103 protein-coding genes (1 of these 103 running past the window's edge) are annotated in these 115343 nt (G+C 65.4%); 56 read left to right on the forward strand and 47 right to left on the reverse strand.

Translation table 11 applies throughout. The features are described 5' to 3' along the window. The 8 genes from ABV518_RS06090 to ABV518_RS06125 all read left to right on the forward strand — a co-directional run. Window positions 1-754 (forward strand): Ig-like domain-containing protein (locus tag ABV518_RS06090; protein ID WP_367765947.1); only part of this gene is annotated, 754 nt, incomplete at its 5' end. Window positions 755-820: 66 nt separating this feature from the next. Then, the gene (locus ABV518_RS06095; protein WP_367765948.1) at window positions 821-1915 is read left to right on the forward strand and encodes a hypothetical protein; all 1095 of its coding nucleotides are present in this window, start codon (window positions 821-823) and stop codon (window positions 1913-1915) included. 13 nt (window positions 1916-1928) lie between these two features. Continuing rightward, on the forward strand, window positions 1929-2747 hold the full coding sequence (locus tag ABV518_RS06100) for a glycosyltransferase (RefSeq protein WP_367765949.1): 819 nt from the start codon (window positions 1929-1931) through the stop codon (window positions 2745-2747). A gap of 178 nt (window positions 2748-2925) precedes the next feature. Beyond that, a complete protein-coding gene (locus ABV518_RS06105; protein ID WP_367765950.1) occupies window positions 2926-4020 on the forward strand; it encodes a polysaccharide biosynthesis protein in 1095 nt (364 codons plus the stop codon). Continuing rightward, entirely contained in the window at window positions 4017-5798 is a 1782-nt protein-coding gene (locus ABV518_RS06110) for a glycosyltransferase (RefSeq protein WP_367765951.1), read from the forward strand. The genes ABV518_RS06105 and ABV518_RS06110 overlap by 4 nt, the downstream gene beginning before the upstream one ends. Continuing rightward, entirely contained in the window at window positions 5795-6130 is a 336-nt protein-coding gene (locus ABV518_RS06115; RefSeq protein ID WP_367765952.1) for a hypothetical protein, read from the forward strand. Before ABV518_RS06110 ends, ABV518_RS06115 begins: the two co-directional genes overlap by 4 nt. Continuing rightward, window positions 6127-6342 carry a hypothetical protein gene (locus ABV518_RS06120; RefSeq protein ID WP_367765953.1) on the forward strand — a complete coding sequence of 72 codons (216 nt, stop codon included), beginning with the start codon at window positions 6127-6129 and terminating at the stop codon, window positions 6340-6342. The genes ABV518_RS06115 and ABV518_RS06120 overlap by 4 nt, the downstream gene beginning before the upstream one ends. Beyond that, window positions 6288-7391 (forward strand): hypothetical protein, encoded by a 1104-nt coding sequence (locus ABV518_RS06125; protein WP_367765954.1) that lies wholly within the window; start codon window positions 6288-6290, stop codon window positions 7389-7391. Before ABV518_RS06120 ends, ABV518_RS06125 begins: the two co-directional genes overlap by 55 nt. Window positions 7392-7402: 11 nt before the next feature. Here the strand turns inward: ABV518_RS06125 and ABV518_RS06130 are convergent, their stop codons facing one another. Further along, window positions 7403-9076, reverse strand: a complete 1674-nt coding sequence (locus tag ABV518_RS06130) for a family 16 glycosylhydrolase (protein WP_367765956.1) — start codon at window positions 9074-9076, stop codon at window positions 7403-7405. A gap of 321 nt (window positions 9077-9397) precedes the next feature. Between ABV518_RS06130 and ABV518_RS06135 the strand changes: the two genes are divergently transcribed. The 7 genes from ABV518_RS06135 to ABV518_RS06165 all read left to right on the forward strand — a co-directional run bounded on the left by ABV518_RS06135 (window position 9398) and on the right by ABV518_RS06165 (window position 22959). After that, window positions 9398-14914 carry a DUF4082 domain-containing protein gene (locus ABV518_RS06135; protein WP_367765957.1) on the forward strand — a complete coding sequence of 1839 codons (5517 nt, stop codon included), beginning with the start codon at window positions 9398-9400 and terminating at the stop codon, window positions 14912-14914. A gap of 6 nt (window positions 14915-14920) precedes the next feature. Beyond that, entirely contained in the window at window positions 14921-16411 is a 1491-nt protein-coding gene (locus tag ABV518_RS06140; RefSeq protein ID WP_367765958.1) for a hypothetical protein, read from the forward strand. A 5-nt stretch (window positions 16412-16416) separates the two neighbouring features. Further along, the gene (locus ABV518_RS06145; protein ID WP_367765959.1) at window positions 16417-19188 is read left to right on the forward strand and encodes a WecB/TagA/CpsF family glycosyltransferase; all 2772 of its coding nucleotides are present in this window, start codon (window positions 16417-16419) and stop codon (window positions 19186-19188) included. Continuing rightward, window positions 19181-20092, forward strand: a complete 912-nt coding sequence (locus tag ABV518_RS06150; protein WP_367765960.1) for a glycosyltransferase — start codon at window positions 19181-19183, stop codon at window positions 20090-20092. The genes ABV518_RS06145 and ABV518_RS06150 overlap by 8 nt, the downstream gene beginning before the upstream one ends. Next, on the forward strand, window positions 20007-20903 hold the full coding sequence (locus ABV518_RS06155) for a hypothetical protein (RefSeq protein ID WP_367766163.1): 897 nt from the start codon (window positions 20007-20009) through the stop codon (window positions 20901-20903). The genes ABV518_RS06150 and ABV518_RS06155 overlap by 86 nt, the downstream gene beginning before the upstream one ends. Before the next feature lie 59 nt (window positions 20904-20962). Then, on the forward strand, window positions 20963-21622 hold the full coding sequence (locus tag ABV518_RS06160; protein WP_367765961.1) for a hypothetical protein: 660 nt from the start codon (window positions 20963-20965) through the stop codon (window positions 21620-21622). 251 nt (window positions 21623-21873) lie between these two features. Then, a complete protein-coding gene (locus ABV518_RS06165; RefSeq protein ID WP_367765963.1) occupies window positions 21874-22959 on the forward strand; it encodes an O-antigen ligase family protein in 1086 nt (361 codons plus the stop codon). Here ABV518_RS06165 and ABV518_RS06170 read toward each other — a convergent pair. The 13 genes from ABV518_RS06170 to ABV518_RS06230 all read right to left on the reverse strand — a co-directional run bounded on the left by ABV518_RS06170 (window position 22943) and on the right by ABV518_RS06230 (window position 39305). After that, window positions 22943-24001, reverse strand: coding sequence for a glycosyltransferase family 4 protein (locus ABV518_RS06170; protein ID WP_367765964.1), 1059 nt, complete (start codon window positions 23999-24001; stop codon window positions 22943-22945). The two genes, ABV518_RS06165 and ABV518_RS06170, sit on opposite strands and share 17 nt — an antisense overlap. After that, a complete protein-coding gene (locus tag ABV518_RS06175) occupies window positions 23998-24882 on the reverse strand; it encodes a glycosyltransferase (RefSeq protein WP_367765965.1) in 885 nt (294 codons plus the stop codon). Before ABV518_RS06175 ends, ABV518_RS06170 begins: the two co-directional genes overlap by 4 nt. After that, complete coding sequence (locus tag ABV518_RS06180) at window positions 24851-25834, reverse strand: glycosyltransferase family 1 protein (RefSeq protein WP_367765966.1); 984 nt, start codon at window positions 25832-25834, stop codon at window positions 24851-24853. Before ABV518_RS06180 ends, ABV518_RS06175 begins: the two co-directional genes overlap by 32 nt. A gap of 283 nt (window positions 25835-26117) precedes the next feature. Beyond that, window positions 26118-27143, reverse strand: coding sequence for a glycosyltransferase family 2 protein (locus ABV518_RS06185; RefSeq protein ID WP_367765967.1), 1026 nt, complete (start codon window positions 27141-27143; stop codon window positions 26118-26120). Window positions 27144-27222: 79 nt separating this feature from the next. Continuing rightward, window positions 27223-28332, reverse strand: coding sequence for a DegT/DnrJ/EryC1/StrS family aminotransferase (locus tag ABV518_RS06190; RefSeq protein WP_367765968.1), 1110 nt, complete (start codon window positions 28330-28332; stop codon window positions 27223-27225). Continuing rightward, window positions 28329-29834, reverse strand: a complete 1506-nt coding sequence (locus ABV518_RS06195) for a lipopolysaccharide biosynthesis protein (RefSeq protein ID WP_367765969.1) — start codon at window positions 29832-29834, stop codon at window positions 28329-28331. The genes ABV518_RS06190 and ABV518_RS06195 overlap by 4 nt, the downstream gene beginning before the upstream one ends. Then, the gene (locus tag ABV518_RS06200; protein ID WP_367765970.1) at window positions 29831-30907 is read right to left on the reverse strand and encodes a glycosyltransferase family 2 protein; all 1077 of its coding nucleotides are present in this window, start codon (window positions 30905-30907) and stop codon (window positions 29831-29833) included. The genes ABV518_RS06195 and ABV518_RS06200 overlap by 4 nt, the downstream gene beginning before the upstream one ends. Before the next feature lie 8 nt (window positions 30908-30915). Next, the gene (locus ABV518_RS06205) at window positions 30916-31575 is read right to left on the reverse strand and encodes an acetyltransferase (protein WP_310166540.1); all 660 of its coding nucleotides are present in this window, start codon (window positions 31573-31575) and stop codon (window positions 30916-30918) included. Further along, window positions 31572-32738 (reverse strand): DegT/DnrJ/EryC1/StrS family aminotransferase, encoded by a 1167-nt coding sequence (locus ABV518_RS06210; RefSeq protein ID WP_367765971.1) that lies wholly within the window; start codon window positions 32736-32738, stop codon window positions 31572-31574. The genes ABV518_RS06205 and ABV518_RS06210 overlap by 4 nt, the downstream gene beginning before the upstream one ends. Next, window positions 32735-33730 (reverse strand): NAD-dependent epimerase/dehydratase family protein, encoded by a 996-nt coding sequence (locus ABV518_RS06215; RefSeq protein WP_367765972.1) that lies wholly within the window; start codon window positions 33728-33730, stop codon window positions 32735-32737. Before ABV518_RS06215 ends, ABV518_RS06210 begins: the two co-directional genes overlap by 4 nt. Then, window positions 33727-34851, reverse strand: a complete 1125-nt coding sequence (locus tag ABV518_RS06220; RefSeq protein ID WP_367765973.1) for a Gfo/Idh/MocA family protein — start codon at window positions 34849-34851, stop codon at window positions 33727-33729. Before ABV518_RS06220 ends, ABV518_RS06215 begins: the two co-directional genes overlap by 4 nt. A gap of 26 nt (window positions 34852-34877) precedes the next feature. Further along, window positions 34878-36461, reverse strand: a complete 1584-nt coding sequence (locus ABV518_RS06225) for a sugar transferase (protein WP_367765974.1) — start codon at window positions 36459-36461, stop codon at window positions 34878-34880. Window positions 36462-36617: 156 nt separating this feature from the next. Continuing rightward, a complete protein-coding gene (locus tag ABV518_RS06230; RefSeq protein WP_367765975.1) occupies window positions 36618-39305 on the reverse strand; it encodes an AAA family ATPase in 2688 nt (895 codons plus the stop codon). Between the two features lie 477 nt (window positions 39306-39782). Here ABV518_RS06230 and ABV518_RS06235 point away from each other — a divergent pair, with 477 nt between their 5' ends. Next, window positions 39783-41198, forward strand: coding sequence for an amino acid permease (locus ABV518_RS06235; protein ID WP_367765976.1), 1416 nt, complete (start codon window positions 39783-39785; stop codon window positions 41196-41198). Window positions 41199-41210: 12 nt separating this feature from the next. Here ABV518_RS06235 and ABV518_RS06240 read toward each other — a convergent pair whose 3' ends face one another. Further along, window positions 41211-41870 (reverse strand): DUF1345 domain-containing protein, encoded by a 660-nt coding sequence (locus ABV518_RS06240; protein WP_367765977.1) that lies wholly within the window; start codon window positions 41868-41870, stop codon window positions 41211-41213. 271 nt (window positions 41871-42141) lie between these two features. Here ABV518_RS06240 and rpsF point away from each other — a divergent pair, with 271 nt between their 5' ends. From rpsF to rplI, 4 genes are all read left to right on the forward strand, one after another. Next, a complete protein-coding gene (rpsF, locus tag ABV518_RS06245) occupies window positions 42142-42447 on the forward strand; it encodes a 30S ribosomal protein S6 (RefSeq protein ID WP_050683795.1) in 306 nt (101 codons plus the stop codon). Window positions 42448-42520: 73 nt separating this feature from the next. Beyond that, a complete protein-coding gene (locus ABV518_RS06250; RefSeq protein WP_131132000.1) occupies window positions 42521-43099 on the forward strand; it encodes a single-stranded DNA-binding protein in 579 nt (192 codons plus the stop codon). Between the two features lie 130 nt (window positions 43100-43229). Beyond that, window positions 43230-43469, forward strand: coding sequence for a 30S ribosomal protein S18 (gene rpsR / locus ABV518_RS06255; protein WP_003800144.1), 240 nt, complete (start codon window positions 43230-43232; stop codon window positions 43467-43469). Window positions 43470-43486: 17 nt separating this feature from the next. Continuing rightward, window positions 43487-43939, forward strand: coding sequence for a 50S ribosomal protein L9 (rplI, locus tag ABV518_RS06260; protein ID WP_131131999.1), 453 nt, complete (start codon window positions 43487-43489; stop codon window positions 43937-43939). Between the two features lie 107 nt (window positions 43940-44046). On the opposite strand, the gene ABV518_RS06265 is transcribed toward rplI, so the two are convergent. Next, entirely contained in the window at window positions 44047-44469 is a 423-nt protein-coding gene (locus tag ABV518_RS06265; protein ID WP_367765978.1) for a DUF1801 domain-containing protein, read from the reverse strand. A 66-nt stretch (window positions 44470-44535) separates the two neighbouring features. Between ABV518_RS06265 and ABV518_RS06270 the strand changes: the two genes are divergently transcribed. From ABV518_RS06270 to ABV518_RS06280, 3 genes are all read left to right on the forward strand, one after another. After that, window positions 44536-45393 carry a PhzF family phenazine biosynthesis protein gene (locus ABV518_RS06270; RefSeq protein ID WP_367765979.1) on the forward strand — a complete coding sequence of 286 codons (858 nt, stop codon included), beginning with the start codon at window positions 44536-44538 and terminating at the stop codon, window positions 45391-45393. A gap of 89 nt (window positions 45394-45482) precedes the next feature. Further along, a complete protein-coding gene (locus ABV518_RS06275; RefSeq protein ID WP_367765980.1) occupies window positions 45483-46109 on the forward strand; it encodes an FMN reductase in 627 nt (208 codons plus the stop codon). Window positions 46110-46199: 90 nt separating this feature from the next. After that, complete coding sequence (locus ABV518_RS06280) at window positions 46200-46547, forward strand: zf-TFIIB domain-containing protein (RefSeq protein ID WP_367765981.1); 348 nt, start codon at window positions 46200-46202, stop codon at window positions 46545-46547. Window positions 46548-46580: 33 nt separating this feature from the next. Here ABV518_RS06280 and ABV518_RS06285 read toward each other — a convergent pair whose 3' ends face one another. Further along, on the reverse strand, window positions 46581-47156 hold the full coding sequence (locus tag ABV518_RS06285; protein ID WP_367765983.1) for a hypothetical protein: 576 nt from the start codon (window positions 47154-47156) through the stop codon (window positions 46581-46583). 2 nt (window positions 47157-47158) lie between these two features. Next, window positions 47159-47614 carry a hypothetical protein gene (locus tag ABV518_RS06290; protein WP_367765984.1) on the reverse strand — a complete coding sequence of 152 codons (456 nt, stop codon included), beginning with the start codon at window positions 47612-47614 and terminating at the stop codon, window positions 47159-47161. A 689-nt stretch (window positions 47615-48303) separates the two neighbouring features. On the opposite strand from ABV518_RS06290, the gene dnaB reads away from it, so the two are divergent. Then, window positions 48304-49686, forward strand: coding sequence for a replicative DNA helicase (gene dnaB / locus ABV518_RS06295; RefSeq protein WP_131131993.1), 1383 nt, complete (start codon window positions 48304-48306; stop codon window positions 49684-49686). A gap of 29 nt (window positions 49687-49715) precedes the next feature. On the opposite strand, the gene ABV518_RS06300 is transcribed toward dnaB, so the two are convergent. Next, the gene (locus ABV518_RS06300) at window positions 49716-50684 is read right to left on the reverse strand and encodes an acyl-CoA thioesterase (RefSeq protein ID WP_367765985.1); all 969 of its coding nucleotides are present in this window, start codon (window positions 50682-50684) and stop codon (window positions 49716-49718) included. A 131-nt stretch (window positions 50685-50815) separates the two neighbouring features. Beyond that, window positions 50816-55219 (reverse strand): SGNH/GDSL hydrolase family protein, encoded by a 4404-nt coding sequence (locus ABV518_RS06305; protein WP_367765986.1) that lies wholly within the window; start codon window positions 55217-55219, stop codon window positions 50816-50818. Between the two features lie 356 nt (window positions 55220-55575). Here ABV518_RS06305 and aztD point away from each other — a divergent pair, with 356 nt between their 5' ends. After that, window positions 55576-56907 (forward strand): zinc metallochaperone AztD, encoded by a 1332-nt coding sequence (gene aztD, locus ABV518_RS06310; RefSeq protein WP_367765987.1) that lies wholly within the window; start codon window positions 55576-55578, stop codon window positions 56905-56907. A 90-nt stretch (window positions 56908-56997) separates the two neighbouring features. On the opposite strand, the gene ABV518_RS06315 is transcribed toward aztD, so the two are convergent. Beyond that, entirely contained in the window at window positions 56998-57432 is a 435-nt protein-coding gene (locus ABV518_RS06315; protein ID WP_367765990.1) for a DoxX family protein, read from the reverse strand. Window positions 57433-57651: 219 nt separating this feature from the next. Here ABV518_RS06315 and ABV518_RS06320 point away from each other — a divergent pair, with 219 nt between their 5' ends. The 3 genes from ABV518_RS06320 to ABV518_RS06330 all read left to right on the forward strand — a co-directional run bounded on the left by ABV518_RS06320 (window position 57652) and on the right by ABV518_RS06330 (window position 60123). Continuing rightward, a complete protein-coding gene (locus tag ABV518_RS06320; protein WP_367765991.1) occupies window positions 57652-59004 on the forward strand; it encodes an MATE family efflux transporter in 1353 nt (450 codons plus the stop codon). A 25-nt stretch (window positions 59005-59029) separates the two neighbouring features. Next, window positions 59030-59620 (forward strand): hypothetical protein, encoded by a 591-nt coding sequence (locus ABV518_RS06325; RefSeq protein WP_367765993.1) that lies wholly within the window; start codon window positions 59030-59032, stop codon window positions 59618-59620. 107 nt (window positions 59621-59727) lie between these two features. Beyond that, window positions 59728-60123, forward strand: a complete 396-nt coding sequence (locus tag ABV518_RS06330; RefSeq protein ID WP_367765994.1) for a hypothetical protein — start codon at window positions 59728-59730, stop codon at window positions 60121-60123. A gap of 127 nt (window positions 60124-60250) precedes the next feature. Here ABV518_RS06330 and ABV518_RS06335 read toward each other — a convergent pair whose 3' ends face one another. Then, the gene (locus ABV518_RS06335; protein WP_367765996.1) at window positions 60251-60796 is read right to left on the reverse strand and encodes a CGNR zinc finger domain-containing protein; all 546 of its coding nucleotides are present in this window, start codon (window positions 60794-60796) and stop codon (window positions 60251-60253) included. 70 nt (window positions 60797-60866) lie between these two features. Between ABV518_RS06335 and ABV518_RS06340 the strand changes: the two genes are divergently transcribed. Further along, entirely contained in the window at window positions 60867-61919 is a 1053-nt protein-coding gene (locus ABV518_RS06340; protein WP_367765997.1) for a DMT family transporter, read from the forward strand. A 95-nt stretch (window positions 61920-62014) separates the two neighbouring features. Here ABV518_RS06340 and ABV518_RS06345 read toward each other — a convergent pair whose 3' ends face one another. After that, window positions 62015-62278, reverse strand: a complete 264-nt coding sequence (locus ABV518_RS06345) for a WXG100 family type VII secretion target (protein ID WP_367765998.1) — start codon at window positions 62276-62278, stop codon at window positions 62015-62017. 210 nt (window positions 62279-62488) lie between these two features. Here ABV518_RS06345 and ABV518_RS06350 point away from each other — a divergent pair, with 210 nt between their 5' ends. Further along, window positions 62489-62761 carry a DUF2277 domain-containing protein gene (locus ABV518_RS06350; RefSeq protein WP_310166583.1) on the forward strand — a complete coding sequence of 91 codons (273 nt, stop codon included), beginning with the start codon at window positions 62489-62491 and terminating at the stop codon, window positions 62759-62761. 33 nt (window positions 62762-62794) lie between these two features. On the opposite strand, the gene ABV518_RS06355 is transcribed toward ABV518_RS06350, so the two are convergent. The 6 genes from ABV518_RS06355 to ABV518_RS06380 form a co-directional block, all read right to left on the reverse strand. Next, complete coding sequence (locus tag ABV518_RS06355) at window positions 62795-65263, reverse strand: heavy metal translocating P-type ATPase (protein ID WP_367765999.1); 2469 nt, start codon at window positions 65261-65263, stop codon at window positions 62795-62797. A 26-nt stretch (window positions 65264-65289) separates the two neighbouring features. After that, window positions 65290-65520, reverse strand: coding sequence for a heavy-metal-associated domain-containing protein (locus ABV518_RS06360; RefSeq protein WP_367766000.1), 231 nt, complete (start codon window positions 65518-65520; stop codon window positions 65290-65292). 47 nt (window positions 65521-65567) lie between these two features. Next, window positions 65568-65918, reverse strand: coding sequence for a metal-sensitive transcriptional regulator (locus ABV518_RS06365; protein ID WP_310166590.1), 351 nt, complete (start codon window positions 65916-65918; stop codon window positions 65568-65570). A gap of 330 nt (window positions 65919-66248) precedes the next feature. Next, complete coding sequence (locus tag ABV518_RS06370; protein ID WP_367766001.1) at window positions 66249-66761, reverse strand: universal stress protein; 513 nt, start codon at window positions 66759-66761, stop codon at window positions 66249-66251. Window positions 66762-66816: 55 nt separating this feature from the next. Beyond that, window positions 66817-67545: a class F sortase gene (locus tag ABV518_RS06375; protein ID WP_367766002.1), complete on the reverse strand. Its 729-nt coding sequence runs from the start codon at window positions 67543-67545 to the stop codon at window positions 66817-66819. Window positions 67546-67649: 104 nt separating this feature from the next. Further along, entirely contained in the window at window positions 67650-68339 is a 690-nt protein-coding gene (locus tag ABV518_RS06380) for a hypothetical protein (protein WP_367766003.1), read from the reverse strand. A 299-nt stretch (window positions 68340-68638) separates the two neighbouring features. On the opposite strand from ABV518_RS06380, the gene ABV518_RS06385 reads away from it, so the two are divergent. The 3 genes from ABV518_RS06385 (at window position 68639) to ABV518_RS06395 (ending at window position 70347) form a co-directional block, all read left to right on the forward strand. Continuing rightward, entirely contained in the window at window positions 68639-68839 is a 201-nt protein-coding gene (locus tag ABV518_RS06385; protein WP_131131978.1) for a hypothetical protein, read from the forward strand. Between the two features lie 73 nt (window positions 68840-68912). After that, window positions 68913-70067 (forward strand): WD40/YVTN/BNR-like repeat-containing protein, encoded by a 1155-nt coding sequence (locus ABV518_RS06390; RefSeq protein ID WP_367766004.1) that lies wholly within the window; start codon window positions 68913-68915, stop codon window positions 70065-70067. Further along, on the forward strand, window positions 70060-70347 hold the full coding sequence (locus ABV518_RS06395) for a MoaD/ThiS family protein (RefSeq protein WP_367766005.1): 288 nt from the start codon (window positions 70060-70062) through the stop codon (window positions 70345-70347). The genes ABV518_RS06390 and ABV518_RS06395 overlap by 8 nt, the downstream gene beginning before the upstream one ends. Before the next feature lie 87 nt (window positions 70348-70434). Here the strand turns inward: ABV518_RS06395 and ABV518_RS06400 are convergent, their stop codons facing one another. Both ABV518_RS06400 and ABV518_RS06405 read right to left on the reverse strand, forming a co-directional pair. Beyond that, on the reverse strand, window positions 70435-70671 hold the full coding sequence (locus ABV518_RS06400; RefSeq protein WP_131131975.1) for a hypothetical protein: 237 nt from the start codon (window positions 70669-70671) through the stop codon (window positions 70435-70437). Window positions 70672-70798: 127 nt separating this feature from the next. Beyond that, window positions 70799-72025 carry a pyridoxal phosphate-dependent aminotransferase gene (locus ABV518_RS06405; protein ID WP_131131974.1) on the reverse strand — a complete coding sequence of 409 codons (1227 nt, stop codon included), beginning with the start codon at window positions 72023-72025 and terminating at the stop codon, window positions 70799-70801. 100 nt (window positions 72026-72125) lie between these two features. Between ABV518_RS06405 and ABV518_RS06410 the strand changes: the two genes are divergently transcribed. Then, window positions 72126-73859 (forward strand): alpha-glucosidase, encoded by a 1734-nt coding sequence (locus tag ABV518_RS06410; RefSeq protein ID WP_367766006.1) that lies wholly within the window; start codon window positions 72126-72128, stop codon window positions 73857-73859. 10 nt (window positions 73860-73869) lie between these two features. Here ABV518_RS06410 and ABV518_RS06415 read toward each other — a convergent pair whose 3' ends face one another. Both ABV518_RS06415 and ABV518_RS06420 read right to left on the reverse strand, forming a co-directional pair. Next, a complete protein-coding gene (locus ABV518_RS06415) occupies window positions 73870-75564 on the reverse strand; it encodes an alpha-amylase family protein (RefSeq protein ID WP_367766008.1) in 1695 nt (564 codons plus the stop codon). Continuing rightward, window positions 75561-76559, reverse strand: a complete 999-nt coding sequence (locus tag ABV518_RS06420; RefSeq protein WP_367766009.1) for a TIGR03885 family FMN-dependent LLM class oxidoreductase — start codon at window positions 76557-76559, stop codon at window positions 75561-75563. Before ABV518_RS06420 ends, ABV518_RS06415 begins: the two co-directional genes overlap by 4 nt. 105 nt (window positions 76560-76664) lie before the next feature. On the opposite strand from ABV518_RS06420, the gene ABV518_RS06425 reads away from it, so the two are divergent. Then, entirely contained in the window at window positions 76665-77741 is a 1077-nt protein-coding gene (locus ABV518_RS06425) for an ATP-dependent DNA ligase (protein ID WP_367766010.1), read from the forward strand. A gap of 115 nt (window positions 77742-77856) precedes the next feature. On the opposite strand, the gene ABV518_RS06430 is transcribed toward ABV518_RS06425, so the two are convergent. After that, entirely contained in the window at window positions 77857-79176 is a 1320-nt protein-coding gene (locus ABV518_RS06430; RefSeq protein WP_367766011.1) for an MFS transporter, read from the reverse strand. A 232-nt stretch (window positions 79177-79408) separates the two neighbouring features. Here ABV518_RS06430 and ABV518_RS06435 point away from each other — a divergent pair, with 232 nt between their 5' ends. From ABV518_RS06435 to ABV518_RS06515, 17 genes are all read left to right on the forward strand, one after another. Next, complete coding sequence (locus tag ABV518_RS06435; protein WP_367766012.1) at window positions 79409-80224, forward strand: IclR family transcriptional regulator; 816 nt, start codon at window positions 79409-79411, stop codon at window positions 80222-80224. A 139-nt stretch (window positions 80225-80363) separates the two neighbouring features. After that, window positions 80364-81245, forward strand: coding sequence for a shikimate dehydrogenase (locus ABV518_RS06440; RefSeq protein ID WP_367766013.1), 882 nt, complete (start codon window positions 80364-80366; stop codon window positions 81243-81245). Continuing rightward, a complete protein-coding gene (locus ABV518_RS06445) occupies window positions 81245-83194 on the forward strand; it encodes a TIM barrel protein (RefSeq protein ID WP_367766014.1) in 1950 nt (649 codons plus the stop codon). The genes ABV518_RS06440 and ABV518_RS06445 overlap by 1 nt, the downstream gene beginning before the upstream one ends. Before the next feature lie 52 nt (window positions 83195-83246). Continuing rightward, a complete protein-coding gene (gene pcaH, locus ABV518_RS06450; protein WP_131131966.1) occupies window positions 83247-84122 on the forward strand; it encodes a protocatechuate 3,4-dioxygenase subunit beta in 876 nt (291 codons plus the stop codon). A gap of 4 nt (window positions 84123-84126) precedes the next feature. Beyond that, entirely contained in the window at window positions 84127-84693 is a 567-nt protein-coding gene (gene pcaG / locus ABV518_RS06455; protein ID WP_367766015.1) for a protocatechuate 3,4-dioxygenase subunit alpha, read from the forward strand. Next, window positions 84690-86183: a lyase family protein gene (locus ABV518_RS06460; protein ID WP_367766017.1), complete on the forward strand. Its 1494-nt coding sequence runs from the start codon at window positions 84690-84692 to the stop codon at window positions 86181-86183. The genes pcaG and ABV518_RS06460 overlap by 4 nt, the downstream gene beginning before the upstream one ends. Continuing rightward, window positions 86176-86994 (forward strand): alpha/beta fold hydrolase, encoded by an 819-nt coding sequence (locus tag ABV518_RS06465; RefSeq protein WP_367766019.1) that lies wholly within the window; start codon window positions 86176-86178, stop codon window positions 86992-86994. The genes ABV518_RS06460 and ABV518_RS06465 overlap by 8 nt, the downstream gene beginning before the upstream one ends. Then, window positions 86991-87428 carry a 4-carboxymuconolactone decarboxylase gene (gene pcaC / locus ABV518_RS06470; RefSeq protein ID WP_367766021.1) on the forward strand — a complete coding sequence of 146 codons (438 nt, stop codon included), beginning with the start codon at window positions 86991-86993 and terminating at the stop codon, window positions 87426-87428. The genes ABV518_RS06465 and pcaC overlap by 4 nt, the downstream gene beginning before the upstream one ends. Then, window positions 87425-88639 (forward strand): acetyl-CoA C-acyltransferase, encoded by a 1215-nt coding sequence (locus tag ABV518_RS06475; RefSeq protein ID WP_367766022.1) that lies wholly within the window; start codon window positions 87425-87427, stop codon window positions 88637-88639. Before pcaC ends, ABV518_RS06475 begins: the two co-directional genes overlap by 4 nt. 5 nt (window positions 88640-88644) lie before the next feature. Next, window positions 88645-89304, forward strand: coding sequence for a 3-oxoacid CoA-transferase subunit A (locus ABV518_RS06480; protein WP_367766023.1), 660 nt, complete (start codon window positions 88645-88647; stop codon window positions 89302-89304). Between the two features lies 1 nt (window position 89305). Next, the gene (locus tag ABV518_RS06485; RefSeq protein ID WP_367766024.1) at window positions 89306-89986 is read left to right on the forward strand and encodes a 3-oxoacid CoA-transferase subunit B; all 681 of its coding nucleotides are present in this window, start codon (window positions 89306-89308) and stop codon (window positions 89984-89986) included. Between the two features lie 94 nt (window positions 89987-90080). After that, complete coding sequence (locus ABV518_RS06490) at window positions 90081-90890, forward strand: IclR family transcriptional regulator C-terminal domain-containing protein (RefSeq protein ID WP_367766025.1); 810 nt, start codon at window positions 90081-90083, stop codon at window positions 90888-90890. A gap of 184 nt (window positions 90891-91074) precedes the next feature. After that, on the forward strand, window positions 91075-92313 hold the full coding sequence (locus ABV518_RS06495; RefSeq protein ID WP_367766159.1) for a Re/Si-specific NAD(P)(+) transhydrogenase subunit alpha: 1239 nt from the start codon (window positions 91075-91077) through the stop codon (window positions 92311-92313). Further along, window positions 92313-92633 carry an NAD(P) transhydrogenase subunit alpha gene (locus tag ABV518_RS06500; RefSeq protein ID WP_367766026.1) on the forward strand — a complete coding sequence of 107 codons (321 nt, stop codon included), beginning with the start codon at window positions 92313-92315 and terminating at the stop codon, window positions 92631-92633. Before ABV518_RS06495 ends, ABV518_RS06500 begins: the two co-directional genes overlap by 1 nt. Then, window positions 92630-94003 (forward strand): NAD(P)(+) transhydrogenase (Re/Si-specific) subunit beta, encoded by a 1374-nt coding sequence (locus ABV518_RS06505; protein ID WP_367766027.1) that lies wholly within the window; start codon window positions 92630-92632, stop codon window positions 94001-94003. Before ABV518_RS06500 ends, ABV518_RS06505 begins: the two co-directional genes overlap by 4 nt. 63 nt (window positions 94004-94066) lie before the next feature. Next, the gene (locus tag ABV518_RS06510) at window positions 94067-94321 is read left to right on the forward strand and encodes a hypothetical protein (protein ID WP_367766028.1); all 255 of its coding nucleotides are present in this window, start codon (window positions 94067-94069) and stop codon (window positions 94319-94321) included. Between the two features lie 40 nt (window positions 94322-94361). Beyond that, window positions 94362-95279 (forward strand): diacylglycerol kinase family protein, encoded by a 918-nt coding sequence (locus ABV518_RS06515; protein WP_367766031.1) that lies wholly within the window; start codon window positions 94362-94364, stop codon window positions 95277-95279. A gap of 127 nt (window positions 95280-95406) precedes the next feature. On the opposite strand, the gene ABV518_RS06520 is transcribed toward ABV518_RS06515, so the two are convergent. The 8 genes from ABV518_RS06520 to ABV518_RS06555 form a co-directional block, all read right to left on the reverse strand. Then, window positions 95407-96135, reverse strand: a complete 729-nt coding sequence (locus tag ABV518_RS06520; RefSeq protein WP_367766033.1) for an aspartate/glutamate racemase family protein — start codon at window positions 96133-96135, stop codon at window positions 95407-95409. Window positions 96136-96142: 7 nt separating this feature from the next. Further along, window positions 96143-97579: an amidohydrolase family protein gene (locus ABV518_RS06525; RefSeq protein ID WP_367766034.1), complete on the reverse strand. Its 1437-nt coding sequence runs from the start codon at window positions 97577-97579 to the stop codon at window positions 96143-96145. Between the two features lie 10 nt (window positions 97580-97589). Then, window positions 97590-98378, reverse strand: coding sequence for an aspartate/glutamate racemase family protein (locus ABV518_RS06530; protein ID WP_367766035.1), 789 nt, complete (start codon window positions 98376-98378; stop codon window positions 97590-97592). After that, window positions 98375-99058 (reverse strand): GntR family transcriptional regulator, encoded by a 684-nt coding sequence (locus tag ABV518_RS06535; RefSeq protein WP_131131949.1) that lies wholly within the window; start codon window positions 99056-99058, stop codon window positions 98375-98377. The genes ABV518_RS06530 and ABV518_RS06535 overlap by 4 nt, the downstream gene beginning before the upstream one ends. A gap of 58 nt (window positions 99059-99116) precedes the next feature. Beyond that, the gene (locus ABV518_RS06540) at window positions 99117-100616 is read right to left on the reverse strand and encodes an amidase (RefSeq protein ID WP_367766036.1); all 1500 of its coding nucleotides are present in this window, start codon (window positions 100614-100616) and stop codon (window positions 99117-99119) included. A gap of 10 nt (window positions 100617-100626) precedes the next feature. Beyond that, window positions 100627-101994 carry an MFS transporter gene (locus ABV518_RS06545; protein ID WP_367766037.1) on the reverse strand — a complete coding sequence of 456 codons (1368 nt, stop codon included), beginning with the start codon at window positions 101992-101994 and terminating at the stop codon, window positions 100627-100629. A 192-nt stretch (window positions 101995-102186) separates the two neighbouring features. After that, a complete protein-coding gene (locus ABV518_RS06550; RefSeq protein WP_367766039.1) occupies window positions 102187-103545 on the reverse strand; it encodes an MFS transporter in 1359 nt (452 codons plus the stop codon). A gap of 262 nt (window positions 103546-103807) precedes the next feature. Beyond that, window positions 103808-104647, reverse strand: coding sequence for an ACT domain-containing protein (locus ABV518_RS06555; RefSeq protein ID WP_367766040.1), 840 nt, complete (start codon window positions 104645-104647; stop codon window positions 103808-103810). A 139-nt stretch (window positions 104648-104786) separates the two neighbouring features. On the opposite strand from ABV518_RS06555, the gene ABV518_RS06560 reads away from it, so the two are divergent. Beyond that, complete coding sequence (locus ABV518_RS06560; RefSeq protein WP_367766041.1) at window positions 104787-105839, forward strand: FUSC family protein; 1053 nt, start codon at window positions 104787-104789, stop codon at window positions 105837-105839. Window positions 105840-105846: 7 nt separating this feature from the next. On the opposite strand, the gene ABV518_RS06565 is transcribed toward ABV518_RS06560, so the two are convergent. Further along, entirely contained in the window at window positions 105847-107148 is a 1302-nt protein-coding gene (locus ABV518_RS06565) for an MFS transporter (RefSeq protein WP_367766043.1), read from the reverse strand. A 140-nt stretch (window positions 107149-107288) separates the two neighbouring features. Between ABV518_RS06565 and ABV518_RS06570 the strand changes: the two genes are divergently transcribed. Together ABV518_RS06570 and ABV518_RS06575 are read left to right on the forward strand one after the other, a co-directional pair. After that, on the forward strand, window positions 107289-108029 hold the full coding sequence (locus ABV518_RS06570) for an IclR family transcriptional regulator (protein ID WP_367766044.1): 741 nt from the start codon (window positions 107289-107291) through the stop codon (window positions 108027-108029). Between the two features lie 133 nt (window positions 108030-108162). Beyond that, window positions 108163-109353, forward strand: coding sequence for a 4-hydroxybenzoate 3-monooxygenase (locus ABV518_RS06575; protein ID WP_367766045.1), 1191 nt, complete (start codon window positions 108163-108165; stop codon window positions 109351-109353). A gap of 29 nt (window positions 109354-109382) precedes the next feature. Here the strand turns inward: ABV518_RS06575 and ABV518_RS06580 are convergent, their stop codons facing one another. Beyond that, complete coding sequence (locus ABV518_RS06580) at window positions 109383-109922, reverse strand: TetR/AcrR family transcriptional regulator (RefSeq protein WP_367766046.1); 540 nt, start codon at window positions 109920-109922, stop codon at window positions 109383-109385. Between the two features lie 56 nt (window positions 109923-109978). Here ABV518_RS06580 and ABV518_RS06585 point away from each other — a divergent pair, with 56 nt between their 5' ends. Next, complete coding sequence (locus ABV518_RS06585) at window positions 109979-111040, forward strand: FAD-dependent monooxygenase (protein ID WP_367766047.1); 1062 nt, start codon at window positions 109979-109981, stop codon at window positions 111038-111040. On the opposite strand, the gene ABV518_RS06590 is transcribed toward ABV518_RS06585, so the two are convergent. The 3 genes from ABV518_RS06590 to ABV518_RS06600 all read right to left on the reverse strand — a co-directional run. After that, on the reverse strand, window positions 111015-111449 hold the full coding sequence (locus ABV518_RS06590; protein ID WP_131131939.1) for an acyl-CoA thioesterase: 435 nt from the start codon (window positions 111447-111449) through the stop codon (window positions 111015-111017). The two genes, ABV518_RS06585 and ABV518_RS06590, sit on opposite strands and share 26 nt — an antisense overlap. An 87-nt stretch (window positions 111450-111536) precedes the next feature. Then, window positions 111537-112040, reverse strand: a complete 504-nt coding sequence (locus ABV518_RS06595) for a GNAT family N-acetyltransferase (RefSeq protein ID WP_131131938.1) — start codon at window positions 112038-112040, stop codon at window positions 111537-111539. A gap of 138 nt (window positions 112041-112178) precedes the next feature. Further along, window positions 112179-115343, reverse strand: the 3' portion of a protein-coding gene (locus tag ABV518_RS06600; protein WP_367766051.1) for an NAD-glutamate dehydrogenase. 1689 nt of this gene lie beyond the right edge of the window; 3165 of the gene's 4854 nt are visible here — the last part of the coding sequence; the start codon falls outside the window, past its right edge; the stop codon is at window positions 112179-112181.

The following is a 115343-nucleotide window of genomic DNA, read 5'->3' on the forward strand; positions in this document are numbered from 1 at the left end:
TGACCTGGCCGCAAGCACGACGTACACGGCCACGATCAAGAGCGGCTCCGCTGGGGTGAAGGATGTTGCCGGCAACGCGCTGGCGACGGACAAGACCTGGACATTCACCACGGCTCCCGCGGGCGGTGGGACAGGGATTCAGCGCCAAGGCACGAGCACAGTGGTTAACACCACGAGTACCACGAGCCACACGATTACCAAGCCCGCTTCCGCCACGGCAGGCCAGGTCTGTGTCGCCTCCTTGGCGCTCAACGGCTCGACGGTTTCAGCGGCCCCGACCGGCTGGACGCAGTTCGCCGCAAGTACGTCGATCTCCAACCCACACCTGTATGGCTACTACCACGTCATGGGTGCCTCCGAACCTGCCAGCTACACCTGGACCACCGCAGGGTCTGTCGCCAGTGGTGGCGGCATCAGCTGCTACTCCGGCGTGAACACCACAACTCCCTTGGACACAGCAGCCTCGGTAGCCGCGTCTGCCACCGCTGCAACTACGGGCTCGGTTTCCGGAGTCACCACAACGACCGCCGGAGCCATGCTCGTTGGCGCAATCGCCATCAACTCAAGCAACACCACTATCGTCATCGCTGGCCCGTCAGACATGGCGGAAGTGTATGACCTCGGTGGTAAGCGCACTGAGCTTGACGATGGCCTTCAGGCAGCCGCCGGTTCCTCGGGCAGCAAGTCCTGGGTATGGAGCAGCGGTTCGGCGCGCGAATGGGCCGGCTGGCTCGTCGCCCTCCGCGCTCAATAACCCCAGCGCCACAGCCCGCCACCCCAAAACCCCATCCGACCCAGACAACCCAGACAGGGGACGATCATGAAGACAAGGACCAAGACGAAGGCATTGCACTTCGACATTCACGGCCGCGTGACGATCCGCGTTGACGCGGAGGCGCCGGCGGCGGCCCAGCTGCAGAGCATGCTGGCGTGTTTCGCCACGGATACGGAGCGGCCCGCGGACATCGTCGTGGATGATCGGTTGGAGTCGATGCCGGATGCGGGTCTGCTTGAGCATGAGCTCGCGTATACGGGGAGCAGCGTGCGTTTCCAGGCCGATCGGGTCCAGGTTGTGAGGGATGCGGAGCAGTGGCGTATTCATGGGCCGGGTGAGTTGTTGACTTCCGTGGTCCCTGTTCTGGATGCTGCGATGGTCGGTCAAGGGGCCGGCATGATCCACGCGGCCACGATGGCGTACCGGGGTCACGCGATTGCGCTTCCGGCGGCTGGAGGGACGGGTAAGACGAGCACTGCCGCCAAGCTGATGCGGCGCGAGGGGTGGTCGTTCATGGGTGACGACTGGGCCTTCCTCGCCGAGGACGCCATGCTGCTCGGCTACGCAAAGCCGATGTTCATCAAGCCGCACCACCGGACTATCTACCCGCACCTGTTCGAAGGTGTCCGGAAGCCACTCGTCCCCTCAGCGCTCTCGGGGAGCGTCGGCCGTCTCACGACAGTGGTGCACCCCTACGTCATCCGCTATCCGCGCCTCGCAGACTTCTCCCGGCGATGGTCGCCGGAGCACCGCATGGTTGTGCCGGAGACCGCGTTTCCGGGGCGGGCAGTGACGACCTCGGCCCCGCTCGCGGCCGCCGTCTATGTCGAGCGTTACGAGGGCGCCCGGTCCCGGATCGTTGAGCGGACGAGTGATTGGATGGTGGACCGCATGATCGGCAACTTCCACATCGAGATGGCGGGCTTCTCGCAGCGGGTCGTGACCGGGCTGGCGGCCACGTCCGTTCTCCCGTGGCGCGAGCACTTCGACGCGAAGGGGCTCGTGCTCAGCAAGGCACTCGACGGTCGTCCCTGCCATTTGCTGCAGGTGCCCTCCGCCTTCTCGGCGGACGAGGCGTCGGATGACATTGTCCGGTTTCTTGAACAGCTTCTGCCGTCGGTCCTCGGCGAGCAGATCTGAGGGGGTGGACCCAGTGGTTCACAGCCCTGCCGAAGTCACCGCGGTCGTTCCGGCCCGCAACGCGGAGCCTCTGCTCCCGCGCTGTCTGGAGGCCCTGAGTCAATCCGGTGTCGCCGAGATCATCGTGGTGGACGGATGCTCCACCGACCGCACCGTCGAGCTCGCCCTGGCGGCCGGTGCCCGGGTCCTGAGTGATGAGGGCCGCGGCCTGCCATGGGCTCGAACACTCGGTGTGCGGAGCAGCAGCACCCGTTGGGTCCTGCTCGTCGACGCCGACGTCGTGTTCGGGCCAATGGGGGTCGCCAATCTGCTCACGGAGCTGGTGGAGGGCCGCTACGATGCCCTCCAGGCCGGTCTGGAGAGTGTCGCTGGACCGGGCTACTGGGGGCAGGCGCTGGCACATCACCATCGCACGGGCCGCAGCCGGAACTGGTTCGGGCTCGTGGCGACGATCGCCGACCGGGAGCTGATGCTGGGCGTGGGTTTCGACGACTCGTTCAAGTCGGGGGAGGACATCGAGCTGCGTTGGCGGATGCGGGAGTCAGGGCTGCGAACGGCGGTGTCACGCCGGGTCTTCGTGGAACACCGGTTCGCCGCAGACGACTTCGAGTTTGCGCTTGACCAGTTCCTGATGGACGGAACGGGACTGGGACGGATGATCCGAAAACACGGCTGGCGCGGTGCGAGGTTGGCGCTGCTGCCAGCCGCCGCGGCGGTCCGGGGCAGCGCCTTGAGCCTGGCCGCAGGCCAGCCCCGGTGGCTGCGCTACTACGTCGCTTTCTGTTGGTATAACTACGCCGCTATGGCAAGGGGGTTGCGTCATGAGCGCTAAGTCGGGGGCTGTCGTTACGGGCGCCTTGACCGTCCGGCATTCCGCCTTGCGCAGCTCGCTCGGCCTCGTCGTGGGCAAGGCTGCCCAGACCGGCGCGGGTTTCGCCTTCTGGGTCGTGGCCGCGCGCGCGACGTCCGACCGTGAGGTCGGGCTCACCATGGCCGCGGTCGCGGCCGTCATGATCTGCACGCAGCTCGCAGGGCTGGGCGCCGGGTCGGCGGTGATCCTTTCGGTGGGGCGGGGGGAGCCGCCCGCGAGGGTGCTGGACGCGGCGTTCGCCATCGTGGCGGTCGCCGGCACCGTGCTGGCCCTCGGCTACCTCGTGCTGCAGTCGGCAGTGACGCCGGACACGGCCGTGGTATCGGTTCTCTTTTGGCTCACGTTCCTCGTGGCTGCCGTCACCGGCACCCTGGTCATCGTGCTCGACCAGGCGCTCGTGGCGTTGGGACGCGGTGCCAGCGCGACCTCAAGGTACGCGTTGGGCGGCGTCGTCTCACTCGGGGCTGCGGTGCTCGTGGCCTGGCAGGCGCATGGCGCCGCCGCCGACGTGATGATGGCCTGCTGGACCCTCGGGACGATCGTGGCGTGCGTCGTCGGCGCGGTCCAGCTGCGAAGACTTGTCGGCTATCGGCCGCGACCATCCTTGACCTCGGCGCGCGGCCGTCCACTGCTGGCGGTGGGAATTCCATACCAGCTCCTCACCCTCACCGAGCGCGCCCCCGGGCTGGTGCTGCCGCTCCTGCTCGCGCACATGGTGGCACCGGAGGCCGCTGCCTACTGGTATCCCGCATGGATGATGGCCTGGGCCGCCTACTCCGCTCCGATGCTGATGGGTATCGTCCAGTTCTCCGAGGGTGTCCGCGACCCGGACCGCCTGGTATCGACCACCTGGGCGAGTCTCCGTTTGTCTCTCGCCGTAGGAGGTCTGGCTGCCGCCGTCCTCATCGTCCTCGCTCACCCGCTGCTCAGTCTGCTGGGGGAGCGGTACGCCGACTCCTCAGCCGGCGCCCTGCGGTGGTTGGCGGCCGGACTGGTGCCGTACGCGGTGCTGCAGGCCTACAACGCCGTGTGCCGGGCCCGCGGTCGCTATACGGAGGCGATCGTGGTCGGCGTGACGCTCGGAGTCGCCCTCTGCGCCTCAGCGCTGTGGGCCGCCGACAGCGGCCCCAGCGCCATGGCCCTTTCGTGGCTGGTGGTGCTCTCCATCGGGGCCGCGGCGGTCGGCCTCCGGCTGGTCGCCGTCCTTCGGCGCGTCACTAAGGACGCGCGATGACCAGGGCGATGGATGTAGCCATCCGCACCCAGGGACGCTGGAATGCCCGTGACGTGGGGTGCGCACTGGCGGGAGCCGTGTCGCTGGCACTTGTCGTGTGGGCCGCCTCCACGGTGGCCTTGCCCGTGAACAGCGACGTGGGGCTAGTCGCTGTACTGCCCTACCCGTTCTGGATCGGGGTCCTGCTTCTGAACGTCGCCTTCGTCGTTGCGCTGCGAGGGGATGCCGCGGGCCCGGCGCGCCTTCCGGTCATGATGTGGCTCGTCGTTGTGCTTGTGCTCGTGCTCTTCGGAACCGCAGCCTTCGTGACGGACGTACCGCGGGGTGAGGTGGCGTTCCGTCACCTCGGCATCGCCGACGCCCTCTCGGGCAGCCAGGGGATCGACCCGGGTATCGACGCGTACTTCAACTGGCCGGGGTTCTTTGCGCTCCTGGCAACGGTGCTCCGGGCGACCGGTCTCGACCCGGTGGCCCTTGCCCTCTGGGCGCCGGTGCTCAATATGGGTCTGTGGCTTGCGGCCTTGGGCGTGCTGACGCGCTATCTGACAAGCGATCCGCGACGGCGTTGGCTCGTGCTCTGGATCTTCTGCCTCGGCAACTGGCAGGACCAGGACTACTTGTCTCCGCAGGCCTTCGGCTTCTTCCTGTACCTCGTCGTGATCGCGCTGCTCCTCGGTCCGTTGGCCGCGCGGCCCCCCAAGTTCCGCGGCTTCCGGGACACCGACCTGGCGGCATGGTGGCAAGGACGGTCGCCCGCGGAGTCCCGGCCGGGGCATCGGGTGAGTGCCCTCGTGGTGACCCTCCTGCTCGTCACGGTCATCTGCGCGAGCCATCAACTGACGCCGTTCCTGATGCTCATCGCCATCACCGCACTCACTCTGAGCGGACGTGTCTGGCCCAGTTGGCTGCCCCTGATCACTGCCGTGGTGCTGGCGCTCTGGCTCGCGTACCCCGCCAGTGCATACCTCGCCGCGAACCCACCCCTGGCGGAAGGAGGACTGCTGGCCGCGATCGAGGCGAACGTCGTCGACCGCGTGAGCGGAACCCCTGGTCACGTGCTCGTGGTGCAGGCCCGGGTCGCTCTCACCCTCGTGTTGTGGGCCCTGGCCGTGGCGGGGGCGGTGCGCGACCGGCGCAGAGGGCGTCTCGACATCCGGGTGGTCCTCCTCGCTGTTAGCCCACTGGTGCTCTTCCCCGTGCAGTTGTACGGCGGGGAGATGCTCATCCGTGTCTCGCTGTTCGCGCTGCCCTTCATCGCCCTGCAGGCGTGCTCGATACTGCTTCCGACGGACGGCAGCACACGTCTCCCCTCCTCCCGCACCGCGGGCGGCCTGGTGCTCACCTGCATGCTGTTGGCCGTGCTGACCGTGACAGGCCGGTTCGGAAACGCCCAGTATGACGTCTTCACCGACGGTGAGATCGCCGCTGTCGCCGCTGCAAGGGATCTCGCGCCTCCCGGGTCGACGATCATTTCGGCAGCCCCCCCGACGCCGTGGCGCAGCGAGGGCTACCTTGACCACCGGTACCGGACGATCGACTACATATGCCGATCCGACCTGTCGACGGCGACGTGCGGCCCGCTCGTCTACGAAGACGCCCGGCGAAACCCGGCTGGTGCCGTCGTGCTGCTCACGCGCTCGTCGGAGGCGAGTCTCGTGCTCCAGGGCGAAAGCAGCGCGGGCGGCTTCGCCGAACTGGAGAAGTGGCTGAGCACTCAGGCCGGCGTGGAGCTCGCGTTCCGCAACGACGACGCACGCGCGTACCGGGTGACGCCATGAACGGCGTCAGCAGGCCCACCATGGTGCTCGGCCTCGCGGCCGTCGCGCTGTCGCTGGTGACGCTCGTCGGGCTGCCGACACCCCTGCAGGCGGTCGCCGCGATAGCCGTCCTCGTCCTGCTCCCGGGGCAGGCACTCGTCCGGCTCACGCCGGTGACCGACCTCGCGCTCGGCACGCTGCTTGTCCTGGCGCTGGGCCTCGCCACGCTCACGGCGGTGTCCACGACGATGTTCTACCTCGCTGTGTGGTCGTGGCAGGCGTGCGTCGTCACGATGGGCGTCATCACCATCCTCGCGTGCCTGGCACGCGCACGACAGGAGGCCGCGTCATGATCGACGTCATGATCAACCTGGCGGGACTGCTGGCGACTGCCGCCCTGCTCATCACCCTTATCGCCCTCGAGGTCCGACGCGCCGGACCCGATGCCGGGCAGCCCACCAGCCTGCGGCTCCTCGGCCTAACGGTGAGCCGCAGGGTCGTCGTCGTCATGTGGGTGGCGTACGTGCTCCTCTTCCTTCCACGCGTATTGGGACTGCTGACGTGAGCGGTGCGGCGCGGTGGTGGCTCCTCAGCGACCTCCACTTGGGCGTGTCGGACGACGACCCCCGGCGCCCCGGCAGTGTGCTGCCCGAGTTCCTGCGCCGCGAGGTGCTCGCAGCACCCGGTCCGCAGCAGCACGTCGCCTTCGTCGGTGACACGTTCGAGCTGGTTGGGTTCGTCGAGGATGAGAGCCTGGCCCGGCTCGAGTCCATTCTTGCCCGTCACAGCGACACGTTCTCGGCGCTGAAGGCGTGTGCGGCGCGCGGCGTCCAGCTGCACTTCGTCTGCGGCAACCACGACGTGGAGCTGGCCCGGCCCGCCGTTGCAGCCCGTCTGTCAGCGTTGCTGTCACCCAGCGAGCCCTCGGGGGTCCGGGTGCACCCGTGGTTCCTGCACGTGCCCGACGTGCTCGTGGCTGAGCACGGGCACCAGCACCACGCGCTGCACCGGATGCCAGAGGTGCTCCGCACGGCGGTCAACGGCACCGACGAGCTGGACTTACCACCGCTGGCCGCCTGGAACGCCCATCCGTCGAGGTCGCGACTGAGCCGTGCCGGGGCCGTTGCGCGGGCCTGTCTTGCGTCCGAGCGGGCGGAACGCCGCGTCCGGGAGCCCGCGTACGACAAGCTGTTGCAGTCCGAGTCACGGCGGCTCGCGCTCGACGGGGTGGCCGTTCGGGACCTGGCGCGCCTGTCCCGGTTCCGGACGGTGTCGGCGCTCCCGGTCGCCGCGACTCGCATGGTGCTCGCGGCCGCCGGGCGCAGAGTCACCGGCGAGGGGGCGCCTGCTGCAGCGGGCAGGTTCGCACGTACCCTCGAGGCGCACGGTTCCGGGGTGGCCTGGTACGTCTCGGGCCACACCCATCGGGCCCTCGAGTCGGCGCTCGAGGCGTGCCCCACCCGGTACGTCAACACCGGCACCTGGTGTTCGGACGTCCGCGGCCGCGGACCTGACCAATCGGACCGTCGGGCGTTCCCATACGCCGTGGTCGACGTCGCCCGCGACGGCACCACCAGCGGCGGGCTGCGGTACTGGCGTCCGGACGGTGTCTGACCCGTCTGGTGTCAGCTTCGAGACCCGCTGTCAGTCTGCATTCCGCCGGAAACGGGACGGAATTCCCAGGTGTAGGAGCCGTCAGGCTTGAGGCTCATCCGTAGGTGCCCCCATGTGTCGCTAAATTTCCGCTGCACATAAGAGGGGTTGCTGGTGAACTCCCGGAGGCCGATTCCCCCAGTGGACACCTGGAATTGTTGCATCCCGTCCGCAACGCACTGGTCCGCGTTGTTGATCGGGCAGGTCCGCTCGTAATTGTGCTGAGAGCCGGACAGGAGCACACGAACGCGGTTCTCCCAGAACACGTCGATCCACGGCTTCGCCTGGGAGAAGCGCGTATGGCTCGACGTGTTGCTGGTGAAATACGGATCATGGTAAATAACCGCCAGATGCTTTCCAGCGGTCTTCGCCGCTTTCAGGTTGGCATCCATCTCAGAGGTCATCGCCTTCGCCCGCTTAGCGTCATAACGCCATGTGGCCGTAGGCGCTACGAGAATGTGCCAGTTGCCCTTGTCGAACGAATACCAGTCAAGAGCGTCTTGGAACCGTCCTAGGTCGGAGCTTGTCGCACTCTTCATCGTGGACACGCATTGCCCATCCATGTACCGGTCAACGTCGTCATTTTCGCCGGGTGCAACATCATGGTTCGGGCCAGCGGCCCAGTACGTCTTGGCCTTGGCCGGACCCCACAACTGGTTGTATGCCCCGAGCGCGGAACAGGTGCCCTCGTCATACTGGAAATCGCCGAGCGCAAGGAAGTTGTCCAGCGAACCGTCGTTGAGACTGGCGATGATGCTAGCCGCGTTCTTACCACTGTGCGACGTGGCCGACGTGTTACCCGCAGGGTTCATATCCCCGGTGGCGGCGAAATCAAACGACTCACCTGCGGCCGCCGGCGTGGGAGCATCACTGGCGGCCGCATAGACACGAACCCAATCGACTCGCATCTCGGCAGCGCCGTTAGCAGTGTCGTCTGGGAGCCAGTCCAGTTGTAGCGTCTGGTGCATCGGACCGGGAGGCTGGTGCCCGGGGTCGTTGTCCTCAAACCACTTAACCCCATCGACGTAGCCGACCATCCCGTTCGGGGACCAGTCAACCGCGTAGTTGTGGAACTGGCTAACGTCCAGATCCTTGGCCGCCGACGTCTGCGAGTTCGAACAGCTGTAGTGGTAGAAGAATTTGATGAGGTTCCAGACGCCCGTCGTCTCCGCGTAGTTAACTTCGCCGTCGCACGGCCAATTCCCACTGTCCGGCCACAGGAGCGACACCATGTGGTACTCGTTGTCGCCCGAACCCGCCGCCCGGACCTCCCACCGGCCGTACTTCTGGCGCCCAAACTTCGCGCTCATCCCAGCGGTCGTGCCGTCCGGTGTCCCAGTAATGACCAGTTGGGAACCGTCCACAGTGACCTGCTGGGGACTCCGGATGCCTTGCCCCGCGTGCCCCACACTGTTGTACACGGACCACTTCGAGGCGTCCGGTGCGCCGGTGTAGTTGAACTCATCGCCAGCGGCCGGCGTGCCCCAGTTCTGATTTGTGGCGATCGAGTCTGTCGCTGGCGTCGGCGTGGCTGATGCTGATGTGGGGCCCGGCGCCGCCGTCGTTACGTCCGGTTGAGGTGGAGGTGCCGTGCAGCCGGCCAGGAAGATTGCCGCCACCCCAAGGGCCACCACTTGTTTACGCATACTCAGATGATAGGGGCATCGCGCAACGAGGAAGCCTCACCACAAAGCTGGTGCGGATACCCACATAGTCGCCCGGCTCGCCTAGTGGATAGGAGCGGCCCCGCCTACGGTTGAAAAATACGGATGCCCGGTGGGCATGCGGTCCCAGGTTCCGGGCCGCATGGCGGAGAGACTCGACTGTCTCGCCACCCGCAGGACACCGGTAACAACTAACTGAACGCGACAGTAAGGCCCGGGAAGCCGGTGCCGCTGGCAGGACAGGGGAGTGCAGACCCCCGGAGCCTGCCGCTGCGTGGTTGTGCCGCGACTATGGAGCCGAAAATGAAGTCTGCACCTGGATTGTTCTCCCGGCGGATCCTCAAGCAGGGTGTCCCTGCGCTGATCCTTGCGTTGATCGTCTCCACCCTCTCCATCGCGGCCGATCCGTCGCTGCTGGCTCCTGCCCGCGCCGCAGGTCCATGCGATGCACCGGTGGTCAGTAAGGTCGCGTGTGAGAACACCCAGCCCGGCAGCCCTCCCTCTGAGTGGCAGGTAGCTGGTGCCGGCAACAGCACGATCCAGGGCTACGCCACGTCGATGAGCGTGAACGTCGGCCAAACGGTGACTTTCAAGGTCAAGACGACGGCGTCGGCGTACCGCGTCGATATCTACCGGCTAGGTTTCTACCAAGGGCTCGGCGCCCGCAAAGTCGCTGCAAACATCCTCCCGTCGGTACCGCTGCCTCAGTCACAGCCGAACTGTGCCACGTTCTCCGCCACCGGGTTGATTGACTGTGGAAACTGGGCTGTCTCCGCGTCCTGGCCTGTGCCGGCGTCGGCCGTTTCTGGGGTCTACCTGGCGCGCCTTGTCCGGACGGACAACAGCGCTGCCAGCGTCATTCCGTTCGTTGTCCGCGATGATGCGGCACACTCCGACATGCTGTTTCAGACATCAGACACCACCTGGCAGGCCTACAACACCTACGGCGGAAACAGCCTCTACCAGTGCACGGTTGCTTGCCCGGCTGGCAACCCACTCGCATACAAGGCAGCATTCAAGGTTTCTTATAACAGGCCCTTTAATTCAGCGCTGGATGACCAGGGCCGAAGTTGGCTGATGTATGCCGAGTATCCAATGATCCGCTTCATGGAGGCCAACGGCTACGACGTCAGCTACATGAGCGGTCTGGATGTGGCCACCAAAGCGCCACTTTTGCTTAACCACAAAGCTTTCATGTCGGTTGGCCACGACGAATACTGGTCCGCTGACCAACGCGCCAATGTTGAGGCAGCGCGCGACGCCGGAGTGGATCTTGCCTTTTTCAGCGGTAACGAGATGTTTTGGAAGACTCGGTGGGAGCCGAGTTCGGACGGCACGAACACGGCCGGCCGGACTCTAGTTTCGTACAAGGACACCCACTTCGACGCTCCAACTGATCCCGTGACTTGGACCGGAACCTGGAGGGATCCCCGATATGGCACATCCACCGGGGGAGGAAATCCCGAAAATTCCGTCACCGGTCAACTGTTCCTCGTGAATTCGGGGACTACGGACATTGTTGTGCCCGCCGCATATAAGCAACTTCGCCTGTGGCGAGGTACTTCCATTCCCAACCTGGCAAACGGTGCGTCGGCAACGCTGGGCGCAGGTCTCGGGACGCTGGGTTACGAATGGGACATCGATGCCGATAACGGCTTCCGCCCGCCCGGCACGTTCCGTCTTTCTCAAACAACCAGCACGTCAGCTGAGATCTTCACAGATTACGGGTCGCGGACCCTGGGAGGACAAGCAGCGACTCATAACCTGACCATGTACAAGGCCGCCAGCGGTGCTCTCGTGTTCGGTTCAGGAACGGTGCAGTGGTCATGGGGCCTCGACACCTACACCACGGGTAAGACCGTGGACCGCAACATGCAACAGGCAACTGTAAATCTATTTGCAGATATGGGCTCGCAACCGACCACGCTGATAACAGGCCTTGCCGCTGCCCAAGCATCAGCAGATGGGACAGCCCCGACATCGGCTGTGACCTCCCCTACAACCGGAGCAACGATCGCAGACGGAACACTAGTGACGGTGTCAGGGACTGCCTCAGATGTGGGAGGCGTTGTAGCCGGCGTGGAAGTATCCACCGATGGTGGAACAACTTGGCGCCGTGCCGACGGAACCACCAACTGGACCTTCACATGGAACGCCCATGGCAGCCCGACATCGGTACTGCGGTCCCGGGCAGTGGACGACAGCGGGAATCTGGAATCGGGCTCCGCTGGCATCGTTGCGAATGTTACCTGCCCATGTTCCATTGCGGGCGCGAATATTGCGCCAGCCGTTCCAGACGCTGGCGACTCGGGTTCCATAGAAGTGGGTGCGAAGTTCTACTCGGACGTACCTGGAACGATCAGTGGCGTTCGTTTTTTCAAATCCACCAGAAACACAGGAACCCACATCGGAAGCGTGTGGAGTGAATCCGGGCAAAGGCTGGCAACTGCGACCTTCACCGGGGAATCGGCCACTGGGTGGCAAACCGCTACGTTGTCCCCGCCGCTTGCCATCACGGCGAATACCAAATATGTGGTGTCCTACTTCGCTCCCCAAAGCCACTACGCCCAGGACGCAGGCTATTTTTACAACAACCCCTCGCCTTCAGGGGGGATGAACGTTACGGACAGCGCGCCCCTGCACTTCACGCGCAGCGTCCCGGGCGCGCCCAATGGCTTCTACAGGTACGGGTCAGTCTCAAGCTTCCCGGACCAGATCTATGACGCCGAGTACTACTGGGTGGACGCCCTCTTCACTCCCACAGGGACTGTAGCGCCTACGGTCTCGTCCGTATCACCAGCAAGCGGAGCCACCGGGGTTGCCCTGACCGCCAAGCCTTCGGTGACCTTCAACCAAGCTGTGACTGCGTCCTCAATCGCTTTCACACTCAAGAACTCGGCGGGCGCCGCGGTGGCCGGTTCGTTGGCGTATGACTCTCCCACAAACACGGCCGTCTTCACCCCGGCAAGTTCACTGGCGTACGACACCGCCTATACGGCCACTGTCAGCGGCGCCAGGAATGCGGCAGGGCAGACCATGGCAGCGCCCTACTCGTGGACGTTCGCTACGGCCGCTGCTCCGGCAGCGCCGACAGTGTTGTCGGTGTCTCCGGTGAACAATGGAACGGGCGTGGCCCGTGATGTGAAACCCGCCGCAACGTTCAACCAGGCAGTCGCCGGCTCGTCCGTGGTGTTCGGACTGAGGGATGCTGCAAATAACGCTGTCGCTGGCTCCAATGCCTACGACGCCGCTTCCAGTACGGCCACTTTCACGCCGTCGGCAGCCCTGGCTTACGGCGTGGCCTACACGGCGACGGTCAGCGGCGCCACGAATAGTTCGGGCCAGACGATGACGACACCGTACTCCTGGACCTTCACTACAGCGGCGGCTCCAGCCCCGTGCCCGTGCACGGTATTTAGCGCGACGTCCGTTCCGTCCGTTGCGGCCGAGAACGACATCAACGCTGTGGAAGTGGGAATGAAGTTCCGCTCCGACATCGCAGGCACCGTCACAGGAGTCCGCTTCTACAAGGGAACCAGCAATACTGGCACCCATACCGGGCATCTCTGGTCCGCCACCGGGACGCTGCTTGCCTCCGTCACCTTTGCAGGCGAGACGGCTTCCGGCTGGCAGCAGGCGAACTTCTCCGCCCCAGTGAATATCACGGCTAATACCACGTATGTAGTTTCATACCACGCACCGAGCGGCCACTACGCGGCGGACAGCGGGTACTTCGGCAGTTCGACCGACAGGCCGCCGCTGCATGGTCTGGCGAGCGGCGTTGATGGGCCCAACGGCGTCTACCGCTACGGCACTTCCGCGTTCCCGACCGATAGCTACAACAACACGAATTACTGGGTGGATGTAGTCTTCAATACGTCGACGGCCCCTGCTGCCCCTGCCGTCACAGCAGTGACGCCGGCGAACAATGCCACGGGGGTTGCCGTGGCGGTGAAGCCGACGGCTGCCTTCAACCAGGCGGTGACCGCATCCTCCGTGGTGTTCACCCTCAAGGACGGCGCCAACGCGAATGTTGCCGGTGCCACGGCGTACGACGCAGCCACGAACACGGCAACGTTCACGCCCTCCGCCTCTTTGTCGTATAACAGCACGTTCACGGCGACGGTCAGCGGTGCCACGAATTCCACCGGGCAGACCATGGGCGCGCCCTATTCCTGGGCCTTTACCACCACTGCAGCTGCGGTGCTTCCGGCTGTCTCTCAGGCGACGCCACCAAATAACGCCACCAACGTGGCTGTTGCAACAAAACCTACCGCGACGTTCAACCAGGCAGTGACTGCGTCCTCGGTGGTCTTCACTATGAAGGACGCCGCCAACGTGGCCGTACCAGGGACGGTCGCCTATGACCAGGCAACAACAACCGCCACGTTTACCCCGGGCGCCGCACTCAAATACAGCACCAGCTACACGGCAACGGTCAGCGGCGTCACGAACTCGACCGGACAGAGCATGAGCGCGCCATTCTCGTGGATGTTTACGACGGCGGCAACACCCGCCACCTGTCCGTGCACGGTGTTCACTCCGGACTCCCTACCCGCTACGGTCTCGACGGCGGACGACAACGCTGTGGAGCTCGGAATGAAGTTCCGCTCCGATGCCTCCGGCACCGTTACGGGCGTGCGTTTCTACAAGGGCGAGTCAAACACGGGGACGCACACAGGCCAACTCTGGTCAGCAACGGGGGCGCTCCTCGCTTCTGTTACCTTTGCCGGAGAGACGGCTAACGGCTGGCAGCAGGCCCTCTTCTCGTCGCCGGTTCCCATTGCCGCGAATACCACCTATGTTGTGTCCTACTTTGCACCTGACGGGTTCTATTCCTCAAGCAGCGGATACTTCTCCTCCGCCATTGACCGTGCGCCCTTGCACGGCCTGGCCAATGGAACCGACGGACCAAATGGCGTTTTTCGGTATGGTGCGACAGCCTTCCCGACTGACAGTTTCAACAGCACTAATTACTGGGTGGACGTCGTATTTAGCGCCAGCGCGGCTGGAGGGGCACCGGCCGTCACCGCTGTTTCGCCAGCAAACAACGCTCCGGCCGTATCAGAGGGAGTGAAGCCCACCGCAACGTTTAACCAAGCAGTTAATGGATCGTCCGTGGCCTTCGGCCTGAAAGATGCCGCAGGAACCGTCGTAGCCGGGTCGACCGTCTATGAATCAGCGACCAATACAGCCACGTTCTCGCCGGCAGCGGCTCTGGCGTTCAGCACGACGTATACGGCCACAGTGAGCGGTGCGACGAACGCTGCCGGCACGGCTATGACTACGCCTTATTCATGGAGTTTCACGACCAAGGCTGCCCCAGCGGCCTGTCCCTGCAGCATCTTTAGTCCCACGGCAGCACCTGCGACGGCAAACACCAATGACCGAAAAGCAGTCGAAGTAGGGATGAAGTTCCGTTCCGATGTAGCCGGCATGGTGACAGGCGTCAGATTCTTCAAGGGCAGCTCCAACACGGGCACGCACGTGGGGCATGTCTGGTCGTCAACGGGAACGCTTCTTGCGTCCGTCACCTTTGTGGGCGAGACCGCCTCGGGCTGGCAGCAGGCTATCTTCTCATCGCCTGTCCCCATCTCAGCCAACACAACCTACGTCGTGTCCTATTTCGCTCCCGTGGGCTTCTATTCGTCGACAAAGGACTACTTCAGTGGCTCCTCCACCGACAATCCGCCTCTCCACGGTCTTGCCAGCGGAATCGACGGACCCAACGGTGTCTACCGATACGGAACCACGGCGTTCCCAACAGACAGTTTCAAGAACACTAACTACTGGGTCGACGTCGTTTTCAACCGTTCGTAGCCAGATATGGGGAAGCAGGAGCAGCGAATGAGTCTGGCTGAGAGGTTGGTGGCCCTGGCGCTCGCGTATGTCTTGGCTGTCACCGCGGCGGGTTGCTCGTCCGGCCCAAACGACGCCGGCGCACAGACAACGCTAAGCCCGTCTCCGTTCGCATCATCCTCGTACACCAGCGGGACCCGCCTGGCCCCGCGCACGGAACCGGCAGACCCGGGTGATGAATTCCAAGTGATGTCCGGCCTGGGAGTGAACGCCAATGTCCACAGCTGGAACAACGGGGAACTAAAACCAGCCATCGACAAAATTGCGGACCTGGGCGAGGTGACCTGGCGGGTAATTATCGACAAAGCGGACTGGGAAATGGAGGAGATCCCTGGTGGTACGGAAACCATCGACTGGGCCCTCTATTCGCCCATCTATGAGAACGGAAAGATGGCGGACCTTTGGGACACCGTCGAGTACATCAATTCCAAGGCAGACCAGCAGGTCATGGTCAACGTCATGGGCGGCGTGCCCGGCTGGATGGGCGGCAACCGGATCGATGAATCCCGCGAAGACCACTGGGTGCGGATGATCGCTTCGATGGTGGAATACGGCCGTGAAGTCCGGGGCCTGGACTTCACGCTCCTCGGCCCGATGAATGAGACCGACTGGAACGGCATCGAGGGACCCCAAGTGGGACCTGAACAATACGTAAGGCTGCTCCACAAACTCATTGTTCGACTGGACGGTCTGGGTCTTTCTGACATCCGCCTTGTGGGACCAGATACTGCCTCTGCACCCAAGGGGGTTGAGGAGTATCTTCCGGCGTTAGCCAAGGACTCCCTCGTCGTGTCGCGTCTGGCCCACTTCGGCATCCATACGTACGACGGTGAAGCGGCTGGGACAAACGATGCCTTGTCGGGGGCAATAAAAACGGGGCTTGATTTCTGGGTTACTGAATTCTCCGGGCCTTGCCCCGGCTGCGATTCAGGATCGCCTAACCCCACCGACTGGACTTCTGCTGCTGCAACTGCCGAACATGCGATCGATCTCCTGGAACAAGGCGCATCGGGCCTGCAGCAGTACGACGCCTGGGATGGCTATTACGAGCATCACGAAAGCATGGGCTATTGGGGCCTGCTGGCGTACGACTCCCGGACAGGAACCTACAGCCCCCGCAAGACGTACTTCATCCTCCAGCAACTGATTCGCCACACGCCCCGGAATTCGGTTCGTATGGCGGCGTCATCCGATCAGGAAGCAGTCCGCGTAGTGGCCTTCCATGACAAGGCTTCAGGCCGGGTCACCCTGTTCGGCCGGAACTCGTCCAACAAGCCCGTGGAGGCCGTTCTTCAGGCCCCCGGAGTTGCCCAAACGGTGCAGTTTTCGAGCAAGGTCACCGATGCCGTCCAGGACATGCAATCCGGCGAAAGCGCGGTCATGGAGCACGGGACTGTCCGCTATGCAGCTCCACCCGGTTCCGTCTTCACTTTGACCGGCATTCCATCGAAAGGTTAGGCCACATGACACTCACAGGTTCTCTGCGAAGCTTCGTGCAGCCGGCTGCTCTGCTCCGGCCCGCCCGTCAACGACCTGTTCTAACTCGGGAAACCGACCTCGCGACACAACGCAGTGCGGGCGATTGGGTAACTCTCGGCGGAATACCGGTTAGGCTTTTGGACTTTGACGAAGCCCTGAACTCTATTGTTGATCGGGCCACAAACGGAGGAACGCTGCCGTTGGCTATCGCATCGGCCAATCTTGACCACGTTAAACATTTCGGTGAGGGAAACCGTTGGGCAGGCACACTGGAGCGCCAGTCCACCGTCGAATGGCTCACCCTTCTCGACGGAGCGCCACTGGTATCAGAGGCAAGGAGGATCACCCGGCGTCCGTGGCCTCGGCTCGCCGGGAGCGATCTGATCTGGCCGGTCCTTGATGCTGCCGGGGCTGCGGGGCTGCGGGTCGGTTTTCTTGGTGGGACCGCGGACACACATGCTCTCATCAGAGAAAAATTTGCCACCCTGCACCCCGATCTGGCGGTGGCGGGGTGGTGGGCGCCGGAGCGAAGTTCGCTCACAGATCCTCAGGCCTCTTTGGCCCTGGCGGCCGAGATATCTGCGTCGGGAACCGACATACTGGTGGTTTGCCTCGGGAAGCCACGGCAGGAACTCTGGATTTCAGAGTTTGGACACCTGACGGGTGCAAGCGTGATGCTGGCGTTTGGTGCCGTCGTCGATTTCCTGGCAGGTCGGGTAAGGAGGGCTCCCACTCCGGTACGCGATCTCGGTTTGGAATGGGCGTGGCGCCTCGCTCTGGAACCACGGCGTCTTGCGAACAGATATCTGGTGGACGGGCCAGAGGCATACCTTAAACTCCGGCGGTTCAGCGGAGCCGGTCGAATACTTGGCGACACGCTCGGCGTCTACGGTCCTAAGAACCTCCAAAAGCAAAATTTGCGTTCGCGTCCCGAGCGAGAGGAAGGCTTTTCCCCCCGTGAAGAACGGACTGACGTCGCCGTGCTCGTCGTGACGTATAACAGCGAAAACGACTTGCCACTTCTCTTGGATAGTCTCAAGCCGGAGACGAGGGAACAGTCCATCAAAGTCATTGTGGCTGATAACTCACCGACTCCGGCCACTCTTCTGGCGTTGAGGCACCGAACGGACGTGCACGCCTTTCCCACGGGGGGAAATTTGGGATACGCCGCCGGGATCAATGCGGCCATGAAACGGGCGGGCGCGGCCGATTCATACTTAGTTCTCAACCCGGACATTCGGGTCGAGCCTGGCTCAGTCCGGGCATTGAGGGAAAGAATGACTTCGTCTGGAGCAGGCGCGGTGGTGCCGCTACTGGTTGATCACGATGGGTCTGTGTACCCCTCGTTGCGCCGCGAGCCCAGTGTTTCCCGGGCATTAGGGGACGCGGTCATGGGCAGTATGCTCCCGGGACGTCCCGCGTGGCTGTCGGAGATGGATTTTGATACCGAAAGCTATCAGCACCCGCACCAGGTCGATTGGGCCACCGGTGCGGCCATTCTCATTCGTCCAGAAATCGTGGAACAAGTTGGTGACTGGGACGAGTCCTTCTTCCTCTACTCGGAAGAAACGGATTACCTGCACCGAATCCGCGAATTGGGGGCAACCGTATGGTTCGAGCCAAGGGCCCGACTGCACCACAGCCGGGGGGGCTCAGGCGCCTCTCCAATACTTGATGCCCTCATGGCCACCAACCGGATCAGGTACGTTCGCAAGTACCACCCCGTGAACTATGCGCGGGCTTTCCGTGCCGCCGTGGTTCTTTCCGCACTTCTGCGGGCACCACTGGCGCACCATAAGAACATCCTGGCCGTAGTGCGTAGTGAAAAATGCTGGGACGAGTTGCCCCATGGCTTCTTGCACGCAGAGGAGGCCACTCCTGCCATGGGCTTGCCAAGGGGAAGCATCATTATTCCCGCACACAATGAGGCGAGCGTCATAGCGCGGACCTTGTCCCACCTTGTGGAGTTAGCGGCACTCGAGCAAGTCCACGTGATCGTTGCCTGTAACGGATGCACTGACGGCACGGAAGACGTACTTGCGGCGTTTCCTGATATCAGCGTCATCTCAATCGCAGAGTCGTCTAAGACGGAGGCGCTTAATGCTGCTGATGCCCTTGCTAGATATTGGCCGCGACTTTATTTGGATGCTGACATTGAAATCGACGAGTCTGCAGTGCGTATGTTGCTTCGTGCGCTTAATGGCGGCGGGCTACTCGCCGCCAGACCAGCTTCACGGTATGTGACTGACGATGCATCATTCTTTGTTCGCGCCTATTACAGAGCCCGTTCCCGCATCCCTGCACTCAACAACTGCTTGTGGGGTGGTGGCGTCTATGGACTGAGTGAAATCGGGCATGCGCGAATGGGACAGTTCCCCTTGGTGACAGCCGATGACTACTTCGTAGATCGGTTGTTCGGCCAAAAGGAAAAGCAAGTTCTCCCAACCGAACCTGTCCTGGTCCGCACACCGCTGACAGTGAAAGCTCTTGTAGGAACGCTTCGTCGCGTCTATGGAGGTGTGAAGGAACAGACCGGCCTGGCCAAAAGTGCCCACATCACGGTCTCTCAGTTGCTGGCTTCAGTGCGCGGGCCGCTCAGTACCTTCGATGCGTGTGTCTATGCAGCGTTTGCCATTGCTGGACGGATACGTCGTGCAAAGCCACTGCGCTGGGAGCGGGATGAGAGCAGCAGACGTCCCGGGGACCCTTCACAAGGATCGGCCGCACCGGTGAAGAGAGGGCTGCGACATGGATGAAATAGTGGACCACGTTTTCCTGACTCGGTTTAATGTCCCGTCGGCCGGCTACGAAAGCCTTATCCGTGCTACGGATGGCTGGCTGGAGATGAGGCTCGCATTGTTCGAGAAGTTTTGTCTCCCCTCTGTGCGGAATCAACACGACCGCCGATTTATGTGGATCATTTACTTTGATCCGGAAAGCCCCGGCTGGCTAATGGATCGCATCGGCAGCGCCAACTTCGACGGAATTTTTGCTGTGCGTTTCCGTGCTGAAATTTCTCGGCAAGATCTTATAGACGACATCCGGGGCGTCGTGCAGCACCCGGGTACGCATCTACTGACGACAAATCTCGACAATGACGACGGCTTGGCGGCTGACTTCACGGAACGGCTGCGTGGAGTTGGTCCGACCCGCACAAGTACTGCGGTATACCTCGCGAATGGCCTCATTCGAAGTGGTGCGGCCCTTTTCAGCTACAGGGATCCGCATAATGCGTTTTGTTCAGTGCTTTCCCCTTGGGAAGTCCCAGAGACGTGTTGGGCTGACTGGCATAACCGACTGGCGGAGTCCATGCCGGTCGTGAAACTAGCGGGATCACCTGCTTGGCTTCAGGTCGTTCATGGTTCGAACGTAAGCAATAGAGTCCATGGTCGTCAGATTCCACCTGGAGCTTTTCGACGCACATTCCCTGCTCTCCTTGACGACTTGCCAGAACCGTCGACATCGTATCTGGTTGGCGACGCACTAGTTCGAGCTCCTGGCCGGATGGTTCGGGAGGTTGCAAGGTCCGCCGCCAAAAGACTGATAAATAGTGTTTCCGGGCAGGACGGAACGGATGACTTCAAGGCATGGGCGCTCCGGCACCGTCTCAGAGGCGCGAAGCTCCGAAAAGGCAGAGGAGTCCGAAACGGATTCCTATAGCCTCGGTGACCCTATACTGAACACCACACACGCCGTCGAGGGAGAGCGGTACCAGCATATGTGGTTGCGCGACATGATTCGAAGCCTCATGCGGCGATGGTACGTTTTGCTCGTCTGTCTTCTGGCAGCCGGAGTTGCATCTTATGTTGTGTATCAGTCCGTCCCAGTCGCTTACAGCGCAAAGGGAAGCCTTGTCCTGATGCCGCCGCGTTCAACGGTTGGTCCCGACGGCAATCCTTATCTTTTCCTTGGCGGCATGGGCCAGGCCTTGGATGTGCTCGCCAGTAAGCTGTCTGCTGAGGATAACCAGGCGCCCATTCTCGAAGCGTACCCCGGGGTTGCCTACACCGCGGAGCCTGACAGGACGAGTAGCGGTTCGGTGGTTCTTGCAACGGTCCGTGGTGCAGACGGTAACCAAGTGATGGATGCCCTCGGTTCCGTTGTGGCTGCTGTCCCAACAACGTTGGCGGCCATGCAGGAAAGCCAGTCAGTACCGGAGGACTCGCGGATCAGCCTGATGACACTCGTTGTGGATAGTCAGCCGACAGTTGATTCCAAGACTCGGACTGTTTCGGTCTTGGTTACGGCCGGCGGTGGGGTGGCTCTGGGGATTCTCCTGACGGGTCTCATCGATGGACGGCTGTTGGCCAGGGCGGGGCGCCTCGTGGCTACACGGCAGGCGGCCAGGGTTAGCACCAGACCGAGTGGCAAGCGGAGCGCAAAAGATATCCCGCGGTCGGGCGCTGTCGTCGCGGAGTCTGATGTTCTGGAGGCGTCGCAAGAGCGAACGCCGGCCAAATCCAAAGGATAGCCGGTGCACTGGAACTGCTTTGAACCGGACGTGAGTCAGTTGTGACCGCGGGCACTCTTTTGCAGATCATCCTTCGACGCTGGTACGTGGCCGTCGCGTGCCTTGCTGCGGTGATATGGGCTTGCATTGTCTTGGGCCAGACGGGCCGGACGTATTGGGTACAGGCGCAAATAGTATTTGTCGAGCCCGGTGGCGGGTCAGTTTCAAATGTGAATGATGGTGTGGCTCCTTCCCTAATCAACTTTGCCGGGATCGTGCAGCGAAAGGTGAGTGGTGAAGGAGAACCCGTTGAGCTTCCCTCCAGCAATGCCACTTTGTACGGTAGTGGCATTCGCCGAGGCTATTCCATCACTCTCCCCAACACTGGAAATCAATGGGCCACCAGTTTTTCCAAACCGATGCTGGCCATTCAAGTAACGGGCGACAGCCCCGAAGACGTAAATCAGACCCTCGCCGACGTCGTTGGGCAAGTCAAACAGGCAGCCTTCGACTTACAGGCGGATGCCGGCGCTCGTCCGAATTCGTTTATTGGTGTCGATGCCTCGCCTGCAGCGCCGGACGTCGTTGACGTTGGCAGTACACCCCTGGGGAGAGGAAAGGGCTTGGCCGTCATGGCGGGCATCGGCATAATCCTCTCCGGCTGCGCGGCTTATGGTGTGGAAAAAATTGCCGTTGGTTGGTTGAGACGGCGATCGGGCGATCGGAGGTCGCAAGCGTGAGTAAACATCTAAAGTCGGCGGAGACCGCGCCGCGAATTGCAGTGGCGCGACCCAGAGGCTGGGATGCGACTTCGGTTCTTACGGCCGGGTTGATCTTGACGTGCGCTGTGCCTTCGTATCTCACGATCCCGGCCCTCGGGCCGGCGGGAAAGCCCGCAACCTTGTGGTTTCTTGGCGCGCTGTTGTGGTGGGTTTGGTCTCGGCTCCAGCGGCCGTTCCCGGTGAGTACGCAGCAGCACCCGGTTAGGCTCATGTTCTTCCTTGTGCTGGGCGTAATACTTGTAAGCTACTCCCTCAGCAATTTCGTCGGCATACCTACGCGAGAGGCAGGGCTGGCAGATGGTGGCGTGCTTAAGGCATTCAGTTGGGCGGGAGTTCTGCTCATAGCCAATGACGGAACGGCTGACCGAGAACGGCTGCTTACGATGTTGCGGAGGGTGGCTCTCATCGGCGCATTGATGGCCACGCTGGGGCTAGTGCAGTTTTGGTCTGGTCTCTCACTGGTCTCCTCAATCTACATTCCTGGACTGACCGCGGATACGGATTTTGACAATGTCCAGACTCGTTCCGGCTTCACGAGGGCGGCGGCCACAGCATCTCATCCGTTGGAGTACGGAACCGTGCTGTGCATGTCCCTCCCCATTGCAATCGCGCTTGCCCTCAACGACGCACACCGCAGCCGTCTAGCGCGCTGGTACCCTGTAGCCGCCATCTCCGCCGCGGCACTTCTGTCAATTTCCAGATCCGCTTTGATCGGCGTCATCGCTGGCGTCGCCATCCTTGCCTTGAGTTGGTCCAGGGCAGCGCGAATCAGGGCTGTCCTTTTGGCCGCGGCGGCCCTTACAGTCACGTACCTCTTCGTGCCCGGCATGGTCGGCACGATTAAAGGCCTCTTTGTGGGATTGAGCGAGGACACCAGCGCCGCGTCCCGGACCAGCAGTTACGCCGTGGCCCTGGAGATGGCCGGGAGGACCCCTCTCGTTGGCCGTGGGTTCGGAACCTTCCTGCCCGAGTACCGGATATTGGATAATCAGTACCTGGGTCTGCTGATTGAGATTGGCACGATTGGTCTAGTCGCATTTCTGGCCATGATTCTTACCGGCCTCGCGTGTTGCCTGCTTGCCAGACGCAACCTCAGAGATCCACTACTCCGCCATCTAAGCTACGCGGTGTTTGCGTCGCTGACAGCCGGGGCTGTCACCTTTGCGTTCTTTGATGCGTTGACGTTTCCTATGGCGGCAGTTTTTATGTTTTTCCTGTTGGGTATTTCGGGAGCCATCTGGAAACTGTCTAAGCAGGAGGCGCCAATCTCAGTGAGCCTCACAATTTTGCAATAGACGCTAGCCTCCGGGCCATTGATGATTCTGAGTGGCACTCGCGTACGTGGGCAGCGGCTGCGGATCCCATCGTGCTCAGCATCTCTCGCGCGGAGAGTAATTCCACCATCGCGTCGGCCATGGCTTGAGCATCTCCAGGAAGCACCAAGCGACCGGTTCTGCCGTCCCTCACGTAGTCCTCTGCTCCTGGCGTCCCGCTGAGCACCACGGGCCGCCCCATCGACATGGCTTCCAGAGCCGTTGTCATCCCAGACACGTGTAGGTTGTGCCGGGTGGCGACGGCGACGATGCTTGCTTGCGCATAAAGACCCTTTACCTCTGTGCCGCTAAGCCCACGAATCAATTCGATGCCGCGCGGGGCAGTCGAAACCGACCGGGATTGGACAACCACACGAATATCGGGCAACTGCGACTGCAATATCCGCATCGCCTCGAAAAGCGTGGCAGGGTCTCTGTCCCGATCGTTGCCCATGCTTAGTACCATTGGACGCTCGGGCAGTTGGCTCTCTGGAAAGAAATCAGTGTCAATACCCAAGGGAACGAAGTGAAGTCGGTCGGCAGGTATGCCGAGCCACTCCCGCAAGATGGGAAGTTGTCCGCGGGAAAGTACCCACACTGCATCCAGGTGGCGGTAAACCTGCCGCAGTAGTCCTAAGTGCGGTGAAAAGCGGGCGCTAGCCGCTGCCGCATCGGTGGCCCAGATTACGCCTGCCATAAGTTTTCGGTCGCCTCTAGCATGACGAATAAGCATGGGCACAGCCGTTGATTCGTCCCAAGCAATAACCGCGCCCGTTTGGGGCTTCACATGCCGCGGAAGCCATAGACGTGGATCAACAAGCCCTATCCACTCCCGCGGATTGCGCCCGGCGCGGCGAACGACTTCGGCCTCGACGCGAAATCCGGACTCGGCGAGTCGGTCGAGTCCGTACGGGAAGCGGCCGGGAACTTCGCCGCGCAGGTGGCGATCGAGCCAACGCCCCGGGTCAAGGTCCAACGTGTAGACCAGGGATGCCAGTGGGTCAGCCGTGGTCGCCTTCGTCATGAGACATTCCGGCCAGGCTTATTGGCCACAAGCACGCGCAGTAACTCGCCAATTCGGGCAGGTTTCTGTATGAGTCTGGTGAATATCCGGGCGAACCCCAAAGACATCTCAAGCACCAGTCTCCCGTAATTATCATCAAACCGCAGCTCACAGCCGAAATGACTGGCCAGCCGTTGCCCGGGTACACGAAGTCCCACCACTTCATTGAGAATGTTTCCACCGTGGATTATCTGCAGCCACATTGGATGGGCCGTGCGAACATTCCTGACTGGTCCCATCTCGTTCACGCGATAGTGGTGTTCGATGAAGACGGTCGATGGAGGATCAGCCGTTATTTTCTCAACGAGAGTTAGGAACGGGTTCTTTGTATATGGCCGGAGATAAGCCTTGCCGGTCGCATATTGAGCGCCATTGACGAGATTCAGAAACTCGAATTCCTGACCCGTGAAACACGCTTGAATTGTTTCGATAAAATCCTTCGACACGGCGTCATCATTATCCACGCGCGTGGTGAGAATGTAGGCAGTACTCGTTCTTAGAGTGATTTCGGCAGAAACGGCTGCGGATGTAAAGGGGCCATGGATGGGAACCGTCTCGAATATGCCATTACCAAGTTGCTGGATTTCTTTTAGGAACCATTTGGGGCTCAAGCTATCGACGAAAACAAGCCAAGTGAAGCGACTACTTGTCTGATGCGTTAGACATGGAAGGCAATATTCTCGGAATAGATCCAGTCTCGTGTGCAGCCACTCATCCGTTGGTTCGGCTGTATGGTAAAAACTTCGAACATTGAAACGCGTCAATACAAAATGACTCGCATTTCCAGTCCTTCGACCTGGAGATCGTGTCTTACTGTCCATTGCGGCCATCCATCTCAGCATTTTGCCCTCCGGTGCTAATAGCCCTTGAACATATTTCTTCGATTTCCTTGGCGACCAGGCGTTGAGCTGGTTCCCAGCCAGCCCTAACGCTGGTTGCGATGCGAGCCATCTCGTTGGCCTCCAGTGGGGATTCAATCGCGCGAGAGAGTGCATCTGCTAGTCCGCCCGGCGTTGCTGGAGCCCAGATTATGTGCTCATTTGAAAGCCCCATGCGGGCAAGGGGTGACTCATTGACGACCGGCCGCATGCCTGCTGCTAGCATTTCCTCAGGCACTAAGGACACGTTAGTGAAGGACATAGCCAGTCCTGTCGCTGAGTGGTTGTATAAATGATTGAGTTGTGCAGGCGAGAGCCGACCGGCATAGCGGTGGGGTACGTCCCAGTTGAGTATCTGATCTCCATAGACGGTTATGGGTTGTTCAGGGTGGCGCCGGTGAAATTCGGCCAAGGCGAGCTTGCCAAGTATGGAACCGCGACGGTCCACACCTGGACGGGCAAAGAACGCTACTCCTGATCTTGGACCACGGTTCTCGAGTTTGTAGACGTCCGTGTCGCAACCGAATGGAACGACCGTTGCGGAGGTTCCAGTTTCGCGTCCGAGAATCTCTTGGACCATCTGTCCCACGGCAAGATGCCGGAACCCGAATCTGTACGTGTCCTCGGCCAAGGCGTAAAGACTTCCGTGCGGATAAAAGAACGGCTCGTAGTCCTGGATGAAGTAGAACTTGGGATATTCGGAGTCGCCTCTCGCGGCCAACACATGCGCGGTTTCCCATGAGCTCGCCACGCAAGCGTCGAAACCCGTGATCCGTGAAGGGGCGTAGCAAATTTCCGCCGCTAGCTCTGGCCAATGGCTGCGGATAACTCCTGAGTCGAACTGAAGCTCTGAACCGTGGCGGTTGTAAAGAAGTATGGTGCATCGATGGCCACGTTTTTCCAGACCTTCGATCATTCTGAAAAGGGTCGTGTGGCCGCCGCTTCCTGGGCTCGGAGGGACGCAGAGCCACGCGATGTGCAGGGGCCCTTCACTCCTCTGAGCCGGTGCGCTTGCAACCCCTAACCTAGTCGAATCGGCGATGTCATTCGGTAGCAACGGGAAGTCCAGATCTGCAGTCTTGAATTCGCCCGCGATCCAGCGGACGGTCCGCCTAGCTATTCGCTGGGCGACATCCCGGGCACCATTGGAACGCAACCGTGAGATTACCCGAGCAGGCAGGTTCGACGAGAATGCCATGTCAGAACACCCCATTCCGCCGCCAGCGGTACCAGGTCAACTCAGACCTGACCCTGCTGTGAACGCGTCGGACGACCGATGACGGACGCCATTGGCTTCCTGAAGTGGCCCTATCTGCGCGCGTGCTGAGGTGCGTCCACTCCGTCGAATTTTCGACACCAGGATTTACTTGTCTGGCGAAGCTAAGATAAGCGTCCATCAACTCCGGATGACGCAGCCCACGGTCCAGTTCAAGTCCCGCGGTAAAGAGTGCCTCGCGGACTAACGCCCGCTTGGCTACGCCGAGGAGTCCAGAAGTTCCTGAAACCCTCCCAGCTACGCCACCGAAAAGGGCTTCGAATGCTTCAAGCCGCTCACCGAGATCATTCACCCCGTCAACTTCACGTGCCGACATACTGTCGGGGTGGTCGCGGTGCCAAGCCTGGTCGGCCCCGTGGATGTAGGCCACGTCTGCGAATGCCGACATACGGAGCCAAAATTCCATATCCGGCGTGTGTCGCAAATTTGCTTGGTACCCAATGGATTCCACAACTGACCTGCGCATTAATGCTTCCGGTGAGGTGATCACATTTTGCCCGGAACGGCACCTGTCGCTTAGCCAGTTCAAGCCGGGCCAAATAGTCCATAATGACGGGATCACGTGAGATACCGGTGGAGATTCCGTGGAGAAATGGATTGGGTGGCCGTACACGAGTCCAACGGACGGGCAATTCTGGGCCACGAGCGTGGCGCGGGACAGCGATCCCGGTGTAAGCAAGTCGTCCGCATCCAAGCGGACCAGGAACTCTCCGGTGGCAACCTTTGCGCCGTCATTGAACGTCTCCACCATGCCTTTGTTCTGGCTGTGCGTCACGACCGCGACGTTGGCGTGGGCACGAGACAAGCCTTCGGCGACCGCGAGGCTGTCATCCGTGGATGCGTCGTCCACAATGATGACGTCGACGTCCACATCCCGCTGACTGATGCAGCTCTGGACCGCCTGGGGCAGGTAATGGGCGTAGTTGTAGCAGGAAATGACCACTGTCACAGTGGGTCGGTACGGCCGTTCAAGCAGAGGCCTGACTCTGATTCGCCGATGCAAACGTGCGGAGGTGTTGTCCATGACCTCAGCCCCTCAACGCGGACCGGAGCGCGTCAGCGACGATCTCCTGCTGTGATGGCGTGATTCCGGGGTATAGAGGCAAAGACAATATGTCGCGGGATAGGGATTCGGCGACTGGAAATGATCCCTTCCGGTGTCCGAGGAAGGCGTACGCGGGCAGCAGGTGCACGGGACTCGGATAATGAATCCCGGCTCCGATTCCGCCCCTGTTTAGCTCATGGACAACGCGGTCCCGCTCCTGAACCCGGACAACGTACAGATGGAAGACGTGGTCATTGCCTGGAATACATCGGGGCAAAACAACGCCGTCCAGGTCCCGAAGCAGTTCCCGGTACCGGGCGGCAGCATCCACACGTTGCTGGTTCCATTGATCCAGTAGCCCGAGTTTGGCATTGAGGACCACGGCCTGAAGTGTATCCAGCCGTGAATTGAAGCCTATGTCCAAATGCTCGTAGCGTGCCTTCCCGCCATGGTTGCGCAGCTCGCGGAGCCGAGTGGCGACGGCCTCCGAGTCAGTCATGATGGCCCCGGCATCGCCGTAGGCTCCAAGGTTCTTGCCCGGATAGAAACTCGTCGCGGCAACATGGCCGAGCCCGCCGGCACGAACGCCAAATCTCCTGGCCCCCTGGGCCTGTGCCATGTCCTCGATCAACGCAACGCCCGGCGGCACGCTGCTGCTGATGTCTTCCATGGCAGCGGCCTGTCCGAAGAGATGGACGCCAATAACAGCCTTCGTCCTCGGCGTGAGCTTCGCGGCCACTTCCCGGGAGTCCAGGAGGAAATCCTCGTTGCAGTCGGCGAGCACGAGGTTTGCCCCTGCCCGAAGAGCTGCCCCGGCAGTCGCAACAAAGGTGTTGGCGGGGACGATGACTTCATCCCCGGGACCAACGCCGATGGACCGAAGTGCAAGCTCGATCGCATCGGTCCCGTTTCCCACGCCTATCGCATACTTCACGCCGCAGTAATTCGCCCAGGCGTCTTCAAACTCGCCGACCTGCGGCCCCATGATGAAGCTGGATTCCGCGATGACGCGGTTGAATCCTTCACGAATGGCATCGTTGATCTGCAGTTGCTGGTGGGACAGATCAACCAGTGGCACATGTTGTTGTGTCATGGCATACCCCCTGACGGTGCGGCCAACCTTTGGTTAGCATTGGATTCGGTGTTGATTTGGACGTCACTGCCTGGCATCCACCTGATGGCCTCACGGATCTGGCGGCGGAACCAAGCAAAAAGCAGCAGTGCGTAGACACAAGTACCTGCGGCGCCGCCCGCGAAAAGAGAAGCCAAAGGTGTCGGCTGCAGTGCCATAACGCCGATTGCTGCCCCTGCGGCGGGTACGGCAGCAGCAAGCGGAGGCCAAAGCCGGGCGCCGATGGCCAGGAGGTTTGCGCCGCTGGCTCGAAGGGCAAAAGCGTAAGCCGGGCAGACGATCAGGAGTGCTGTTCCCAAGTGTGCGATCGCTGCCCCGGCAGATCCCACCGCTCCCACACCGGAGAACACCGCCGGGACCAAGGCTGCAATCCAGGCAACCTGGACTAAAAAGGTTGCCTTGGAGGCGCCCCTGGCCAGCAGGTAGGAGGCGGAAAGGTCAAAAAGCGTGCGCAGGGCACCGAAAAGCCCCAGCCAGGCAAGGATCACGGCCGCGGGCAGCCACTTTTCGCCGTACACGAGTTCAACGACGGGATCCGAAAGTACGGCGAGCATCAATCCGGCAAGGAGCGAAACCGCCCAGACCGGACCCACGACAGCGGAGAGGCTTTGGTCAGAGCGTCCTGAGGACAGCCGGGCGAACGCCGGTATCGAAACTGACCTGACTACCTGGCCGAGTGCGCTCATTGGCCAGTTGGAAATGTTGAACGCCAGGAAGTAGAAGCCCAGTGCCACGGGTCCTGCCAGTCGCGCGATCGCCACGTTATCCACATTTAAGAGCGCCCACGAGAGCATATTCGCGCCAGCGACGGGGATTCCGTATCTGAGGATTCCGGGTGCAAGGGCCGGATCAAAGCCGAAGCGGACGTGTTCCCCGGACAGGATGAACTGAAGGACAAGGGTCAGGAGCTGGGACGCTATCCTGGCGACCGCGAGGCCCATGACTCCCCAACCACCAAGGACCAGGCTGATTGTCACGGCGGTGCCAACGACAAACTCCACGAACGCGATGATGAAGAGCTTCTTCTGGGCAAATTGGCGCTGAAGGGAGGCATAGGGAACAACGCCGGCGCCAGCGAGCATCATGGATAGCGCCATCACGGCTATGACAGGTCCGGCCGCGCTGCTGCCTAAGAGATCGGCAAGGCTTTGGGCGGACGCAGCCATGACGCCTGTCAGCGCCGTTCCTGACACCAGCGCCAGCGTTGCAACTGTGGGGGCTTTTTCCTTGGAGTTTTCTGAGCGGATCAGGTCCGTGCTCATTCCCAGGTCTGCCAGCGTCATGAGAACGGCCTGGACAGTCAGGGCAACGGCAAACACCCCGAATTGCTCGGGTGCCAGCAGCCGTGCCAGGACGATGCCCACAGCGAAGCTGCCCAGTCGGAGAACGAGGCTGTTTACGGTGCTCCACGCCAGACCCGTCCCGATCCGGCTCCGCAGGCTGGTTGATGCTGTTGCCTTCATATGCCGGCCCGCCGCCAGCGCCGCCACTGAAGGGACCAGCGCCAGCGATACAGAAGCTCCGAAAGCGATCTTTCGGCAATGGAAGAGCCGCCGTTTGACCGACGAAGATAGGAGGCCCAGAGACGGGAGGTCGTGATGGCCGGATCGGTTTGCGCAGCGAAATCGGCCAGGACGGTGGCGCCGCCCAGCTGTCCATTCTCAGTGTCGGCAAGATGGATCGCGGCTCGGACGGCCTCGATCGCGAGTGCCTTTCGGGCGGCATTCAGGAGCTGGTGTGGCCGGGTGAGGGCAGGGACGGAAATTGTGCAGATTTCATCGAAAACCTCACGTCGGGCCCGGATATCATCGAGAGTCGCGCTGAAGTCCGTGAGGTGCATGTTCTGTCCGTGCACGCGGTAGTAAGCTTGAACGGGCCCGTTGATCCGGCCCACGCCACTGATTGCGGCGGCGCGAAGCCACAGATCCATGTCTGCGGCGTGGGGCATGTTGGCGCGATAACCGGAAAGCTGTTCCATCACCGACCGTCTGAGGACTGCCTCCGGATTCATGATGATGTTGGATCCGCGCCGGCACATGACCCCGATCCAATCTTCTCCCTGCCATACAGACCAAGAGGCCCGCTTGCCGGGTGAGAACGGTACGATCTCGGAGAACTCCTGGGCAAACCCGTAAACGAGTCCTACGTTGGGGTGGCTTTCCATCAAGGCGGTGGAGCGGGCCAGGGAGCCCGGTGCCAGCACGTCGTCCGCTGACAGGAGAACCACGTAGTCGCCGGTGGTACGGGACAGACCGTCGTTGTAGGTGGCGATGTGCCCCATATTCTTGCCGTGCAGGATGGGCCGGATACGGGGATCGGCTGACGCAAGATCCAGGGCGAGTTGCCCACCTCCGTCGGTCGACGCGTCATCGACGATAACAACGTCCACCTCCACATCTGCTTGCTCCAGGGCAGAGTTCACAGCTTCAGGAAGGAAGCGCGCGTAGTTGTAGCAGGGGATGACTACCGAGACCGAGGGACGACGCTGCAGCCGCGCGGCCGCCATCTGCTGTCCCGCCGAATTCCGGATCTCCATCCCCGCGCTCATCGCCCGCCCCCGAAGCAGAAAGTCTCCCGGTCGATTTCGTGGGCCGGAACGCCCACCCAGGTCTCGCCGTCGGGCACGTTGCTGAGGACCGCGGCACCCATCCCCACGGTGGCGTAGGCGCCCACCGACGTCCGTTCCCGGACGCTGGAATTCATGCCCAGGTACGCGGCACGGCCAACCCGGACCCCGCCGCCCAGCGACACACCCGCGGCGAACGTCGCGAAGTCCGCCACGTCGTCGTCGTGCGTGAACGTCACCGACGGCATGGCAACCACATGCGAACCCAGGGTGACCGACGCCGTCAGCGTCACGTTGCGCAGCAGGATGCTGCCCCGCCCGATCCGGCACCCCTCCGGGCACTGGACCGACGGGTCGATCGCGGTGGCGTACCGCGCCTCATGCAACCCCATGGCCGTGAGCCGCTCCACCACCGCTTCCCGCGACTTTCCGGAGCCCAGGCACACCAGCACAAACGCGTGCGTGTACTTCGGTGCATCATCGATCGTCCCCAGGACAGGCGCCCCGTCCACGGTGACACCCGCCATCTCCTTATCGTCATCGAGCAGCCCCACAACGTCGTACTGGCCGCTGCTGCGCACCATCGCCAGGACTTCGCGGGCCAGCCCGCTCGCGGCAATCAGTATCAGCTCGCTCACCTGCCCACCCCGTTGGCGGCGGCACGGATCGTGTTCATGACACGGTTCATGCTGACGGTGTCCAGCTCGTGGAAGACGGGCAGGATGAGTGTCCGGTCGGTGAGGCGCTCCGTGTGCTGCAGCCCGGCGTTTCCGGTGTCGCGCCAACGGTAGGCCGGCTGCCGGTGTGCCGCCATAATGCCTCGCCGCGCCGAGATTCCGGCGTCAGCCAGCCGGGCCAGCAGTTCCTCGCGGCTGACCGGAAACCCTGGCAGGACCTCAACCCAGAACGACTGGAAGTTGCTGGTGCCGTACGGCGGGTCCGCCACGAACCGCAGGCCCTGGAGGCCCGCCAGTCCGGCAACGTAGGCCGCAGCGATTTCCCGGCGCCGTTCCACGATTTCCGCCAGCCGCCGCAACTGCACAATCCCGACGGCGGCTTGCAGGTCAGTCATCCGGTAGTTGAACCCGATCTCGAGGTAGACCTCGGGCGGGGCCAGCAATGATCCGTGCCGGTCGGTCGCGGAGACACTCATGGAATGCTCCCGGAGCGTCCGCGCCCGCGCCGCCCAGTCCGCCCGGTGCGTGGTGAGCATGCCGCCCTCGCCGGTGGTGAGGATCTTGCGCGGGTGGAACGACCAGACGGACACGTCCGCCCCGGTGCCGACCGGCCGGCCCTTGTACTGGGAGCCTACGCCGCAGGCGGCGTCCTCAATCACCGTGATCTCGTGCCGGTCGCAGAGTTCGCGGATGGGGTCCAGGTCCACGGGCACCCCGCCCTGGTCCACCACAATCACCGCGCGCGTGTCCAGGGTCAGAGCGGCGTGGATCGTCTCCGCGGTCACGTTGCCTGTGACCGGATCCACGTCGCAGAACACGGGCCGCGCCCCCACGTAAGTCACGGCGTTGGCGGTGGCAATGAAGGACAGGGAGGGCACCACAACGTCATCGCCGGGGCCGATGCCCGCCACGATCAGTGCCAGGTGCAGTGCCGTCGTACAGCTGGACGTCGCGACGGCGTGACGCACCTCCTGCGCGGCGCTGAAGTCGGACTCGAACGCCTTGACCTTGGGCCCCTGCGCCACCCAGCCGGAGGCAACAACTTCCGCGAGAGCCTGTGCTTCTTCATCACCGAGCCAAGGCTTCATGACGTTGATCCGGGCAAGGACTGTTTCCGCAGTCACGGGGCACCAACTTTCCTTGTCGCGGCGATCTCCTCGCGCAGCGGCTTCCACCAGCTGACGAGCTCGCGGAGTCCCTCTTCGAGTTCAACTTCCGCTTTGAAGCCCAGGTCCTGCCGCGCGGCTGAGGTGTCAGCCAGCCGGCGGACCACGCTGTTCACCAGCCGGGCCGGTCCGTGCTCCACCTCCAGGTCCGAGTCCATGACGCGGAGCAGCGCCTGCGCCATTTCCAGCAGGCTCGTCTCCGTTCCGCTGGCGATGTTGTAGACGCCGTGGCTGACGTCGCTCGCGGCCGCCAGCACGTTGGCCCTCGCAACATCCGAGGTGTAAACGAAGTCCATGGTCTGCAGGCCATCGCCGAAGATCAGCGGCGGCTGTCCGTCCATGATCCGTTCCATCCACCGCACCAGGACTTCGGTGTACAGCCCGTGGACGTCCATCCGGGGCCCGTAGACGTTGAAGTAGCGCAGCATCACGTAGTCCAGGCCGGTCATGGCGTGGAAGCTCCGGGCCATGCCTTCGTTGAACGATTTGGCCGCGCCGTAGAACGTGTCATTGTTGGCGTGGTGGTGGCGTTCCGTGGTGGGGAACTCTTCCGCCATGCCGTAGACCGAAGCGCTGGAGGCGGCAATCAGTTTGTCCACCCGGTGTTCGGCCGCGGCCTCCAGGATGTTGAACGTCCCGTCCACCAGGACCTCGAGCGCGAGGCGCGGTTCCTCGGCGCACTGCGTAATCCGGATCGCTGCCTGATGGAACACCAGGTCCTTGCCTTTGGTCAGGTCGTGCACCAGGTCCCGGTTTCCGATGTTCCCCGTGATCATCTCCACCTGGCCGCTTTCCAGCGCCCCGTCCAGGTTGCCCAGCCGGCCGCGGACCATGTTGTCCAGCACATCAACGCGGTTCACTCCGGCGCTGAGCAGGGCATCGATAAGGGTGGAGCCGATGGTCCCGGCCCCGCCGGTCACCAGGACGTTGGCCCCTCCCAACTCACTCACAGCGCACGCTCCAGCCGGACTCCGGCACCGGCCAGCTCGGACCCCTCCACCGGTGACGACTGGCCGTCATTGCTCAGGCTGCGGGTGACCGCTTCCAAAACTGACAGGACACGCAGCCCGGATGCGCCGCCTGTGCGCGCCTCGCGTTTGTTATGGATGCAATAGGCCAGCTCCTCCACCACCTGCGCCAGCGCCTCACGCTCCGGCAGGGCCGGCGACCACGTATCCCCCAGCCGGTAGGAGACCGCGGAGGTCTTCTTCTCACCGGCCGATTTTGGCTGCCGTTCCAGGCTCACGCCGCGGTCGTACACGCTCAGCCGCTGCTGGGGATTCAGGTCGTCCCACACCAGCGTCCGCAGCGAGCCGCCTATCACCATCTGCCGGATCTTGGTGGGACTCAGCCAGTTCACGTGCACGTGCGCGGTGGCGTCGTTGGGCAGCCGGAAATTCAGGTGCCCCACACAGTCCCTGCCGGTCCCCAGCGGGTCCGCACCGAAGGCCGAGACTTCGGTGGGGTTCAGGCCGCCGGGAAGGACAAAGTCGAGGATCGCGAGGTCGTGCGGTGCCAGGTCCCAGAACACATCCACGTCGGGCTGTACCAGTCCCAGGTTGATCCTGGTGGAGTCCACAAAGAGGATTTCACCCAGCGACCCCGCCTGCACCAGCTCCTGCATCTTGAGCACCGCCGGTGTGTAGCAGTACGTGTGGTCCGCCATCAGCACCAGGCCGTTCGCCTCGGCCTCGGCCACCATTTCCACCCCGTGCGCGCGGCTGTCTGCCAGCGGCTTCTCCACCAGGACGTGCTTACCGGCGCGCAGCGCCGTCATGACCGTCCCGTGGTGGGTGCGGGCCGGCGTCGCAATCGCTACGGCGTCCACGTCAAACGTGTCCAGCAACTCATCCAGGGACTCGACGACGGGAATGTCACCCAGCGTCGCCGCGAGCTTGGCCGCGCGCCCAACATCAAGGTCACAGATGGCCAGGAGGTCCCAGGCCGGACTGGCCTGCAGGTTGCGGGCCAGGTTTGGCCCCCAGTACCCGGCCCCGACGACGGCGATCTTCAGTTTCGGCGTCGGCTGGCGGTGTGTGGGGACGTGGAACGGATTGGCGAAGGTTCTCATGTCACTTTCTTTCCCGGGTGAGGTGGTTAGTAGGCGCCGGAGGGCTTGATGACTGCCCGGAAGGTCCGCCACAGGATCAGGAGGTCCCCGGCGATGGACCAGTTCTCGACGTAGTACAGGTCCAGCCGCACTGCCTCATCCCAGGAAAGGTCCGAGCGGCCATTGATTTGCCAGAGGCCGGTGATTCCCGGCTTGATGAGCAGTCGGCGGTGGGTGTGGCGTTCGTAGCCGCTGACTTCCCGGTCCAGCGGAGGGCGCGGCCCCACCATGCTCATGTTGCCCAGCAGAACGTTCCAGAGCTGCGGCAGTTCATCGAGGGAGTACTTCCGCATCCAGCGCCCGCACCGCGTGACGCGTGGATCGTCGCGGAGCTTGAACAGCACTCCCGCGCCTTCGTTCTGCTGGTTCAGTGCCGCCAGCCGGGCTTCGGCGTCCACCACCATGGACCGGAACTTCAACATCCCGAACGCGGTGCCGTCCTTGCCCACCCGGTCCTGCCGGAAAAGCACCGGCCCTGGACTGTCCAGCCGCACGATCACGGCAAGGACCAGGAGCAGCGGCGACAGCGCAAGGAGGGCAGCCAGCGCCATCGCCGCATCCATGACCCTCTTCAGCGCATGTTTCGCTCCCGAGTACTGGGGAATGTCGACGTGCATCAGGGGGAGGCCTTCCACGGGGCGCCAGTGGATCCGGGGGCCCGCAACGTTGGTGAGCGTGGCGGCGAGGACCATTTCGGCGGCGCATTCCTCCAGCTTCCAGCCAAGCTCACGGATGAACCGGTTGCCGCCGGGCAGGGGCCCAGCCACAATGACGGCGTCGGCGTCGGACAGCCGTGCCGTCCGGGCGATGTCGTCAGTGGAGGAAAGTACCGGTACCAGCTGGCCGTCCACCTGCAGGCTCGCCCCGCGCCGGGCGCCGGGAAGGCAGACTCCCAGGATCTTGTACACAGGACCGGACTTCCTGGCCACCTGTTGGACCACGTACCGGACCTCCTCGGGTTCTCCCACCACGATCGCCCTCGAAAGGTGGCGTCCGTAGGCCTTTTCCCGCGTCAGCCGGCGCCGGAAGGCCCAGCGGTTACCGGACAGGGCCACCAGCCCCAACGGAAGCGACACGGTGACGAAGGCCGTCCCGCCATGGACCGAAAACACCACGGCAGTGATGGCCATCAGGCCGAAGATCCGAAGCGTCGCGGAGGCGACCCGCTTGTACTCGTCCGCGCCAACCCCCAGGACCTTGGAGTCACGAGTCCGGTAGATCTCCAGCGCCATGAGCCAGAGCAGCATTACCGTGGCGGCAGTGAGGACGCCGCCCTTGTCGCTTTCAACCCCGGGAGTGAACCCAACGCTGGAGAACAGGTAGCCAACCAAAACGGCTCCTGCCACCATGAGCGAATCAGTGACGCGGAGAAGATTGATGTGCGTGGAAATCCACGCTGCCGCCGCCTTCCGGCCCGGCGTTGCACTAACGGCAGCCGGCGGCAGCAGAAGCCGGGTTCCTGCGGCTTCTGCTGCCGCCAACGGCGCTGTTGCGGTCCGCTGTGCAGCAACGGGCGCAACGGGCCAGCCAAACGTTGCACGCCGGGTTCGGGCTACTGGAACTTCCGCCATGATGACCCCTTCCCGGTGTGTCCGCTTTTTGCTCTGACCGTGAAGCAAAATTAGCCCTGAAGCGGCGGGTTATAGGGGGAATATCGGGGGCTTTGTGGTACCGGGAAGGCAACAGTGTGGATACTGCGGGTACCTGCAAAGAGGAGGGTTTCGTCCCTAAACGACAGGCAGGACGTAGGGTTCCCGGGCCGCGGCGTCCTTGCCGGCGGCGAGGGCGGTCAGCTGCGCGCGGGACTCGACGCCCAGCTTGCGGTAGATCGCTGTGAGGCGCACTTCCACAGTCCGGACGGAGACGTAGAGCGTGGCGGCGATTTCCTTGTTGCGCATGCCTCGGGCCACCATCTGCGCGAGGGCGCGTTCGTGGTCGGCGAGCATGAGCATGGCGGGGTTGCCTGGTGCCCGGGCGGGTTCAACGCGTTCATCCAGCAAGAGGGAATCCACGTGCTGGGTCCAGGCGTCGGCGCCGGCCTCGTCAAACATCACCTTGGCCCGCAGGAGTCCATCCCTGGCATCCCGCAGCCGGCCGAAGGCGCCCAGCCGCTCCGCGTAGCACAGCAGCGTCCTGGCGCGTTCCAGCAGTGAGTCGTGGGCATTCCGGCTCTCAAGCGCGTGGCTGAACAGCTGCAGGGACTGCTCGCCGTCGGCGAGCATGGCCCGGCTCCGTGCCACGGCACTGAGCAGCCAGGGGGACCTGAGCCCCACAGAACGGCTTTCCAGGCGGTAGAGGGCCTGGGTGGCTTCGCGGTGCCGTCCCAGCCGGACAAGGACTTCCACCAGGTCAGCCTCGCAGCGCAGCAGCGTGGGATTTCCAAAGGCCATGCCGATTTCCGCGGCGCGGGACAGCTGCGCGAAGGACTCGGCCAGGTTGCCGCGCATCAGCGCGAAGTGGCCCTGGCAGGCGGCCAACTGGGCCGTGATGGCCGGGTGGCTTTCCGCGCCGGAGAAGTGGTGGGCCTCCGACACGTACAGCCGTGCCAAGGCCTCATCGCCCAGGGAGTGGGCCCGCCACACCCGGAAGATGTGCCGCATTCCGCGGTGGTATTTGGTTTCGGGTTCGTTGAGTTCTAGGTCCTCGATCAGCCGGATGGCCGTCCGGACATTCCCGGCCCTGATCTCGTTGTCCGCGGCGAGGTAGGCTGCGGTTTCCCGCCAGTTGATGTTGGACGCCTCAACGGAATTCCGCACCATCGCGAACGCTTCCTGGGCCAGTTCGTGGTGCTCTGCGTAGCTCAGCGCGCGCCCCTGCACCAAGAGTGTGGCCACGGTTCCGGCGGCGTCATGCTTGCGGCCCAGATGCTCAGCGTTCCCGCTGATCGCCTCGATCAGGAGCTTGGCGCGGTCCGCGACGGCGAGGCAGTCCTTGGAGGCCGCGTCCTGGAACTGCTCAGCGTGGCGCACCAGGCTGATCGCATCTTCCAGTTCCCACCGCTCCGCGTAGTAGAGCGAACCGACGGCCAACAGGATGGCGGCGTAGGCAGGATCGTGCTGGCCGAACTCCTTCACCAGCCGAAGCACCATGCTTGACCGCACCGCTGCACCCTGGATGAACTGGATTTCGAACGCAAGGCCCGTCAGGCGCAGGATGAGGGCCGGGTTGCGCGTTACCCGCTGCGCCCAGTCCAGGTACCGCTTGGCGTAGACGAATTCGCCCCTGTTGAACAGCAGCTCAGCGACGGTAGTGAGCCGTGCGGCGGTCTCGGCTTCCCACGGATTGATCGTGAGTGCGCGTTCTATGTACTCCACCGCGAAAGCGACTTCCCCGCTCCGGATCAGGTCCACGGCAAACCGCAGGAGGCCAAACGGGGTCTGGCGCTCCAGCGCGGTAAAACTCTGGTGCCAGCGGCGTGCGTACGGATCGGTGTCACCGGCCGCTTCTGCCAGGGCGCGGTGGTTGGCGGTCCGGACGGCCGGAGTCATGCTGGCAAAAACGTAGCCGCGCAGCAGCTGGTCCTGGATGCGCAGGTGTGGGCCGGACCGGCTGACCATGCCGCTGGCCAGGAGCTCGTCCACCCCTGCCCACAGCTCGTCGTAGACCTTTTCCAGCGTGGCGATGTCGCTCCGGCAGGACAGCGACATCAGGTCAAGGACCTGCCGCGCGGCCGGGGTCAGGCCGCCCACTGTTGCGGCGAATTCGGATTCGAAGCTTCCCTTGCAGGGCAGCGGGATGGGGAGCGCGTATTTCCCTTCGGCCTGTCGTTCCAGCAGGCAGGTGTAGAGCTCGACGGCGGCAAGCGGGTTGCCTTGGGTTGCCGCCGCTACCGCGTGGATCGCCGCCGTCGCGGTCTGGCGGGCCGGAATCGACTCCAGCATCCGGACGGCGTCGTTGTAGTTCAGTGCCTTCAGGTGAAGGGCCGGGAGGCTGCCGAACGGGCTCTCCGGCGATTCGTCACGGACGCTGGTGAAGAGCGCCATGTCTGTCCCGGACAGGCGTCTGGCGAGGAATCCGATGACCGCCTGGCTGCTGGGATCCAGCTGGTCTGCATCATCGATGACGATCACGGTGCGCGACGATGACCGCTGGTGAAGCCCGTTCAGGAGCATAGTGGATACGGTGGGGACATCCATGGCACCGGTTGAGTCGCGGAGCAGCTCGTCTGCGAACCGGTTGAGGACGGGATCGTCGATTCCGTTCAGCAGAGCCGTGAGGCCGGAGAGCGGCCAGTCTGATTCGGAGGCACTGGCCCGCAGGAAAACAGTCCGGTAGTCGGAAAGCCGCGGAATCTCGGACAGCAGAGCGGACTTACCCACACCACGCCGCCCTACAACGGTCAGGGCGGATTCCTTCGGCCCCCGGATCACGGAAAGGATCCGGTCCAGCTCCTTGCTTCGGCCTATTAACGACATGAGGTCCCCATCCATCGAAGAAGGAGACCGATATTGCTTTGTACCTCAGTTAATGACGAAGCCCGTCCAGTCATTGACATGACTGTGCGGGCCAACTTCCTGGCCGCATCATTACGTCCAGCACGGTACCCAGCCGTTGGATGCCAATATAGCCGCGATCCGGTTCCGGCACCAGAGAAATTTAGGCCCCCGTGTACTCAGGTTTTGGCATCCGCTACTCAGGTTTCGAGGGCATTTCAAAGTTGCCTGTCGGGCGGCGGATGATTCGCAATAGTGTCCGCTCCTGTGAAAACATCTGATTTCGGCTCCCGCCTTCTGTGCCAATGCACAGCAGGTGATGGGCCAGCCGCGTCTTAGGGTGGAGAAAACGTGTGATCCACCGCACGGGCCAACACCCGAAAAGTGCTCAAGGCCCATCCCTGTGGCGCCGCAAGGCAGCCAAACAATTTCCGCACCAACACCGAGGACGGCGCACCCATGCACGCTGACCAGCAACTCTCCAAGTCGCTCAAACCGCGGCACCTCTCCATGATCGCCATTGCCGGCGTGATCGGGGCAGGCCTCTTTGTGGGGTCAGGCGCCGCGATCCAGCAAGCCGGCCCGGGCATCCTCCTGGCCTACATGGCCGCCGGAATCGTGGTGATCCTGGTGATGCGGATGCTCGGTGAGATGGCAGCAGCCAACCCCGAAACGGGATCCTTTTCCACCTATGCGGACAAGGCGCTCGGCCGGTGGGCCGGCTTCAGCATCGGTTGGCTGTACGCCTGGTTCTGGATCATCGTGCTGGGGATCGAGGCCACGGCCGGGGCAGCGATCATGCACCGCTGGGTTCCCGGCATTGACCAGTGGGTCTGGGCGCTGATCCTGATGGTCCTGCTGACGCTGACCAACCTTGGCTCCGTGAAGTCCTACGGCGAGTTCGAATTCTGGTTCGCCTCCATCAAGGTGGCCGCCATTGTGCTGTTCCTGCTCTTTGGCGCAGCGGCCATCCTGGGCCTCGTCCCGGGTGTCCCGGCGCCTGGCCTGAGCAACCTCGTCGAGAACGGCGGATTCCTTCCCAACGGGCCGGGTGCCGTCCTCGCGGGCATCCTGGTGGTTGTTTTCTCCTTCTTCGGCGCGGAGATCGCCACCATCGCCGCCGGTGAGTCCGAGAACCCTGTTGATGCGGTCAAGAAGGCCGTGAAGTCCACGGTGTGGCGCATCCTGGTCTTCTACATCGGTTCCATCGCCATTGTTGTCACCCTGCTGCCGTGGAATGACGCCAACGTGGCCAAGAGCCCGTACGTCGCCGTGATTGAACTGTTCGGCATCCCCGGGGCCGGAACCATCATGGACATCGTGGTGCTCACCTCCGTCCTGTCCTGCCTGAACTCCGGTCTCTACACCGCCAGCCGCATGCTCTTCTCACTGTCCAAGCGCGGCGACGCACCGAAGGCCTGGACCCGGATTTCCAAGCGCGGCGTTCCCGCGGCGGCAGTCCTGGCCTCAACGGTGGTCGGCTTCGTGACGGTCGGGCTGAACTATGTCGCCCCGGACACCGTCTTCCTGTTCCTCGTGAACACGTCAGGCGCGATCGCCCTGTTTGTCTGGCTGGTCATCGCGTCTTCCCAGCTGATCCTGCGCAAGCGCATGGGGGCGGCCGCCAAGGACCTCGCCCTGAAGATGTGGCTTTTCCCCTACCTGACCTGGGTATCAATCGCCAGCATCGTGGCACTGCTGATCGGCATGGTGATCCTGGAGTCCACCCGGGAGTCCCTGATCCTGTCGCTGGCACTGGCCGCCGTTGTGGTGGGCATCGGAGTCTGGCGCTACCGCAAGGGCGGCCCGGCGGGACCCGCTGTTGAGGCTCCGCAGGACGAGGACGCCGCCGTCGGTGCCGGCCCGGCGTCGTAAGGTCCGCGGCGCTTAGGCCGCCAGGCCGAGCACCAGGTTGATCGTGGCGGCCAGGATGACTGTGCCGAACAGGTAGGACAGCAGGCTGTGCTTGAGTGCCTCGCGCCGGATGCGCGGGTTCTCCAGGTTGGTGTCCGACACCTGGTAGGTCATCCCGATGCTGGTGGCCAGGTAGGCGAAGTCCGTGTATTGCGGCGGCTCGTCCTGGTTGAAGCTGACGCCGCCGTCGCTCTCCCCGCCGTAGAAATGCTCTGCGTATCGGAGGGTGAAAAGCGTCTGCACCAGCATCCAGGACAGGGCCACGCTGGCAAGGACCAGTGCGGCCCCGCCAAGCTGCGTGCCGCCGCCGCCCTGGTGCGAATCGACCACCACGACGGCGACTGCCGCCAGCGAGGCGATATTCGCCGCCAGGATCAGTAGGTCGGTGGTTGGCCGGGACGGGTCCTCCGCGACGGCGTGGGCCTTGGTCTGGGCGGGATCCATGCGGCCGATCACCAGCCACACCCAGCCGACGTAGACCAGGGCCGCCGTCGCCCACCCGGCGGCCGGCGCCTGCACCCAGAACCCCGCGGCGCCGGTAGCCAGTGCAGCGGCAATTCCAGCCACCACCATGGCCCCGAACCGGAGCCGGCTGCGCCGGATCGGTGGGGCGTTGAGGGGCGCGGCATCCATGATCTGTACTCTAGCCGCGCCTGCCGAAGCCAACCCCGCCCGCAACGGCGCGGTTTTCCACATACCCGCAGCACCGCTTCCGCAGAGGAATCCAGGCGCTTAGCCTTGAGTCAAGCGCGAATCGCCTATCCGGTCCAAATGCACTAAGATATTGAAGTCTGTGCTGCGCCCTGCCTCCGTTCCGGTGGCCGGGCATGTGCATGGCATCGCAAATGAACCTCCTGTTACGGAAATGCCGTAACCGCTTAGCCCAAAGGAGGTGGGTTCACATATGCGTCCTTACGAATTGATGGTAATCATCGACCCCGAGGTCGAAGAGCGTACCGTTGAGCCGTCGCTTCAGAAGTTCCTGAATGTCATCACCAACGATGGTGGAACCATCGAAAAGGTTGACATCTGGGGCCGTCGCCGACTGGCCTACGACATCAAGAAGAAGTCCGAAGGTATCTACGCCGTGGTGAACTTCACCGCCAAGCCGGACACCGCCAAGGAACTTGACCGCCAGCTGTCTCTTAACGAGACCATCATGCGCACCAAGATCACCCGCCCCGAAGAGCAGAAGGTTGTTGCTGAGTAATTTCAGCACCGATTTTCATTCTTCACCCCGCAGGATCGAATTCTTCATCCAGGATCGAACAAGGAGGCAGTAGATGGCAGGCGAGACCACCATTACGGTCATCGGTAATCTCACCAATGACCCGGAATTGCGGTTCACACCGTCAGGTTCGGCAGTAGCGAACTTCACCATCGCTTCCACCCCACGCACCTTTGATCGTCAGTCCAACGAGTGGAAGGACGGGGAAACCCTGTTCCTCCGCGCTGCAGTCTGGCGTGAAGCAGCCGAGAACGTCGCCGAGTCCCTCACCAAGGGCATGCGCGTGATCGTTTCCGGCCGGCTGAAGAGCCGTTCCTACGAAACCAAAGAAGGCGAAAAGCGCACCGTCATTGAGCTCGAGGTCGACGAAATCGGCCCGAGCCTGCGCTACGCCAATGCCAAGGTCAACCGCACCCAGCGCTCCGGCGGTCAGGGTGGCCAGGGTGGCTTCGGCGGCGGCAACAGCGGCGGTGGATTCGGAGGCGGCAACTCTGGTGGAAACCAGGGCGGCAACTCCGGTGGCGGTTTCGGTGGCGGCAACCAGCAGGCTGCACAGGAAGACCCCTGGGCAACGCCCGGTGTCTCCAATGCAGGCGGCTGGGGCAACGGCCCGGATTCCGAACCTCCCTTCTAAACACCAAAAATTAAGGCCCGACGCCGGGGCCGCCCTGGGTGCCTTACGGCACCCGAAGCGACTGCCGCCGTCGGACCACCACCATCCCGTGGATCAATATCCACGGGCTCCATAGAATAGGAGCTCCACGATGGCTAAGGCTGAACTCCGTAAGCCCAAACCAAAGTCCAACCCCTTGAAGGCCGCTGACATCACCGTCATCGACTACAAGGACGTAGCATTGCTGCGCAAGTTCATCTCCGACCGCGGAAAGATCCGCGCCCGTCGCGTCACTGGCGTCACGGTGCAGGAACAGCGCAAGATCGCACAGGCAATCAAGAACGCCCGCGAAGTTGCCCTGCTGCCTTACTCCGGCGCTGGCCGCGGCTAAGGAAGGGATTAACTAACATGGCAAAGCTCATTCTGACCCACGAAGTAACCGGTCTCGGTGCTGCTGGCGACGTTGTCGAGGTCAAGGACGGTTACGCACGTAACTTCCTGCTGCCCCGCAACTTCGCCCTGACCTGGTCGAAGGGTGGCGAGAAGCAGGTTGAGTCCATCAAGGCTGCCCGCGCCGCCCGCGCGCACGCTTCCCTGGAAGATGCGCAGAAGCAGGCCGCTGCACTGTCCGCCAAGCCGGTCAAGCTCGTTGTCAAGGCTGGCGAGACCGGACGCCTGTTCGGCACCGTCAAGCAGGCCGACGTTGCCGACGCTGTTGAGGCCGCTGGCCTTGGCAAAATCGACAAGCGCAAGGTTGAACTGCCGGCACACATCAAGTCGGTTGGTTCCTACCAGGCCAACGTCCGTCTGCACGACGACGTTGCCGCTGTGATCGAACTCGACGTAGTAGCAGGCAAGTAGTCTTTCCGGCTGCGCAGTCCTGAACTGCACGAAAACCCCCGTTGCCCCGGCAGCGGGGGTTTTCTGTTCCCGCCGAGGTGGCACTTCACGGCAGTGCTGCGCGCTGGTCAGGGGCTGTGGGGCTCCGTCGTGACGTGCCGGTATCCCGCCCGGATCAGTTCGGCTAGGACGCCCCGGTCCACGTCGTCCAGTTTGTTGACGTAGAGGCATGCTGTGCTGGTCCGGTGCTTGCCGAGTTCGGGAAGCAGCCGGTCGGCGTCGGGTCCGTCTGTGAGGCCGTACAGCACCAGGTTGGCCTTGCGCGGTGAGAATCCGACGGCGGCTGCGTCGCCCTCCCGCCCGCTGTTGTACTTGTAGTGGTAGCTGCCGAATCCCACGATGGTGGGACCCCACATGACGGCTTCCTGGCCAGTGATGCCACGCATCATCTCCAACAACTCGAAGCCATCCGCACGGCGCCCCGGATGCTCCACTGCCGCCAGGAAATCGTTCACGGACGCATCGGTTGCCTGTGTCTTGTTTTCAGCCATGCTGGAAGTCTGGCAGAGCGCGGGGGACTTGTCAGCGGGGCCGCTCCGCAGTGGTAACCTGCAGCGGTGAGCCAGAAGCCAGCCCCCATTCGCCGCCGCCCCTTCGCCCAGGTGGACGTGTTCACCGCCGAGCACTACCGGGGCAACCCGCTCGCGGTGGTGGTCGACGCCGACGGTCTCACCACAGATCAGATGCAGCAGTTCGCCAACTGGACCAACCTGTCCGAAACCGCGTTCCTGCTGCCGCCCACCCACCCCGAGGCGGATTACCGGGTCCGGATCTTCACCGCCCACGAGGAGTTCCCCTTCGCCGGGCATCCCACGCTTGGATCCGCGCACGCATGGCTGGAGGCCGGCGGCCTTCCCAAGGCGGAGGGGGTACTCATCCAGGAGTGCGGTGCGGGACTGGTCCCGGTGCGTATCGACGCCGGACGGCTGGCTTTCGCAGCGCCGCCGCTGACGCGCTCCGGGCCCGTGGACGAGCCGGACATGGCAAGGATCGCTTCAGGCCTCCGGCTGCCCCGCCAGGCTCTCCTGGATGCCACGTGGCTGGTCAACGGACCCGACTGGATCGGCGTGCTGCTGGACTCCGCCGAACAGGTCCTGGACATCAAGCCGGACTATGCCGCCATGCAGGGCCTGAAGGTGGGCGTGATCGGGCCGCATGCCGCAGCGGGAGGCGCCGACTTCGAGGTGCGGACATTCATCCCCGGAGACGCAGCCGCCGAGGACCCGGTCACCGGCAGCTTCAACGCAGGCGTGGCGCAGTGGCTGATCGGCAGTGGACGGGCGCCGGTGTCGTACACTGCCGCCCAGGGCACCATGCTGGGCCGGGCAGGGAAGGTCCATGTGGACGCCATGGACAACGACATTTGGGTGGGCGGCAGCTCCGTCACGTGCATCAGCGGGACGGTGGTCCTGTAAGGCTGTGGAATAAACGCGGATAGCCACCGGTTACGTAGGTACATGCAAATACATGTAAAGTAGTCGGAACCGAACATCAGGAGTCCACAGTGGAAACCCGCCGCATCACCGTATTGTCCGCCGGCCTCGGAGTGCCGTCGTCGAGCAGGCTGCTCGCAGACCAGCTTGCCGCGGCGGCAGAACGCAGGCTCGCGGACGCCGGTTATGAAGTGAAGCTGGACGTCGTCGAGCTCCGTGACCTCGCCGTGGACATCGCGAACAACTTCGTCACCGGCTACGCGGCCCCGCGCCTGGCGGAGGTCATTGCGGGCGTCGAGGCATCCGACGGCATCATCGCCGTCAGTCCCGTGTTCAGCGCGTCGTACAGCGGCCTCTTCAAATCCTTCATTGACGTCCTGGACCCTAAGTCCCTGGACGGCAAGGCCGTCCTGCTCGGGGCCACCGGCGGTACCGACCGCCACCAGATGGTCCTGGACTACGCCATGCGTCCGCTGTTCAGCTACCTGCGCACCCGGACGGCGGCGACCGGAGTGTTTGCCGGCCCCCAGGACTGGGGAAACACGGACGACGGCGGCTCGCCCCTTTCGTCCCGGATCGACCGTGCGGCGGCTGAGTTCGTCGGACTCCTGACAGGGGAGCAGCCCGGCCGCAAGCCGGCGGCCCTGGAGTCCCTGCCGTTTGCGCAGCTCCTGGCCAGCATCTCCGGCGGCCGATGACGCAGGCCCCGCACCGGGAGATCCGGCGGCCGGACAAAGCTGCCGAACTATCCGGGCCTTCCGATCGTTGACCGGGACATGAAGTGTCCTGTGGATTCCATTGACCTGATCATGAGCGAACGCAGCGGTGTGGAGATTGACTACTGCCCCCAGTGCCGCGGCGTATGGCTCGACCGCGGTGAGCTCGACAAGATCATCGACCGCGCCAACGGGGCAATGGGCGGAGGAGCCGCTGCGCCTGTCCGGCCGGCAGCCCCTGCTCCCGGCCCGACGCCGCCTCCGCTGTACCCGAACTTTGAACCACGGCGCGACCAGCCCCGCTACGAGCAACCGCGCTATGACGACCGCAAGTATGGCAAGCAGGGCCATGACCGTGACTATGACCGCCGCGGGCATAAGAAAAAGGAAGGCTGGCTGGGGGATCTCTTCGACTTCTAGCCGGGCCGATGTTCCCTGCTGGCCCGCTTTTCCCTAGTCGTCCAGGAGGGCGATGAACTCTCGGGCCTGCTTGAGGGTGATGTCCGAGTGCCGGGTGAGGGCCGTGGCGGCGCCTTCGGTGTCGCCGCTGCGTGCCAGCGTGCGGATCCGCCCGTAAATTTCGTCGTTGAGCATGTTGCTGCTGACTTCCCGGGTCACGTCACCCTTGCTGGCGATGGCCCGGTACCGGTAGGGAAAGCGCTGGGGAGTGTCGTCGTCGTCGGACTCCTGTGCCGCCTCCGCGGAGGCGGGAGTCCGGTAAGGCTGCGGGTGGGCTGCCAGCGCGCCCACGGCATCCCGAGCGGCCCTCAGGCCGGCGTCTGTAGCCTCGTAGTAGAGCTTGATGGCCGCCATGGCCTGGCCCTGGGCGATGAGGGCGTAGAGCCGGCGGTGCTGGTCCTCGGTGAGCTTCGCGGCGGCCGCCCGGGCCAACTCCACGGGGTCGCTGGCGGGGGCGGTGGCGCCGGCCGCTGCGGAAGCCTTCAGGCGCCTGCTGATGGCGCGGGCGCCCAGGGCAACACCGGCAGCCACAACAACAAGGATGAAGGCGGGGATCACAAGCGATTCCATTTCTAAAGCCGATCTATGTACTTCTTGGCCGTGGCCAGGTCAAAGTGCGTCGCCTGGCGGAGGAGTTTAATGGCCTGGAGCTTCTGCCCGCCGCGGGCCATGGACTGCAACTGCAGGGTGAACTGGGGGTTGAGCTGCCCGCCCGGAAGAGCCGTGTAGCCATGCTGGCCGGCCATGCCGCCTGCCTGTGCGTGAAGTGCGGCCCGTGCGTTGTCCGCCTGCTGGGTCTGCTGCGCCTCGTTCTGGCTGGGGCGTGTATTGGCGTCAAGCCTGGCGCGGGCGGCGGTGGCGACCCGGACCTGGTTGGCATAGTGTTCGGCCGAGCGCATCGCGAGGTCCTGCTGGTATTTTTCGGCGTCGGAAATTCCGGAATCGCGGGGGCTGAGGGCTGTTGAAAGACCCCAGATTACCGCCACCAAAACCAGCGCAGGCAACAGCACCATCAGTATTTCGCCCATGTATAGAGCTTATGCCAGATCGCTGTTATCCACAGCATATTCCGCGACCCGCATACAGTCCGCCGAGTGTGGCGTCAATTCGGCGCCGATGCTGTGGAATTGATCACGGTCCAGGGATATCCGGCCACGATTGGGGCCGAAATTCGGTCCGCAATCAACAGCCCCGGCCTGCAAGCTGTGGATGAAGGTTTGGCAAAAGAATATTTCCTCCACACGCTCCAATCGGAGTTTCCGCAGGTCAGACGCGTATTTAGGGTGAAACTTTTTTTGTTTCCACAGGGTCACCCACAGGCTGTGCACAAGCTATGCCGCTTAGTGCACAGGTTTTCCACAGGCCGTGGGAATAGTGGGCTTTGCCCTTTGGGAAAGGAGGGCTAGCGTAGCGGAATACCTGTTTTTTGGGGGGCGAAAACGCTGCGGCGGAGTACGCGGACCACCACGGCGGATCCTGGATCCCGCCGCGGCGGACACTTCTGTGGATAACCTGTGGATATTGGGGATAACTCTTTGTGCACAAAGCCCATGGGCCCGACAGGGCGGCCGGCCAGTAATTGTCGGTGCCCTCCGGTAGACCTGACCTGTTGGGTGTGGTGCGGATGTCCCAAGACGCCCGCACCCCACAGGAAGAACAGCTTAACCACGGCGGAACCTTCTCGTTCCGCTGCGGCACACAATGGAGGACGGCAGCTTTGTCAGTAACGCACCTGGACCCGATCGAGGGCACCCGCGGATCCGAAAGCAGCCGGAAGCCTCCCCAGGACATCCCGGCTGAACAGTCCGTCCTGGGCGGCATGATGCTCTCCAAGGACGCCATCGCCGACGTCGTGGAGATCCTCCGTGGCCAGGACTTCTACCGCCCCGCCCATGAAACCATCTACGAGGCCATCATTGACCTCTATGGCCGCGGCGAGCCTGCGGACGCGGTCACCGTCTCAGATGAACTGACCAAACGTGCCGAGATCAACAGGATCGGCGGACCCGCCTACCTGCACGAACTCATCCAGACCGTGCCCACGGCAGCCAACGCCGGCTACTACGCCGAAATCGTGGCCGAACGCGCCGTGCTGCGGCGCCTGGTCAATGCCGGAACCAAGATCGTCCAGCTGGGTTACGGCTCCGACGGCGAAGTGGAAGACCTCGTCAACCAGGCCCAGGCCGAGGTTTACGCTGTGGCCGAGCGCCGCACCGCCGAGGACTACGTCGTCCTGAAGGACGTCATGGAATCCACGGTGGACGAGATCGAGGCCTCCGGCCACCGCGGCGAAGGCATGACCGGTGTGCCCACCGGGTTCTACGAACTGGACGAACTCACCCACGGCCTGCACCCCGGCCAGATGATCGTCATCGCTGCCCGCCCGGCTGTTGGTAAGTCCACGTTCGCGCTGGACTTCGCCCGTTCGGCGGCCATCAAGAACAACCTGGCCACCGTGATGTTCTCGCTCGAAATGGGCCGGAACGAGATCGCCATGCGCCTGCTCTCCGCCGAGGCCACCATCGGGCTGCAGGACCTCCGCAAGGGCACCATCAAGGACGAGCAATGGTCCAAGATCGCCACCACCATGGGCCGGATGAACGATGCCCCCCTGTTCATCGACGACAGCCCCAACATGTCGCTGATGGAAATCCGGGCCAAGTGCCGGCGCCTGAAGCAGCAGCACGACCTCAAGCTCGTGATCCTGGACTACCTCCAGCTCATGAGCTCCGGAAAGAAAGTGGAATCCCGCCAGCAGGAAGTCTCGGAATTCTCGCGTGCGCTCAAGCTGCTCGCCAAGGAACTCCAGGTCCCGGTGATTGCGCTGTCACAGCTGAACCGTGGTTCCGAGCAGCGCCAGGACAAGCGGCCCATGGTCTCGGACCTTCGTGAATCCGGCTCCATCGAGCAGGATGCTGACATGGTGATCCTGCTGCACCGCGAGGACGTCTACGACAAAGAGTCACCGCGCGCCGGCGAGGCGGACATCCTGATCGCCAAGCACCGTAACGGCCCCACCAAGGACATCGTGGTGGCTTTCCAGGGCCACTACTCGCGGTTCGCCAACATGGCAGCCGACGCCGGCGGCGGCGGCTTCTAGGGTCCGGTCACCGCAGGGCGCAACTTGGTTTAGCCGTGCGCCAGCAGGTGGTTGGGCAGCCGGTTCCCGGGGGCCGTGCCCCGGATTTCCAGCAGCTCGCGTGCGTGCGCGTGCAGCCGCTTGTCCTCCTCCGAGACCGGCACCCAGCGGGGGATGGGCACTGACGTGCCTTCGGCGTCGCGCGCCACCATCACGGTGAGGCAGTAGGTGGTGAGGTTCAGTTCCTTGCCCTTGGGATCCCCGGAGCGGACGTGTACGGCAATGTGCATGCCTTTGGTCCCCGTGTAGACCAGCCGCGCCTCCACTTCCACCACGTGTCCGATCAGCAGCGGACGGTAGAAGCGGACGCCGCCCGAGAACACTGCGACGGTGTCTTTCCCGGAATACCGGGATGCGCAGAGATAGGCGGCTTCGTCGATCCACTTCATGACAATCCCGCCGTGGACCTTGCCGCCCCAGTTCACATCCGTGGGGGCCGCCATGAACCGCAGCGTGACGCGTTCGGCCGTTCCGGCGTCGGTATATTCCTGGGCGTTCATGGCCTCGACGATCTGTTCACGGACCTTGACCCTGGCCAGGGCATGGTCGCGCTGTTCGATCTCCGCGGCCGTGACCGGCTCAAACTGTTTGACGGGGATGGGCTTGCCGTCCTCGCCCACAGCCACAAAGATCACCATGCACTGGCTGCGCATGGTGGCCGGGCCGCCCTTGGGATCCCCTGACGAGACAACCGTGCGGATGTGCATGGAGGACCGTCCCGTGTACACGATCGTGGCCTCAACCTCCACCATGTCGCCGCTGTTGACCGGGTCAGCGAAGTGGATGTTGCCCACATAGGCGGTGACGCAGTACGACTTGGCCCAGCCGACGGCGGCCGCATACGCGGCCTTGTCCACCCACTCCAGGACGGTCCCGGCGTCCACGGATCCGCTGTGGCCCACATCCATGGGGGCTGCCAGGAAACGGAGGGTTACGGAGTTGGCTGCGGTCTCAGTCATGCTGCGATCTTACTGACGCGGCCGGTTACCCGGGGGTTGGGGCTGACACATAGCCGCAACAGGAACTGCCCCGCCCGCCATGTTCGGCGGACGGGGCAGTCCTGTTATTGGTCAGGCCTTACGGCCCGTGCTTACTTCGCGCCGGTATAGATGATGTCCGGCTGCGCGGGCAGTTCCATGCCGACTCCGATGTAGAAGCTGGGGTGCGGCGGCTGGTTGTAGGCGATGTTCTCGCGTGCAACGGACTGCCGGTACACCGGATCGTGCATCAGCGTCCGGAGACGGACGTCGGTACCGGCTGTTGTGGTGTAGATCCGCAGTTCGGTGCTGTCCGACGACGGCCAGGCGAGTTCCTCACGCCAGTCACCGAGGAGATCGGCCTGGATGGCCGGGGTTCCCTTGGTGCTGTTGTTGGACTTCGCGCCGGCGGCTGTCAGGAGCCGGTCGCTGGATTCGGTTTCCCAGCTCCACTTGGAGATGGTGGGCGTTCCCTTGCTGGTGGTGGCGTCCCAGTCGTGGTCAACGATCTCCCGGAGCAGGTCACCGTCCCACCAGGCCAGGAAGTTGGCCGCCGGGATGTTGTTGGCGATCAGTTCACCCTTGGATGAGCGCAGCTCACCGACGGGGGAGTTCCACGCGGCGTCGCCGCCCACAGCCCAGCCTTCAGCCCCGGCGTACCGGGGATCGATGTCGCCGGCGGCCGCGCGGCCGGTGTCCTTGGTGGCCGGGATGCTCCAGAGGACTTCGCCGGTCCGGGAGTCACGGAACGTGGCGCCCCTGTTGCCGCTGGAACCCATGTCTTCGTGGGCCGCGAAGGTTTCGAGTCCAGGCCGGGAGGGGTCCAGGTCGGACGTGTGGATGGCGTCACCGTGGCCAAGGCCGGTGCTGTAGAGCGGCTTGCCGTTGTCGTCGATGGTCATGGAACCGAAGACGAACTCGTCCTTGCCGTCGGCGTCAACGTCCGCCACAGACAGGTTGTGGTTGCCTTGGCTGCGGTACTGGGTTCCTGCGATGTCTGAATCGAAGATCCAGCGTTTGACGATCTTGCCGCCTACGAGGTCGTAGGTGGCCAGGACGGTCCGGGTGTAGTAGCCGCGGCTGAACATCATGGAGGGGTGTTCGCCGTCGAGGTAGGCGACGGCGCCCAGGAACCGGTCCACGCGGTTGCCGTAGGCGTCGCCCCAGGCTGCCACGTCGCCGCGGGGAGGTTCGTAGGCCACGGTGTCCATGATGGTGCCGGTGGCTCCGTGGAACACTGAGAGGAACTCCGGCCCGGTCAGCACGTAGCCGCTGCTGTTGCGGTAGTCCGCAGTGGGGTTTCCGATCACGGTGCCAGCGGCGTCGCGGGTGCCGTCCGCCGTCTTCATCGCGACTTCGGCCTTGCCGTCGCCGTCGAAGTCGTAGGCAAGCAGCTGCGTGTAGTGCGCGCCGGCGCGGATGTTCGGTCCCATGTTGATCCGCCAGAGCTTGGTGCCGTCCATCCTGTAGGCGTCCACGTAGACGGTGCCGGTGTAGCCCGCCTGCGAGTTGTCCTTGGAGTTGGAAGGGGACCACATCTGGATGATCTCGTACGTGCCGTCGCCGTCGACGTCGGCAACACTGGAGTCACCCGCGGAGTACGTGTACGGCTGGCCGTCCTTTGTGTAATCGTCGGCAGGCTTGTCCAGCTTGACCGCCAGGTAGTCCTGCGCGAGCGGCGTGAACTCGGCGGTGAGCTGGTCCCCGCCGTTGCCTACGGCCTTGACCACATACCGGGACGCGGCGGTGCCTGTTGGGTCGAGGAACGTGGTGCTGTTCCGGATTGGCTCCTCGGTGAGCTGGGCGCCGTCGCGGATGATGTGGAAGCCGATCTGCTCAGTATCCAGGCCCAGCATTCGCCAGCCCACGCGGACACCCTGGCCGGTCAGGAGCGCAACGGGCGCGCGGTCCAGGTTCTCCAGCTGCCGGTTCACCACGGTGACCTTTTCGGTTCCGATGACTGCCGAGGGCGCGGATTCGCCACCTTTGTTCACGGTGGTCACGCGGTAGTAGAACTTGATGGTGGTCAGGACTGAGAAGTCCGTGAAGTTCACCTCGGTGGCCCGCCCGGCGTACTCGAACGGCCCATCAGGGGACGTTGACCGGTAAACCTGGTAGGCGGCCGCCCCGGAGACCTTCTGCCACTTGAGTGAGACGCTGTTCTTCTCGACTGCCTTGACGTCCAGCTTTGCGGTTGCCGCGGGGACCGCCGTACCCGGATCCACCAAGGCAACCTCGTAGGTGTTGGACGGAACGGACTCCAGGCCCGTGTTATCCACGGCCGTGACGAAATACTTGTACTTCAGGCCGGCGAAGGCCGTGCTGTCTCGGTAGGAAGCGGACGTGACGTTCTCGGCGATCAGTTGGGGCCCGGTCTCGAAAGAGGCCTGGCGGAACACCTTGTAGCTGGCTGCGTCTCCCACGGCATCCCAGGCGAGGTCAACAGCCGGCGGTTCAGCGCCGGCATCCACGGCTGTGGTGTGCAGGTTGGTGGGACCCACCAGCAGTGGGGTGACCTCGAGGCCGTTAAGCCGCTGGCCCGAGCCGCTGATGGTGAGGTTCAGCTGGCCGTCGGACACTAGGACCTGGTTGATGATCTTGGTAGCGGATGAGGCCTTGCTGGAGGCGACCTGGCCGTAGGGCGTGCCTTCGGCGGCGACGTCGGTTCGGGTGGAGCCGATCCAGTCACTGTGGTACGTCTTCAGGGCGTAGGTGCCGTTCGGGACGTCGAGCTGGAATTCGAAGCTGGAACCGCTCAGGACAAAGTCGCGCAGCAGGTTGGTGGTTACGGCGCCGCGGTCGCGGTCGCTGAGGACGGTGATGTCCTTGAACCCGAAGCCGCGCTGCGGAGTGTAGGCCATGGTCCGGTTGACCTCGGTGTATCCGGCCTCGAGCGGGGCTCCCACCGGGCCGAAATCGAAGCGGTATTTGGCTTCCTTGGTGGTCACGTTCAGGGTGTCGCTGGGTTCGGACAGGCCCTTGCCGTTCATGGCGGCGATGCGCACGTTGTAGGCAGTTCCTTCGGCCAGCCCGGTGAGGTTGGCGGTGGGTACGGTAGCCGTCGTGGCCAGCGTCCAGGAGCTCTCCGGTTCGGACGCGAGTTTCCGGTAGACCTTGTAGATGTCCGCACCGTCAACGGGCTGCCACTTGAGAAGCGCACCGGCGTTGGACACACTGCCGGCCACCAGGCCCTGCGGCTTCGCGGGAACGGCCGACGGCGGCGCGATCTCCTCAACGTGTGCGGCCAGCGGAAGGCTGAGCTGCTTCACGCTGCCCGCGATCAGGCGGGCGATCTGGATGGCGCCGTATTCCTGGAAGTGCGTGTTGTCCACGGTGCCGGTGGGCCGGTTCGGGTACACGCCGGCGTTGACGTGCAGGAACACGGACTTGGTGTCCTCCGGGCCGATGGCGTCATAATAGGCGCGGCTCAGGGCGGACAGGTCCACCAGGGCCACATTCTCCTCGGTGGCCAGTTCCTGCATCTTGGCTACGTACTCGGGGAAGCTGACGTTGAATTTTCCGGTGGCCTCGTCGTAGTCGCGCCGTCCCACCGGGGTGACCAGCACAGGGGTGGCGCCGCGCTGACGGGCACCGTTGACGTAGGTCCGAAGGTATTCCTTGTAGTCCGCCGGGGACGCGTAGCGGTCATCGACGCCGATGGTGGCATCGTTGTGGCCGAACTGCACCATGAGGTAGTCGCCGGGGTTGATGACCCGCAGGATCTCGTCGAGCCGTCCCTGGCTGATGAAGTTCTTGGAGCTGCGGCCGCCGATGGCGTGGTTCCTGAAGGCCACCTTGTCATCGAAGAAGCGGTCGATCATCTGGCCCCAGCCTGCCTGGGGAACAAAGCCGGCGTCGTAGGTCTGGACGGTGGAGTCCCCGGCAAGGTAGACGCCGGGGTCCGTGGTGGCAGTCCGCGGTGCGCGGGCGGCAATCACGAGTGAGTTGATCTTGGCCGCCGTCCCCGAGAAGTCCAGGTTCAGCTGCCCGTCCACCAGGGAGATGGGAAATTCCATCTCCAGGTACTGGCCGGCCGCCTTGTCCGTGAGCTGGACCTTGGCCATCTTCTCCGCCGTGATGGCGATATTGGTTGCTTCGGCGGCATCTCCGGCGATGAGTTTGACGGTGTAGTCGCCGTTGGGCAGGTCCACCAGGAAGCTGCTGCCCTGTGCCTGGACAAAGTCGGCGCGGAGGGCGTCGCCGGTGCCCCGGTCCACCCCGGATGTCACGGCCGTGTCCGTAAAGCCGAACTTGCCGGCGGCGGAGTACGCAGTGCCGGCGTCAACATGGGTGTAGCCGGCTTCGGTGCTGCCGGGGCCGAAGTCGAAGCGGAATCCGCTGCCCACGGGCGGCAGGGACGCGTCGGCCTCGACGGCCGGCAGGCCGGTGAAGGCAATGGCCGCGGAGGCGACGGCCGCCGTAACGGCTTTGGTGCCCGTGGACAGGCGCCTTTTGCTGCTGCGGCGCGGAGGACTGTCCTTGCCGAATGGGCTGCTGTCTTGAGGGGGATGGTTCACAAACATCTCCTTTGATGGGCTGTGGCGGGGTCCAACCACTGTGTCGGACCTTGGATCGTTTCAATGCGAACGGAAACTCTGCGGATGCTGCTTTGCCTGGGTTGGGCCGGCCAGCGGACTGGCGGCAGGAGCCGGAACGGAAGGTTGACGCCTCGGTGCTACGATCCGGGCGGCGATGCGGACCGCCCATGTGATCGCTCACAGGTTTACCAGTGCAACGTTGTAGAGGTCAAGCATTTCCTGATTGTTTTCTGGGAGTTTTTGATATCGAGTGTGTTGTTCTGGTGGACACTGACCTCTGGTGGAGGTTTCGCCGTGACGCAGTCGACGTCATTCAACTTGCATCACTATTGATAATGACTATCGTTAGCGACATGATAATTACTCATCTAAACTCCAGGCCGCTGCGCCTTTATCGGCCCGCGCTCCCGGCAGTTCTCGCGGTTTCGGCACTTCTCCTCACGGCGTGCGGGGCCGCTCCCGGCGAAGGCGCCGGGCCGTCGTCGAGCAACGGCGCTGACTCAGCTGGCACAGCCACGTCAGGGCAGGCGAAGGAAAGCCAGGCGCCCGCCCCCCGGCTGGTCATGACGCACGACTCCGGCATTACGGTCCTTGACGCGAAGACGCTCAAAGCGGTGGGGGAAACGCCCCTGGAGGGATTCAACCGCCTCAGCCCGGCCGGGGACGGCCGCCACGTCCTCGTGGCCACCGGCGACTCGTTCCGCGTCTTCGACGCCGGCGTGTGGACCGAGGCGCACGGCGATCACGGCCACTCGTATGCCGCAGCGCCGCAGCTGACGGACCGGGCTTTCAGCGCCAGTAAGTCCGGGCATGTGGTCCGCCACGCAGGCAAGACGGTGCTGTTCAGCGACGGGTCCGGCAAAGTGGAGGTCTTCGACCCTGCCACGTTGACTGACGCACTCAAGACCGGCCTCCCCGCGACTGCTGCGTACACCACGCCGGAAGCCCATCACGGCGTCGCTGTCGAACTGGCGGACGGCAGGCTTCTCGTCACCCTGGGCAACGAGGCCCGCCGCACGGGCCTGGCCCTCCTGAGTGCGCCGGACGGGCCTGGTGGGGAACGGCGGGAGCTGCTCCGCAACGAGGAATGCCCGGGTGTCCACGGCGAAGCGGTTGCCGGTGAGGAGACCGTGGTGGTGGGTTGCGAAGACGGCATGCTGGTCTACAAGGATGGCGCCATCACCAAGGTTGCCAGCCCCGATCCCTACGGCCGGATGGGCAATCAGGCCGGAAGCGACGCCTCGCCCGTGATCCTTGGCGACTACAAAGTGGACAAGGATGCTGACCTGGAACGGCCCACCCGCATCTCGCTCGTCAACACGGAGACCGGCCAGCTGCAGCTGGTGGAGCTAGGGGCCAGCTACTCCTTCCGCTCCCTGGGTCGCGGACCGGCAGGGGAGGCGCTGGTTCTGGGCACCGACGGGGCGCTGCATGTGATCGATCCGCTGACGGGGAACAAGACCGGCTCCATTCCCGTGGTTCCCGCGTGGGAAGAGCCCATGGAGTGGCAGGAGCCGCGGCCCACCCTGTTCGTCCAGGGCTCCACGGCTTACGTGACAGAGCCGGCGGGCTCCAGGATCCACGCAGTGGACCTGAAATCCTGCAAGGTGGCCAGGAGCGCCGACCTTGACCTTGTCCCCAACGAACTGACAGGCGTCACTGGCTGACCGTCCTGTTGACGCGGGAAGACAACAAAAAACGACGGCGGCGGGGCACCTGGGTGCCCCGCCGCCGTCGTTCGCTGCTGTGTGAACTGATTAGGCCAGCATGGCCAGCTTGGAGTTCGCTCGGCCAAAGAGGGCGCGGTCCACGGAGATGCGGCCGGCGCCCGTGAGGGCTACGGCCAAGGCGGCTGCTGCCAGGAGCAGCACCAGTTCGTAGCCGCCGGTTGCCGCGAACACGCCGGCGGAGGCGTGCACCAGGAACAGGGCGCCCAGCATGTCAAGGGCCAGGAGGAGTGCGACGATCCGGGTCAGAATGCCCAGAATGAGGGCAACTCCGCCGGCCAGTTCGAGGATGGCCACCGTCGGAGCGGCGATTTCGGCGGCGGGAACACCCATCTTCGCGAAGGCGGCCTGGGTGCCGGCGATGGTCCATTCGTTGAACTTCTGCCAGCCATGGGCGGCGAAGAGGAAGCCGAGGATGACGCGCAGGATAGTGACTGCGGTGGTGGTAAGCGGGGTCTGGTTCATAAGAGTTTCACCGTTTCGGATGTCGGTCGGGGCTGTTTGCGTACAAGCGGGCCGGATCGCAGCGTTGAAGCTTGAAGTCCCGAGTCTTCCAAACCTATAGTTGAAGTGTCAACAAATTGTGTCCGTGTGTGTTGTTTATCATGGCCGGACGGAGCCCTTTCGCGATCCGCGCCCCTGACAGCGGGCACTATGTCCGGGCACCCCGATAGGCTGGCAACCGTGCCACACCAATCCGCCCCTGCTGCCGCAAAAACAACCGCGGGCCACTCCCGGGAAATCCTGCGGCTCGCCGTCCCCGCGTTTGGCGCCCTGATTGCTGAACCGCTGTTCCTGCTGGCGGATTCCGCCATCGTGGGCCATCTGGGGGTGGCCCAGCTGGCGGGAGTGGGCCTTGCGTCCGCCGTGCTGCACACCGCTGTTGGCCTGATGGTGTTCCTCGCGTACTCCACCACACCCGCCGTGGCGCGGGCACTCGGCGACGGCCAGCTGGGCAAGGCGCTGGCCGCCGGGCGTGATGGCGTGTGGCTGGCGCTGCTGCTGGGCGTCCTCCTGGCTGCTGCAGGCTTCATTGCGGCCGATCCGCTGGTGGGGCTCATGGGCGCGGATGGCGCTGTCCGGGTCTTTGCTGCCGATTACCTCCGCTGGTCGATGCCGGGACTTGTAGCCATGTTGCTCATTTTCGCCGGCACGGGTGTCCTCCGCGGGCTCCAGGACACCCGCACGCCGCTGGTGGTCGCGACGGCCGGGTTCGCCCTGAATATCGTCCTGAACCTCTGGCTCGTTTACGGCCTTGGCTGGTCGGTCACCGGATCTGCTGTTGGCACCAGCATCGCGCAATGGGCCATGGCCGCCGTCTACCTCGTGATGGTCCAGCGCAACGCGTCCCGGCACGGCGTCAGCCTGCTCCCCGACTGGCGGGGCATCCGGGCCATGACGCGGATCGGATCGTGGCTGATGCTGCGCACGCTCAGCCTGCGCATCGCCATTCTGGCCACGGTTCTGGTGGTGACGGCCCAGGGTCCCGTCAACCTTGCAGCGCACCAGCTCGCCATGACCATTTTCTCGTTCCTCGCATTCGCCCTGGATGCCCTGGCCATCGCCGCGCAGGCCCTCATCGGCAAGGAACTGGGGGCCTCCAACCCCGCCAAGGCGCGGCTTCTCACCACCATCATGATCAGGTGGGGCATTGGCTTTGGCGTCGTTACCGGGGTCCTCCTCGCAGTGGCCGCGCCCTGGGCGGGGGTGCTGTTCACGTCCGACGCCGGCGTCCACTCCGCGCTGACCGTCGCGCTGTGGGTGCTCGCCGCAGGGCAGCCGATCGCGGGCTACGTGTTCGTCCTCGACGGGGTGCTGATCGGCGCCGGCGATGCGAAGTACCTGGCAATTGCCGGCGTCGCCAACCTTGCGGTGTACGTTCCGCTGCTCCTGGCCGTCGCCGGCTCGGGCGCCTCCGGCGTGCCGGGGCTGGGGTGGCTGTGGGCGGCCTTCGCCTTGGGGTACATGGCAGCACGCGCCGTGACCCTCGGGGTGCGGGCCAGGTCTGACCGATGGATGGTGCTCGGTTCGACGTAGCACCCGGGCCCACTAAACTGGACCGGTGACCCGCCCATTGACACCAGCTGAAGCCGCCCACGGTACCGCCCCCCAGAAGGACCTGTGGAAACCCGTGCTGCTGCGTGCCATTGCTGCCCTGGTGTTCGGGGCCGTGACGATCTTCTGGGCTGCACCGTCGGTGGAGGTCATGGCGTGGGCCGGCGGAATCTACCTGCTGGCCACCGGCATCCTCGTGCTCTGGGGTGTCCCCAAGGCAGGCTTCCGGCGCGAAGACGGGCCCGGAAAGCTGTTTTCAGCCGCAGGCTTGATCCTTGCGGGAACCGGCGTGGCACTGCTGCTGCTCCACGGCGACCTGCTCTTCGGCATCATCGCATCGCTGGGCCTGGGCCTTGCAGGCCTGATCGAACTGCTCTGCGGACTCCGGAATCGCCGCGGCCACGTGCTGGCCAGGGACTGGCTGGCCTCCGGCGTCATCGGCATCGGAACGGCCGCGGCGATCCCCTTTTTCATCAGCCTCGGGGCCCACGCCCTGCTGGGCGTCGCCGGCGGCGGCGCCATCATTGCCGGCGTGCTCTGGGTGCTGTCCGCGCTGACCCTGCGGCACGATGCCCGGGCCGCCGTCGTGAAGCCGTAAACTAGAAGCATACGGTTCTACCCAGCGTAGAAGTTTCGCCGTACAGACCCAACGCACCATTCGAACCGGGCACGCCTCCGCGCCGTGCCTGCAGGGGAGGAACCACCTTGGCAGACCAGCAACCAGGAAAACCGCGCAAGATGCGGACCTCGGTGAAGGGGCCGCTGATGTTCTCCGCGTTCTGGGCCGTCATCGCCTTTTTTGCAGTCCTCATTTTCGCTTCCGGCGGCAGCGCACGCGCCCCGCGCTTCGATTTGGCCTTCACCGGCGCCGGAATCGCGTTCATTGTCACGCTGGTCATCGCCGCCATGCTCTCGATGAGCTACAAGGACAACGCCGAGCACCTTGGCAAGGGTTCAGGTGTGAACCTGAGTTCGGCCCGCAAGCCCTCCCATGGATTCGGCGGCACGTCTCCGCAGTCCGGCCGCGAGGGCCAGGATGGTTCCCGGCCCGGCACTTCTGAGCCTGGCACCCCCGACGCCGACGGGCCATCCGGGCGCTAAGCCCCTCCATCGATTGCTCCGGGACGGCCCTCATGAGGGTTCAAAAGGGCGCTTACGGAGCAACCGATCCTGCACCCCGACGGTCCCGGCCCGGCCCGTCTTCTAGCGGCCAGCAGGCCTAGCCGCCCTAGCTGGCCTTTGCCTGGCGGGCCCGGTAGGCCGCGACATGTGCCCTGTTGGCGCAGTTGCCGGTGTCGCAGTACCGCTTCGAACGGTTGCGGGTGAGGTCCAGGACCACCGCATCACAGTCATCGCCTTCGCACACCAGCATGCGGTCCATCTCCTTGCTCCGGATCACGTCCACCAGGGCCATGGCCGCCTCGGTTCCCATCCTGTCCGCCAGCGGCGCCTCGCGGGTGGTCGCATGCAGGTGCCAGTCCCACTGGTCGTGCTTCATCAGCTGCGGCAGTGCGCTGGCATCGCGCAGCAGGCGGTTCACGGATTCCACGGCTGAATCCTCATCCGAGGTCCACACGCCGGCGAGTTCACTGCGCAGTTTATGGACGCTGGCCAGTTCCGCTGCGTCGCGCGCCCGTGACCCGCTGAAGCCTTCGGCTTCAAGGAAACGGTCCAGGTCTGCCACGGTACCCAGAGTTTCCGTGCCGTTGGCGGCGCTGTTGATCAGATGCACCACGGTGCGCAGCGCCACCTCAGTGTCAGGGGCAAAGACCATCTTGACTCCTTACAGGGCCGGGCGTAATGTCATGACCATTACCCCACTTTACTCCTGACAGGAGGCGACAATGCCTGCCGCCACCAACCCGGCCGGGACCGCCGGCCACATCACAGCCAGCCGCGGCTTTTTGGCCTCGGGCCTTGGAATCGCGCTGTTCTCCTCCGCCGTCTTCGGCATCTCAGGATCTTTCGCCAAGGCGCTCCTGGAAACGGGCTGGTCTCCCGGGGCCGCGGTGACCGCGCGCCTCACCGGCGCCGCCCTGATCCTTGCCATTCCGGCCATTCCTGCCCTGCGCGGCAGGTGGCACCAATTGCGGGACAACTGGGTCACGATCGTGCTGTTCGGCCTCATCGGTGTGGCCGCCTGCCAGCTGTTCTATTTCAACGCGGTGGCCCGCCTTTCGGTCGGAGTGGCGCTGCTCCTGGAGTACCTGGCCCCGGTGATCATTGTTCTCTGGCTCTGGGCCGCCGGCCGGAAACGGCCGCGCGCACTGACCTTCGGCGGGACGCTGCTGTCCCTCGCCGGGCTGGTGCTGGTCCTTGACCTCACCGGCACCGTCAAGATCGATGTGGTCGGCGTGCTCTGGGGGATCGCGGCAGCGGTGTGCCTGGCCATGTACTTTTTCATCACCGCCAAGGAGAACGATTCCCTGCCACCGATCGTCCTTGCCTCCAGCGGCCTCATGGTGGGAGCGGCCGTGATGTGGCTGGCCGCCGCAACCGGACTGCTTCCCATGGCTTTCAGCACCGCGGACACCAAACTTGGTCCGTGGGTCACGCCGTGGTGGGTCTCGTTGGGCGGCCTGGTGGTGCTGGCAACAGTCCTGGCCTACGTATCCGGAATCATGGCCGCCCGGGCCCTCGGCTCCAAGGTGGCATCCTTCGTTTCGCTGACCGAGGTGCTCTTTGCCGTGATCTGGGCATGGCTGCTCCTCGGCGAACTGCCGGGTGCCATCCAGCTCCTGGGCGGGGCGCTGATTGTTGGCGGCGTCATCCTGGTCAGGCTCGATGAACTGCGGGGCCAGGCCAAGGCCGCCGCTCCGGTGGTGGACGAGGAAGCACCCCGGCGGAAGGCGCCATCACCGCTGGAGCACGCGAACGACGTCGAACCCGTCCCCTGACTGCCGGTCCGCCTCCAACTGCGCTGGGCGCTGCGTAAACGCCAACGGGCCCGGACACTGTGTTGTGTCCGGGCCCGTTGGTAATCCTGCTGTGGCTAGTGTGAAGCGTCCGACTGCTCCTGGGCGTTCCGCGTGGCCTTCTGGCTGGCTTCCTTCAGTGATTCAGCGACCCGCGTCAGCTGGGTCATGTGCTCACCCTTCCACTGCTGCTTGAAGGCGTCCGCGTCCGGGCCCATCCACTGCGTGGAGTCCAGCAGGGTGTTCAGGTTGTTCTTCTGCTGCTCGATCTCGTTTGCACCATGCTGCAGCTTGGTGCCGAGAGTCCTGAGCTGTTCTACATCTGCGCCCCACAAAGCCATGAGTATTCTCCTTAGTCTTGGATCCGATCCAGGTCGGCATCCCCAGCGGCCCCCGGCTGATCCGGAAGATCCATTACCTAGAACCTATCCCGGCCCCAAAACACTGTCGATGGGGACCGCTGCCCATGCACCACTCCCCATGGGCGGAAGGCCTCCAACAGCACGAAGCAGGGGGTCGATCCCAGGCGTTCCAGAGCCTAGCATGGCCTTATGTGCCGGAATATCCGAACCCTCCACAACTTTGAACCGCACGCCACCTCTGAGGAGGTGCACGCCGCCGCCTTGCAGTATGTGCGCAAAATCAGCGGCAGCACCAAGCCGTCGAAAGCCAACGAGGAAGCTTTTGCCGAGGCCGTGCATGAGATCGCCCATATCACCCAGCACCTCCTGGACTCCCTGGTCAGCCACGCGCCGGCCAAGGACCGCGAGGAGGAGGCCGCCAAAGCACGGGCGAGGGCTGCGGTGCGCTTCGGCACGGCCTGAGTACCGGCCGGCGGGGTCGCCCGCCTGAGGTTGTTACCTGCCGAAGCTGCGCAGCCGCAGTGAGTTCGCCACCACCAGGACCGAGCTCGCCGCCATGGCGCCGCCGGCAATCATCGGATTGAGCAGGCCCAGCGCGGCCACGGGGATGCCCACCGCGTTGTAGAAAAAGGCCCAGAACAGGTTGGTCCTGATCGTCGCCAGGGTCCTGCGGGACAGTTCGATGGCCTGCGCCACCTGGCCCAGGTCGTTGCCCATCACGGTGAGGTCCGCGGCCTCGATGGCCACATCGGTGCCCGAACCCATGGCGATGCCGAGGTCCGCCTGGGCAAGGGCGGCGGCATCGTTCACGCCGTCCCCCGCCATTGCCACAATGGCTCCGCCGGCCTGCAGCCTCCGGACAGCATCCACTTTCCCGGCCGGCAGCACTCCGGCAAACACATCCTCCGGTGAAATGCCGACGGCGTCCGCCACCTGCGCGGCGACGGCGGCGTTGTCGCCGGTCAGCAGGATGGGCCGGAGCCCCAGGGCCTTAAGCCGTCTGATGGCTTCCGCGGATCCCGGCTTGATGGTGTCCCGGAGGCTGATGATGCCCGCCGCGGTCCCGTCCAGCGCCACCCAGATGGCCGTTGCCCCGGATGCCTCGGCGGCCTGCAGAGCCTCCTGCTGTTCGCGGGAGATGTGGACGCCGTTATCGTGCAGCCAGCCGGTTCGGCCGGCCAGCACCGGTCGGCCTTCCACGGTGCCGGCCACGCCCCCTCCCGGTGCCGAGCGGAACTGCCCGACGGCGGGAAGCCGCCCGCCGTCGTCGTTCTGACCGTCCCGGCTCCGGGGCGGACGTGCCGTCAGCGCCGCCGGTTCACTGGTCTGGGTGAGGGCGGCTGCTGCAATGGCGTGGGCGATGGGGTGCTCCGAGGCTGCCTCCACGGCGCCGGCGAGGCGCAGGACCTCGGACGCGGTGAACCCCTCAAAAGCCATGGCATCGTCAACGGCGAGCTGGCCGCTGGTGACCGTTCCGGTCTTGTCCAGCAGGATGGTGTCCACGGTACGGGTGTCCTCGAGCACCTGCGGGCCTTTGATCAGGATGCCCAGTTGGGCGCCGCGGCCGGTTCCGGTGAGCAGCCCCACCGGGGTGGCCAGTCCCAGCGCGCAGGGGCAGGCGATGACCAGAACGGCGACGGCGGCGGTGAAGGCGGCGCGCAGTTCGGCTTCGCTGACGGCCGGGCCCGCCAGGAACAGCCACGCCGCGAAGGTCAGGGCGGCGATGACCAGGACCACCGGCACGAACACGGCGCTGATCCGATCGGCCAGGCGGGCGATTGGTGCCTTGCCTGTCTGGGCCTGGGAAACCAGCCGGGCCATCTGCGCCAGGGTGGTTTCGGAACCCACACGGGCGGCACGGACCAGCAGCCGGCCCGAGGTGTTGATGGTGGCTCCGGTGACCTTGCTGCCCGGGCCTACCTCCACAGGTACCGACTCGCCGGTGACCAGGGACGCGTCCACGGCGGAGTTGCCCTCGACCACCACGCCGTCCGTCGCGATCTTTTCGCCGGGCCGGACCACGATGACGTCATCCACCTGGAGATCTTCGGCCGGGATCTTGGTTTCGCTGCCGCTGCGCAGGACCGTGGCGTCCTTCGCGCCCAGGTTCAGCAGTGCCTTGAGTGCGTCGCCGGCTTTCTGTTTGGCATTTGCCTCCAGGAAACGGCCAAGAAGCAGGAACGTGGTGACGACCGCAGCCACCTCAAAGTAGAGCCCGCCAGGTTCCATCCCCTCCATCCCCGGGTGTTCCGTCATCCGGGGGTTGCTGGACAGCTGCCAGGCCGAGAAGACGTAAGCGGCAATCACTCCGATGGACACCAGCGTGTCCATGGTGGATGCCAGGTGGCGGGCATTGATGGCCGCGGCCCGGTGGAACGGCCACGCCGCCCAGCTGACGACGGGCAACGCGAGAGCCGCCGCCACCCAGCCCCAGTTTGCAAACTGGAAGGCAGGGACCATGGAGATCAGGAAGACCGGCACCGTGAGGACGGCTGCCACGATGAGCCGCGGCCGCAGCTCTTGTGCCGCGCCGCCGTGCGCCATGTGGTCACCTTGCGCACCGCCGCCGTGTGCCATGTGGTCGCCTTGCGCACCGCCGCCGGCCACTTGCTCGGCATGCTCGCTCGTGCCTCGCTTAGACGCATGCTGCCGCAAGTCCCCGGCGTCGCCGCTCGCGGGTGGGGCGCCGATCCCGTCGTGCCGGACGCTCTTGTTCGGGTAGCGCGGTTGGCGGACCCTTGCCTTGTATCCCGCCGCTGCCACGGTGGCGGTGATCTGTTCGTCCGTGATGCCTGCTGGGACTTTTACGTGGGCGGATTCGAGGGGGAGGTTGACCGAGGCTTCCACGCCCCCGAGCTTGCCGAGCTTCTTCTCCACCCGGTTCACGCAGGAGGCGCAGGTCATGCCCTCGATATCAAGGTCAACCACCCGGCTCTCACCAGGATGGAGATGCTCAGTGCTCACGGCGTTTCCTCTGTTCGGTGGAAGATTCAGGCCTCGTTGGCCACTACCAGGTACCCGGCCTCGGCTACGGCCTCGCCGATCTCGGAAGGTGAGAGTTCCTGGCTGGAAGTAATGGTGACAGTGGAGACGCCGCCTGCATTAAGGTCGACGTCGACCGCTTCGACGCCGGCGAGCGATTCAAGTTCTTCGCTCACCGATGAGACGCAGTGGCCGCACGTCATACCCGAAACGCTGACAGTGGTGGAGGTGGTGCTCATGGCTGGCTCCTTTGTGGGGGCCGGCGCGGTGCCGGCGAATGGGTGGTTTAGCGAAGCAGGCGGCCGATGGCATCGGCCGCTTCCTTGACCTTGACGTCGATAGCTTCGGCCCGGAGTGCGGGATCGGGCTCAGAGGCAGCTCCGACGACACAATGGCCGATGTGCTCCTCCACAAGCCCAAGGCTGACGGCGTGCAGGGCCTTGGTGACGGCCGAAACCTGGGTCAGGATGTCGATGCAGTACTTGTCCTCGTCAACCATGCGGGCAATGCCGCGGACCTGGCCCTCAATGCGTTTGAGCCGGCGCAGGTAAGCGTCTTTGTTCCCGGTGTAGCCATGCTCAGGCGGGGAGCCTGGGCCGTGGGCCGGCTCCAAAACAGCGTCTTCCGGTGCATTCATAGTGCCAACATATACCCCATGGGGGTATCCCGCAAGTACCCCCTGGGGGTATTGGCTTACCCGGGCCAGGAAGGGACGTGCCTGCATCGCCTGTTCCCCGGCAGCCGCGGCGCCTGGAATTGGGCATTAAAAAGCTCCGGAGTGCGTTATTGGGGGATACGCACTCCGGAGCAGTATTTGGAGCAGATTAGCGATCCACTCCATCGGGCTGGATCGTTCTGCTTGAATCAGCTTACTTGCCGGTAGAGCCGTCCGCCACCACCTCGAATAACTACTTTCGCTTTATTATTTCGAGGCACCTCAGCCATGGGTTTTGCGGCATCTTCGGCCTCAGCCGGCGTCCTCGTGCGCAGGCATCCGGTACGGAACCACCAGGACCGGCCGGGTCTGGTGATGGCTAAGCCATGCTCCAACTGAGCCATTGAGTGCTTCTGAAATCCGGTGCGCGAGCCCCCGCTCCGAGGTCCCCACGATAATCATGGGGGCGTTGGTCTCCGCGGCCAGCCGGGCGAGGGCGCGGGCAGGATCCCCTGCCAAGGTGCGGAGGGTCCAGTTGATGGCAGGGTCTCCGGCAGTGCCGACGGCGTCTTCAATGACTGCCCGGATCCCCATCGTCACGGCACGGACATCCTCATCATCCTTCTCGGGATGAAGGGACAACCTGTGCGCGGACCGGGCCGGATCCCACTCCACCAGGTAACTCGCCTCATCAACGTAGGCGCAGAGCATCGGGGCGGAGAGCCGCGCCGCCAGCTGCGTTGCCGTTCGGAGGACCTCGGGGTGTTGGTCGGGCATCACACCAACCAGCAGTGGGGGTGGACCGCTGAATCGTTCTGGAGTCATAGCTCATTCTCTGCCCGGCCGGCGTACTTGAACAGGCCCCTGAGCAGGGGCTTCGTTATGCCGGGGAGGCGGAGACCACCACGTTCTTGCCCCACGGGTCTTCCGTGTAGCAACTGATCAGCACAAGCCGGCTGGGCACCATGTCCCAGATGGGGCTGTCCTTGAGGGCGGCCTTGAGGTAGGTGTTCACGCTGTCCACGCGGTAGCGGATGGTTCCGGTGGCGGTAACGACGTCGAATTCGTCGCCAACGACCGCCGCGGAGCTGAGGTGGTTGAACGGGGCGTCCTGGCCCTCCCAGCTGTGGCCGATGACGTAGGTGGTGTTCTTCGAGCCGTTCCCCGGAACACCGAACGGCGTCAGCCAGTAACCGTCCTTGGTGGTGGGCGGCACGATGGTCTCGTTTTCGACGGCGGTGCTGTCCGGTTCCAGCGGATGGACGGCCGTGTCCATGGCAGCTTTCGGGTAGATGATGCGCTGCGGGGCCGAAGCCTCCGGCAGGACCGGTCCGGCGGATACCGGTACCGCAGCCGGCGCGGATGCCGCCGGGGTGGCAGGGACGCCCGAAACTGCCAGGGGCAACGGCAGTTCGAAGACCGACGACGTCCCGGCGGAATAGGCGGCCGTGTCTGTTCCCGGCGTGGGGGCCCCGTGCTGGTCCAGCAGCGGGCCACCAAACGTGAAAGACAGGAAACCCATGACGCCGCAGGCAAGGATGGCGATGTCTGCGCGGTTCAAGCCGCGGCGCCGCTTCGGCACTTCGTGCCGTCCGGATTGCTTTGCCACGATGCTCCTCTCGGCGTTTTGGAAAGTGTGCTTACAGAAAGGGCGCCCCGCCGTGATCTGGCGGGGCGCCCTCGTGTCAGTCCGGCCCAGTCCGAACTGCGGCCTTAGTCTGCGTGTGCTTCCAAGGACCTGCGGCGGATCGCAACCACTGCACCCGCACCGAGCATCACGCCCAGGCCCGCGAGCCAGGTGGGGGCACTCTCACTTCCGCCCACGGCAGTCTGCGCGTTGAAACCCTGGTTGGTGCCCTGGCTGACAGCGACTGCCCCGGTGGCCGCCGGCGTCTTACCTGTGACGGCTGTCGTCGCCGGTGCCTGGACCACGACCGGTGACTGCACCACCGGTGCTTCCACCACGGCCGGCGGGACCACCGTTTGTTCGACCGGCGGTACTACAACGGCCGGTTCGACCGGTGGTACCACAACGGCCGGTTCGACCGGCGGTACTACAACGACCGGTTCGACGGGCGGGACGACGACGGGTGGCACCACCGGCGGGTACACCGGAGGTTCCTCGCCCGGCGGCAACGGGGCGCAGTTGGCGATGTAGGTGATCTTCCCGTCGTTCGTCCAGTTCAGGCCGCCCGGTATGGAAGAGTTCGGCGGGATGATGTCATCGGGATGCCCGGCGTGGCCGCTCAGGCCGTTCACGTTGAATGCAATTGCATCCCACACGGTTGCGCCTGTTCCGCCGGCGTGGCAGACGACCACCTGATTAGGAGCGGCCATGGCCGGTGCTGTCAGGCCGATCAGCCCCAGCCCCAAGACGCCCAGTGTGGCGAATGTACGTTTCATTGTTTTCTCCCCAGTTTGTGTGAAACGGACCATGACGAGGGGGAGTAGCGGTGACTCTGAGTGCCCCAGCAGCACGGTCAGCTTGCTTGTCACTTCAGGCTAGGGTGGCCGCAAGAGGCAGTCGCGAGTAGAGGGTACTCGACTTTGGAAGCCGCTGAACTGCGGCGATACCTGCTACTACGCGGAAACGAGGGAACACTACTTGGTCCCTCAGCTGTCAGCCGGCCCCCAATATCGGGACCCTTGAACGTGGACATGGGCGCGCCTAACGTTGAGTCATACGAAAGGGCGTGACGGGCATGGAAATCTACATGTGGTGGCTGGACCTGGAGCTGGCATCCAAGGAATGGCTCCGGGAAAACCTGCGTGCCGAGGAGCTGCCCCTGGCGGTGCTGCAGGGGATCGCCGAGGCGGGAGGACCCCACCCTGAGAATCCCGTTGCAGTCCTCACGGAGGCGGACTGGGATTTCATCGAGACCCAGTCGGAATTCGTGGACTAGGCGTGCGGGAGTAAGCGGGGCGTAAGTCTTTGCTGCCCACAAACCGTTGCAGCCTTAGGGCCTGAGTGGTTGCATGGGGTGCATGGCAACCACAGAGAGTTTTGTCCTGGCGATCGGAACTAAAAAAGGCCTTTGGCTGGCTACCAGCCGGGACCGGAGGCAGTGGTCCTTCTCCGGTCCGCACTTCCTGATGAGCGAGATTCCCAGCATTGGCATAGATACCCGGGACGGACGGACCCGGATCATGGTGGGCGTCAGGTCCGAGCATTGGGGCCCTACCGTGGCCCACTCAGATGACCTTGGCGCCACGTGGACCGAGCCCGAACAGGGAGCCATCACGTTTCCCGAAGACACCGGAGCCGCCGTCGAGCGCATCTGGCAGATCTATCCGGACGCAGAGTCGCGGCCCGGCGTCGTGTGGGCAGGCGCCGAACCCATTTCCGTGTGGAAATCCACCGACGGCGGCGAGCACTTCGAACTGAACCGCGGACTGTGGGACCACCCCCACCGCAGCGAGTGGGGTGCCGGCTACGGCGGCGCCGCCGCCCACTCGATCGTGGTCAACCCGGCAGGCGACAACGTCCACATCGCCATGAGCACTGGCGGCGTGTACCGCTCGCTCGACGGCGGCACCTCCTGGGAGGCCAGGAACAAGGGTATTTCGGCCCGCTTCAATCCCGATCCCTACCCCGAATTCGGCCAGTGCGTGCACAAGATTGCCGCGGATGCCGCCGTCGAGGGCCGCCTCTACGCGCAGAACCACCACGGTGTCTACCGCACGGACGACAACGGCGAGCATTGGGAGTCGATCGCTGACGGGCTCCCGGCGGACTTCGGCTTTGTGATGCTCACCCACCCCCGCCGGGAAGGGACTGCCTGGGTGGTTCCGCTGAAGGCCGACGGCGAACGCATCCCCCCCGAAGGAAAGCTCGCCGTGCACCGCACGGACGACGCCGGGGCCACCTGGAAGCGGCTGGCTGCGGGCCTGCCTGAGGGGGAGTACAACAGTGTGCTCCGGGACGCCGCGGGCGTGGATTCGGCCGAGCCGGCCGGAGTCTACTTCGGCACCCGCGGCGGCACGGTGTACGCCAGCGCGGATGAGGGCGAGACGTTTGCTGAAGTGGTCAGCCATCTCCCGGACGTTTTGTGTGTCCGCGCCGCCGTCGTCGCAGGGGCGGGGCTGTCCGAGTCTCGTGTTCCGGAAACGGCGGCGGCCCAGGGTGCCTGATATCAGCGTGGTGCTGCCGAGTATCCTGCAGCCGCTGGCCGGCGGGCAGTCCATCCTGACTTCGCCCGCAGACGGGCCAGTGACGGTGCGAAAGCTCCTGGACTCGGTAACGGGGGACTACCCGGTGCTGGCCAGGCGCCTGCGGGACGAGACCGGCGCGCTGCGACGCTACGTGAATATCTACGTGGACGGCGACGAAGTGCGCAGGCTCCAGGGCCTGGAAACTGAAGTGGCGGACGGCCAGGAAGTGCTGATCATCCAGTCGGTGGCCGGCGGGTAGGCCGGGCGGCTCCAAAACGGCGGGCAGTCCTGACTGACTACGCCCGCCGTTGTGGTGTTGTTGGTGTGTGGAACGCCGTTTGCCTTCTCAGGCGATGCGCCACACGCTGCATTCGTCCGTATTGATCGCCTTGCGCATTCCTGTGTGGCGGTCCATGATCCAGACGACGCCGATGCCCGGGGCGGTCTCCTGGACGCTTCCGCGCCGGATCACGACGTCGTCGTAGCTTGGCCCCACTGAGAGGCGCGCTTCGATTTCGTCGCCGCGGTGGAGCTGGTCCAGGGCGCGGACCCGGGTTACATGGGCTTTGACTTCCTTCAACATGGCTGGGGCCTCCTGGACTGGAGCTGGGCGCCTGCGCTTGCCGGCAGTTCCAGTGTGGCGGGGCATTGTTGCGCCCGCGTTTCCTGACGGTTAGGGGCCGGTTAGATCTCGGCGCCCCGAACGCCGGTCAGTCCGCGACGCTGCTGCGGTACGTTGCCAGGAACGTGGAGATGCGGCGCACGGCTTCCTCGATGTCCAGGACCGACGGGAGGATCACAAAGCGGAAGTGGTCCGGCGCCGGCCAGTTGAAGGCCGAGCCGTGGGAGACCAGGATCTTCTGGTCCTGGAGGAGGTCAAGGACGAACTGCTCGTCACTTCTGATGGGGTAAAGCTCCGGGTCAAGGCGCGGAAACAGGTACATGGCTCCGGCGGCGGGGACGCACGTGACGCCGGGAATGGCCGTCAGGAGCTTGTAGGCGAGGTCTCGCTGGTCGCGCAGCCTGCCGCCCGGCCGCACCAGCGCCTCGATGCTTTGGTAGCCGCCCAGGCAGGTCTGGATTGCATGCTGGGCCGGGACGTTGGGGCACAGGCGCAGCGATGCGAGGAGTTCGAGTCCTTCGCGGTAGGCGGCGGTGGCGGCGAGGGGGCCGGTGACTGCCACCCAGCCTGCCCGGTATCCGGGCATCCGGTAGGCCTTGGACAGGCCGCTGAACGTCAGGCAGCACACGTCTTCAGCCACGGAGGCTGTGTGGATGTGCGTGGCTTCCTCGTACAGCACCTTCTCGTAGATCTCGTCAGAGAACAGGACCAGGTTGTGCTTTCGTGCCAGCGTGGCGAACTGTTCCAGGATGTGCCGCGGGTACACCGCACCCGTGGGGTTGTTGGGGTTGATGATCACGATCCCCTTGGTGCGGCTGGTGATCTTTGACTCGACGTCGGCCATGTCCGGCCACCAGTGCTCCGCCTCGTCGCAGAGGTAGTGCACGGGCTTGCCGCCGGTCAGGGTCACCGCGGCCGTCCAGAGGGGGTAGTCGGGTGCCGGGACCAGGATCTCGTCGCCGTTTTCCATAAACGCCTGCAGGCACATCGAGATCAGCTCGCTGACGCCGTTGCCGATGAAGATGTCCTCCACGCCGATCTGCATGAGCCCGCGGGTCTGGTAATACTGTGAGATGGCGGTCCGGGCGGAGAAGATGCCCTTGGAATCGCTGTAGCCCTGCGCGCCCCTCAGGTGGTGGATCATATCCACCACGACGGACTCCGGCGCTTCCATGCCAAACGGCGCGGTGTCCCCAAGGTTCATCTTGAGGATCCTGTGTCCCTCGGCCTCCATGTTCTTGGCCGCCTGGAGGATGGGCCCGCGGAGTTCGTACCGGACGTTCTGGAGTTTGCTGGAGTGTTGCATAGCGCGCATGGTTGATCTTTTCACAGCTGGGGCCATTGACCGCAGTACCCGCGGGAACCAGACTTTCACTGAGCCTGCATCCCGCCGCGCCGCGTCCCAGGAGGAAGCCATGACCAGCCAGGAAACCCAGCCGGAAACAGCCCGCCGAGCGGGCAGGGAATGGTTCAAAAGCGCAGTGGTCTACCAGATCTATCCCCGCAGCTTCGCCGATTCCGACGGCGACGGCGTGGGCGACCTCCGCGGGATTATCGGCCGGCTGGACTACCTCCGGAACCTGGGTGTCGACGTCGTCTGGCTGTCCCCGGTCTACCGCTCGCCGCAGGACGATAACGGCTACGACATCAGCGACTACCGGGACATCGACCCGGTCTTCGGCGACCTTGGCACGCTGGACGAACTGCTGGCCGGCCTGCACGACCGCGGCATGAAGCTGGTGATGGACCTGGTGGTCAACCACACCTCGGACGAGCATCCGTGGTTTGTCGAATCCCGCTCGTCCAAGGACAACCCCAAACGGGACTGGTACTGGTGGCGGGCTCCGCGGGACGGCGCAGAGCCCGGTGCGCCCGGGGCGGAACCGAACAACTGGGGATCCGCGTTCTCCGGTCCGGCCTGGGAGTACGACGCCGCCAGCGGCGAGTACTACCTGCACCTGTTCTCGAGGAAGCAGCCCGACCTGAATTGGGAAAACCCGGAGGTCCGGGCAGCCGTCTACGACATGATGAACTGGTGGTTGGACCGGGGCGTGGACGGCTTCCGGATGGACGTCATCAACTTCATCTCCAAGGACCCGTCCCTGCCGGACGGCCCGCGCGCGGACGGCATGCTTTATGGCGACGGCGGTCCGTACTTCATCTGCGGCCCGCGGATCCACGAGTTCCTCCAGGAGATGCACCAGGAAGTCTTCGCCGGCCGGGACAAGGACCTGCTGACCGTGGGCGAAATGCCCGGCGTCACCGTGGAGGACGCCGTGCTGTTCACCGATCCTGCCAGGGAGGAGGTGGACATGGTGTTCCAGTTCGAGCACGTGGCCCTGGACCAGGAGGGCGGCAACAAATGGCGGCCCAGGAAGCTCCTGCTGACCGACCTGAAGAAGTCCCTGGGCCGCTGGCAGGAGGCGCTGGGGGAGCGCGGCTGGAACAGCCTCTACTGGGGCAACCACGACCAGGCCCGGGCCGTGTCCCGGTTCGGCGACGACGGCCAGTACCGCGAGCTGTCCGCCAAGATGCTGGCCGCCGTCCTGCACCTGCACCGCGGCACGCCCTACGTCTACCAGGGCGAGGAACTGGGCATGACCAACATGACCTTCGGCGCCATCAGCGACTACCGGGACATCGAGGTCCTCAACCACCACCGGGAAGCCACCACCCACCTCGGCCACACCGACGCCGAGGTCCTGGCCGCGCTGGCCCCGCTCAACCGGGACAACGCCCGGACCCCGGTGCAGTGGGACGCCAGCCGCCATGGCGGCTTCACCACGGGTGCGCCCTGGATCGCCGTCAATCCGAACGCCAACACCATTAACGCGGCCGCGCAAGTGGACGACCCGGAGTCCGTCTACAGCTTCTACCGACGGGTCATCGAACTGCGCCACACGGATCCGGTGGTGGCCTACGGGGACTTCACCATGCTGCTTCCCGACGACGAACACGTCTACGCGTTCACCCGCTCGCTGCCGGACGCGGAACTGCTGGTGCTGGGCAACTTCTCCGGTTCAGTCCAGAAAGCCGACACCGGGGATCCCGCCTGGGCGGGCGCCGGCCAGGTGCTGGGAAACTACCCGTCCGACGGCGGCATGGACCTCCGGCCGTGGGAAGTGCGGGTTCTGCGCCGGAACCGGTAGCTGCGGCCGGCTACGGCGCCAGCCGGTCGCCCGGCTGCTGCACGCGGAACCACCGATAACCGTAACGGCCCAGCTCAACGGTGAAGCCGCCGTCGGGCTCCAGCGGCACGTCGCCGCCGTCGAGCACGTCCAGCAGGGTGGCACCCCGGTAGGCCCGTTTCGGCGCATCCTCACCGCCCACCTTGCCGGCGACCTTCACCTTTTCCGTGCCGAAGTTGTGCAGCAGCACCATGGCGGCCCCGTCCGAGGTGCAGGTGTGCGCGAAGACCGCTGGTTCGGGCTGGTCGATCACGGCGAACTCGCCCCAGCCCAGTTCGGGGGACTCGCGGTAGCGCTGGATCAGCCTGGCCATGAAGTTCCAGAGCGAATCCGGGTCACGTTTGGCAGCGGCCGCGTTGACGTTCGCCGGACCATAGTCGCCGCGGGCCAGCGGGACCACCAGATCGGACGCCTTCGCACTGGAGAATCCGCCGTTCTTAGTGCTGTTCCACTGCATGGGGGTGCGGACGGCGGCCCTGCTCTTCTGCCGCAGGTCCTCGCCCATGCCGATTTCCTCGCCGTAGAACAGGACCGGGGTACCGGGGAGCGAGAACATCAGCGAATACACCATCCGGATCCTTTCGGCGTCACCGCCGAGCATGGGCGGCAGCCTGCGGCGGAGGCCGCGCCCGTAGATCTGCATGTTCTTCTCGGGGCCGAAGGCGGCGAAAACCTCCTGCCGTTCTGCGTCGCTGAGCTTGTCCAGCGTGAGTTCATCGTGGTTGCGGACGAACATGGCCCATTGGTTGTCGGGGTGCAGCGGAGGCCGGCTCTTCAGGTTCTCGGCCAGCGGCCGGGCGTCCTGGCGGGCCAGGGACAGGTAGAGGTGCTGCATGGTCATGAAGTCGAACTGCATGTTCAGCTCGTTGCCCTCGACGCCGCCGAAGTATTCCAGCTGTTCCTTGTAGGGCAGGTTGACCTCACCGAGCATCACGGCACTGCCGTTGCGGCGGCCCAGGAAGCTGCGCAGCGCGCTCAGGTACTCATGCGGATCCAAGTTGGCGGCTTCGTCCTTGGGCTGGCCCCGGGTTTCGAGGAAGAACGGCACGGCGTCCAGCCGGAAGCCGTCCAGGCCCAACTCGAGCCAGAGCCCCATGGCCTTGGCGATTTCGTTCCGGACGTTGGGATGCGTCACGTTAAGGTCCGGCTGGTGCTCGGCGAACATGTGCAGATACCACTCGCCGGTGGCGTCATCCTTCGTCCACAGGGACGTCTGCTCGCCGGGGAACACCACCTCCGAGGACGTGTCCGGGGGAGTATCCGCCCGCCACACGTAGTAGTCCCGGTACGGGTTGTCCTTCGATTTCCGGGCCTCCACGAACCACGGATGCTGGTTGGAGGTGTGGTTGACCACGAAGTCCGCGATCACCCGCATCCCCCGGTCCTTGGCGCTGCGGACAAACTCAACCAGGTCGCCCATGGTGCCCAGCCGCGGATCCACGGTGAAGAAATCCGTGACGTCGTAGCCGTCATCGCGGTCCGGCGACGGGTAGAACGGCATCAGCCAGATGCACGTGACCCCCAGCGCCGCGAGGTAGTCAACGCGTTGGGTGAGGCCGGCGAAATCGCCGGTACCGTCGCCGTCGTCATCGAAGAACGTTTCCACGTCCAGGCAGTAGATGACGGCGTTCTTCCACCACAGGTCCGAGGTCTCCGCGATCCTCACGGCGTGGCCTCCTTCACGCGAGCATCCGGAACATTAGCAGGACGCAGCCGGGGCAGCACGTCAGCGCCGAACGCCTCGATGAACAGGGCCTGGTCCTGGCCCACAAAGTGCAGGTACAGCTCGTCGAAGCCCAGGGCCGCGTACCCTGCCAGCCACTCGGCGTGCTGATCAAGGCTGGCGGAGATGTTCACCGATTTCCGGACTTGGTCCTCGCCAACATGGCCGCTGACGCCGTCGAAATGGGCCGCGGTGGGCAGGTCCCACGGCACGGGCGGGGCGAAGGTATTGGTCCGCCACTGGTCCAGAGCCGTGGCCACGGCATCCTCCTCGCGCGGCGCCCAGGACAGGTGCACCTGCAGGATGGCGTGGCCCTGGCCGCCGTTGTCCCGGTAGGCGGCCAGCATGTGCTTCAGCTTGTCCGGCGGCTGGTTCACCGTCACCAGGCCGTCTGCCCAGGCGGCGGAACGGCGGGCGGTGTCCACACTGATGGCCGGCGCGATCAGCGGCGGCGGAGGCTCCGGCACATCCCAGATCCGGGCCTGCTCCACCGTCACCAGTCCGTGGTGGGTAACCTCCTCGCCGCGGTGCAGGCGGCGGATGATGTCCACGCACTCCTCAAGGCGCCGCTGGCGTGTTTCCTTGGGCGGCCAGGCCTCGCCCGTGACGTGCTCGTTCATGTTTTCGCCGCTGCCCGGGGCCAGCCAGAACCGGCCCGGGAACATGCCGGCCAGGGTGGCCGAGGCGTGGGCGGTGATGGCCGGATGGTAGCGCTGGCCCGGGGCTGTCACCACACCGAAGCGGAGGCCGGTTGTGGCCAGCGCGGCCCCCAGCCAGGACCAGGCGAAGCCGGAATGGCCCTGCCGGGCGGACCACGGCTCAATGTGGTCCGAGCACATGGCGGCGTCAAAACCCGCCTGCTCGGCGTGCTGTACGTCTGTGAGGAGTTGGCGGGGACTGATCTGTTCATGCGAGGCGTGAAAGCCGACGGTGACCATCGTTAAGGTCTACAGGCCTGTGGTGTGCGGTGTCGAGGCCTTTCAGCCGGGCTTTGCCGATCCAGGCCCTACCGCCGGCGCGGCCGCCGGGCAAGAATGGGGCCTATGAAACTTCCCGTGATGCCGCCCGTTTCGCCGATGCTCGCCAAGGCTGTCAGTGGAATGCCGGACGGCGCACTGAGCTATGAGCCCAAGTGGGACGGCTTCCGGTCCATCATCTTCCGCGACGGCGACGAGGTGGAGATCGGCAGCCGCAACGAGAAACCCATGACGCGGTACTTCCCGGAAGTCGTGGAAGCGCTGAAGGCGAACCTGCCGCCGCGCTGCGTGCTGGACGGCGAGATTGTCCTGGTAGGCAGGTCCGGGGACCGGCTGGACTTCGACGCCCTCCAGCAGCGCATCCATCCCGCCGCCAGCCGGGTGAAGCTGCTGGCAGAGCAGACGCCGGCGAAGTTTGTGGCCTTTGACCTGCTGGCCCTCGGGGACGAGGACTACACCGGCCGGCCCTTCTCCGAGCGGCGGGCCGCGCTGGAGCAGGCGCTGGCCGGCAGCCAGGCGCCGGTCCACCTCACGGCCGCCACCCAGGACAAGGACACCGCCGAGCAGTGGTTCCGGCAATTTGAGGGAGCCGGCCTGGACGGGATCGTGGCCAAACCGCTGGACGGCTCCTACCAGCCGGACAAACGCGTGATGTTCAAGGTGAAGCATGAACGCACTGCCGACTGCGTGGTGGCCGGCTACCGCGTGCACAAGAGCGGCACGGACGTGATCGGCTCGCTCCTGCTCGGCCTGTACAAGGACGACGGCGGCCTGGCCAGCGTGGGCGTGATCGGGGCCTTCCCGATGAAGCGCCGCCAGGAACTGTTTGCCGAACTGCAGCAGCTGGTCACCGACTTCGACGGGCACCCGTGGGCGTGGGCCAAGCAGGAGGAAGGCGACCGGACACCGCGGAACGCCGAAGGCAGCCGCTGGAGCGCCGGAAAGGACCTGTCCTTCGTGCCGCTGCGGCCGGAGCTTGTGGTGGAGGTCAGGTACGACCACATGGAGGGCGACCGCTTCCGCCACACCGCCCAGTTCAACCGCTGGCGGCCGGACCGGGACCCGGAATCATGCACCTACGCGCAGCTGGAGGAGCCAGTGAACTTCGACCTGGCTTCCGTGCTGGAAACCGGGCGGCCCTAGCAACCCAGCCGTCCGCCGTCGTGCTCTTGCTGCCGGAATGGCCCACTTTTCAACGGGGAAAGCCCGCCATCTGGGGGAATGGCGGGCTTTCCGGTCTCAAAGCCGGGCTGATGCGTTACTTCAGGCCGAGCTGCTTAGTGGGGACCTTGAAGGTTTCCTTCGCCGTAAGCGCGGAGATGGCCGCGATGGAGCAGATGATGGCGGTGAAGACGCTGATCTGGACCCAGCCGCCGGGCTTGATGCCGCCCATGGCTGCCACGATCGCCGGGGCGAAGCCTGCCATCAGGAAGCCCAGCTGCGTGCCGATGGCCAGGCCGGAGAACCGGACCTTGGTGCTGAACATCTCGGCGTAGAAGGACGGCCAGACGGCGTTGGAGGCAGCGTAGCCGCAGGAGAAGAATCCGATGGCTGCGAGGAACATCAGCGGGACGCTGCCGGATTCCAGGCTGAGCAGGAACACCGGGGTGAGGATGGCGCTGGAGAGTGCGCCGTAGATGAAGACGGGCTTGCGGCCGATCCTGTCGGCAAGCTTGCCGAAGAGAGGCTGGGTGCCCAGGGCTACGAGGTTGGCGCCCACTACCAGCCACAGGGTGGTGGTGCCGTCAACGCCGGCAACGGTCTTGGCGTAGCTGATGGCCAGGGTGCCGAACACAGTGGAGACGGCGGCGATGAACGCGCAGCAGACCACGCGGAGGACGTCGCGCCAGTGGCTCTTGAGCAGATCGGCCACGGGGAGCTTGGAGATCTCGGCGTTCTTCTGGGCTTCCTCGAAGGCCGGGGGCTCGTGCAGCGTGCGGCGGATGAAGAACGCAACCATCACGACGACGGCGCTGAGCCAGAACGGGACGCGCCAGCCGATGCCGTACTTGATGTCGTCCGGGAGGGCCAGGACGGGGATGAAGGCGAGGGCGGCGAGGATCTGGCCACCCTGGGTTCCGGTGAGGGTCCAGGACGTGAAGAAGGAGCGGCGGTTGTCTGGAGCGTGCTCCAGGGTCATGGAGGAGGCGCCGGCCTGTTCGCCCGCGGCCGATAGGCCCTGACAGAGCCGGGCCAGCACCAGCAGGGCAGGAGCCCACCAGCCAACGGTGTTGAAGTCCGGCAGGCAGCCGATCAGGAAGGTGGAGGCACCCATCAGCAGAAGGGTGAACATCAGGACCTTCCGCCGGCCCACCCGGTCACCGAAGTGACCGAGGATGACTGCGCCCACTGGCCGCGCCACGTAGGCAAAGCCGAAGGTGGCGAAGGACATGATGGCCGCGTTCGCGTCAGCATTCGGGAAGAAGACCGTGGGGAAGATCAGGGCGGCGGCGGAACCGAAGATGAAGAAGTCGTAGTATTCGACGGCGCTGCCCAGGAAGCTTGCGAGGGCTGCCTTCTTCGGCGTCCCGGCCGGGGCGGCGATGCCTGGCTCGGCGGACGGAAGTTTCTGGCTCATGGAATTCCTTTGATGTGACGACTTTGTCGCGGATGGATCAGGGGCTCGCAGCCGGCGCTTGCCTGGGGTAAGGCACGGCACGGCACGGCTGGAGGTGCGGGGGGAACCCGGGCAGTAGCCACATGGTGGGAGCTACTTGTGCGATATAGCAATGATGGCTGTGAGGACAGTCACTTGTCAAGAAAATAATCACCATCTAGAAATAGTTGCCACGATGTGGCAACATCGACATATGAGTGTGAACCAAGCCACAGAGGTCGATGACGTTTCCCCCGAGCCAAAGGCGGCCAAAGGTGACCGGACGGACATGGTGGGCAAGGCCCTGGGCCTCCTGGTCCTCCTGGGGGACGAGCCCCGCGGCGCCAGTGCCGCGGAAATCTCCCGCCGTGCAGACCTGCCCTTCAGCACCACCTACCGTCTGCTGGGCTCGCTCACGCGGGACGGATTTGTGGATTACGAACCGGATGGCCGCCGCTACCACCTGGGCCTGCGCATCTTTCAGCTGGGCCAGCGCGTGTCCAACCACCACGGCTTCGCCGGCACGGCAATGCCGGTCCTTCGCCGCGTGACGGAGCAGACGGGCGAGGCCACCATCCTCAGCGTCAGGGACGGCCACCACCACCTGACGGTCAACAAGGTGGACGGCCCGCAGATGTTCCGCGTGACCAGCGATCCGGGCCATCTCGGCTCGCTGCACACCACTGCGGTGGGCAAGGCGCTGGTGGCGTTCGCCGAGGACTCTGAGCGGGAACGCCTCCTGGCCGAGTTGGAGCTGAATCCCCTCACCGAGCACTCCATCACCGACCGGGATGCCTTCCGCGCCGAAATCGATAAGGTCCGGCGCCAGGGGTTCGCGGTCATGGATGAGGAGAACGAGACCGGGATGCGTGCCGTGGCCGTCCCGCTTTTCAACTCCCAGGGCCACGCGTTCGCCTCCCTCGCCACGGCAGTCCCGGTCTTCCGCCTGAGCCTGGAAGCCCTGGTTTCCCACGTTCCCGTGCTGCAGGAGGCGGCGGCCGAGCTGGCTGCCCGCCTCCCGCAGCGCTGACCTAGAAGCAAGTGTTCGTATCTCGAACAAGAGTGCGAGATGTGAACATGTGCTGTACTGTAATCCCTAACACCGGACCCGCCGCGCTCGCCTTGGCCTGCGCCGACCGCCCGGTGCCGTTACCAAAGGAGCTGCACGGATGAGTAATCGAACTGAGTCCTACCTGGTGGGACTGGTCGGGGATGGCGTCATGCCGTCACTCACCCCCCACATGCACGAACGCGAAGGCGACGTGCAGGGCCTGCGCTATCTGTACCGCCCCATCGACCTGCTGGAGCTCGGCCTCCCGGGCGAATCCGTCGGCCACCTGCTGCAGAGCGCCCGCAGCCTTGGCTTCAACGGCCTGAACATCACGCACCCCTGCAAGCAGCTCGTGCTGCAGCACCTGGATGAAATCTCCCCGGACGCCCTCAGGCTTGGCGCCGTCAACACCGTGGTGATCGAGGACGGCCGGTTTATCGGCCACAACACCGATTTCTCCGGCTTTGCCGCCGCCCTCGCCTCCGGTCTTCCGGGCGCGAAGCTGGACCGGGTAGTCCAGCTGGGTGCCGGCGGCGCCGGATCCGCCGTCGCCTATGCCCTGCTCACCGCCGGCGTTAAGGCCCTGGACCTGGTGGACGTGGATCCCGCCCGCTGCGCCGCAAAGGCCGCGGAACTGGCCGGCTTCTTCCCGCACAGCACCGTCACGGCACGGGCGACGGCGGAGCTGCCACAGCTGCTGCCCCTCGCCGACGGGCTGGTCCACTGCACCCCCGTGGGAATGGCCGCCCACCCCGGCGTCCCGTTGGACCTGGACCTGCTGGAATCCCGGCACTGGGTGGCGGACATCGTCTACCGCCCCATCGACACCGAACTGGTCCGCGGCGCACGCGCCAAAGGCTGCGACGTCCTGGACGGCGGCCGGATGGCCGTGGGACAGGCGGCGGATGCCTTCCGGATCTTCACCGGGCTGACAGCCGACGCCGACAGGATGCGTTCGCACTTCCTGGAACTTGTGGCGGCGGAAGAGGTGGCCGCCTGATGCGCACCGGAGTCGCCACCGTCTGCCTTTCCGGCACCCTGAAGGAGAAGATGCAGGCCTGCGCCATCGCGGGCTTCGACGGCATCGAGATCTTCGAGCAGGACCTGGTGACCTCGCCGCTGACGCCCGAGGACGTCCGCAAGATGGCGGCAGACCTGGGCCTGACCCTTGACCTGTACCAGCCCTTCCGCGACTTCGACAGCGTGTCCGAGGACCTCCTGGCCGCCAACCTCCGCCGCGCCGAAGCCAAGTTCAGGCTGATGGCCCGGCTGGGCATGGACACCATCCTGGTCTGTTCCAACGTGGCCACCGCCAGCATCGACAGCGACGACCTCCGGACCGAACAGCTGGGCCGCCTGGCCGAACTGGCCGGCGACCACGGCGTCAAGGTGGCCTACGAGGCCCTGGCCTGGGGCAAGTACGTCAGCGACTACGAGCACGCGCACCGGCTGGTGGAAGCCGTGGACCACCCCAACCTGGGCACCTGCCTGGACTCCTTCCACATCCTGTCCCGCGACTGGGACACTGCGCCCATCGAAGCGTTCAGCCCGGAGAAGATCTTCTTCGTCCAGGTGGCGGACGCCCCCAAACTGTCCATGGATGTGCTGTCCTGGAGCCGGCACTACCGGGTCTTCCCGGGTGAAGGCCAGTTCGAGCTCGCCAAGTTCATGGGCCACGTGGTCCGCGCCGGCTATGCCGGCCCCGTGTCACTCGAGATCTTCAATGACGTCTTCCGCCAGTCAGACGTGGAGCGCACGGCCGTGGACGGCATGCGCTCGCTGATCTGGCTGGAGGAACAGAGCGCCAAGTGGCTGGAGGCCAACGCCCCGGTGCTGTCCGGGGCCGCGCCGGGCGCCGCGGCGGCGGTCACCCAGGCCGCGGGCCGCCGTCGTTATCCGATGGAGCTGGCCACCCTGCCGCAGGTGGCCGAGCCGGCAGGGTTCAACTTCGCCGAGGTCAAGGCGGCCGACACCGCCGGGCTGGAGACAGTCCTGGGCCAGTTGGGCTTCGAGTTCAACGGGCACCACCGCACCAAGGACGTCCAGCTGTGGACCATGGGCCACGCCCGGGTGATCATCAACGAGGCCGGCCCCGACGCCGGGGACACAACGCCTGCGATCGCTGCCCTTGGCTTCGACGTCGATTCACCCGTCATTGCCTCCGCCCGCGCCCAGCAGCTCAAGGCCCCGGCGGTGCACCGCAAGAGCCAGGCGAACGAGGAAGTGTTCCAGGGCTTCGCCGCCCCGGACTCCACGGAGATCTTCCTGTGCCAGGGCAGCCCTGACGGGACCGCGGCCTGGACCAGCGAATTCGGCGAGGGCCTGGAAGTGCCCGCTGCGGGCGCCTCCGCCGTGATCGACCACGTGAACCTGGCCCAGCCCTGGCAGCACTTTGACGAGGCGGTCCTCTTCTACACCAGCGCCCTGGCCCTGGAACCGCAGCCGTTCGCGGAGGTTCCCAGCCCCACCGGCCTGGTCCGCTCCCAGGTGATGCTCACCGAAAACCGCGCCGTGCGTCTCGTGCTGAACCTCGCCCCGCTCATCCAGCAGGACGGAGCGTCGGGTGGTTCCGGCGCTGCGGGGTCCGCCGGCGGTGGCACCGGCCAGCGCAGGACCTACCAGGAACACATCGCCTTCGCCGTGGACGACCTGGTGGCCACAGCGCGGGACTGCAAGGCCCGCGGACTGGAGTTCCTGGAGATCCCGGCGAATTACTACGAGGACCTGGACGCACGGTTCGGCCTGGCGCCGGAGTTCCTGGCCACGTTGCAGGGACTGAACCTCCTGTATGACCGCGACGCCGACGGCGAGTTCCTGCATTTCTACACCGCCACGGTGGGCAGCGTGTTCTTCGAAATGGTGGAACGCCGCGGAAACTATGACGGCTACGGCGCCCCCAACGCGCCCGTCCGGCACGCAGTCCAGTACGACCTCCTGCACCGCACCTGACCCGAATCCCAGCACCTTAACAACAGCAACGCAACCACGAAAGGAGCCAGCCGTGCCGCAGCACATCACTACCGAACAGCTTGACACCGACGAGCTCGTACCGGCCGCCGAACCCCATGCCGGGCACCTGCCCCTGGACCGTGCCATCGAGACCCAGGCCGATCTCAGTGCAGAGATTAACGCCATGGGCGAGGCGTATGCCCGGGCGCTCAAGGACGGCACACCCGCCGAGACCCAGCCCCGTTTGGACTACCCGCCCTACCGCAGCAGCATCCTGCGGCACCCCACCAAGAGCCTGCAGCACGCAGACCCGGAGACCATCGAGCTGTACTCGCCGGCCTTCGGACACCAGGACGTGCACGCCCTGGAGTCGGACCTGACCATCCAGCACAACGGCGAACCCCAGGGTGAGCGCATCATCGTCGCAGGCAAGGTCCTCGACGGCGACGGCCGCCCCGTTGCCGGCCAGCTCGTGGAAATCTGGCAGGCCAACGCCGCCGGCCGCTACATGCACAAGCGCGACCAGCACCCGGCCCCGCTGGACCCCAACTTCACCGGCATCGGCCGCTGCATCACCGGCCCGGACGGCTCCTACCGGTTCACCACGATCAAGCCCGGCGCCTACCCGTGGAAGAACCACCTCAACGCCTGGCGCCCTGCCCACATCCACTTCTCGATGTTCGGGACCGAGTTCACCCAGCGCATCATCACCCAGATGTACTTCCCGGGCGACCAGCTCTTCCCGCTGGACCCCATCTACCAGACCATCGTGGATCCGGACGCCCGGGATCGTCTGGTGGCCAAGTACGACCACGACCTTACTGAACCCGAGTGGGCCCTGGGCTACAACTGGGACATCGTCCTGACCGGGCCGAAGCGGACCTGGACCGAAAATGAGGCGCTTGGCGCAGAGGGTGATGAGGAATAGGCACATGAGCAACCAGACCACCAAGCTTGTTCCCACCCCCGGCCAGACCGTCGGCCCCTTCTACGGCTACGCGCTGCCGTTCGAGAAGGACAACGAACTCCTCGCCCCCGGCTCGCCGGGCTCCATCCGCCTCCAGGGCACCGTGTACGACGGCGCTGGGGAGACCGTCCCGGACGCCATCCTGGAAATCTGGCAGCCCGACGCCGACGGCAGGATCGTGCAAAAGACCGGTTCACTGGTCCGCGACGGCTACACCTTCACCGGCTGGGGCCGCGGCTCCGTGGGCTACTCCGGCGTGTTCACCTTCACTACTGTCAACCCTGGCCCCACCGAGCCGGGGGCGGCGCCGTTCATTTCGGTGGCCATCTTTGCCCGTGGCCTGACGAACCGCCTGTTCACCCGCATCTACCTGCCCGAGAGCGGGGAAGCCCTCGCCACGGACCCGCTGCTCAGCTCCCTGGACCCGGAACGCCGGAAGACCCTGATCGCCCGCCGCGATCCCGACGGCGGACTGACCTGGGACATCCGGCTGCAGGGTGAGGGCGAAACAGTCTTCCTGGACTTCCAGTGAACAACGCCGCCCCGGGCAATTTCGGAAGCGCGGCCGACGGCGACGCCGGCCTGCTGAGCCCCGTGTCGGCGTCGCCCCTGGTGGGCGCGCTGACGGGGGACCGCGCGGTGCTGGCGGCGATCCTCGCCGTCGAGTCCGGCTGGGCCGCCGTGCTGGAAAAGGCCGGCCTGGCGCCGTCCGGATCCGCCGCCGTCGTGGCCTCCGCCGCTGAGGCGGGCCGCTACGACGTGGCGGACATCGCGCTCCGTGCCCAGGGTGGTGGCAACCCCGTGATCCCGCTCCTGGCCGACCTGCGGAAGCAGGTCCAGGCGCGGGACACCTCCAACGTGGGCGCCGTGAAAGCGGTCCACACCTCACTGACCAGCCAGGACGTATTGGATACGGCCCTGATGCTGCTGGCGCGCAACACCATTGAGTCGCTGCTGGCCGACCTGAAAAGCACGACGGCGGCGCTCGCCGCCCTCGCGGAACAGCATGCGGACACGCTGTGCGTGGGCAGGAGCCTGACCCAGCACTCGCTGCCGTTCACCTTCGGGCTCCGCGCCGCGCAGTGGTTCCATGGCGTGGCCGCCGCCGGCCGCCAGCTGGAGAAGGTGCAGTTGCCGGTACAGTTCGGCGGCGCCGCCGGCACCCTCGCCGCCGGCACGGTACTTACGTCTGGGACGGCGTCCACCCCCTTTGGCCTGGCGGATTCGCTGGCCGCCCAGCTGGGCCTGGCCGCGGCGCCCGCGCCGTGGCACACCAACCGCCTGGCCATCACGTCGCTCGGCAATGCCCTGGCCGCGGTGCTGGACGCGTACGGCAAGATCGCCGCCGACGTTCTGTTCCTCAGCCGTCCCGAGGTGGCCGAGCTCGCCGAGCCGCGCGCCGCGGGCCGTGGCGTGTCCTCGGCCATGCCGCAGAAGCAGAACCCCGTACTCTCCGTCCTGGTCCGCAGCGCCGCCCTGCAGGCGCCGCAGCTCGCGGCCCAGCTGCACCTGGCCGCCGCCAACTTCAACGACGAACGCCCCGACGGCGCCTGGCACACGGAATGGCCTGCCCTGCGGGGGCTGCTCCGCCTGGCCCTGGCCGCGGCCGGCCACGTCAAGGAACTGGCGGAAGGCCTGCAGGTTTTTCCGGTGGCCATGCGCCGCAACCTGGACCTCGCCGGACCGCTGCTGCTGGCCGAAGGGGTGGGCGCCGCCGTCGCCCCGCTTTTGGACGACAAGGACGGTGCCACCGGCAAGCAGCAACTTCAGGCCGTGGTGGACCGGACCCTCGAGGTGCCGGCCGCCGAACAGGCGGGCACCTACCGGCGGCTGCTCCGCGAAGCAGTGCCCGCCGGCCAGCTCACCGATCTTCGGCTGGAAGAGCTCCTGGATCCGGCCAGTTACCTGGGCCAGGCCGCCGCGATCTCCCGGCGCATCCTCGCCGCGTTTCCGGACTTTGCCCTTTCCGGGGCATCCAACACGTCAGCATCCAACGATCCGAACGGAGCCAACCGTGGCTAAACCGACCCTGAAGGCAGTGCTGCTTTCGCCCCAGCGCCCGCTGGGCGACAGGCCACTGCTCGTAGCCGGACCGTCCCTGGGCACATCCACCCTCCTGTGGACCGAGGCGGCAACACTGCTCGGCACCGACTACGACGTGGTGGCCTGGGACCTGCCCGGCCACGGCGTCTCGCCGGCGGCCACCGAAGGCTTTGACGTGGCCGACCTCGCGGATGCCGTGGTGGACCTCGTGGACACCATCGCGCCCGGCGCCGGCTTCCACTACGCCGGGGTCTCGCTCGGCGGCGCCACCGGCCTGCAGCTTGGAATCAAGCACGGCGAACGCCTCAAGAGCCTCTCGGTCCAGTGCAGCGGCGCCAAGCTGGGCACCCCGGAAGGATGGCTGGAACGCGCAGAAACCGTCCGCACCCAGGGCACCCCGGTGATGATCCAGGGCTCCGCGCAGCGCTGGTTCGCGCCGGGCTTTATGGACCGCGAACCCGCCCGGAGCAGCCGCCTCCTGCACTCCCTGCGCGACGCCGACCGCTTCAGCTACGCCTTCTGCTGCGAAGCACTGGCATCCTTTGACGTCCGCGCGGACCTCGGCAGCATCAGCGTCCCCACGCAGGCACTGGCCGGCGCCGAGGACACTGTTGCGCCGCCGTCGTTCGCTGAAGAAGTGGCGGCGGGCATCACCGCCGGCGGGGGCACCGCCAACGCCGTCACGCTGGGCGGCGTGGCCCACCTTGCCCCGTTCGAGGCTCCCGGCCACGTGGCCGACCTGCTCCGGAACCTCATCTCATGGACCGAATCCCAGGAGGCAGCCAAATGAGCAGCATTGATCTTCCAGACGCACGGAACGGCGTCGTCCAGCCGGATGCCACCAGCCAGGAGATCTACGACGGCGGCATGGTGGTCCGCCGCGAGGTGCTGGGCGCCGCGCACGTGGACCGGGCCAACGCCAACAAAGACGAATTCACCGAAGACTTCCAGGACATGATCACGCGGATCGCGTGGGGTGGCATCTGGACCCGCCCGGGCCTTCCACGGCAGATGCGCTCTGCCGTGACCATCACCGCGATGGTGGCGCACGGGCACTGGGAAGAGCTGGCCATGCACATCCGCGCGGCCATCACCAACGGCCTGAGCCGGGATGAAATCAAGGAAATCCTGCTGCAGACCGCCATCTACTGCGGTGTTCCCTCCGCCAACACAGCATTCAAGACAGCACAGCAAGTTTTTAAGGAAATGGACACCAACTCATGAACCAGGCTTTTGTGTACGACGCCGTTCGCACGCCTTTCGGTAAGTTCGGCTCCGGCCTCGCCGCGGTCCGCCCGGATGACCTTGCCGCGCACGTGATCACTGAATCCGTGAAGCGGGCCCCGGGCCTCGACCCGGAGCGGATCGACGAGGTCGTCTTCGGCAACGCCAACGGCGCCGGCGAGGAAAACCGCAACATCGCCCGGATGGGCACCCTGCTGGCCGGCCTGCCGGTCTCCATCCCGGGGACCACGGTGAACCGTTTGTGCGGCTCATCGCTGGACGCGGCGATCATCGCCTCACGCCAGATCAACGCCGGCGACGCCGAGCTCATGCTGGTGGGCGGCGCCGAATCCATGTCCCGCGCTCCCTGGGTGCTGCCCAAGACCGAGAAGCCCTACCCGGCCGGTGACATGACCCTGGCCTCCACCACGCTGGGCTGGCGCCTGGTGAACAAGGCCATGCCCAAGGAGTGGACCATCTCCCTGGGCGAGGCCACCGAGCGGCTCCGCGAGAAGTACGGTGTGACCCGAGAGGCCCAGGACCAGTTCGCCGCCAATTCGCACAACCTTTCCGATGCGGCCTGGGACGAGGGCTTCTATGACAACCTGGTGGCCCCGGTTCCGGGAACGGACCTGGTCCGGGATGAGGGCATCCGCGCAGGTTCGTCGGCGGAGAAGCTCGCGGGGCTCAAGACCGTGTTCCGCGCCGAGAACGGCACCGTCACCGCCGGGAACGCGTCCCCGCTGTCCGACGGCGCCTCTGCGGCCTGGATCGGCAGCGAAAGTGCCGCCGGGCTGCTCGGGCTCGAACCCCTGGCCCGCATCGCGGGGCGGGGCGCGCACGGCAACGACCCGCAGTACTTCGGCTACGCCCCCGTGGAGGCGGCGAACAAGGCCCTCGCGAAGGCGGGCATCAGCTGGGACCAGGTCGGCGCCGTCGAACTTAACGAAGCGTTCGCCGCCCAGTCCCTGGCCTGCATCAGCGCCTGGGGCATCGACCCGTCCATCGTGAACCGGCACGGCGGCGCGATCGCCATGGGCCACCCCCTCGGCGCGTCCGGCACCCGGATCCTGGGCACCCTCGCCCGGTCCCTGCAGGCCTCCGGTCAGCGCTGGGGCGTCGCGGCGATCTGCATCGGCGTGGGCCAGGGCCTGGCCGTGGTGCTCGAAAACGTCACCGCCGCCCCGCCGGCAAAACCAGTGAAGGGCTGAGAGAGATGCTGAATTTTGTAGACACCGTGGCCGAGGCCGTCGCCGGGATCAGGGATGGTTCCACCGTGATGATCGGCGGGTTCGGCAACGCCGGGCAGCCGTTCGAACTGATCGACGCGCTGATGGACTGCGGAGCCCGCGAGCTGACCGTGGTGAACAACAACGCCGGCCAGGGCGACCAGGGCCTCGCGCTGCTGATCAAGGAAGGCCGGGTGAAGAAGATGATCTGCTCCTTCCCGCGGCAGTCAGACTCCTGGCACTTCGACGCCAAGTACAAGGCCGGGGAGATCGAACTGGAGTTGGTGCCGCAGGGCAACCTTGCCGAGCGCATCCGTGCCGCCGGAGCAGGCATCGGCGGGTTCTTCACCCCCACCGGCTACGGCACGATGCTGGCCGAGGGCAAGGAAACCCGGATCATCGACGGCCGCGGCCAGGTCTTCGAGACGCCCATCCACGCCGACGTCGCGCTGATCAAGGCGCTCAAGGCCGACGGCAAGGGCAACCTGGTGTACCGCAAGACCGCCCGGAACTTCGGCCCGATCATGGCCGCCGCTGCCAAGCAGTCCATTGTCCAGGTCTCCGAAATCGTCCCCACCGGGGCACTGGATCCGGAGACTGTCGTCACCCCCGGAATCTACGTCAACACCATTGTGAAGGTGGCCTGAGATGAGCATCGCAACCAGCATTCAGACGTCCGAGACGCCGCTGGGCCGTGACGACCTCGCCCGGCTTGTGGCCAAGGACATCAAGCCCGGCTCGTTCGTGAACCTCGGCATCGGCCAGCCCACCCTGGTTTCCAACTACCTCACCGAGGACCAGGACATCACCCTGCACACCGAGAACGGCATGCTGGGCATGGGTCCGGAAGCCAAGGGCGAGGAGATCGACGGCGACCTCATCAACGCCGGCAAGATCCCGGTCACCGAACTCCCGGGGGCGTCCTACTTCCATCACGCTGACTCGTTCGCGATCATGCGCGGCGGGCACCTGGACATCTGTGTGCTGGGCGCGTTCCAGGTCTCGGCCACCGGTGACCTCGCCAACTGGCACACCGGTGCGCCGGACGCGATTCCGGCCGTGGGCGGGGCGATGGACCTCGCCACCGGCGCCAAGGACGTGTTTGTGATGATGACACTGCTCACCCGCGAGGGCGCCTCCAAGATCGTTGAGGCCTGCACCTACCCCCTTACCGGCGTCGGCTGCGTGACGCGCGTGTACACGGACAAGGCAGTGTTCCTCACCGGGCCCGGCGGCGTCCAGGTCCGCGAGACGTTTGGCTGCACGCTGGAGGAGCTCCAGGAACTGGTGCCGGTCCCGCTGACAGCAGCCCCCGCCGTCGCGCTTTAACACCCCACCCCCGGCGCGAACTGGCACGTAATCCCCTCAAAACCGTGATTTGAGGGGATTAGCCGCCAGTTCGCGCCGAATAGGATTGGTAACCATGACCAACGCACCAGCAGACACGCAGGCCGCTCCGCAGGCGGGCGACCAGTACGTGCAGTCTCTGGCGCGCGGGCTGGCCGTAATACGTGCCTTCGATACCGACCACCCCCTGATGACCCTCACCGAAGTCGCCGCCCGCACGGACCTGACCCGGGCCACCGCGCGGCGCTTCCTGCACACGCTGGTGGAACTGGGTTACGTCCGCACCGACGGCAAGACGTTCGCGCTGACGGCCAAGGTGCTCCAACTCGGCTACGCCTACCTGTCCGGGCTCTCGCTGCCGCAACTGGCCCAGCCGCACCTGGAGGAACTGTCGCTGAAGCTGGGTGAGTCCACCTCGGCCGCGGTTCTGGACGGCGCGGACATCGCCTACATCGCCCGCGTGACCACGCGCCGGATCATGAACGTGGGCATCACCGTGGGCACCCGCTTTCCGGCGTATGCCACCTCGATGGGAAGGGTGCTGCTGGCCGCCCTGCCGCCAGCCGAACTGAGGGCCTACCTGGCCGCCGCAGAGATCAAACCGCTGACACCCCGCGCGCTGGGCACACCCCAGGATCTGCTCGCAGTCCTGGAAACCGTCCGCGCACAGGGCTGGTGCCTGCTGGACCAGGAGCTGGAACTGGGGCTCATGTCCGTGGCGGCACCGGTCCATGACGGACCCAAGGTGGTGGCCGCGGTGAACGTTTCCCTGCAGGCCCAGTCCGTCGGCGCCCGGCCGGACCCTGAGGCGTACTTCGCCTCGGTGGCGCAGGAAATCGTGGCTACGGCGAAGCTCATCTCGGCGGACCTGACCGCCCGGGGGTAACGCGCGGACAGGCAGGTAATACCCCCAAAACACGAATCTGGGGGAATTAGCTGCCAGTTCGCGCAGGGGGCCATAGACTCTAGCCAACTACGTGCAGCAGTGCCGCTCCGCGAAGTTCCCGCCGGTCAAACGGATGGACCTGAACCCTGAGGCGCTGCCGCACTCGTTTGCGAGGGGAGTGGCGGTGCAACTGGGCATACCGCGGGAACGCCAGGAGGGTGAACGGCGCGTGGCCGCCACCCCGGAAACGGTCACGCAGCTGGTCGGGCTGGGCCTGGACGTGCTGATGGAGGCAGGGGCCGGCGGCGCAGCAGGCCACAGCGACCATGAATACATACACGCCGGGGCCCGTATTGTCCCGGCCCTGGACACCCGCGGCCTGGACATCCTCGTCCACGTCCGCCCGCTGGATCCGGCGACAGCCAAATCGCTGAAATCCGGCGCCGTCACCGTGGGGATGGCCTCGCCATCGTCCCAACTGGCCACCGTCCAGGCGCTCGCTGACGCCGGAGTCACCTCCTTCGCCCTGGAACTGGTGCCTCGCATCTCCCGCGCCCAGTCCATGGACGCGCTTAGCTCCCAGGCCCTCGTGGCTGGCTACCGCTGCGTCCTCGAAGCCGCCATCCGCCTGCCCCGTTTTTTCCCCCTCTACATGACGGCCGCCGGAACGGTACCGCCCGCCCGGGTGCTGGTGCTCGGCGCCGGTGTGGCCGGGCTGCAGGCCATCGGCACCGCGAAACGGCTGGGGGCACGCGTCTCCGCCAACGACATCCGGCCTGCCTCCGCGGACGAGGTCGCTTCCATGGGCGGCACCTTCATCAGGCTCGACCTCGAAACTGCCGAAGCCTCCGGCGGCTACGCCCGTGAACTCAGCGCCGACCGCGGCGCCCTCCAGCGTGAACTCCTCGCACCGCACGTCGCCCAGGCGGACGTCCTGATTACGACGGCGGCAGTCCCCGGCAGGCGCGCACCGCTCCTGGTGAGCCGCCAGATGGTGCAGGCCATGCGGCCCGGTTCCGTCGTCGTCGACCTCGCCGCCGAGACCGGCGGCAATGTGGAGGGATCCGTTCCCGGCGAGGACATCCTGGTGCCCACCGCGGACGGGCAGGGCTACGTCACGCTGGTGGGGCTGAAGGACGCGCCGTCCGCGATGGCCTCGGACGCATCGCGGCTCTACGCCAAAAACGTGGCCAACCTGCTCGCCCTGATGACCCGGGACGGGGTGGTTGCCCCCGATTTCGACGACGAGGTGGTGGCAGGCGCCTGCCTCACGCACGACGGCGCGGTGCGGCACCTGCCCACGGCGGAGGCCCTCGCCGCGCTCATCCCGGCGCTGCCCGACCATTCGCCCACGGTCCAGACCGAGGGCGCCCGGATCCACAGTGTCCACAGCGACAGCGTCCACAGCGAGGGGGGAATCTGATGGACGGCATGAGCCTGCTGACTGTCACCGTACTGGCCGTTTTTGTCGGCTTCGAGGTGGTCTCCAAGGTCTCCAGCACGCTGCACACACCGCTGATGTCCGGGGCGAACGCCATCCACGGCATCATCCTGGTGGGCGCCATCATCGTGGCAGGCCAGGCCGCCGAGCCGCTGATCCTGGCCGTGGCGCTGCTCGCCGTGGTGCTGGCCACCGCCAACCTGGTGGGCGGCTTTGTGGTCACCGACCGGATGCTGCACATGTTCCACGGCCGGAAGGAGGCCGCCGGCAAGGCCGCCGCGGGCAAGGGGGAAGGACAGTGACCCTCCTCGATCCGGTCTGGACCTCCCTCCTGTACCTCGTAGCCGCAGTGTTCTTCATCCTTGCCCTGCGCGGCCTCAGCTCGCCGCGGACCGCGCGCCGCGGAAACCTGGTGGGCGCCTTCGGGGCGCTGTTGGCTGTCATCACGGTCTTCCTGTCCGCCCGTCTGGACAACATTCCCTGGATCATCGGCGCCATCGCGGTGGGAACCGCCGTGGCCGCACCGGTGGCCCGGCGCGTACAGATGACCCAGATGCCCCAGCTCGTGGCGCTGTTCAACGGCGTGGGCGGCGGTGCCGCGGCCCTGGTGGCGCTGCTGGAGCTCGGCCATACGGCGGACCCGTGGGTGCGCCTCGCCATTGTCTTCACGCTCCTGGTGGGAGCCGTGTCCTTCGCCGGATCCGGGGTCACCTTTGCCAAGCTCCAGGAGCTGATGACCACCCGGCCCGTCGTGTTCCCCGGACTGCCGGTGGTGATGGCGGTGGTGCTGCTCGCCGCGGTGGGAGCCGCCGTCGCCGTCGTCCTGACCGGTTCCCTGCCGCTCGCGGTCCTGCTGATGGTCCTGGGCCTCGCCGCCGGTGTGCTGCTGGTGCTCCCGGTGGGCGGCGCGGACGTGCCAATCGTCATCTCACTCCTGAACGCCTTCACCGGCCTGGCGGTTGCCGCGTCCGGCGTGGTGCTGGGCAACGTGCTCCTGGTGGTGGCCGGAACCCTGGTGGGCGCCTCCGGTACCATCCTCACGCGGGCCATGGCCGCGGCGATGGGCCGCAGCGTCGCCGGCATCCTGTTCGGCGCCTTCCGGGGAGGTTCGACGGCGGGATCCACAGCCGTGAGCGAACGTCCCGTCAGGTCCTCCAGCGCAGAGGACGTGGCTGTCCTGCTGGGCTACGCGCAGCGGGTGATTATCGTGCCCGGTTACGGCCTGGCCGTGGCGCAGGGACAGCACACCGCGGCCGAACTGGCGCTGGCGCTTGAGGCCCGCGGCATCGAGGTGGACTTCGCCATCCACCCGGTGGCCGGCCGGATGCCGGGGCACATGAACGTGCTCCTGGCCGAGGCCAATGTGCCGTACGAGTCGCTCAAGGAGATGGGCGAGATCAACTCGGAGTTCCGGACAGCGGACGTGGCGCTGGTGGTGGGCGCCAACGACGTCGTGAACCCGGCGGCGAAGACGTCCTCCGGCTCGCCGATCTACGGCATGCCCATCCTGGAGGTGTCCGACGCCCGCCAGGTGATTTTCCTGAAGCGCTCCATGCGGCCGGGATTTGCGGGAATCGAGAACGAGCTGCTGTACGAACCGCAGACCTCCCTGCTCTTCGGCGACGCCAAGGATTCCCTGGCCAAGGTGCTGGGCGCGGTGAAGGCGCTGTAGCCTGCGGACCGTAGGATCAAGACTGAGACTTCCGACGCCGACATTTCACGAGGAGCCATCCCCATGACTCACCCGCAGACCCCGCCCGACGCGTCCACCGCAGCCAGGCCGGCCCGTCCCGTCTGGCTGATGCCGGTCATCATGACCATCGTTACCGGCGTCATCGGCATGGTCCTGGTGGCAGGGCAGGGGCTGTTCTGGATGATCGCCGTCATCGCCGTGGTTGATGCCATCGGTGTGTTCACCATCGTGCGGTCGTCCCGGATCAACGCACGGAACCAGGAAGCCCGGGCCCGGGATACAGAAAACCGCTTCTAACGCTTTCCGCCAGCCATATCCCACGTCACCAAAGGACATCATGACAGCCAACAGCTCCGAAGCCCTCAAACGCGCGGCCATCATCATCAATCCTGCCAAGCCGGTGGACATCGATGTACGCGCCCTTGCTGCGAAGCACTGCTCGGCGAACGGCTGGGGCGAGCCCATCTGGCTGGAGACCACCAAGGAGGACCCGGGCGTCGGACAGGCGAAGGAAGCGCTTGAGCAGGGCGCCGCCGTCGTTATTGCTGCCGGCGGCGACGGCACCGTGCGGTGCGTGGCGGAAGTCCTTGCCGGCGGGGACGTGCCCATGGGCCTGCTCCCGTTCGGCACGGGAAACCTCCTGGCCCGCAACCTGGGCATGGACGTCACAGACTTCGACGGCGCCATGGCCGGTGCCCTGGCGGGAACCGAGCGGAAGATCGACGTCGTCCGTGCCCGCCGGAATGACCCCGACAAGGAGCAGCTGTTCCTGGTGATGGCGGGCGTGGGCTACGACGCCACCATCATGGCGGACACCAACGAGGACCTCAAGGACAAGGTGGGCTGGCTGGCCTACGTGGACGCCGGCATCCGGAACCTGCCCGGCAAACCGGTCAAGGCCACCATTGTGATCGACGGCAAGGACGTGGTGCACCGCGGCATCCGCAGCGTAATGGTGGGCAACTGCGGCAAGGTCCAGGGCGGACTCGAGATCTTCCCGGACGCCAAGATGGATGACGGCCTGCTGGACGTGGCAGTGCTGGCCCCGAGGGGGAAGCTCGGGTGGTTCGCCGTGATCGCCGGCATGATCGGCAAGGGGAAGGGCAAGGACACGTCTGTGGAGTACTACCAGGGCAAATCCGTGGAGATCACCCTTGAACACAACGATGACTATCAGCTGGACGGCGACCACGAAGGCGACGGCAAGCACGTCCTGATGACGCTGGAGCCGGCCGCCCTCACGATCCGGATGTAACGTAACCGGATGGCCGGGCGCTCGGGTTAAAGGTTCGACGGCGGCCCGCTCCCAGTGGGCGGGCCGCCGTCGGTTCTTGCCTGGGCTGCTGGAACTGCAGGCCGCTGACCTGCAGGTTTCCGGACGTTTAGCCGGCCAGCAGCCTGCCCCACCTTGGTGCGAGCAAGGGGGACCCGGCAAGTTTGAGGCAGTGCCACAGTGTCACGGCCACGGAGTCCAGCACCGGAACGCCGGTCTCTGCCTCCACTTCCGCCGCGATGTTGGCGCCGTACAGGTTGGTGCAGAGGTAGACCAGGGCATCCGGCCGGGCTGCGGCCAGCTCCAGCGAACCCGGCCGCATCTCGTCGTCCGTGACCCGGGCGAACGACTCGTTGTCGCTGAGCCCCAGGGCGCGGTGGCCGATGGTTTTGATGCCGTCCCGCTGGTAGGAGTCCATGACAGCGCGGTTGACGTCCTCCGTGTACGGCGTGAAAAGCCCGATCCGCTCCGTGCCGAAGGACTCGAATGCCTCCAGGTAGGCGAGCGTGGACGTGGTGGCCGGGACGCCGGTCGCGTCGGTGATTTCGGCGACCAGCTCCCGGTCGTGGTCCGCGCCGAGCCACGAGCCCGAGGTGCCGTTCCAGGCGATGACGTCCACGTCGGCCGTTGCCAGCAGCCCGGCGGCGGTGCGCATGACGGCGGGGTCGAACTGCTTGTCCGAGGAGTCATCCAGGGCGATCCGGGTGACGGGGATCCGGGTGAAATGGATGGTGACGTCGTCCCGGTCGCCGAGGATGCGGTAGCTCTGCGGCTCCAGGCAGGTATTGGAGGACGGCACGATCATGCCGATGCGGGTTTTGCGTGTTACGGAAGGCATGGTGGTCCTACTTTGCTGCTGAGAGGATTGCGGGGGTCAGCGGTGACAGGGCGTCGCGGTGTTCAGTGAAGCCGCCGCGTGCCACGAAGCGGCCCACGGGGCCGGGATCCTGGAAGCCGGCACCGTCCACCACCACGCGCCCGGCGGAGACGACGACGGCGGGCCAGCCGGTCAGTGCCTTCCCCTCAAACGGCGAGAAATCAGTTCCCATGTGCAGCGCACCGCCGTCGACGAGGCGTTCTGAAGCGGGATCGAAAACGACCAGGTCGGCGTCGAACCCTTCCACGATGGCACCCTTGCGCGGCAGGGCGTTGATCCGGGCCGGGCCCGCGGAGAAGACCTCCACGAAGTCCTCCACGGAGCCCCCCGATTCGGAAATGAGGGCGGTGAAGGTGACGGGCATGCGGGTCTCGACGCCGGGGAGGCCGTGCGGCATGAAGCGGACGTCGTCGGTGCGCTCGCGTTTCTGCGAGAGGTCGTAACAGGAGTGGTCCGAGGCCACCGTATGGATGGCCCCGGCCGCGAGGCGTTCCTTGAGGGCGGCCACGGTTTCGGCGCTGCGCATGGGCGGGCAGCAGGCATACCACTCGGGGAAGGCGCCGCCGTAGACGGTGTCGTCCAGGGTCAGGTAGTGCGGGCAGGTCTCGGAATAGGCTTCCTGGCCGCGCCCGCGGGCTTCGGTGACCAGGTCCACGGCCCCGGCCGTTGACTGGTGCACGAAGTACACGGGCGCTCCGGTGTATTCGGCCATGGCGAGGGTTTCCTTGACGGAGGTTTCCTCGGCCAGCTCCGGCCGGGTGCGGTGCAGGTGTTCGATCCCGATGCGGCCGTCCGCGGCGTGCTGTTCGGTGCAGTCGGCAATGATGGCGTCGTGTTCGGCGTGGATGTAGGTCAGGCCGTCCAGCCGGACCATTTCACGCATGACCTTCAGGATGGTGTCGCCGTCGGCCATGGTGGAGCCGCGGTTGGTGGTGTACATCTTCACGGAGCGCACACCCTCGGCGGCGAGCCGCTCCAGCTGCCACGGCACGGTCTCGTCCCAGCTGACCACGGAGCCGTGCAGGGCCACGTCGCAGCGTGATTCGGCGGCCAGCCGCTTCTTGTTCAGCACGGCGTCCAGCGGGGTTTCCTGGGCATCGCGGGGAATGCCGAAGTCGATGATGGTGGTGGTGCCACCCCACAGCGCTGCCGTGGAGGTGGTGCGGTAGTCGTCCAGGGTCCGGAAGCGGCCGGTCACCTGGGCCACGTGGCAGTGGGCGTCAACGCCGCCAGGGATCACCAGCTGGCCGCTGGCGACCACGGTGCGGACGGCCTCGGGCACGGGCTGGGCGGCATCGATAAGCTGCACGATGCGGCCGCCGTCGACCACCACATGGGCGGCCTGCCGGCCGAAGCTGTTGACCACGGTGCCGTGGGCGATGACGAGATCTGGGGTGCGGGACATAATTGTCCTCCTACTTCTGCGTGACTGGTCGTGCGGCCGGGGCGGTGACGTTGGCCTGCGCGGCGGCGAGGGCGGCGTCGAGGTTTTCGGACAGTCCGCTGCGGCGCTTGACGGGCGGCGGCGCGAAGGCGCCCTGGCGGTGGAATCCGGACTGCAGGGCGACGACGGCTTCGGTCATCCGGATGCCTGCGGAGATGCCGTCCACCACGGGAACGGGGATCTGCCCCTCAAGGTCGCGGGCCAGTCCGGCGAGCGGGGCACCCGCGAGGATCACGACGTCGGCGCCGTCCTCCGCGACTGCCTGCCGGCTGAGCGCCAGGAGGGTGTCCTTGAAGTCGGCCTGCACGGAGCCGATCGAGGTCAGGCTCTGGTTGATGGACCGGATCGAGGCCAGGCGGCCGCCGAGACCGAAGTGTTCGACGCAGTCGCGGTACCAGGCGGTGATGCGGTCTGAGATGGCGATGATGGAGAAGCGCTGGCCCTGCAGGGCGGCGGCGCAGAGGGCAGCCTCGGTGATGCCGATGACCGGAACATCCACCATTTCCTTGAGGGCCGGCATGCCCGGATCGCCGAAAGCGGCTACGACGATGCCGTCCACCTGGCCGTGATACTCGGCGATGATTTCGGCGACGGCGCCGGCGGCGATTAGGGATTCAAAGCGGGTTTCGATGTATTCGACGCCGTGCCCGGCGGTCCGCACCACAAGCTCGGTGTCAGGTCCGGCCGAGCGCACGGCTTCGGCCTCGATCAGGGCGGTGACGTCGTTGCTGATGTTGGGGTTGATAACGAGGAGTTTCATGTTCGTTTCCGTTGGAGGGTGAGTTCGGCTGCGGGGGAGTCTTCGGGGAACTGCTCGCGGTACTTACCGATGTGCGACGCCGATTGGACGGCTGCGCGTTCCGGGTCGCCGCTGGCGATGGCCCCGTAGAGCTCACGGTGTTCCTGGATCAGTTCCGGGAGGTCGCTGACGTGGCGGAAGAGCCAGTGCATACGGCCCTGGAGGGGTTCCAGTGCCGAACGCAGGAAGTCGTTGTTGGCGATGCGGGTGATGGCATCGTGGAATTCGCTGTTGGCGCGGTGGGCGTCCATGATGGCGCCCTTGGCGAGGCAGCGGTCCGCCTCGTCCAGGAGGCCCTGGAGCTGCTCAAGGTCTGCCTCGGTGGCGCGGGCGGCGGCCAGGCGGCAGGCGAGGACCTCGAGGGACTGGCGGACGTCGAAGAGGTCTTCCACGTCCTTGGCGCTCAGTCCGCTGACTTCCATGCCCCGGGAGGCGCGGTCCCGGATGAGGCCTTCCTGGCGGAGCATCCGGAGGGCTTCCCTGACCGGGAGCCGGGAGACGTTGAATTCCGCGGCGAGGTCGCGTTCCACGAGCCGGGTGCCGGGCGCGTAATGCCCTTCGAAGATCCTGGTGCGCAGGGTATCGCGCACGGCTTCGCGCAGGGGGCGGTCCGTGTTGGGGTTCTCAGGTGCAGCCAGCATCTTTGCTCCATTCGTGGTTTTTGAGTGACTCTACGTCCTCGGCGGCATCCATTTCTGTTCAGTCCGCCCGCCGGGAACTGAACGGGGGAGGGCTGAAGCGGCCAAACGCCCGTTCCAGTACCGCGGCCACGGCCAGGACCTCGCGGTCGCGGTAAGGCCGGCCCACCACCTGGATGCCTACCGGCAGCCCTTCCTCGGACAGCCCGCACGGGACCACTGCCACCGGGAAACCGAGGATGCTGATGGCCCGGCAGCACGATCCCAGTTCGGTCCAGGGAATGTCCTTGCCGCTGACGGTGAAGCTCCCCACCCGGGGATCCGACGCCGGCACGCTCGCCACCGGGAGGAGCAGGATGTTGTGCTCCTCCATGAAGCCCAGGACCCGCGCGCGGATGGCATCGCGTTCCGCGGCGGCCTTGCGGTACTCGACGACGGTGCTGGAGTTTGCGCCCGGTGTGGCACCCAGCAGGGACGTGCGGAGGTTGGCGCCCAGCTGGTCCTCGCGGCCCGCGGCAAGCTCTACAACTTCGGGCATTCCCTCGGCCGTCCGCAGGGCCACGAAGGCAGCCGCTGCCCGCTCGAGGCCCGGCGGCCGGCCGTGCGTTGTGGGGAGGCCGAGGCCCTCAAGAACTTCCGCGGCGCTACGGACAGCGGCCACGAGATCGTCCCGGACGGGGAAGGTGCCTTCGTCCTCGGACCAGGCCGCGGTGATGCCGGCCAGGGAATCCACCGGACCGCCCAGGGGCACCGGCACGGTGGAGGGATCGACGCCGTCCGGCCCCGCGAGGATGCCGAGCAGCACGCCCAGGTCATCCACGCTGCGGGCCAGCCAGGCCACGGTGCCCAGCCGGTGCAGGGCGGACATCGAGTTCGGCGCGGGAAGGCTGCCGTCCGCCGGCGGAACGTACGGCAGCAGCCCGGTCTCCGGGACCAGGCCCGGGGTGGGGCGCAGGCTGGTGATGCCGGTGCAGTGCGCGGGCCAGCGGATGGAGCCGCCAAAGTCGGTGCCGAGCCCGAAGGCACTCATGCCCGAGGCCACTGCTGCGCTGTCCCCGCCCGTCGAACCGCCCGACGTGAGGCGGGTGTCCCAGGGGTTCCAGGTGTCTCCGAAGATCGGGTTGCGGCTGTGCGTTTCCACCGCGAATTCCGAGCAGTTGCTCTTGCCCAACAACACCGCGCCTGCCTCCTGCAGGCGGCGGACCGCCGTCGCGGACTGCTCCGGAACGTAGTCCCGCAGAAGGGGACTTCCCGCCGTCGTCCGCAAACCCTTGGTGGCCAGCGTGTCCTTCACCGTGAACGGGACCCCGTGCAAGGGGCCAAGGAACCGGCCCTCGGCCGCGGCGGCATCGGCTGCCTCGGCTTCCTGCCGCGCCAGCGGGTTGAGGGTGACCACGGCGTTCAGGCCGGGATTCTCCTGGGCGATCCGTTCGAGGTGCAGTTCCAGGCATTCGACGGCGGTCAGCCGGCGTTCCCGCAGGGCGAGGGCCCACTCGACCATGGACAGGCCGGTCAGCTTTTCGCTGGTGGGCTCCGCGGGAGGCAGGACGGTGCTGTTCATTTGCGGACCTCTACTTTGCCGGGGCGGTGAGCTTGCCGGCGTCGGTCATGGCGATCTTGGATGTTTCCTTGGCAACAAAGACGCAGTAGACCATAAGCAGCAGGGCCGCGGAGAGGTACCCGGCCACGGAGAAACCGGTGCTGGTCAGGGTGATCAGCTGGATGGCGATCAGCGGGGCGAAACCGCCGCCGAAGACGCCCGCCAACTGGAAACCAACGGCGGCGCCCGTGTAGCGGACCTTGGTGGGGAACAGTTCGGGGATGAAGGACGCCACGGGGGCGTACATCGCGGCGACGATCACCAGGCCGATGGCCGGGGCGATCATCACCAGGAACGGATCCCTGGAGTTGAGCATCGCGATGAACACGAAGCTGTAGATGATGCCGGCTACGGCCCCGCCGATCATCACCGGGCGGCGGCCAACCTTGTCCGAGAGCGCACCGAACAGCGGGATGGCGATCATCTGCGCGACGGCGGAAACGGTGGAGGCTGCAAGCGCCAGGCTCTTGGGCAGGCCGAGGTGTTCGGTGCCGTAGACGAGGACGAACAGGGCGAAGATGTAGAACGCGATGTCGCTGCCGATCCGGGCGCCTACGGCCAGGGCCAGAGCCTTTTTGTAGTGCGTGAACACGTAGAGCAGCGGGGCCTTGACCTCTTCCTGCTTCTTCTCGCCGGCCTTCTTCTCTGCAGCTTCGAAAACGGGGGATTCGGCGAGCTTCATCCGTATGTAGAGGCCGATGGCAACCAGCAGGAAGCTGATCAGGAACGGGATGCGCCAGCCCCAGGACAGGAAGGCGTCCTTGGCGAGAACGGAGGTCATCAGGGTGAAGATGCCGGTGGCCAGCAGCAGGCCGGTGGGGGCCGCGCTCTGGACCAGGCTGCCGAAGAAGCCGCGGCGGCCGCTCTTGTCCGATTCGGTGACCATGAGGGCGGCGCCGCCCCATTCGCCGCCGATGCCGATGCCCTGCAGGAAGCGCAGGGAGACCAGCAGGATCGGGGCCCAGACGCCGATGTTCTCGTAGGTGGGCAGGAGTCCGACGGCGGCACTCGCCAGGCCCATCAGGAGCAGGGTGGTGACCAGGACGTTCTTCCGGCCGATCTTGTCACCGAAGTGGCCGAAGATCGCGGCGCCCAGCGGCCGGACGACATAGCCAACAGCGTAGGTGGCCAGGGCCAGCAGGAGACCGGTGGCCGGGTCCGAGCCGGGGAAGAACAGGATGGGGAAGACGATGGCTGCTGCTGTGCTGTACGCGAAGAAGTCGTAGTACTCAAGGGTGGTGCCGACGAAGCTCGCGGCGACGACCCTCTTCATTGAGTTCCCGCCGCCCTTCGTTTGGGCGTTGGAAACGGAATCTTTGGTTTGGGAGTTGATCGACATTTAGCCCTCCTGGGCGGTGAGTCGGTGATGCAGGACCGGGTGGGAATTGGGGTGGGAAGTGAGGATTTCTCCACCGAGTGCTGATTTGGGATCCCAAATATGACGGTAGATCGTGGACGGGTCCATGTCAATGGTTTTGGGATCCCAAACCGGTTTTGGGACGTGGTGCGGGCGCCTGGCGCCGGTTCAGGGTTAGACCGGGAGGCGCTTGTTGTAGTTCAGGGTCAGCACGGAGGCGCCCATGATGATCGCGGACCCAACAAAGTACAGCAGCGCCCACGTGTAGGAGCCGGTGGCCCCGACAATCAGGCCCACCACGATCGGGGTGACGAAACCGGCGATGTTGCCGCTGAAGTTCATGGCGCCGCCCAGGACTCCGGCGTTCGTCCGGCCGCCCAGGATGGAGGGGATGCTCCAGAAGAGGCCCACCCAGCGGAGGAAGAACATGACCACGGACAGCAGCACAACCGCCGTCGTCGGGTCGGCCACGATGGTGACGCCCACCAGGCCGCCAATGACCACAACGCTGGAGATGCCCAGCAGGGTGCGCATGACCAGGTTGGCCGAGGCGCCGGAGTTGCGCCACTTGTCGGCGATGTGGCCGCCGAGGATTTCGCCGACGAAACCGGCTCCGAAGATCACGAACGTGGACCAGCCGATGGTCTTCAGGTCAAAGCCCTTGGCCTGGGCGAGGTAGAGCGGGCCCCAGGTGAGCAGGCCATAGAATACGCCGTTGAAGCCCAGCCAGCCGAAGCACATGGCCCAGAAGGAGCGGAACTTCAGGTAGGGAAGCAGGGCGCGCTTGCCCTTGCTGCCGTCGAGTTCGGCTTCGGCGTCCTCGGCGGCGTGGGAGGCCTCGATGTACTCGGCCTCGGCGGCGTTGACGCCGCGGTGCTGGCGCGGATTGTCGCGGACATACCACCAGACTGCGAGGCCCATGAGCACGGTGGCCGCACCGGCGATGACGAAGGAACTGCGCCAGCTGCCGGTGGCGGCGATGAGTCCGGCGATGAGGATACCGCCCAGGCCGGCGCCGAGCGGTGCGCCGGCATCCAGGATGGTGGCACCGCGGCCGCGCTCGGACTTGTGCATCCAGATGGCGTTGAGCTTGCCGCCGGCAGGCATGACGCCTGCCTCGGTGACCCCGATGCCGAGGCGGGCGATGAACATGCTCAGGAAGCCGCCGGCCATGCCGGAAGCTGCCGTTGCGGCGCCCCATCCAACGCACGATGCCGTCATGACCTTGCGCGGACCGAACTTGTCGATCAGCAGGCCGACCGGAATCTGCATCAGGGCGTACGTCCAGAAGAAGGGGGACAGCAGGAGGCCCACGAGCTCCGGGGCGAGGTTGAATTCCTTCTGGATGATGGGCAGCGCCACGGAGATGGAGCCGCGGTCGATGTAATTGACGGCGACGAGAACCAGCAGCAGCAGGAACAGCTTCCAGCGGACGTTGGTGCGCCGTTGCACGCCGTCCTTCTGCTGCTCGTCGCCGGTCGCAGGATTCAGGGTGTCGTCAGCGGGTGCTGTTTCGGTGTTCGGAATGGACACAGCTTCTCCTTCACGGGGAAGTTACGGATGGGGAACGGATCCGGGATTGGAAAGTAAGGCCCGCGGGGTGGGCGGGGATTGAAGAGCGAGGCTTCGGATGGCTCCTTGGGGAGCGCCGGAAAGTGTTTGCATATTTGGGATCCCGCTTTGGGATCCCGCTTTGGGATCCCAAAATCAAAGTTAGGAGTGACCCGCGCCACTGTCAAGGGTTTTCTGTAATTGCGCCGGCGCGGGCCTTAAATACGGATTGTGACTGGCCGGGCTAGCCCTTTGCTGCCGCTGTAGGCCGGTGCGCCAGGATTTCGGCGAGCTCCGCGAGCCGGTGTGCCCGGGCTGACTCCGCGGGCGTGAACGGTTCGCCGGGCCGGACGAAGGTGAGGGGTCCGTGCCAGGCGGTGGGGACTTTCAGGCGCGTGCCGGCGTCGTGCTTTTCCAGGACCGCCTCCGCCGGGGTGAGGATCCGGGCGCGCAGCAGTTCTGCCACTGCAAGCGGAAGTTCGTCCGGTGCGTCGGCGATCCTGGCCGCCAGGCTCAGCGCCTTCGTCTGGCCATCTGCCATCGCCAAGGCGGTGGTGGGCCATACGTGCGAGCGGGAGCCGCCGCCGTCGTGCAGCGCATCCAGCAGCTGGCGCTCGCTGAGGTTTCCGGGCGCGGACAGCACAAACTCGTCCAGCACGCCGCCGGCCACGGGGTGGACGTGGATGCTGAGGATGTTGGTGTCCAGGCGGGCCAGTGCCCGGGTGATTTTCTGCAGCGAGCCCGGCTGGTCCTGCAGCACCGTGCGCGCCCGCCACAGCGACGGGGCCTTGCCCAGCTTCCTGCGGTGGCGCAGGGCGGGTGCGTGCAGCCAGCCCCGCAGGATGCGGGCAGCGGACGGCTCGGCCACCCAGATCACCAGGATGGTGGCCGTGAGGGTGAGCACCAGCACCTTGGCCAGATAAGGCAGATGCGTCCCCACCACCAGGGCGTGGACGAGAAGCTCGATGGGAAGCATCACGGCGATATTCGCCACCGTAAGGCGGGCCTTGGTCGGTTCCGGCATCAGGCCGCAGACTTCGCAGCTCAAATCAGCCGCGGCAGGGTTGCTTGCGGTGGGCTTCATGTCTCAAGGATCACGTGGTGCTGTTTCGGGGGTGTTGCCCCGCCGTTCCGATCGTGGGAACGGTCCGCAACGTAGGATTTACCTGGACGTCAGTGCGGCCGCCCGTCAGATGCAGACTGCAGGAAGGCGCCCGACCCCCGTGAAGATGATGGCTGAGATGTTCAGCATTGCTCCCGGCAACAAGGACCACCACCCGGCCCTCCGGTGCGCCGTAGGTGTGTTCATTCCGCTCCTCACGCTGGTGCTGCTGGGCCGCCTGGACCTCGCGATCTTCGCGTCGTTCGGCGCGTTCACCGGAATCTACGGCCGCGGCGAACCGCACGGCACGCGCTTTGCGCTGCAGCTCCGTGCCGGGCTCCTGATGCTGCTGATCATCCTGCTCGCGTCACTCGCCGCCCGTGCCGGAGGGGTTCTGGGGCTGGATGAGTCCGGCACCACGTGGCTCCTGGTCCTGGCCACCACGCTGGTGGCAGGCGGCTGCTCGGTGGCCATCTCCTGGTTCCGGCTGCGGCCGGCGGGTTCCCTGTTCCACATCTTCGCGTTCGCGGCCATTGCCTCCATCCCCAACCAGCCGCCGCTCGCCGAAGGCATGCTGGTGGCCGTGCTGGTCACCGCCTTCTGCCTGCTGATTGGCTTCTCGTCACGGGTGCTGCCCAGCCACCGCACGCCCTGGGCCTGGCCGCGCCCGCTCCGCCGCACCCACGATGAGCGCCGGGCGGCATGGCTGGAAGGCGCCGGCTACCTGGTGGCTGCCGGGCTGGCCGGGACTCTGGCCACGTGGGCCGGGCAGTGGCTGGGGTTCGGCCATAATTACTGGGCCATGGTGGCCGCCGTCGTCCCTCTGGTGGGGCACACCACCCGGCACCGTGTCCGCCGCGGCGTGCAGAGAATCATCGGCACGGTCCTGGGCCTTTTGGTCATGGCCGGAATCCTTCTCCTGGGCCTCGAGCCGTGGCAGACCGTGCTGGTCATGGCCCTCTGCCAGTTCGGCGCCGAAATGTTCATCATCCGCCAATACCTGGTGGCGCAGGTCTTCATCACGCCGCTGGCCCTGATTTCCACCCTGCTGGTGGTCCCGGCCTCCCCGGCCATCCTGCTCCGGGACCGCATCATCGAGACCGTCATCGGTGCCGCCGTCGGCATTGCCGTGGTGCTGGCACCCACCCTCTGGCGGCGGCTCCGGCGGGCGTGACGCCCGGCTACTCGCCCGGCAGGTCCGCGGACTGCCCGACGGCGGCGGGCCGGGCGCGTGCCGGGGTAATGGTGTGGGGGACGGTCACCAGCGCCACAGCGGCAATGACGGCCGCTGCCGCGAAGGCGTAGAACCCCCACGGGTACGCGATGCCAGCGGCAACCAGAGTTCCGGTGACGGCCGGACCCATGATGGCGCCGAACCGGCCCACGCCGGCCGCGAAGCCCAGGGCGGTCGCGCGGAGCCGGGCAGGGAACAGCTGGCTGACCCAGGCGTAGACCAGCACCTGGGAGCTGAACACAAACACGCCCGTGACGAACACCGCGGCGTTGAGCAGCAGTTCGCTCTGGATTTTGACGCTGAGGATGGCCAGCAGCACGGCAGAGAGGCCGAACCAGAGCAGGACGATCTTCTTGGTGCCGTGCTTGTCGGCGAGGATGCCGGCCACCACCAGGCCAACCACGGCGCCAACGTTCAGGACCAGCAGCAGCACCAGGCCGGTGCTGACGGTGTAGCCTGCGGCGGCCATCAGCTGCGGCAGCCACGTGTTCAGGCCGTACACGAGCAGAAGGCCCATGAAGGAGGCGACGGCGATGGCCACAGCCACCAGCGGGTAGGGCTTTTTGGCGAGGTCCCGGAAACTTGCGCGCTGTTCGACGGCGGCGGGTTCCGCTGGATGTTCCTCCGCCGCTTCCCCGGGAGACTTGGCCTGGCTGGCATGTGTGTGCACCGGGGGCAGGGTTTCGGGGAGCTTGAACCAGAGGAACGGCACCAGGGCGAAGCCGGCCAGGCCGCCCACCACAAACATGATCCGCCAGTCCGGAACCACAAGGATGGCCAGGAACGCCGTAGCCACGGCGCCCACGTGGTAGCCCGTCATGGTGCGGGTGGTGGACTTGCCGGCGTTGCCGGCCGGGGCGTAATCGTTCATGTAGGCAAGCGCCGCGGGCAGGCAGGCGCCGAGGCCCAGCCCGGCCAGCAGGCGGAAAATGCCAAAGACGGCAACATTGGGGGCGAACACCACGGCGATGGTGAAGATGGAGAACCAGAGGACGCAGGCCACCAGGAGCCGGCGCCGGCCGAACCGGTCGGACAGCGGAGCGATAAAGAGCGCCCCGATCCCCACACCCACCAGTGAGATCGTTGCGGCATACGTGGCGCCCACGGCGTCGAAGCCCAGGTCCTGGGTTTTGATCAGCGTGGGGATGACGGTGCCCAGGACCACAAGGTCGAACCCGTCAAGGACCATGGCCAGCCAGCAAAGCCACACGGGCCATTTGGAGCGGTGTTGAACTGGCGTCATTGGCATTGCAAAACCTCGGTACATCGTGGATGGAAAATCGTGGCGGCACCCGGGCCGCGGGCGCGGCAGTGCAACCTCACTGAGAGTTGTATCACCGGGGAGTGTAATCTGGGACAAGTTTCACCATTCAATGGAAGCGATGGGTTATGGCTAATTCAGTCTCGGGCGATTCCGTGGTGGACCGTGTAGTGCGGGTGATCTCCGCCTTCCCCGAGGGGGTCAGCAGCCTCCAACTGTCCGATCTGGCCGCCCGCGCGGAGCTCCCGCTCACCACCGCGCACCGGCTGGTCCGGCAGCTGGCCGCCCACGGCCTGCTGGAGACCGGGGCGGGCGGAACCGTCCGGCTGGGGCTGCGGCTATGGGAGCTGGTGAACCGCAACTCACCCACGTTGGCGCTCCGGCAGGCCGCCATGCCATTCATGGAGGACATCCAGCAGGTCCTGAACCAGAACGTGAACCTGGCTGTCCTGGACGGCTGGGAAGCGCTCTTTGTGGAACGGCTGTCGCACCGCGGATCAGTGGCCAACCGGGCCAGGGTGGCGGGAAGAATGCCCGTCCACATCTCCTCCGCCGGGCTCGCCCTGATGGCCCACCAGGGGAAGGCGCTCCAGGGCGAATACCTCGACCAGTTTACGGACCCGGCCGGCAAAGTCACCCGGGAAACCGTGCGCGGACTGCTCAGCGAAACTGCCCTCCAGGGCTTCGCGCAGCTGGCCGGCGTGGTTGATCCGGACACGTGGGGCATTGCCGTGCCCGTGCTGGACGGACGGCAGCGCTCGGTGGCGGCGCTCGGCGTCGTGGTTCCTTTGCGGGAGATGCGCCTGCAGGCTCTGGTTCCCGCGCTGCAGACTGCCGCGCGGGGCATCGCCCGGCGCCTCGGTGACTAAAGGACACCGAACTAATCTTCCGCTGAATGGAATTGGTGTTACGCCTGTCACGCCTCCGGTTGCACACTGATAGCCAGACGCACCCACCAGGCCCACAATCACCAAGGGCCCCGCAACGAAGCGAGAACACGCCATGGCAGCACGCAAAGTCATCACCACCCAGGTGGCCATCATGGGCGCCGGTCCCGCCGGGCTGATGCTTTCCCACCTGCTGGCCAAGGCCGGCATCGACTCCACCGTGGTCGAGGTCCGGAGCCACAAGGACATCTCCGAAACAGTCCGCGCCGGAATCCTGGAGCACGGCACGGTCAACATGCTGGTGGACGGCGGCGTCTCGGACCGTGTGCTGCGTGACGGCGACCGGCACGACGGCATCGAGCTGCGGTTCAACGGCGAAAGCCACCGCGTCGACTTCAAGGACCTCGTGGGGGAGTCCGTCTGGCTCTACCCTCAGACGGACGTCTTCCTGGACCTCGCCGCCCGCAGGAAGGCCGACGGCGGCGACGTCCGCTACAGCGTCACGGACACCACCGTCCACGACCTCGAAGGCAAGCCGAAGGTCTGGTTCACCGACGCCGACGGCGTGGAATGCGAGATCCAGGCAGAATTCGTGGTGGGTGCCGACGGTTCCCGCAGCCACTGCCGCTTCCAGATTCCTGAGGCCAACCGGAAGTGGTACTTCCACGAGTACCCGTTCGCCTGGTTTGGCATCCTGGCAGAGGCCCCGCGCAGTGCTGATGAGCTGATCTACGCCAACTCCGCCAACGGTTTCGCCCTGATCAGCCAGCGCACCGAGTCCGTGCAGCGGATGTACTTCCAGTGCGATCCCAAGGAAAACGTGGCCGACTGGGACGACGACAGGATCTGGGCCGAGTTCCGCAGCCGGGTCAACGGCAACGGATTTGAACTCAAGGAGGGCCCGGTCATCGACAAGATGGTCCTGCCGTTCCGCAGCTTTGTGCACACCCCCATGCGGCACGGCAACCTGTTCCTGGCCGGCGACGCCGCGCACACCGTTCCGCCCACCGGCGCCAAGGGCCTGAACCTGGCCATCCACGACGTCAAGGTGCTCTTCGAAGGACTGGACAGCTACTACAACTCCGGCTCGACCCACCTGCTGGACACGTTCAGCGACCGCGCCCTGGAGCGGGTGTGGAAAGCCCAGCAGTTCTCCTACTGGATGACCACCATGCTGCACACGCCGGTGGACGCGGACGACTTCTCCCGTGCCCGCCAGCTGGGCGAATTGAACTCCGTGGTGTCCTCCCGGCACGGCATGGCCTACCTGGCCGAGGCGTACACCGGCTGGCCCGGCGCCCAGTAGCAGCGGGGCGCCCCTCACCGGCCCGCCCCTCAGGGTGCCAGCAGCCGCCGGATGGCCGACGCGATGGCCGCAGCGTCCGGCTGCTCGTGCCGCCTGACGGTGAGCAGGTGCAGCAGCACGCCGTCGCCGTAGTCCGCCGCGTCCCGGGCCCGCGCCGCTGCGTCTGCCACGCCCAAGGCGGCCAGTGCCTGCTCCAGGCCTCCCACGAGCCGGAAGTGGCCGGCAGTCACCGCCTCGGGGTTGTCCAGGGACAGGGCCAGGCGGGCACGGGTGAGACCCGCGTGCTGCCCGGCCAGCGCCAGCACCATGGCAGCCAGTTGGGTTGCCAGCTCCTCAATGTCCTTCGGCGGCCCGGCCCGCCCCTGGTCCTGAAGGAGGGCGCCGTCCAGCTGCTCCAGGCGGTCCAGCACCGCCTCGACGAGGGCGGCGCGGTTCCGGTAGTAGTTCGACGTCGTTCCCTGGGGCAGCTGCGCCGCGGCGTCCACGGCCCGGTGGGTGAGGCCCTTCATCCCCTTGTCCGCCACCACGGTCAAGGCGGCGTCCAGGAGTTCGGTCCGGCGGTCAGGCATGGGCCTAGTGTAATTGGCCCCTTCCCAGTCACTACAAAAGTAGTAGAATAGCGCCCATGGACGCGATCTCGATCGTTGGCGGAGGAATTGCCGGGCTGGCACTGGCTGCCTCCCTGGACCCAGCGCGGTTCCACGTGACCGTTTACGAAAAGCGGCCGGAACTGCCCACCGTCGGCACCGCGCTGGGGATGTGGCCCAACGCCCAGCGGGCGCTGGCGCTGCTGGGGGTCCTGGAAGAGGCGCGCGCGGCAAGCCCGGTCCTTGGCAGCGCGTCGGTCCGAAACGCCGGGGGTGAGCCGTGGGTTACCGTCGACGCCGGGGAGATGTTCGGTATTTCGCGGATTGACCTGCTGCGGCTGCTCGATGCAGCCGTGCCCGCGACCGTCCGCCGGATTACCAGCCATGTCAAGGCCCCTCCGGCCGACGGCAGCCTGGCGATAGGGGCCGACGGCGTGCACAGCGTGGTCCGTCGCGGGGCCTGGGGTGCCCGCACCGCCGCCCGGCTGACGCCATACTTTGCCCTGCGCGGGACCGTGGCTTCCCCGGTCGACCCGGACCACTTGGGCGAATACTGGGGCCGTGGCGATCTGTTCGGCATCGTTCCCTCGCTGGACGGGTTTTTCTGGTACGCCAGCTACCGGTCCGGGCTTGGCCCCTATGGCATCGATGTGGCCTCAGCCCTGGAACAGGCACGGGAGCGCTACGCCGGGCACGCGCCGGCCATCCGCCGGGTGCTGGCCGCCGCCACTCCCTCGGACTCCCTCGCGCAGCGCATCTGGACAACCCCATACGTTGGTTCCTTCGTCCGCGGCAGGACTGTCCTGGTGGGCGACGCCGCGCACGCGATGCTCCCCACCCTCGGCCGCGGCGCGTGCGAGTCGTTGGTGGACGCGGTAACGCTGGCCGACCTCCTCAACACGCTGCCCGAAGACCAGGCGCTGCGTGCCTACGACCGGCAGCGGCGGCTGCGGACCCGGGCACTGAGCCTGGCGGCCGCGGCGCTGGGACGGGTCGCGTTTGCGGAAGCCGCCCAGCCTCTGCGGGACCGCCTGCTCGGCGTTGCCCGACGACGCAACGCACGTGCCGCCGTCGTCAGTCCTGGGCGAGGGTCTCGGTGAGGTGGTGCGTCGGGATCCTGTCCCGGTCATAGGTGATCTCGGTGTAGCCGTGCGGCTCGGGCTTGCCGGACGGACTGAGGTTCACAAAGACGATCTCCTCAATGGTGAGGATGCTCTGGCGCGTGATCATGTTGCGGACCTCCGCCCGCATGGTCAGCGAGGTGCGGCCGAAGCGGGTGGCCGTCAGGCCCATCTCGATCAGGTCGCCCTGGACAGCGGAGCTGACGAAGTTGATTTCGGAGATGTACTTGGTCACCGCCCGGCCGTTGCCGAGCTGGAGGATGGCGTAGATCGCCGCCTCCTCGTCGATCCATTTCAGCAGGCTGCCGCCGAACAGCGTCCCATTGGCGTTGAGGTCCTCCGGCCGGACCCATTTGCGCGTCCGGAAAGTGATGTCTGCTGATTCCATACGGTGAGGTTAGCCGACGGCGGCGGGCGGAACGCACTGGCCGGCGCAGTGTGACGCCGGCCGCCGCCCCGCCTGGCGCCGCACTGATCAGGCCATGGCCGTGTGCGCGGCGCTGTGCGAGTCGATGGTCTTCGCGTAGCAGTAGGAATGCGCCACGCCGATGTACGGGCCGAAGTTGGGCACACCCTCAAATCCGGAGTTTTCGTAGAAGTTCCGGCCATCCGGCTGCGCCGACCCCGCCTCGGCCTTGATCCGCGTGATCCCCTGCTTGTACGCCTCGGCTTCGAGGGCCGCCAGGATGGAACTGGCCACCCCCGAACCCCGCGTGTAGGGGAGAACGTAGAGCCGCTTGATTTCCGCCGTGGAGGAATCCAGCAGCCTCAGGCCGCCACAGCCCACCGGCTGCCCGGAACCCTTGTCGTACGCGACCAGGAACACGGCGCAGTCAGCGGACGACGGCGGCGGGCCGGGTTCGTGGTCAGGGGTGCCAAAGCGGGCGTCCAGTTCCGCCTGCTGGGCCCGGCGCAGGTCGGCACCTACGGGGTTCGACCAGGTGACCTGCCTGATGTTGAGTCGGGGATTGGTCTGCATGGCTGCCTCGTTTCGCCGAAGGGTTATGCCTGACAAGCCTAAGAGGGCACGGTTACCGCGGTGTTTCCTTCGCGTAAGCGCCCAGAGAACAGTCAGCGGCGCCGCACTTCATCTGCGGTGCGCGCATCTGTTGCGCGGTTACTGCCGCACAAGCGTGCGCAGGAGCTTCAGCGCCACGGAGATGGACGCAATATCCACCTGGCCCGGCCCCGTCACCTCGGCAAAGGTGTCCTTGATCCGTGCCAGCTGCTCCTGGTGTCCGCGCTCCCACGCCACGATGCGTTCCACCGCGTCGGGTCCGCCTGCCCCGGGCGCCGGACTTGCCTGCATCACCGAGACCGTCATGTCTGCCACGGCCGAGTAGACGTCGTCCCGCAGCGCTGCCCGGGCGAGCGTCTCCCAGCGGCTTTGGCGCGGCAGGTCCGTGATGCGCAGGAGCAGGCCGGCGGCGTCGATCCTTTGGAAGACCGCGTAGTACAGGTCCGCGATGGTGGGGATGGGCTCCTGCACCTGTTCGGACACCAGCGAGATGTCCAGGAGGCCGAAGCTTTCCAGGAGATCCGAGGCGCGTGTGCCCAGGTCCCGCGGCAGGCCCACGCTGTCCCAATGCGACAGGCGCCCCTGCACCCGGTCGATGTCGGAGCCCCGGAGGTAATCCGAGGTGCGCGTGCGCAGCAGCTCCAGGCTGGGCATGATCCTGGCCAGGGCCGCCGCGATGGGCTGGTCCCGGTGGTCATGCGTGACGTACCAGCGGGTGGCCCGGTCAAGGACCCGGCGCATGTGGATGGCTACTTCCGCGGCCTGGTCACTGGGGAAATCCGGCGGCAGGGCAGCAAGCCGCTCCATGATCCAGGGCAGGTCGTAAGCCTCGCGGGCCACCACGAATGCCCGTGCCACCGCGGCTGCCGTGGCGGTCGTTTCCTCCTTCGCCCGGAAGGCAAAAGTGATTCCGCCGAGGTTGATCATGTCGTTCGCCACCACGGTGCAGATGATCTGGCGGCGGAGCGGATGCGAGTCCAGCTCTGATTCGAAGCGCTCCGATACCTGGCGCGGGAAGTAGCTGCGCAAGGTTCCCTTGAACCACGGGTCATCGGCCAGGTCACTGGACGTCAGTTCCTTGGCCAGCTCGATCTTCGCGTAGCCCGCAAGCACGGACAGCTCCGGCGAGGTCAGCCCCTTGCCGGACCGGAGCCGTTCGCGCAGCTGTTCGGTACTGGGGAGGGCTTCCTGCTCGCGGTCCAGTTCCGAGGCGTTCTCGAGCCAGTCCATGGTCCGTTCGAATCCGGGACTCCATTCGAGCACCAGGTGCCTGTCGTTGAGCAGGAGGACGTTCTGGTCCGCATTGTTGGCGAGCACCAGCCGGGACACTTCATCCGTGAGGGAGTGCAGGTACTCGCCGCGTTCGGCTGCCGGCATACGCCCGTCGGCGATCATTCTGTCGATGAAGATCTTGATGTTGACCTCGTGGTCCGAACAGTCCACGCCAGCCGAGTTGTCGATCGCGTCCGTGTTCAGCAGGGTGCCGCCGAGCGCCGCCTCGATCCGCCCGCGCTGGGTCACGCCCAGGTTGCCGCCTTCAACGATGACCCGGGCGCGGACCTGGCTGCCGTCGATCCTGATGGGGTCGTTGGCTTTGTCGCCCACGTCCTGGTGCCGTTCGAAGGACGCCTTGATATAGGTTCCGATCCCGCCGTTGTAGAGCAGGTCAACGGGCGCCCGGAGGATGGCCTGGAGCAGGGCGTGCGGCGGGAGGGCTGACGTGCCGGCGGGCAGGCCGAGGCAAACCCGGACCTGCTCGGTGATGCCGATCGCCTTCGCAGTTCGAGGGTGGACGCCGCCGCCCTCGCTGATCAGTGAGGGGTCGTAGTCCGCCCAGGACGAGCGGGCCAGGTCAAAAAGCCGATGGCGCTCGCGGAAGGAGGCTTCGGCGTCGGGCGTGGGATCGAGGAAGATATGGCGGTGGTCAAAAGCCGCCACCAGCCTGATGTGGCGCGAGAGCAGCATGCCGTTCCCGAACACATCACCGCTCATGTCCCCTACGCCGGCCACGGTGAAGTCCTGAGCCTGTGGATCCATGCCCAACGCCCGGAAGTGCTGCTTCGCCGATTCCCAGGCCCCGCGGGCCGTGATGCCCATCTTCTTGTGGTCGTAACCCACGGAGCCACCTGAGGCGAAAGCGTCCCCGAGCCAGAAACCGTACTCGTGCGCCACGGCGTTGGCCGTATCGGAAAAGGCGGCAGTTCCCTTGTCAGCAGCCACCACGAGGTAGTAGTCGTCCCCGTCATGGCGCACCACGTTGGGTGGCGTCACTATTTTTTCACCGGCCGGTGAGGCCACGAGGTTGTCGGTGAGGTCCAGCAGTCCGCGGATGAAAATCCGGTAGCACTCGGTTCCCTCCGCCAGCCAGCCCGCACGGTCCACCGCGGGGTCCGGCAGCCGCTTGGGGTAGAAGCCGCCCTTGGCACCGGTGGGGACAATGACGGAGTTTTTCAGGTTCTGCGCTTTGACCAGGCCCAGGACCTCCGTGCGGAAATCTTCGCTCCGCTCGGACCACCGCAGCCCGCCGCGGGCCAGTTCGCCGAAGCGGAGGTGGACCCCTTCAACCCGGGGTGAGTAGACCCAGATCTCATACTTCGGCCGGGGGAACGGGGCGTTGAGGATGGCAGCCGGTGTCAGCTTGAAGCTCAGGTGCGGCTTGTCCTGGAAGTAGTTGGTGCGGAGGGTGGATTCCACCAGGTTCATGAAGGTACGCAGCAGCCGGTCGGCATCCAGGACAGGCACGGCCTCGATGGCCGCCAGGACTTCGGTGCGCGCCGCGGCCGTTTCCCGGAACCGGGCTGCAGAGTCCAGGGCGGGGTCAAACTTTGCCTGGAACAGGGCGAGGAGGGCGTGGGTCGCCCGCACGTTGGTTTTCAAGGTGTCGGCGATGAAGCCGTAGGAATTGGTGGTCCCCAGCTGCTGGAGGTACTTCGCGTAGCTGCGCAGGATTGCCGTCTGCCGCCATTCCACGCCCTCCCTGATGACCAGCGCGTCGATCGCGTCCGACTCGATATCCCCGCGCATCGCGGCGCGGAAGGCATCGGCCAGGAGCTGGCTCGTGGCTTCGGGGTCCACGCCGGCGGGGTACCGCACGCCCAGGTCGTACAGGAACAGGTCATGGGCGGAACCGCGCCGGATCTCGAATGGCCGCTGGTCCAGGACCTCCAGGCCCAGGTTGTGCAGGAACGGCAGGATCTGGGTCAGGCTGCGCGGCCGCGTCAGGTAGAGCCGGATGCGGGCCTCCTCCGGGGCGCCGCCTGACCG

Source organism: Arthrobacter sp. HS15c (genome assembly GCF_040812005.1).
Lineage (GTDB): Bacteria > Actinomycetota > Actinomycetes > Actinomycetales > Micrococcaceae > Arthrobacter.

What these genes read in the sequence shown, in the direction of transcription:
- ABV518_RS06095 (WP_367765948.1), top strand. Translation starts at nt 821, where the DNA reads ATGAAGACAAGGACCAAGACGAAGGCATTGCACTTCGACATTCACGGC.
- ABV518_RS06105 (WP_367765950.1), top strand. Translation starts at nt 2,926, where the DNA reads ATGATCTGCACGCAGCTCGCAGGGCTGGGCGCCGGGTCGGCGGTGATC.
- ABV518_RS06110 (WP_367765951.1), top strand. Translation starts at nt 4,017, where the DNA reads ATGACCAGGGCGATGGATGTAGCCATCCGCACCCAGGGACGCTGGAAT.
- ABV518_RS06115 (WP_367765952.1), top strand. Translation starts at nt 5,795, where the DNA reads ATGAACGGCGTCAGCAGGCCCACCATGGTGCTCGGCCTCGCGGCCGTC.
- ABV518_RS06120 (WP_367765953.1), top strand. Translation starts at nt 6,127, where the DNA reads ATGATCGACGTCATGATCAACCTGGCGGGACTGCTGGCGACTGCCGCC.
- ABV518_RS06130 (WP_367765956.1), bottom strand. Translation starts at nt 9,076, where the DNA reads ATGCGTAAACAAGTGGTGGCCCTTGGGGTGGCGGCAATCTTCCTGGCC.
- ABV518_RS06135 (WP_367765957.1), top strand. Translation starts at nt 9,398, where the DNA reads ATGAAGTCTGCACCTGGATTGTTCTCCCGGCGGATCCTCAAGCAGGGT.
- ABV518_RS06140 (WP_367765958.1), top strand. Translation starts at nt 14,921, where the DNA reads ATGGGGAAGCAGGAGCAGCGAATGAGTCTGGCTGAGAGGTTGGTGGCC.
- ABV518_RS06145 (WP_367765959.1), top strand. Translation starts at nt 16,417, where the DNA reads ATGACACTCACAGGTTCTCTGCGAAGCTTCGTGCAGCCGGCTGCTCTG.
- ABV518_RS06150 (WP_367765960.1), top strand. Translation starts at nt 19,181, where the DNA reads ATGGATGAAATAGTGGACCACGTTTTCCTGACTCGGTTTAATGTCCCG.
- ABV518_RS06155 (WP_367766163.1), top strand. Translation starts at nt 20,007, where the DNA reads ATGACTTCAAGGCATGGGCGCTCCGGCACCGTCTCAGAGGCGCGAAGC.
- ABV518_RS06165 (WP_367765963.1), top strand. Translation starts at nt 21,874, where the DNA reads ATGTTCTTCCTTGTGCTGGGCGTAATACTTGTAAGCTACTCCCTCAGC.
- ABV518_RS06170 (WP_367765964.1), bottom strand. Translation starts at nt 24,001, where the DNA reads ATGACGAAGGCGACCACGGCTGACCCACTGGCATCCCTGGTCTACACG.
- ABV518_RS06175 (WP_367765965.1), bottom strand. Translation starts at nt 24,882, where the DNA reads ATGCTGAGATGGATGGCCGCAATGGACAGTAAGACACGATCTCCAGGT.
- ABV518_RS06180 (WP_367765966.1), bottom strand. Translation starts at nt 25,834, where the DNA reads ATGATCGAAGGTCTGGAAAAACGTGGCCATCGATGCACCATACTTCTT.
- ABV518_RS06190 (WP_367765968.1), bottom strand. Translation starts at nt 28,332, where the DNA reads ATGACACAACAACATGTGCCACTGGTTGATCTGTCCCACCAGCAACTG.
- ABV518_RS06195 (WP_367765969.1), bottom strand. Translation starts at nt 29,834, where the DNA reads ATGAAGGCAACAGCATCAACCAGCCTGCGGAGCCGGATCGGGACGGGT.
- ABV518_RS06200 (WP_367765970.1), bottom strand. Translation starts at nt 30,907, where the DNA reads ATGGAGATCCGGAATTCGGCGGGACAGCAGATGGCGGCCGCGCGGCTG.
- ABV518_RS06220 (WP_367765973.1), bottom strand. Translation starts at nt 34,851, where the DNA reads ATGAGAACCTTCGCCAATCCGTTCCACGTCCCCACACACCGCCAGCCG.
- ABV518_RS06225 (WP_367765974.1), bottom strand. Translation starts at nt 36,461, where the DNA reads ATGGCGGAAGTTCCAGTAGCCCGAACCCGGCGTGCAACGTTTGGCTGG.
- ABV518_RS06230 (WP_367765975.1), bottom strand. Translation starts at nt 39,305, where the DNA reads ATGTCGTTAATAGGCCGAAGCAAGGAGCTGGACCGGATCCTTTCCGTG.
- ABV518_RS06235 (WP_367765976.1), top strand. Translation starts at nt 39,783, where the DNA reads ATGCACGCTGACCAGCAACTCTCCAAGTCGCTCAAACCGCGGCACCTC.
- ABV518_RS06240 (WP_367765977.1), bottom strand. Translation starts at nt 41,870, where the DNA reads ATGGATGCCGCGCCCCTCAACGCCCCACCGATCCGGCGCAGCCGGCTC.
- rpsF (WP_050683795.1), top strand. Translation starts at nt 42,142, where the DNA reads ATGCGTCCTTACGAATTGATGGTAATCATCGACCCCGAGGTCGAAGAG.
- ABV518_RS06250 (WP_131132000.1), top strand. Translation starts at nt 42,521, where the DNA reads ATGGCAGGCGAGACCACCATTACGGTCATCGGTAATCTCACCAATGAC.
- rpsR (WP_003800144.1), top strand. Translation starts at nt 43,230, where the DNA reads ATGGCTAAGGCTGAACTCCGTAAGCCCAAACCAAAGTCCAACCCCTTG.
- rplI (WP_131131999.1), top strand. Translation starts at nt 43,487, where the DNA reads ATGGCAAAGCTCATTCTGACCCACGAAGTAACCGGTCTCGGTGCTGCT.
- ABV518_RS06265 (WP_367765978.1), bottom strand. Translation starts at nt 44,469, where the DNA reads ATGGCTGAAAACAAGACACAGGCAACCGATGCGTCCGTGAACGATTTC.
- ABV518_RS06285 (WP_367765983.1), bottom strand. Translation starts at nt 47,156, where the DNA reads ATGGAATCGCTTGTGATCCCCGCCTTCATCCTTGTTGTTGTGGCTGCC.
- ABV518_RS06290 (WP_367765984.1), bottom strand. Translation starts at nt 47,614, where the DNA reads ATGGGCGAAATACTGATGGTGCTGTTGCCTGCGCTGGTTTTGGTGGCG.
- ABV518_RS06300 (WP_367765985.1), bottom strand. Translation starts at nt 50,684, where the DNA reads ATGACTGAGACCGCAGCCAACTCCGTAACCCTCCGTTTCCTGGCAGCC.
- aztD (WP_367765987.1), top strand. Translation starts at nt 55,576, where the DNA reads ATGACTATCGTTAGCGACATGATAATTACTCATCTAAACTCCAGGCCG.
- ABV518_RS06315 (WP_367765990.1), bottom strand. Translation starts at nt 57,432, where the DNA reads ATGAACCAGACCCCGCTTACCACCACCGCAGTCACTATCCTGCGCGTC.
- ABV518_RS06335 (WP_367765996.1), bottom strand. Translation starts at nt 60,796, where the DNA reads ATGGTCTTTGCCCCTGACACTGAGGTGGCGCTGCGCACCGTGGTGCAT.
- ABV518_RS06340 (WP_367765997.1), top strand. Translation starts at nt 60,867, where the DNA reads ATGCCTGCCGCCACCAACCCGGCCGGGACCGCCGGCCACATCACAGCC.
- ABV518_RS06345 (WP_367765998.1), bottom strand. Translation starts at nt 62,278, where the DNA reads ATGGCTTTGTGGGGCGCAGATGTAGAACAGCTCAGGACTCTCGGCACC.
- ABV518_RS06350 (WP_310166583.1), top strand. Translation starts at nt 62,489, where the DNA reads ATGTGCCGGAATATCCGAACCCTCCACAACTTTGAACCGCACGCCACC.
- ABV518_RS06360 (WP_367766000.1), bottom strand. Translation starts at nt 65,520, where the DNA reads ATGAGCACCACCTCCACCACTGTCAGCGTTTCGGGTATGACGTGCGGC.
- ABV518_RS06365 (WP_310166590.1), bottom strand. Translation starts at nt 65,918, where the DNA reads ATGAATGCACCGGAAGACGCTGTTTTGGAGCCGGCCCACGGCCCAGGC.
- ABV518_RS06370 (WP_367766001.1), bottom strand. Translation starts at nt 66,761, where the DNA reads ATGACTCCAGAACGATTCAGCGGTCCACCCCCACTGCTGGTTGGTGTG.
- ABV518_RS06380 (WP_367766003.1), bottom strand. Translation starts at nt 68,339, where the DNA reads ATGAAACGTACATTCGCCACACTGGGCGTCTTGGGGCTGGGGCTGATC.
- ABV518_RS06385 (WP_131131978.1), top strand. Translation starts at nt 68,639, where the DNA reads ATGGAAATCTACATGTGGTGGCTGGACCTGGAGCTGGCATCCAAGGAA.
- ABV518_RS06390 (WP_367766004.1), top strand. Translation starts at nt 68,913, where the DNA reads ATGGGGTGCATGGCAACCACAGAGAGTTTTGTCCTGGCGATCGGAACT.
- ABV518_RS06400 (WP_131131975.1), bottom strand. Translation starts at nt 70,671, where the DNA reads ATGTTGAAGGAAGTCAAAGCCCATGTAACCCGGGTCCGCGCCCTGGAC.
- ABV518_RS06405 (WP_131131974.1), bottom strand. Translation starts at nt 72,025, where the DNA reads ATGCGCGCTATGCAACACTCCAGCAAACTCCAGAACGTCCGGTACGAA.
- ABV518_RS06410 (WP_367766006.1), top strand. Translation starts at nt 72,126, where the DNA reads ATGACCAGCCAGGAAACCCAGCCGGAAACAGCCCGCCGAGCGGGCAGG.
- ABV518_RS06420 (WP_367766009.1), bottom strand. Translation starts at nt 76,559, where the DNA reads ATGGTCACCGTCGGCTTTCACGCCTCGCATGAACAGATCAGTCCCCGC.
- ABV518_RS06425 (WP_367766010.1), top strand. Translation starts at nt 76,665, where the DNA reads ATGAAACTTCCCGTGATGCCGCCCGTTTCGCCGATGCTCGCCAAGGCT.
- ABV518_RS06430 (WP_367766011.1), bottom strand. Translation starts at nt 79,176, where the DNA reads ATGAGCCAGAAACTTCCGTCCGCCGAGCCAGGCATCGCCGCCCCGGCC.
- ABV518_RS06435 (WP_367766012.1), top strand. Translation starts at nt 79,409, where the DNA reads ATGAGTGTGAACCAAGCCACAGAGGTCGATGACGTTTCCCCCGAGCCA.
- ABV518_RS06440 (WP_367766013.1), top strand. Translation starts at nt 80,364, where the DNA reads ATGAGTAATCGAACTGAGTCCTACCTGGTGGGACTGGTCGGGGATGGC.
- ABV518_RS06445 (WP_367766014.1), top strand. Translation starts at nt 81,245, where the DNA reads ATGCGCACCGGAGTCGCCACCGTCTGCCTTTCCGGCACCCTGAAGGAG.
- pcaG (WP_367766015.1), top strand. Translation starts at nt 84,127, where the DNA reads ATGAGCAACCAGACCACCAAGCTTGTTCCCACCCCCGGCCAGACCGTC.
- pcaC (WP_367766021.1), top strand. Translation starts at nt 86,991, where the DNA reads ATGAGCAGCATTGATCTTCCAGACGCACGGAACGGCGTCGTCCAGCCG.
- ABV518_RS06475 (WP_367766022.1), top strand. Translation starts at nt 87,425, where the DNA reads ATGAACCAGGCTTTTGTGTACGACGCCGTTCGCACGCCTTTCGGTAAG.
- ABV518_RS06480 (WP_367766023.1), top strand. Translation starts at nt 88,645, where the DNA reads ATGCTGAATTTTGTAGACACCGTGGCCGAGGCCGTCGCCGGGATCAGG.
- ABV518_RS06485 (WP_367766024.1), top strand. Translation starts at nt 89,306, where the DNA reads ATGAGCATCGCAACCAGCATTCAGACGTCCGAGACGCCGCTGGGCCGT.
- ABV518_RS06490 (WP_367766025.1), top strand. Translation starts at nt 90,081, where the DNA reads ATGACCAACGCACCAGCAGACACGCAGGCCGCTCCGCAGGCGGGCGAC.
- ABV518_RS06500 (WP_367766026.1), top strand. Translation starts at nt 92,313, where the DNA reads ATGGACGGCATGAGCCTGCTGACTGTCACCGTACTGGCCGTTTTTGTC.
- ABV518_RS06510 (WP_367766028.1), top strand. Translation starts at nt 94,067, where the DNA reads ATGACTCACCCGCAGACCCCGCCCGACGCGTCCACCGCAGCCAGGCCG.
- ABV518_RS06515 (WP_367766031.1), top strand. Translation starts at nt 94,362, where the DNA reads ATGACAGCCAACAGCTCCGAAGCCCTCAAACGCGCGGCCATCATCATC.
- ABV518_RS06520 (WP_367766033.1), bottom strand. Translation starts at nt 96,135, where the DNA reads ATGCCTTCCGTAACACGCAAAACCCGCATCGGCATGATCGTGCCGTCC.
- ABV518_RS06525 (WP_367766034.1), bottom strand. Translation starts at nt 97,579, where the DNA reads ATGTCCCGCACCCCAGATCTCGTCATCGCCCACGGCACCGTGGTCAAC.
- ABV518_RS06530 (WP_367766035.1), bottom strand. Translation starts at nt 98,378, where the DNA reads ATGAAACTCCTCGTTATCAACCCCAACATCAGCAACGACGTCACCGCC.
- ABV518_RS06535 (WP_131131949.1), bottom strand. Translation starts at nt 99,058, where the DNA reads ATGCTGGCTGCACCTGAGAACCCCAACACGGACCGCCCCCTGCGCGAA.
- ABV518_RS06540 (WP_367766036.1), bottom strand. Translation starts at nt 100,616, where the DNA reads ATGAACAGCACCGTCCTGCCTCCCGCGGAGCCCACCAGCGAAAAGCTG.
- ABV518_RS06545 (WP_367766037.1), bottom strand. Translation starts at nt 101,994, where the DNA reads ATGTCGATCAACTCCCAAACCAAAGATTCCGTTTCCAACGCCCAAACG.
- ABV518_RS06555 (WP_367766040.1), bottom strand. Translation starts at nt 104,647, where the DNA reads ATGAAGCCCACCGCAAGCAACCCTGCCGCGGCTGATTTGAGCTGCGAA.
- ABV518_RS06565 (WP_367766043.1), bottom strand. Translation starts at nt 107,148, where the DNA reads ATGCCAATGACGCCAGTTCAACACCGCTCCAAATGGCCCGTGTGGCTT.
- ABV518_RS06570 (WP_367766044.1), top strand. Translation starts at nt 107,289, where the DNA reads ATGGCTAATTCAGTCTCGGGCGATTCCGTGGTGGACCGTGTAGTGCGG.
- ABV518_RS06575 (WP_367766045.1), top strand. Translation starts at nt 108,163, where the DNA reads ATGGCAGCACGCAAAGTCATCACCACCCAGGTGGCCATCATGGGCGCC.
- ABV518_RS06580 (WP_367766046.1), bottom strand. Translation starts at nt 109,922, where the DNA reads ATGCCTGACCGCCGGACCGAACTCCTGGACGCCGCCTTGACCGTGGTG.
- ABV518_RS06585 (WP_367766047.1), top strand. Translation starts at nt 109,979, where the DNA reads ATGGACGCGATCTCGATCGTTGGCGGAGGAATTGCCGGGCTGGCACTG.
- ABV518_RS06590 (WP_131131939.1), bottom strand. Translation starts at nt 111,449, where the DNA reads ATGGAATCAGCAGACATCACTTTCCGGACGCGCAAATGGGTCCGGCCG.
- ABV518_RS06595 (WP_131131938.1), bottom strand. Translation starts at nt 112,040, where the DNA reads ATGCAGACCAATCCCCGACTCAACATCAGGCAGGTCACCTGGTCGAAC.